Source organism: Nocardia acidivorans NBRC 108247 (assembly GCF_001625085.1).
Lineage (GTDB): Bacteria > Actinomycetota > Actinomycetes > Mycobacteriales > Mycobacteriaceae > Nocardia > Nocardia acidivorans.
Map to the genome: position 1 here is coordinate 57672 of NZ_BDAW01000013.1, position 114902 is coordinate 172573.

The 114902-nt window shown below is 67.0% G+C and carries 113 protein-coding genes (2 of these 113 cut by a window edge); 44 read left to right on the top strand and 69 right to left on the bottom strand.

The window, feature by feature from the left end; translation table 11 throughout:
* The 11 genes from ftsW to NA10_RS07495 all read right to left on the bottom strand — a co-directional run.
* Positions 1 to 483, bottom strand: partial view of a putative lipid II flippase FtsW gene (gene ftsW, locus NA10_RS07445; RefSeq protein WP_067565019.1) — the beginning only. It extends 1032 nt beyond the left edge of the window; only the first 483 of its 1515 coding nucleotides appear in the window; its start codon is at positions 481 to 483; the stop codon falls past the left edge of the window.
* A complete protein-coding gene (murD, locus tag NA10_RS07450; protein WP_067565021.1) occupies positions 480 to 1922 on the bottom strand; it encodes a UDP-N-acetylmuramoyl-L-alanine--D-glutamate ligase in 1443 nt (480 codons plus the stop codon). The genes ftsW and murD overlap by 4 nt, the downstream gene beginning before the upstream one ends.
* A 50-nt stretch (positions 1923 to 1972) precedes the next feature.
* Entirely contained in the window at positions 1973 to 3049 is a 1077-nt protein-coding gene (gene mraY, locus NA10_RS07455) for a phospho-N-acetylmuramoyl-pentapeptide-transferase (protein ID WP_067565023.1), read from the bottom strand.
* Entirely contained in the window at positions 3046 to 4542 is a 1497-nt protein-coding gene (locus tag NA10_RS07460; protein ID WP_067565025.1) for a UDP-N-acetylmuramoyl-tripeptide--D-alanyl-D-alanine ligase, read from the bottom strand. The genes mraY and NA10_RS07460 overlap by 4 nt, the downstream gene beginning before the upstream one ends.
* The gene (locus tag NA10_RS07465) at positions 4539 to 6173 is read right to left on the bottom strand and encodes a UDP-N-acetylmuramoyl-L-alanyl-D-glutamate--2,6-diaminopimelate ligase (protein WP_067565027.1); all 1635 of its coding nucleotides are present in this window, start codon (positions 6171 to 6173) and stop codon (positions 4539 to 4541) included. The genes NA10_RS07460 and NA10_RS07465 overlap by 4 nt, the downstream gene beginning before the upstream one ends.
* Before the next feature lie 153 nt (positions 6174 to 6326).
* A complete protein-coding gene (locus tag NA10_RS07470; protein WP_373862344.1) occupies positions 6327 to 8261 on the bottom strand; it encodes a peptidoglycan D,D-transpeptidase FtsI family protein in 1935 nt (644 codons plus the stop codon).
* Positions 8258 to 8920: a cell division protein FtsL gene (ftsL, locus tag NA10_RS07475; protein WP_067565029.1), complete on the bottom strand. Its 663-nt coding sequence runs from the start codon at positions 8918 to 8920 to the stop codon at positions 8258 to 8260. Before ftsL ends, NA10_RS07470 begins: the two co-directional genes overlap by 4 nt.
* A 91-nt stretch (positions 8921 to 9011) precedes the next feature.
* Positions 9012 to 10013: a 16S rRNA (cytosine(1402)-N(4))-methyltransferase RsmH gene (gene rsmH, locus NA10_RS07480; protein WP_067565031.1), complete on the bottom strand. Its 1002-nt coding sequence runs from the start codon at positions 10011 to 10013 to the stop codon at positions 9012 to 9014.
* A 172-nt stretch (positions 10014 to 10185) separates the two neighbouring features.
* The gene (gene mraZ / locus NA10_RS07485; RefSeq protein WP_067565033.1) at positions 10186 to 10617 is read right to left on the bottom strand and encodes a division/cell wall cluster transcriptional repressor MraZ; all 432 of its coding nucleotides are present in this window, start codon (positions 10615 to 10617) and stop codon (positions 10186 to 10188) included.
* A gap of 437 nt (positions 10618 to 11054) precedes the next feature.
* On the bottom strand, positions 11055 to 11480 hold the full coding sequence (locus tag NA10_RS07490) for an SCO2097 family morphological protein (protein WP_067565036.1): 426 nt from the start codon (positions 11478 to 11480) through the stop codon (positions 11055 to 11057).
* Positions 11481 to 11605: 125 nt separating this feature from the next.
* Positions 11606 to 12046, bottom strand: coding sequence for an SAV_6107 family HEPN domain-containing protein (locus tag NA10_RS07495; RefSeq protein ID WP_067565038.1), 441 nt, complete (start codon positions 12044 to 12046; stop codon positions 11606 to 11608).
* 217 nt (positions 12047 to 12263) lie between these two features.
* Between NA10_RS07495 and NA10_RS07500 the strand changes: the two genes are divergently transcribed.
* The 5 genes from NA10_RS07500 to NA10_RS07520 all read left to right on the top strand — a co-directional run bounded on the left by NA10_RS07500 (position 12264) and on the right by NA10_RS07520 (position 17774).
* Positions 12264 to 12875 (top strand): GNAT family N-acetyltransferase, encoded by a 612-nt coding sequence (locus NA10_RS07500; protein WP_067565040.1) that lies wholly within the window; start codon positions 12264 to 12266, stop codon positions 12873 to 12875.
* On the top strand, positions 12872 to 14440 hold the full coding sequence (locus tag NA10_RS07505) for a phytoene desaturase family protein (RefSeq protein ID WP_067565042.1): 1569 nt from the start codon (positions 12872 to 12874) through the stop codon (positions 14438 to 14440). The genes NA10_RS07500 and NA10_RS07505 overlap by 4 nt, the downstream gene beginning before the upstream one ends.
* 338 nt (positions 14441 to 14778) lie before the next feature.
* A complete protein-coding gene (locus NA10_RS07510; RefSeq protein WP_157556211.1) occupies positions 14779 to 15669 on the top strand; it encodes a carotenoid biosynthesis protein in 891 nt (296 codons plus the stop codon).
* An 87-nt stretch (positions 15670 to 15756) separates the two neighbouring features.
* Positions 15757 to 16446: an LppM family (lipo)protein gene (locus NA10_RS07515; protein WP_067565044.1), complete on the top strand. Its 690-nt coding sequence runs from the start codon at positions 15757 to 15759 to the stop codon at positions 16444 to 16446.
* Entirely contained in the window at positions 16443 to 17774 is a 1332-nt protein-coding gene (locus tag NA10_RS07520) for a glycosyltransferase family 2 protein (protein WP_067565046.1), read from the top strand. The genes NA10_RS07515 and NA10_RS07520 overlap by 4 nt, the downstream gene beginning before the upstream one ends.
* A gap of 93 nt (positions 17775 to 17867) precedes the next feature.
* Here NA10_RS07520 and NA10_RS07525 read toward each other — a convergent pair whose 3' ends face one another.
* Complete coding sequence (locus NA10_RS07525) at positions 17868 to 18767, bottom strand: hypothetical protein (protein WP_067565048.1); 900 nt, start codon at positions 18765 to 18767, stop codon at positions 17868 to 17870.
* A gap of 89 nt (positions 18768 to 18856) precedes the next feature.
* Positions 18857 to 19855: a methylenetetrahydrofolate reductase gene (locus tag NA10_RS07530; RefSeq protein WP_084514399.1), complete on the bottom strand. Its 999-nt coding sequence runs from the start codon at positions 19853 to 19855 to the stop codon at positions 18857 to 18859.
* Between the two features lie 278 nt (positions 19856 to 20133).
* Here NA10_RS07530 and NA10_RS07535 point away from each other — a divergent pair, with 278 nt between their 5' ends.
* The 4 genes from NA10_RS07535 (at position 20134) to NA10_RS07550 (ending at position 25497) form a co-directional block, all read left to right on the top strand.
* A complete protein-coding gene (locus NA10_RS07535) occupies positions 20134 to 21243 on the top strand; it encodes a polyprenyl synthetase family protein (protein WP_067565423.1) in 1110 nt (369 codons plus the stop codon).
* Between the two features lie 61 nt (positions 21244 to 21304).
* Positions 21305 to 22915, top strand: coding sequence for a phytoene desaturase family protein (gene crtI, locus NA10_RS07540; protein WP_067565050.1), 1611 nt, complete (start codon positions 21305 to 21307; stop codon positions 22913 to 22915).
* 150 nt (positions 22916 to 23065) lie between these two features.
* Positions 23066 to 24589, top strand: a complete 1524-nt coding sequence (locus tag NA10_RS07545) for an alpha-(1->6)-mannopyranosyltransferase A (RefSeq protein ID WP_373862346.1) — start codon at positions 23066 to 23068, stop codon at positions 24587 to 24589.
* Entirely contained in the window at positions 24586 to 25497 is a 912-nt protein-coding gene (locus tag NA10_RS07550) for a phytoene/squalene synthase family protein (RefSeq protein WP_067565052.1), read from the top strand. Before NA10_RS07545 ends, NA10_RS07550 begins: the two co-directional genes overlap by 4 nt.
* Before the next feature lie 67 nt (positions 25498 to 25564).
* Here NA10_RS07550 and NA10_RS07555 read toward each other — a convergent pair whose 3' ends face one another.
* Positions 25565 to 25933 carry an Rv2175c family DNA-binding protein gene (locus tag NA10_RS07555; RefSeq protein ID WP_067565053.1) on the bottom strand — a complete coding sequence of 123 codons (369 nt, stop codon included), beginning with the start codon at positions 25931 to 25933 and terminating at the stop codon, positions 25565 to 25567.
* A 106-nt stretch (positions 25934 to 26039) separates the two neighbouring features.
* On the opposite strand from NA10_RS07555, the gene pknB reads away from it, so the two are divergent.
* Positions 26040 to 28043, top strand: coding sequence for a Stk1 family PASTA domain-containing Ser/Thr kinase (gene pknB / locus NA10_RS07560; RefSeq protein ID WP_067565429.1), 2004 nt, complete (start codon positions 26040 to 26042; stop codon positions 28041 to 28043).
* A gap of 137 nt (positions 28044 to 28180) precedes the next feature.
* Here pknB and NA10_RS07565 read toward each other — a convergent pair whose 3' ends face one another.
* Positions 28181 to 29569 carry a class II 3-deoxy-7-phosphoheptulonate synthase gene (locus NA10_RS07565; RefSeq protein ID WP_067565055.1) on the bottom strand — a complete coding sequence of 463 codons (1389 nt, stop codon included), beginning with the start codon at positions 29567 to 29569 and terminating at the stop codon, positions 28181 to 28183.
* A gap of 206 nt (positions 29570 to 29775) precedes the next feature.
* Here NA10_RS07565 and NA10_RS07570 point away from each other — a divergent pair, with 206 nt between their 5' ends.
* Positions 29776 to 30279: a polyadenylate-specific 3'-exoribonuclease AS gene (locus NA10_RS07570; protein WP_067565057.1), complete on the top strand. Its 504-nt coding sequence runs from the start codon at positions 29776 to 29778 to the stop codon at positions 30277 to 30279.
* Between the two features lie 54 nt (positions 30280 to 30333).
* Here NA10_RS07570 and NA10_RS07575 read toward each other — a convergent pair whose 3' ends face one another.
* The 10 genes from NA10_RS07575 to NA10_RS07620 all read right to left on the bottom strand — a co-directional run bounded on the left by NA10_RS07575 (position 30334) and on the right by NA10_RS07620 (position 39395).
* Positions 30334 to 31059: a lysophospholipid acyltransferase family protein gene (locus tag NA10_RS07575; protein ID WP_067565059.1), complete on the bottom strand. Its 726-nt coding sequence runs from the start codon at positions 31057 to 31059 to the stop codon at positions 30334 to 30336.
* 164 nt (positions 31060 to 31223) lie between these two features.
* Positions 31224 to 32228, bottom strand: a complete 1005-nt coding sequence (locus NA10_RS07580) for an ROK family protein (protein WP_067565061.1) — start codon at positions 32226 to 32228, stop codon at positions 31224 to 31226.
* Positions 32225 to 33043, bottom strand: a complete 819-nt coding sequence (locus tag NA10_RS38540; RefSeq protein WP_067565063.1) for a TrbL/VirB6 family protein — start codon at positions 33041 to 33043, stop codon at positions 32225 to 32227. Before NA10_RS38540 ends, NA10_RS07580 begins: the two co-directional genes overlap by 4 nt.
* A complete protein-coding gene (locus tag NA10_RS07590; protein WP_067565065.1) occupies positions 33040 to 34302 on the bottom strand; it encodes an ArsA family ATPase in 1263 nt (420 codons plus the stop codon). Before NA10_RS07590 ends, NA10_RS38540 begins: the two co-directional genes overlap by 4 nt.
* 32 nt (positions 34303 to 34334) lie before the next feature.
* The gene (locus NA10_RS07595) at positions 34335 to 34772 is read right to left on the bottom strand and encodes an SRPBCC family protein (RefSeq protein ID WP_067565067.1); all 438 of its coding nucleotides are present in this window, start codon (positions 34770 to 34772) and stop codon (positions 34335 to 34337) included.
* Positions 34773 to 34815: 43 nt separating this feature from the next.
* The gene (locus NA10_RS07600; protein ID WP_067565069.1) at positions 34816 to 35205 is read right to left on the bottom strand and encodes a polyketide cyclase / dehydrase and lipid transport; all 390 of its coding nucleotides are present in this window, start codon (positions 35203 to 35205) and stop codon (positions 34816 to 34818) included.
* 114 nt (positions 35206 to 35319) lie between these two features.
* Positions 35320 to 36483 carry a glycosyltransferase family 4 protein gene (locus NA10_RS07605; protein ID WP_067565071.1) on the bottom strand — a complete coding sequence of 388 codons (1164 nt, stop codon included), beginning with the start codon at positions 36481 to 36483 and terminating at the stop codon, positions 35320 to 35322.
* Positions 36484 to 36559: 76 nt separating this feature from the next.
* Complete coding sequence (locus NA10_RS07610; protein ID WP_067565073.1) at positions 36560 to 37567, bottom strand: hypothetical protein; 1008 nt, start codon at positions 37565 to 37567, stop codon at positions 36560 to 36562.
* Positions 37568 to 37586: 19 nt separating this feature from the next.
* Entirely contained in the window at positions 37587 to 38582 is a 996-nt protein-coding gene (locus tag NA10_RS07615; protein ID WP_373862347.1) for an NlpC/P60 family protein, read from the bottom strand.
* A 216-nt stretch (positions 38583 to 38798) separates the two neighbouring features.
* Complete coding sequence (locus tag NA10_RS07620; RefSeq protein WP_067565078.1) at positions 38799 to 39395, bottom strand: C40 family peptidase; 597 nt, start codon at positions 39393 to 39395, stop codon at positions 38799 to 38801.
* Positions 39396 to 39970: 575 nt separating this feature from the next.
* Here NA10_RS07620 and NA10_RS07625 point away from each other — a divergent pair.
* A complete protein-coding gene (locus tag NA10_RS07625; protein WP_067565432.1) occupies positions 39971 to 41710 on the top strand; it encodes a DEDD exonuclease domain-containing protein in 1740 nt (579 codons plus the stop codon).
* A gap of 111 nt (positions 41711 to 41821) precedes the next feature.
* Here the strand turns inward: NA10_RS07625 and NA10_RS07630 are convergent, their stop codons facing one another.
* Positions 41822 to 42139, bottom strand: coding sequence for a DUF222 domain-containing protein (locus NA10_RS07630; RefSeq protein ID WP_245677087.1), 318 nt, complete (start codon positions 42137 to 42139; stop codon positions 41822 to 41824).
* A gap of 137 nt (positions 42140 to 42276) precedes the next feature.
* Here NA10_RS07630 and NA10_RS07635 point away from each other — a divergent pair, with 137 nt between their 5' ends.
* A complete protein-coding gene (locus NA10_RS07635) occupies positions 42277 to 42888 on the top strand; it encodes a TenA family protein (RefSeq protein ID WP_067565082.1) in 612 nt (203 codons plus the stop codon).
* A gap of 311 nt (positions 42889 to 43199) precedes the next feature.
* Positions 43200 to 43388 carry a hypothetical protein gene (locus NA10_RS36480; protein WP_157556177.1) on the top strand — a complete coding sequence of 63 codons (189 nt, stop codon included), beginning with the start codon at positions 43200 to 43202 and terminating at the stop codon, positions 43386 to 43388.
* Positions 43389 to 43441: 53 nt separating this feature from the next.
* On the opposite strand, the gene NA10_RS07645 is transcribed toward NA10_RS36480, so the two are convergent.
* Entirely contained in the window at positions 43442 to 43858 is a 417-nt protein-coding gene (locus NA10_RS07645; RefSeq protein WP_067565086.1) for a winged helix-turn-helix transcriptional regulator, read from the bottom strand.
* A gap of 97 nt (positions 43859 to 43955) precedes the next feature.
* On the opposite strand from NA10_RS07645, the gene NA10_RS07650 reads away from it, so the two are divergent.
* Positions 43956 to 44810 carry an alpha/beta fold hydrolase gene (locus NA10_RS07650; RefSeq protein WP_067565088.1) on the top strand — a complete coding sequence of 285 codons (855 nt, stop codon included), beginning with the start codon at positions 43956 to 43958 and terminating at the stop codon, positions 44808 to 44810.
* Between the two features lie 312 nt (positions 44811 to 45122).
* Here the strand turns inward: NA10_RS07650 and NA10_RS07655 are convergent, their stop codons facing one another.
* From NA10_RS07655 to NA10_RS07670, 4 genes are all read right to left on the bottom strand, one after another.
* A complete protein-coding gene (locus tag NA10_RS07655) occupies positions 45123 to 45860 on the bottom strand; it encodes a dienelactone hydrolase family protein (protein WP_067565090.1) in 738 nt (245 codons plus the stop codon).
* Between the two features lie 184 nt (positions 45861 to 46044).
* A complete protein-coding gene (locus NA10_RS07660) occupies positions 46045 to 46848 on the bottom strand; it encodes a HEAT repeat domain-containing protein (protein ID WP_067565092.1) in 804 nt (267 codons plus the stop codon).
* 38 nt (positions 46849 to 46886) lie between these two features.
* Positions 46887 to 47192 (bottom strand): hypothetical protein, encoded by a 306-nt coding sequence (locus NA10_RS07665; protein WP_067565094.1) that lies wholly within the window; start codon positions 47190 to 47192, stop codon positions 46887 to 46889.
* Complete coding sequence (locus NA10_RS07670) at positions 47179 to 47559, bottom strand: hypothetical protein (protein WP_157556181.1); 381 nt, start codon at positions 47557 to 47559, stop codon at positions 47179 to 47181. The genes NA10_RS07665 and NA10_RS07670 overlap by 14 nt, the downstream gene beginning before the upstream one ends.
* Positions 47560 to 47734: 175 nt before the next feature.
* Between NA10_RS07670 and NA10_RS07675 the strand changes: the two genes are divergently transcribed.
* The 3 genes from NA10_RS07675 to NA10_RS07685 all read left to right on the top strand — a co-directional run bounded on the left by NA10_RS07675 (position 47735) and on the right by NA10_RS07685 (position 49429).
* Positions 47735 to 48625 carry a helix-turn-helix domain-containing protein gene (locus NA10_RS07675; RefSeq protein WP_067565098.1) on the top strand — a complete coding sequence of 297 codons (891 nt, stop codon included), beginning with the start codon at positions 47735 to 47737 and terminating at the stop codon, positions 48623 to 48625.
* On the top strand, positions 48622 to 48831 hold the full coding sequence (locus NA10_RS07680) for a DUF397 domain-containing protein (protein WP_067565100.1): 210 nt from the start codon (positions 48622 to 48624) through the stop codon (positions 48829 to 48831). Before NA10_RS07675 ends, NA10_RS07680 begins: the two co-directional genes overlap by 4 nt.
* Positions 48832 to 49120: 289 nt before the next feature.
* On the top strand, positions 49121 to 49429 hold the full coding sequence (locus NA10_RS07685; RefSeq protein ID WP_067565102.1) for a hypothetical protein: 309 nt from the start codon (positions 49121 to 49123) through the stop codon (positions 49427 to 49429).
* A 66-nt stretch (positions 49430 to 49495) separates the two neighbouring features.
* Here the strand turns inward: NA10_RS07685 and qcrB are convergent, their stop codons facing one another.
* From qcrB to ctaE, 4 genes are all read right to left on the bottom strand, one after another.
* Positions 49496 to 51100, bottom strand: coding sequence for a cytochrome bc1 complex cytochrome b subunit (qcrB, locus tag NA10_RS07690; RefSeq protein WP_067565104.1), 1605 nt, complete (start codon positions 51098 to 51100; stop codon positions 49496 to 49498).
* Positions 51097 to 52248, bottom strand: a complete 1152-nt coding sequence (gene qcrA, locus NA10_RS07695; protein WP_067565107.1) for a cytochrome bc1 complex Rieske iron-sulfur subunit — start codon at positions 52246 to 52248, stop codon at positions 51097 to 51099. Before qcrA ends, qcrB begins: the two co-directional genes overlap by 4 nt.
* A 73-nt stretch (positions 52249 to 52321) precedes the next feature.
* Positions 52322 to 53185, bottom strand: coding sequence for a cytochrome bc1 complex diheme cytochrome c subunit (gene qcrC, locus NA10_RS07700; protein WP_067565109.1), 864 nt, complete (start codon positions 53183 to 53185; stop codon positions 52322 to 52324).
* A gap of 82 nt (positions 53186 to 53267) precedes the next feature.
* Positions 53268 to 53879, bottom strand: a complete 612-nt coding sequence (gene ctaE / locus NA10_RS07705) for an aa3-type cytochrome oxidase subunit III (protein ID WP_067565112.1) — start codon at positions 53877 to 53879, stop codon at positions 53268 to 53270.
* 178 nt (positions 53880 to 54057) lie between these two features.
* On the opposite strand from ctaE, the gene NA10_RS07710 reads away from it, so the two are divergent.
* From NA10_RS07710 to NA10_RS07720, 3 genes are all read left to right on the top strand, one after another.
* The gene (locus NA10_RS07710) at positions 54058 to 54468 is read left to right on the top strand and encodes a hypothetical protein (RefSeq protein ID WP_067565115.1); all 411 of its coding nucleotides are present in this window, start codon (positions 54058 to 54060) and stop codon (positions 54466 to 54468) included.
* A 122-nt stretch (positions 54469 to 54590) separates the two neighbouring features.
* Positions 54591 to 55646 (top strand): anthranilate phosphoribosyltransferase, encoded by a 1056-nt coding sequence (trpD, locus tag NA10_RS07715; RefSeq protein ID WP_067565118.1) that lies wholly within the window; start codon positions 54591 to 54593, stop codon positions 55644 to 55646.
* A 166-nt stretch (positions 55647 to 55812) separates the two neighbouring features.
* Positions 55813 to 56166, top strand: coding sequence for a hypothetical protein (locus NA10_RS07720; RefSeq protein WP_067565121.1), 354 nt, complete (start codon positions 55813 to 55815; stop codon positions 56164 to 56166).
* Between the two features lie 3 nt (positions 56167 to 56169).
* Here the strand turns inward: NA10_RS07720 and NA10_RS07725 are convergent, their stop codons facing one another.
* Positions 56170 to 56445, bottom strand: coding sequence for an Lrp/AsnC family transcriptional regulator (locus NA10_RS07725; protein ID WP_067565124.1), 276 nt, complete (start codon positions 56443 to 56445; stop codon positions 56170 to 56172).
* A gap of 72 nt (positions 56446 to 56517) precedes the next feature.
* Between NA10_RS07725 and NA10_RS37920 the strand changes: the two genes are divergently transcribed.
* From NA10_RS37920 to NA10_RS07735, 3 genes are all read left to right on the top strand, one after another.
* Positions 56518 to 56694, top strand: a complete 177-nt coding sequence (locus tag NA10_RS37920) for a hypothetical protein (RefSeq protein ID WP_174562482.1) — start codon at positions 56518 to 56520, stop codon at positions 56692 to 56694.
* 368 nt (positions 56695 to 57062) lie between these two features.
* Complete coding sequence (locus NA10_RS07730) at positions 57063 to 57755, top strand: YdcF family protein (protein ID WP_084514403.1); 693 nt, start codon at positions 57063 to 57065, stop codon at positions 57753 to 57755.
* A gap of 359 nt (positions 57756 to 58114) precedes the next feature.
* Complete coding sequence (locus NA10_RS07735; protein ID WP_067565438.1) at positions 58115 to 58579, top strand: VOC family protein; 465 nt, start codon at positions 58115 to 58117, stop codon at positions 58577 to 58579.
* 40 nt (positions 58580 to 58619) lie between these two features.
* Here the strand turns inward: NA10_RS07735 and NA10_RS07740 are convergent, their stop codons facing one another.
* The 5 genes from NA10_RS07740 to NA10_RS07760 are packed head-to-tail and all read right to left on the bottom strand — an operon-like array spanning position 58620 to position 63703.
* A complete protein-coding gene (locus NA10_RS07740; protein ID WP_067565127.1) occupies positions 58620 to 59072 on the bottom strand; it encodes a MaoC family dehydratase in 453 nt (150 codons plus the stop codon).
* Entirely contained in the window at positions 59069 to 60553 is a 1485-nt protein-coding gene (locus tag NA10_RS07745) for a long-chain-fatty-acid--CoA ligase (RefSeq protein WP_067565130.1), read from the bottom strand. Before NA10_RS07745 ends, NA10_RS07740 begins: the two co-directional genes overlap by 4 nt.
* 35 nt (positions 60554 to 60588) lie before the next feature.
* Entirely contained in the window at positions 60589 to 61746 is a 1158-nt protein-coding gene (locus tag NA10_RS07750; protein ID WP_067565133.1) for an acyl-CoA dehydrogenase family protein, read from the bottom strand.
* Between the two features lie 22 nt (positions 61747 to 61768).
* The gene (gene fabG / locus NA10_RS07755) at positions 61769 to 62521 is read right to left on the bottom strand and encodes a 3-oxoacyl-ACP reductase FabG (RefSeq protein WP_067565136.1); all 753 of its coding nucleotides are present in this window, start codon (positions 62519 to 62521) and stop codon (positions 61769 to 61771) included.
* Positions 62522 to 62551: 30 nt separating this feature from the next.
* Positions 62552 to 63703 carry an acyl-CoA dehydrogenase family protein gene (locus tag NA10_RS07760; RefSeq protein WP_067565139.1) on the bottom strand — a complete coding sequence of 384 codons (1152 nt, stop codon included), beginning with the start codon at positions 63701 to 63703 and terminating at the stop codon, positions 62552 to 62554.
* Between the two features lie 96 nt (positions 63704 to 63799).
* Here NA10_RS07760 and NA10_RS07765 point away from each other — a divergent pair, with 96 nt between their 5' ends.
* Complete coding sequence (locus tag NA10_RS07765; protein ID WP_067565142.1) at positions 63800 to 64432, top strand: TetR/AcrR family transcriptional regulator; 633 nt, start codon at positions 63800 to 63802, stop codon at positions 64430 to 64432.
* A 47-nt stretch (positions 64433 to 64479) separates the two neighbouring features.
* Complete coding sequence (locus NA10_RS07770) at positions 64480 to 65517, top strand: peptidoglycan recognition protein family protein (protein ID WP_067565145.1); 1038 nt, start codon at positions 64480 to 64482, stop codon at positions 65515 to 65517.
* 530 nt (positions 65518 to 66047) lie between these two features.
* On the opposite strand, the gene NA10_RS07775 is transcribed toward NA10_RS07770, so the two are convergent.
* From NA10_RS07775 to cysD, 7 genes are all read right to left on the bottom strand, one after another.
* Positions 66048 to 67508, bottom strand: a complete 1461-nt coding sequence (locus NA10_RS07775; protein ID WP_157556183.1) for an HNH endonuclease signature motif containing protein — start codon at positions 67506 to 67508, stop codon at positions 66048 to 66050.
* 200 nt (positions 67509 to 67708) lie between these two features.
* Positions 67709 to 69028: a TIGR03118 family protein gene (locus NA10_RS07780; protein ID WP_067565439.1), complete on the bottom strand. Its 1320-nt coding sequence runs from the start codon at positions 69026 to 69028 to the stop codon at positions 67709 to 67711.
* A gap of 154 nt (positions 69029 to 69182) precedes the next feature.
* Complete coding sequence (locus tag NA10_RS07785; RefSeq protein ID WP_067565152.1) at positions 69183 to 70316, bottom strand: sulfotransferase family protein; 1134 nt, start codon at positions 70314 to 70316, stop codon at positions 69183 to 69185.
* Between the two features lie 25 nt (positions 70317 to 70341).
* Positions 70342 to 71136, bottom strand: a complete 795-nt coding sequence (locus tag NA10_RS07790; RefSeq protein WP_067565155.1) for an SDR family oxidoreductase — start codon at positions 71134 to 71136, stop codon at positions 70342 to 70344.
* On the bottom strand, positions 71133 to 72332 hold the full coding sequence (locus NA10_RS07795) for a hypothetical protein (RefSeq protein ID WP_157556185.1): 1200 nt from the start codon (positions 72330 to 72332) through the stop codon (positions 71133 to 71135). Before NA10_RS07795 ends, NA10_RS07790 begins: the two co-directional genes overlap by 4 nt.
* Positions 72333 to 72349: 17 nt before the next feature.
* The gene (gene cysC, locus NA10_RS07800; RefSeq protein ID WP_067565161.1) at positions 72350 to 74236 is read right to left on the bottom strand and encodes an adenylyl-sulfate kinase; all 1887 of its coding nucleotides are present in this window, start codon (positions 74234 to 74236) and stop codon (positions 72350 to 72352) included.
* A complete protein-coding gene (gene cysD, locus NA10_RS07805; protein WP_067565442.1) occupies positions 74236 to 75141 on the bottom strand; it encodes a sulfate adenylyltransferase subunit CysD in 906 nt (301 codons plus the stop codon). The genes cysC and cysD overlap by 1 nt, the downstream gene beginning before the upstream one ends.
* A gap of 168 nt (positions 75142 to 75309) precedes the next feature.
* On the opposite strand from cysD, the gene NA10_RS07810 reads away from it, so the two are divergent.
* Positions 75310 to 76200 (top strand): IclR family transcriptional regulator, encoded by an 891-nt coding sequence (locus tag NA10_RS07810; RefSeq protein WP_067565166.1) that lies wholly within the window; start codon positions 75310 to 75312, stop codon positions 76198 to 76200.
* A gap of 38 nt (positions 76201 to 76238) precedes the next feature.
* Positions 76239 to 76772, top strand: coding sequence for an NUDIX domain-containing protein (locus tag NA10_RS07815; protein WP_067565169.1), 534 nt, complete (start codon positions 76239 to 76241; stop codon positions 76770 to 76772).
* 48 nt (positions 76773 to 76820) lie between these two features.
* Here NA10_RS07815 and NA10_RS07820 read toward each other — a convergent pair whose 3' ends face one another.
* Positions 76821 to 77252, bottom strand: coding sequence for an SRPBCC family protein (locus NA10_RS07820; RefSeq protein WP_067565172.1), 432 nt, complete (start codon positions 77250 to 77252; stop codon positions 76821 to 76823).
* 205 nt (positions 77253 to 77457) lie between these two features.
* Between NA10_RS07820 and NA10_RS07825 the strand changes: the two genes are divergently transcribed.
* Together NA10_RS07825 and NA10_RS07830 are read left to right on the top strand one after the other, a co-directional pair.
* Entirely contained in the window at positions 77458 to 77979 is a 522-nt protein-coding gene (locus tag NA10_RS07825) for a L,D-transpeptidase (RefSeq protein ID WP_067565446.1), read from the top strand.
* A gap of 179 nt (positions 77980 to 78158) precedes the next feature.
* A complete protein-coding gene (locus NA10_RS07830; RefSeq protein ID WP_157556189.1) occupies positions 78159 to 78743 on the top strand; it encodes a hypothetical protein in 585 nt (194 codons plus the stop codon).
* 7 nt (positions 78744 to 78750) lie between these two features.
* Here NA10_RS07830 and NA10_RS07835 read toward each other — a convergent pair whose 3' ends face one another.
* The 4 genes from NA10_RS07835 to NA10_RS07845 form a co-directional block, all read right to left on the bottom strand.
* Entirely contained in the window at positions 78751 to 80520 is a 1770-nt protein-coding gene (locus NA10_RS07835; protein ID WP_157556191.1) for an HEXXH motif domain-containing protein, read from the bottom strand.
* Positions 80521 to 80555: 35 nt separating this feature from the next.
* Positions 80556 to 81794, bottom strand: coding sequence for an FxsB family cyclophane-forming radical SAM/SPASM peptide maturase (locus tag NA10_RS07840; protein ID WP_218021472.1), 1239 nt, complete (start codon positions 81792 to 81794; stop codon positions 80556 to 80558).
* A 103-nt stretch (positions 81795 to 81897) separates the two neighbouring features.
* Positions 81898 to 82050: a hypothetical protein gene (locus NA10_RS36485; protein WP_157556193.1), complete on the bottom strand. Its 153-nt coding sequence runs from the start codon at positions 82048 to 82050 to the stop codon at positions 81898 to 81900.
* Positions 82051 to 82258: 208 nt separating this feature from the next.
* Positions 82259 to 83005, bottom strand: a complete 747-nt coding sequence (locus tag NA10_RS07845; protein ID WP_067565184.1) for an SDR family oxidoreductase — start codon at positions 83003 to 83005, stop codon at positions 82259 to 82261.
* Between the two features lie 86 nt (positions 83006 to 83091).
* On the opposite strand from NA10_RS07845, the gene NA10_RS07850 reads away from it, so the two are divergent.
* Entirely contained in the window at positions 83092 to 83925 is an 834-nt protein-coding gene (locus NA10_RS07850; protein WP_067565187.1) for a helix-turn-helix transcriptional regulator, read from the top strand.
* 194 nt (positions 83926 to 84119) lie between these two features.
* Here NA10_RS07850 and NA10_RS07855 read toward each other — a convergent pair whose 3' ends face one another.
* Positions 84120 to 85325 (bottom strand): hypothetical protein, encoded by a 1206-nt coding sequence (locus NA10_RS07855; RefSeq protein ID WP_067565190.1) that lies wholly within the window; start codon positions 85323 to 85325, stop codon positions 84120 to 84122.
* Between the two features lie 143 nt (positions 85326 to 85468).
* On the opposite strand from NA10_RS07855, the gene NA10_RS07860 reads away from it, so the two are divergent.
* The 3 genes from NA10_RS07860 to NA10_RS07870 all read left to right on the top strand — a co-directional run bounded on the left by NA10_RS07860 (position 85469) and on the right by NA10_RS07870 (position 89253).
* Positions 85469 to 87013, top strand: coding sequence for an alkaline phosphatase D family protein (locus NA10_RS07860; protein ID WP_067565448.1), 1545 nt, complete (start codon positions 85469 to 85471; stop codon positions 87011 to 87013).
* A 54-nt stretch (positions 87014 to 87067) separates the two neighbouring features.
* The gene (locus NA10_RS07865; RefSeq protein ID WP_067565193.1) at positions 87068 to 88327 is read left to right on the top strand and encodes an FAD-binding oxidoreductase; all 1260 of its coding nucleotides are present in this window, start codon (positions 87068 to 87070) and stop codon (positions 88325 to 88327) included.
* A gap of 122 nt (positions 88328 to 88449) precedes the next feature.
* Complete coding sequence (locus NA10_RS07870) at positions 88450 to 89253, top strand: SDR family NAD(P)-dependent oxidoreductase (RefSeq protein ID WP_084514405.1); 804 nt, start codon at positions 88450 to 88452, stop codon at positions 89251 to 89253.
* A gap of 260 nt (positions 89254 to 89513) precedes the next feature.
* Here NA10_RS07870 and NA10_RS07875 read toward each other — a convergent pair whose 3' ends face one another.
* The 3 genes from NA10_RS07875 to ctaC form a co-directional block, all read right to left on the bottom strand.
* Complete coding sequence (locus NA10_RS07875; RefSeq protein ID WP_084514406.1) at positions 89514 to 90299, bottom strand: ParA family protein; 786 nt, start codon at positions 90297 to 90299, stop codon at positions 89514 to 89516.
* A gap of 127 nt (positions 90300 to 90426) precedes the next feature.
* On the bottom strand, positions 90427 to 90843 hold the full coding sequence (locus NA10_RS07880; RefSeq protein WP_067565196.1) for a cytochrome c oxidase subunit 4: 417 nt from the start codon (positions 90841 to 90843) through the stop codon (positions 90427 to 90429).
* A 13-nt stretch (positions 90844 to 90856) separates the two neighbouring features.
* A complete protein-coding gene (gene ctaC, locus NA10_RS07885) occupies positions 90857 to 91852 on the bottom strand; it encodes an aa3-type cytochrome oxidase subunit II (RefSeq protein ID WP_067565199.1) in 996 nt (331 codons plus the stop codon).
* Positions 91853 to 92441: 589 nt separating this feature from the next.
* On the opposite strand from ctaC, the gene asnB reads away from it, so the two are divergent.
* Positions 92442 to 94403 (top strand): asparagine synthase (glutamine-hydrolyzing), encoded by a 1962-nt coding sequence (gene asnB / locus NA10_RS07890; RefSeq protein ID WP_067565202.1) that lies wholly within the window; start codon positions 92442 to 92444, stop codon positions 94401 to 94403.
* A 21-nt stretch (positions 94404 to 94424) separates the two neighbouring features.
* Here asnB and NA10_RS07895 read toward each other — a convergent pair whose 3' ends face one another.
* Positions 94425 to 96212, bottom strand: a complete 1788-nt coding sequence (locus NA10_RS07895; RefSeq protein WP_067565205.1) for a sigma-54-dependent Fis family transcriptional regulator — start codon at positions 96210 to 96212, stop codon at positions 94425 to 94427.
* Positions 96213 to 96468: 256 nt separating this feature from the next.
* Positions 96469 to 96864 carry an ankyrin repeat domain-containing protein gene (locus tag NA10_RS07900; protein ID WP_067565208.1) on the bottom strand — a complete coding sequence of 132 codons (396 nt, stop codon included), beginning with the start codon at positions 96862 to 96864 and terminating at the stop codon, positions 96469 to 96471.
* 96 nt (positions 96865 to 96960) lie between these two features.
* On the opposite strand from NA10_RS07900, the gene NA10_RS07905 reads away from it, so the two are divergent.
* Together NA10_RS07905 and NA10_RS07910 are read left to right on the top strand one after the other, a co-directional pair.
* Entirely contained in the window at positions 96961 to 98334 is a 1374-nt protein-coding gene (locus NA10_RS07905) for an FAD-dependent oxidoreductase (RefSeq protein WP_067565211.1), read from the top strand.
* A gap of 189 nt (positions 98335 to 98523) precedes the next feature.
* On the top strand, positions 98524 to 99180 hold the full coding sequence (locus tag NA10_RS07910; protein WP_067565214.1) for a hypothetical protein: 657 nt from the start codon (positions 98524 to 98526) through the stop codon (positions 99178 to 99180).
* A gap of 62 nt (positions 99181 to 99242) precedes the next feature.
* Here the strand turns inward: NA10_RS07910 and NA10_RS07915 are convergent, their stop codons facing one another.
* From NA10_RS07915 to NA10_RS07925, 3 genes are all read right to left on the bottom strand, one after another.
* Positions 99243 to 99905: a methionine ABC transporter permease gene (locus NA10_RS07915; RefSeq protein ID WP_067565455.1), complete on the bottom strand. Its 663-nt coding sequence runs from the start codon at positions 99903 to 99905 to the stop codon at positions 99243 to 99245.
* 11 nt (positions 99906 to 99916) lie between these two features.
* Positions 99917 to 100963, bottom strand: coding sequence for a methionine ABC transporter ATP-binding protein (locus NA10_RS07920; RefSeq protein ID WP_067565460.1), 1047 nt, complete (start codon positions 100961 to 100963; stop codon positions 99917 to 99919).
* 65 nt (positions 100964 to 101028) lie between these two features.
* Positions 101029 to 101910 (bottom strand): MetQ/NlpA family ABC transporter substrate-binding protein, encoded by an 882-nt coding sequence (locus NA10_RS07925; RefSeq protein WP_245677088.1) that lies wholly within the window; start codon positions 101908 to 101910, stop codon positions 101029 to 101031.
* Positions 101911 to 102040: 130 nt separating this feature from the next.
* Between NA10_RS07925 and NA10_RS07930 the strand changes: the two genes are divergently transcribed.
* Positions 102041 to 102904 (top strand): MetQ/NlpA family ABC transporter substrate-binding protein, encoded by an 864-nt coding sequence (locus tag NA10_RS07930; protein ID WP_067565220.1) that lies wholly within the window; start codon positions 102041 to 102043, stop codon positions 102902 to 102904.
* A gap of 15 nt (positions 102905 to 102919) precedes the next feature.
* Here the strand turns inward: NA10_RS07930 and NA10_RS07935 are convergent, their stop codons facing one another.
* The 5 genes from NA10_RS07935 to NA10_RS07955 form a co-directional block, all read right to left on the bottom strand.
* Positions 102920 to 103933: a hypothetical protein gene (locus NA10_RS07935; protein WP_067565223.1), complete on the bottom strand. Its 1014-nt coding sequence runs from the start codon at positions 103931 to 103933 to the stop codon at positions 102920 to 102922.
* A 15-nt stretch (positions 103934 to 103948) separates the two neighbouring features.
* A complete protein-coding gene (locus tag NA10_RS07940) occupies positions 103949 to 104740 on the bottom strand; it encodes a bestrophin-like domain (RefSeq protein ID WP_067565225.1) in 792 nt (263 codons plus the stop codon).
* A gap of 122 nt (positions 104741 to 104862) precedes the next feature.
* Positions 104863 to 105606, bottom strand: coding sequence for an adenosylcobinamide-GDP ribazoletransferase (locus NA10_RS07945; RefSeq protein WP_067565228.1), 744 nt, complete (start codon positions 105604 to 105606; stop codon positions 104863 to 104865).
* A gap of 61 nt (positions 105607 to 105667) precedes the next feature.
* Entirely contained in the window at positions 105668 to 107692 is a 2025-nt protein-coding gene (gene cobT / locus NA10_RS35360) for a nicotinate-nucleotide--dimethylbenzimidazole phosphoribosyltransferase (protein WP_084514408.1), read from the bottom strand.
* Between the two features lie 147 nt (positions 107693 to 107839).
* Positions 107840 to 108808, bottom strand: coding sequence for a GlxA family transcriptional regulator (locus NA10_RS07955; protein WP_067565231.1), 969 nt, complete (start codon positions 108806 to 108808; stop codon positions 107840 to 107842).
* A gap of 86 nt (positions 108809 to 108894) precedes the next feature.
* On the opposite strand from NA10_RS07955, the gene NA10_RS39100 reads away from it, so the two are divergent.
* Positions 108895 to 109017, top strand: coding sequence for a hypothetical protein (locus NA10_RS39100; RefSeq protein WP_281180156.1), 123 nt, complete (start codon positions 108895 to 108897; stop codon positions 109015 to 109017).
* Positions 109014 to 109247 carry a hypothetical protein gene (locus NA10_RS07960; protein WP_067565234.1) on the top strand — a complete coding sequence of 78 codons (234 nt, stop codon included), beginning with the start codon at positions 109014 to 109016 and terminating at the stop codon, positions 109245 to 109247. The genes NA10_RS39100 and NA10_RS07960 overlap by 4 nt, the downstream gene beginning before the upstream one ends.
* 200 nt (positions 109248 to 109447) lie before the next feature.
* Here the strand turns inward: NA10_RS07960 and NA10_RS07965 are convergent, their stop codons facing one another.
* Positions 109448 to 110101 (bottom strand): DUF3043 domain-containing protein, encoded by a 654-nt coding sequence (locus NA10_RS07965; RefSeq protein ID WP_067565237.1) that lies wholly within the window; start codon positions 110099 to 110101, stop codon positions 109448 to 109450.
* A gap of 198 nt (positions 110102 to 110299) precedes the next feature.
* On the opposite strand from NA10_RS07965, the gene NA10_RS07970 reads away from it, so the two are divergent.
* From NA10_RS07970 to NA10_RS07985, 4 genes are all read left to right on the top strand, one after another.
* Positions 110300 to 110650 (top strand): HesB/IscA family protein, encoded by a 351-nt coding sequence (locus NA10_RS07970; RefSeq protein WP_067565240.1) that lies wholly within the window; start codon positions 110300 to 110302, stop codon positions 110648 to 110650.
* Between the two features lie 208 nt (positions 110651 to 110858).
* Positions 110859 to 111830, top strand: a complete 972-nt coding sequence (locus NA10_RS07975) for a carbohydrate kinase family protein (protein ID WP_067565243.1) — start codon at positions 110859 to 110861, stop codon at positions 111828 to 111830.
* A 132-nt stretch (positions 111831 to 111962) separates the two neighbouring features.
* Positions 111963 to 113054, top strand: coding sequence for a homoserine O-acetyltransferase/O-succinyltransferase family protein (locus NA10_RS07980; protein WP_169812543.1), 1092 nt, complete (start codon positions 111963 to 111965; stop codon positions 113052 to 113054).
* A gap of 480 nt (positions 113055 to 113534) precedes the next feature.
* Entirely contained in the window at positions 113535 to 114248 is a 714-nt protein-coding gene (locus tag NA10_RS07985; protein ID WP_067565247.1) for an MBL fold metallo-hydrolase, read from the top strand.
* 243 nt (positions 114249 to 114491) lie between these two features.
* On the opposite strand, the gene NA10_RS07990 is transcribed toward NA10_RS07985, so the two are convergent.
* Positions 114492 to 114902, bottom strand: the final stretch of a protein-coding gene (locus tag NA10_RS07990; protein ID WP_067565250.1) for a branched-chain amino acid aminotransferase. Its footprint extends 690 nt past the window's final position; only the last 411 of its 1101 coding nucleotides appear in the window; its start codon lies off the right edge, out of view; it ends in the stop codon at positions 114492 to 114494.

Genomic DNA, 114902 nt, shown 5'->3' on the forward strand with positions numbered 1-114902 from the left:
GGCCTTCTCGGTCTGCCGCGAGGCCAGCAGATGCGCGCCCCACACCACCAGGGTCACCTTGGCGATCTCGGACGGCTGCACCGCGACCACGCCGAGGTCGAACCAGCGCCGCGAACCCTGCACCTCGGTGCCGATGCCCGGAATCAGCACCAGCACCAGCAGCACCACCGACAGCGCGAACACCGGGAACGACAGCTGCCGCATCAACCGCATGGGAATCCGCAGCGCGATGTAGAACAGGATCGTGCCGAAGAGCGCGAACATCCCCTGCTGGATGAAGAGCGAATACGCCGATTTACCAACGGCATACGACTCGACGCTGGACGCCGAGAGCACCATCACCAAGCCGAGCACGGTGAGCAGTACCGCGATGGCGACCACCAGGTGGAACGAGGCCAGCGGCCGCGCCAGCCAGGCCGCGAACCAGCCGGTGCCGGCCCGCCGCGCGGAAGTGGTGGTTCCGGCGCGGCGCGGCGTGGTCATTCCGGTCTCCCGATGTCCTTCTCGTCCAGGGCCTGCACCGCGGTCACGAAACTTCGCCCGCGATGGGTGTAGTCGGCGAACATGTCCAGCGATGCCGCGGCCGGGGCCAGCAGCACGGTGTCGCCGCGGGTGGCATATCCGGCGGCCACTCGGACCGCACGCGCCATCACCGCTTCGGGGTCGATTTCGGTGAAGGGGTCACCCATCCCTGCATCGTCCCCCGAATTGAGCTCCACGACCGGGACATCCGGGGCGTGTCGCGCCAGAGCGGCGGCGATCACCGCGGCGTCGGCGCCGAAGAGGACGGCCGCGACGAGGTGTTCGCGCACCTCCTCCACCAGGTCTTCGACCCCGGCGCCCTTGAGCTGTCCACCGGCCACCCAGATGACCGAGTGATGCGCCAGAATCGACGAGCGCGCGGCATGCGGATTGGTGGCCTTGGAATCGTCCACGAAGTCGACGCCGCAGAGTTCGCGCACGTGGGCGGCGCGGTGCGGTCCGACCTTGTGCTCCTGCAGTCCCTCCTTCACGAACTGCGGTGCCACATCGATGGATCGGGTGAGCGCGGCGGCGGCGAGCGCGTCGGCCACCCCGGCCGGACCCTGCGGACTGATATCGCCCACCTCGGCCAGGATCGCGGCCTTGGTGAAGGCGCGGTCCAGCAATTTGCCGTCCACCACCCCGAGTTCACCGTCGGCGGGAACGCCGATGCGGAAGCCGACGGTGCGGCGCGCCTTGGACTTTCGCGCCAGCGCCGCCGCCACCTGATCGTCCAGGCCGACCACGCCGACCCGGCCGGTGAGCGCCCGCGCCTTGGCCGCGGCGTAGGCGTCGAGCCCGCCGTGCCAGTCCAGGTGATCCTCGGCCACGTTCAGCACCACCCCGGCCTCGGGACGAACCGAAGGGGCCCAATGCAATTGGAATGAGGACAGCTCCACGGCCAGCACCTGCGGTCCGGGATTGCGGCGCAGCGCGTCCAGGATCGGCAGTCCGATATTGCCGCACGCCACACTGGGAATCCCGGCGGCGCGCAGGATCGAATGCGTCATCTGCGTGGTGGTGGTCTTGCCGTTGGTGCCGGTGATCACCAGCCATTTGCGCACCGGACCGTAGATGCGCGCCTGATCGACCCACCAGGCGAATTCGACATCGCCCCAGACCGGAATGCCCTCGGTGACCGCCGAGACCAGTATCGGGGAGTCGGGCCGCCAGCCCGGGCTGGTGATGACCAGCGCGAACCGTTGCAGCGCATCGGGTTCCAGCAGATCGGCGGCGGTGGCGGTCTGCAGACCGAGTTCGGCGGCTTCGGCCAGCGCCTTACCGCCGCCGTCGGTGACCACCGGGCGGGCGCCGATGTCCTGCAGCGGCTCCACCAGTGAGCGCCCGGACACCCCCCAACCGGCGACGAGAACGTCACGACCGCGCAGGAATTCGAGCATGGGGCCCGGAGAACGCAGGGCCCTAGGAGAATGTTCGACCATCAGTTAGTTCACCCGACCGCGGAGAGGTAATCGCTGTAGAACAGGCCCAGACCGATCGCCGACGCCATACCGGCGAGCAACCAGAACCTGATGATCACCGTAGTTTCAGCCCAGCCACTCAATTCGAAGTGGTGATGGAACGGCGCCATCTTGAACAATCGGTTCCGCGTGGTGCGGAACACCGCGACCTGCAAGATCACCGAGGCCGCCTCGGCCACGAAGAGCGCGCCGATCACGATCATCAGCAGTTCGGTGCGCGTGGTGATGGACAGGCCCGCGAGCAGACCGCCCAGCGCCAGCGAACCGGTATCGCCCATGAAGATCTTGGCGGGCGCGGCATTCCACCACAGGAAGCCGATGCACGCCGCACCGCCGGCGGCGCAGACCAGCGCCAGGTCCAGCGGATCGCGCACGTTGTAGCAGCCCGCCTCCGGATGCGTGGAGCAGGCATTGCGCCACTGCCAGAACGTGATGATCATGTACGCGCCCAGCACCAGCGAGATGGAACCGGCCGCGAGACCGTCCAGACCGTCGGTGAGGTTGACCGCGTTGGACCAGGCCACCACGATCAGGCTCACGAAGAGCAGGAAGATGACCACGCTCATGGACACGGTGGTGATGTCACGCGTGTACGACAGATGCCGGCTCGCGGGCGTCAACCCGTTCGCGCCCTTGAATTGCAGTGCCAGCACACCGAATACGACCGCCGAGGCCAGCTGTCCGATGTACTTGCCCGCCGCGGTGAGCCCGAGATTGCGCTGCTTGCGCAGTTTGATCAGATCGTCCAGGAAGCCGACCCCGCCCAGCGCGGTCGCCAATCCCATGACCAGCAGACCGGACGCCGAGGGCCCCGGTTCGCCGTAGCTCATCGAAATCAGGTGTGAGCCGAGGTATCCGGCCCACATGCCGATGATGATGGCGACGCCGCCCATGGTGGGGGTGCCGCGCTTGGCCTTGTGGCTCTCCGGGCCGTCGACCCGGATCTCCTGGCCGAAGCCCTGTTTGGCGAACCAGCTGATGACCGCGGGGGTGAGCAGAATGGAGACGGCGAGCGCGATGGCCGCCGACAGCAGGATCTGGGTCATCGCGCGGCCTCCAGCAGGTGCTCGGCAACGGTCCAGAGCCCCACCGACTTCGAGGCTTTCACCAGCACCACATCACCCGGTTCGAGCTCGGCGTCGAGAATCTCGATCGCGGCCTGCGCGTCGGGCACCAATATCGACTCTTCACCCCAGGAACCCTCCATCACCGCCCCCTGATGCATGCCGTGCGATGGCCGCCCGGTGCCGATCACTATGAGCCGATCCACGTCCAACCGCACGGCGAGCCGCCCGATGCGATCGTGTTCGATGACCGAATCATCGCCCAGTTCGCCCATTTCGCCGAGTACGGCCCAGCTGCGGCGGCGGCCGACCTCGCGGCCCTGACCATCCGCACCGGCCGAACGGGACATGGTGACAAGGGCTTTGAGCGCCGCGCGCACCGAATCCGGGTTGGCGTTGTAGGAGTCGTTGATGATGGTGACGCCGTCGGGCCGGGTGCGCACATCCATGCGCCGCGCCGAGGCCGCGCTCGCGCCGCGCAGGGCCTGCGCCACGGTCGCGAGATCCGCGCCCCGGTGCAGGGCCACCGCGGCGGCGGACAGCGCATTGCCGACCTGATGCTCACCGTGCACGGCGAGCTGGATCCGGTGGGATTCGCCGTTGTGGTGCAGCGTGAATCGCGCCCGCGCCTGTTCGTCCATGTGCACATCGGTGGCGCGGATATCGGCGTTCGAGTTCAGACCGACGGTCACCACGCGGGCCCGGGTCCGCCGCGCCATGGCGGCGACCAGCCGGTCGTCGAGGTTCAGCACGGCCAGGCCGTCGGCCGGAAGGGCTTCGACCAGTTCGCCTTTGGTCTGCGCGATGGCTTCGCGACTGCCGAATTCGCCCAGGTGCGCGGTGCCGACATTGAGCACCACGCCGACGCTGGGCGGCGCGATCTCGGTGAGCGCCTTGATATGTCCGGGTCCGCGCGCGGAGAGCTCCAGCACGAGGTAGCGGGTGTTCACGTCGGCGCGCAGCGCCGTCCACGGATGGCCGAGCTCATTGTTGAACGAGCCGGGCGGTGCGACGACCTCGCCGAGCGGGGCCAGCACGGCGGCGAGCAGATCCTTGGTGGAGGTCTTGCCGGACGAGCCGGTCACCCCGACCACGGTGAGCGTGCCCGCCGCGGCGAGCCGGTCGATACTGGCGCGGGCCAATTTGCCCAGCGCCTCGAGCACGGCCGCGCCGGAGCCGTCGGTGTCATAGGCCAGCGCGATGGCGCGGCTGGCATGCGGTTGCGGTGCGACCACAATCGCCGGAACGCCGATCGGGCGGGCCGCCAGCACCGCCACCGCACCGGCGGCCACCGCCTTGGCCGCGAAGTCGTGACCGTCGGCGTGCTCGCCGGGCAGCGCCAGGAACAGGTCGCCGGGGGTGATTCGGCGCGAATCGAATTCGGCCGCTCCGGTGACCGTCGTGTCGGGGTCGGGGACATCGTGCAGCGTGCCGCCGACGATCTCCGCGATCTCCCGCAATGTCATCTCGATCATGAATGCGTCAGATCCCTCGTCTTTCGCGACAAGGCCGCCGCGAGCACCTCGCGGTCGTCGAACGGATACTTCACTCCCGAAATCTCCTGCCCTGTTTCATGTCCCTTGCCCGCGACCAGCAGCACATCGCCGGGTTGCGCCCAGTCGACGGCCGCGGCGATGGCCTGCGCCCGGTCCCCGACCTCCCGGACCTGTCCGCGTTCCGCCGGCGGAACCTGCTCGGCTCCCGCGCGGACCGCGGCGCGGATGGCCGCGGGCTCTTCGGTGCGTGGATTGTCGTCGGTGATGATGAGCAGATCCGCGCCGCGCGCCCCGGCCGCGCCCATGAGGGGGCGCTTGCCGGCATCGCGATCACCGCCCGCACCGACCACCACGGCCAAGCGTCCGTGTCCCTGTTCGGCGAGCAGCGCGCGCAGCGTGGCCACCACCGATTCGATGGCCGCGGGCTTGTGCGCGTAGTCGACCACGGCCAGGAAATCCTGTCCGCGCTCCACCCGCTGCATGCGTCCGGGCACATCCACTTCGCCCAATGCCATTGCGGCGGTGGCGGTATCGGCTCCGGCCGCCGCGCACACCGCGAGCGCGAGCACACCGTTGGCGACGTTGTACGCGCCCGGAAGACGCAGGCGCACATCGAGTTTCACACCCGGACCGGACGCCTCGAACCGCTGGCTCGCCGCGCCGGGAACGGCCGGACCGGCCACCCAATCCGCTTGTACCCCAGGGGTTGTCGTGACGGTCACCAGTTCGGGACGACCATCGGCCGATGCGGCCGCGCTCACGTCACCGGCCAGTCGGGTACCCCATTGGTCATCGATGCACAGCACCGCCGTCGCGGCGGGCACCACGGCCGAATCGCCCGGGACGAACAGGCGGCGCTTGGCCGCGAAGTAGTCCTCGAAGTCACGGTGGAAGTCCAGGTGATCCTGGGACAGATTGGTGAACGCGCCGACCGCGAAGGCGACCCCGTCGACCCGGCCCAGCGCGAGCGCGTGACTGGAGACCTCCATGACCACCGCCTGCACACCCTGCTCCACCATGACCGCGAACATGGCGTGCAATTGCGGAGCCTCGGGGGTGGTCAGCGCCGAGGGCACATGCTGTCCGCCGATGCGGGTCTCGATGGTGCCGATCAACGCGGTCCGGAAACCGGCCGCCGCCAGCCCCGCCTCCACCAGATACGAGGTGGTGGTCTTGCCCGAGGTGCCGGTGATGCCGATGATCCGCAGGGTGCGAGACGGATCACCGTAAAGGGCCGAGGACAATTCGCCGAGCACCGAGCGCGGCGCGTCGTGCACCAGCACCGGCACCGCGATCTCGCCGATCAGTTCCGCGCCCGCGGGATCGGTGAGGACCGCGACCGCGCCGCGCGCCACCGCATCGTGCGCGAATCGCGCGCCGTGCGACTGCCCGCCGGCCAAACCGGTGAACAGATCACCCGGCCGGACCGCGTGCGACCGCTGCTCGATACCGGTGATCAGCACATCCGCCGGAATATCGGCGGCACCCATCGGGCGGGCGTTCGTGAGCTCTGCGACCGTGCGCAGGGCGGTCACCGGCGGTGCGGCGGGCCGAAGTACCTGCGGACTGTCTTGCGCGGGCACGAAGCTCCTCTCCGGGACGGTGTTCATTCGAAGGTCATGGATCCGAATCCGGTACGCGGACTCGGATCGACGTGTCAGGTTACCTGTGTTGTGTCACCGGGCTATCGGCACGGCGCAGTTCGGTCACCCGCCCGGGTACGAACCCGTAGCGGTGCATCTCACGTCCATCGCCTACCTGCTCTAACTCGCCTGCAGAATCAGCGGTTTGGCCGGTGGCGACGGCGGCACCCGATCGCGCTGCAACGCCCAGGAGGCGATGCTGTGGAACAGCGGCGCGGCCGAACCGCCACCGCTGCCGTCGGAGCTGCGCACGGGTGCGTCGAGCATCATGCCGATCACATAGCGCGGATTGTCGGCCGGAGCCATACCCGCGAAGGTGATCCAGTAGCGGTCGGTCGAATAGCAGCGGCACTTCTGATCGATCTGCTGTGCGGTACCGGTCTTGCCCGCCACCTGATAGCCCTCGATGGCGGCCGGTGTGCCCGTCCCGGACTGGATGCCGCGCGGATCCTTCTGCACGATCGCCTGGAACATCTGCCGCAGCGTCTGCGCGGTCTGCGGGCTCACCACCTTGATCGGATCCGGCTGGGTCTCCTCGGTGCGGGTGCCGTCCGGGGCGATCTTGGCTTTCACGATGCGCGGCGGAATCCGCACGCCGTCATTGGCGATGGCCTGGTACATGGCCGTCATCTGCAGGGTGGTCATCGAAAGGCCCTGGCCGATAGGGAGATTGGCGAAGGTGGAGCCGGACCACTGATCGCGCGGGGGCAGCACGCCCGCGCTCTCACCGGGCAGGCCGACACCGGTGCGCTGACCAAGGCCGAACTTCTTGAGCATGTCGAAATAGCGGTCCTCGCCCACGCGCTGGGCCAGCATGAGCGTGCCCACATTGGAGGACTTACCGAAGATGCCGGTGGTGGTGTACGGCGCGACGCCGTGCTCCCAGGCATCGTGCACGGTCACCCCGCCCAGGCTGATGGCGCCCGGAACCTCGTGCACCTCATCGGGATTGGTGAGGCCGTACTCGATGGCGGCGGCCGCGGTGACGATCTTGTTCACCGAACCGGGCTCGTACACCTCCTGCACCGACGGATTGCCCAGATCGGTCTGCGACCAATACTGCGGATCCAATCGCGGATTGAAGGTGTTGTCGTTCGCCATAGCCAGCACCTGCCCGGTATGCGCGTCCAGCACCACCGCCGAGGCGGCCTGCGCACCGGAGATGTCCTTGGCCTGCTGCACCTGCTGCTGCACGTAGTACTGCAGATCCTGATCCAGGGTCAGCTCGACGCCGTACCCGTTCACCGCGGGCACCCGATCACGCCAGCTGCCCGGGATCACCGCACCGTCCGAACCGCGGTCATAGGTCATGGAGCCGTCCGAGCCGGACAGGATCGAATCCATCGCCGACTCCAGGCCGATCTGCCCGTGCCCGTCCCAGCCCGTCGCACCGATCACATTGGCGGCCAGCGAACCACCGGGGTGCTCACGCATATCCTGGCGATCGGCCCCGACCTCCGGGAACTGCAGGCTGATATCGGCCGCGATCTGCGAATCCACATTGTGCGCCAGATAGGCGAAGGCGTCATCGCCGCGCAGCTTGTCCAGCAGATCCTTCTCCGGCGCGGCGGTGCCCAGCTTTTCGTGAATGTACTTGGCAATGGCCTGCAATCGGTCGTCGACCGCGGGCGCGGAGGGATTCTTCTCGTGCGCGTCGGCGAGCTGCTTGCGCACCTTGACCGGTTGGAAGGTGAGCGCTTTCGCCGCGATGGTGAAGGCCAGCGGATTGCCGTAGCGATCGGTGATCGATCCGCGCTTGGCGGCATCGGGCAGCTTCACGGTGCGCTGACTCGCCGCCTGCGCGGAAAGCATGGGCGCGGAGAAGCTTTGAATCCACAGCAGCTGGCCCGCGGTCACCACCAGGGCGACCAGCATGAGCACCCGGCCCACCCCGAACCGGAAGCGGGTCGGGCCGTCCAGCCCCGGTGCGGTGCGCGGTCTGGCGGTGCGCCCGGGTCCGGAACCCGCACGGCCGGAGCCGGATCGGCCGCGCGCGGCGGTCGCCCGTCCCCGGCCGGAATCACGGCCACCGCGCATCGCGCGGGATGAACTCATCGAGGCGTTCCATTCGGCGCGGCCTGCAGCGCCGGGGACTGCGGCGCCGGAGCCGGCGCGGTAACCGGATTCGGCGCGGTGGTCGGCGGATTCGGCGTCGTGGTCACCGGCACCACCCGCTCACCCTGCGCCGGAGCCGGTCGCGAGGGCTTCGCGGCCGGGGGCGGCGGGGTGGTGTTCAACGGCAGCGCGGGCGAACCCTGTGCGGCCTTGGGTTCACCGATCACGATGACCTGACCGTCCGGACCCAGTACCAGGCGGGCCGGATCCTTGGCCGGGATCATGCCCAATTCCGCTGCGCGCTGGGCCAGATTGGGTGGTGCATCGGCCGCTTCGACATCACGCTGTAGCGCCGCGCGCTGATCGGTGAGCTGTTCGTTCAACCGCCGGGCGTCGCCGAGGTGGTAGCTGTCCTCGGTGGCGCGGGTGGTGAGCAGCAGCGTCAGCGCCAGACCGCAGCCCAGCAGCGCGATAATGGTGGCCACGAACGACATGCGGCCGCGCGGGGCGTCACCGCCCATGCGCCGCAGCACCGGCGGCAGTTCGGTGCGCTCACGACTGCGCCGCCGCGCGTAGGCGCGTTGTGCCGCACCAGATTTCACCCGTTCGGCGTCTTCGACGCGCCGGGCCGCCCGCTTCGCCGGTGTCTTGATGGTCATAGGGCGGCCCCGTTCCACGCCGGGCGAGCGTGCCACCTCCGAGTCCGATACGTCTTGACAGGGCCTACTCGCCGATTCCGCGCCCGACCACTCATTGCGCAACCTCCCCTGCGATCCGCTCCGCCGCCCGCATGCGCACCGGGGCGGCACGCGGATTGTCTTCGATCTCCTGCTCGGTGGCCTTCTCCGCGCCCCGGGTCAGAATCTTGAATTCCGGTCCCATACCGGGCAATTCGACCGGCAGGTCGAGCGGGGTGCGCGAGGCCGACCGCTTGGCCAGTTCCTGCTTCACCACTCGATCCTCGAGGGACTGGTAGCTCATGAATACGATCCGGCCACCGGGCGCGAGCGCATCCAGCGCCGCCGGCACCGCGGCCTCGAGGGATTCCAGTTCCCGGTTCACCTCGACCCGCAGCGCCTGGAAGGTGCGCTTGGCCGGATGCCCGCCGGTGCGCCGCGCCGCCGCCGGAATGGTGGCGTACAGCACCTCCACCAGTTGCGCACTGGTGGTGAACGGGGTTTTCTGCCTGCGCCGCAACACTTCCGAGGCGATCTTGCCCGCGAAGCGTTCCTCGCCGTAGACCTTCAACACCCGGGCCAGATCACCGTGACTGTAGGTATTGAGCACATCGGCCGCGGTCGGGCCGGTGCTGGAGTCCATCCGCATATCCAGGGGGGCGTCGATGGAGTAGGCGAAGCCGCGATCGGCCTCGTCCAACTGCATGGAGGAGACGCCCAGATCCATCAGAATCGCGCGCACCGACCCGGTACGCGGCAGCCCGGCCTCTTCGAGGGCGTCGGCGATACCGTCATACCTGGTGTGCACCAGGGTGATTCGATCCTCGTAGGGGCGTAGTCGCTCCCCCGCCAATTTCAACGCCTCGGTATCGCGATCGAGCCCGACCAGGCGGATATTGGGGTAGGTACGCAAGAAGTGCTCGGCGTGCCCGCCGAGACCGAGCGTGCAGTCCACATAGACGGCGCCGTCGAGACCCAAAGCGGGACCGAGGATTTCGTCCGCGCGATCGAGGAGAACCGGCACATGGCGGGGGCCGTCACTGCCTGGGTGCACCTTCGACCTCCCGGACCTCACATTTCGTCGCACGGCCCCATGACAGGTCGCTTGCGATTCGGACTTCACTGAATGACTCAGTGTCGGTGGCCAATGCCCCAGGGTCTCTGACCGAAGCGCGGCACCTGGCGTTGGGGAAGTACGTCAGGGTCCGCGTCGGGCAGAGGCCGCAGGGCACTCGCCTCGCTGTGGGCTAGAAGATTCCGCCCAGCGACTCGTCTCTGGCCTGCGAGTAATCCTCCTCATGCTCGGCGAGGTAGCTTTCCCACGCCGTTTTGTCCCAAATTTCGAGGAAGTCGACCGAGCCGATCACCACGCAATCCTTCGAGAGGTTCGCGTAGCGGCGGTGCTCAGCCGACAACATGATGCGTCCCTGTGCGTCCGGACGCTGTTCATCGGAGGAGGCAGCCAGGTTTCGGACGAACGCCCGGGCCTGCGGATTGCTTCGAGACGCGGCCGCGGCCCGCCGCGCTAGCGCGGTGAACTCGTCCTTCGGATACACGGCAAGGCTGTGGTCCTGACCCTTCGTGACCATCAACCCTCCCGCCAGCTCGTCCCGGAACTTCGCAGGCAACGTGAGTCGCCCTTTATCGTCCAGTCGAGGGGTATAGGTACCGAGGAACAAGTCCCGACACCTCCTACCGGATCACCCTCTCGACTGTTCGGCCTCCTGTAGTGCGCGCTCCACATTACCCCACTTTCCCCCACTTTCAATCGAAAGCGGCGGTGATCTCAGTCCCCGCTTGGCGAACTTTGCAGGTCACACCAGCTATCACCGGGGTGGGGAACTTTCGCCGCAGTTCCCCCGACACGCACGGTCCGCGCCGGGCAGGACCCGACAACAATCAGCAAACACGCAGATAGCGCGCATTTCCGGCGAGTGTGGGCGGGTGTGGGGGAACACCGTGGGGAGGGGTGGGGAATGCCCGGCACACCTCGACACGCCGCCGTAAACACACAAGAAACGCCGTGGCACCACACCTCAAATCGGTGTGGCGCCACGGCGTGTCGCGCTTGTTTCAGTTAGCCGGGCAGCCGCTCCTTATATACGGAGCGGACCGCTCAGTTGTCCTGTTCGAACCGGCGGCGGAACCGGTCTTCCATACGAGATGAGAACCCGCCCGACTTCTTCGGCCGACCCTGGCCGCCGCCAGGACCGTTACCCGACGAGGGATGACCGTCACCGCCGCGGCCACCCTGGGACTTCATCCCAGGGCCACCGGTCAGCAACAGCACTCCCGCGCCGAACATGACGATGAATCCGATCAGACTGATGATCGGGAAGTCGCCCAGCTTCACGGGCGCGGCGATGCCTGCCACGAGCAGGAACAGACCAAGGACGAACAGAGCCGCCGACTGAAGTCTGCGCCGGCCGGTGGCGGAACGTAACCGTCCACCCCGAACCGTCGAGGCGAACTTGGGGTCCTCAGCATAGAGCGCGCTCTCGATTTGTTCGAGCATGCGCTGCTCGTGCTCGGAGAGTGGCACGGTACCTCCCCCGGCACTAGGTGGTGGCGGTCGCCTCCGGGTAAGCGACAAACGGCCGACGTTGGCGGCTGTCTGCCACTAATAATACGAGTTCGATCAGGTACCTACCACCTACTCGCCGATAGTCATGCCAGCATTCCGGCAACCCAGCCCGTACTGGGACGCAATCGTGATGCCGCTGCCAGCAGATCTTCGACGTCATGAAGGAATGCGCCTACCCGCGAAGAGAACTCGTCGGCACGCCGATCATCGATCGGACGGGGCAATCCGGCCTCCAGCGCGGCCCGGGTTTCGGACTGGGCGCTGAAATAATCCGCCCACATCACGAATTCCGGTGCGGCGGCCTGCATCATGACCCAGGCATTGCGGGAACGCGCCCGGGGCGCGCGGTCCGCACCGGTGAGAGCCAGCACCGCGCCCGCCCCGCGCAGCGCCGCCAGGTAGGCCGTGCGGAAACGCTCGGCCGGATCCTGCTCCCCCGCGGCCTGGATCAGCAGGCCGTCGGCGCGTCGTAGTAATTCGCCCGCGCGCCCGGGATGGGCCGGACGTGCATGTGCACCGGACATCGGGTACCTCCCCACTCGTATACCCCGATTCGCCGGGACCCCCTCGGGGTGAGAACGGCCTCCAGAAAGATCGAACAGGTATTCGAAGGTTTCAATTGAGTCTGACTCTAAAGACACCCACCGACAAGTTCCGGTGCTCGACCACGCGGCAACGCGCGACGGGAACGGCGCTATCGTCGGACCAACCGTCCGCGCCAACGAGAGCTGCGCCTGCCCGATGACCGCCGTCACCCCGAACACCACGCCCGCACCCGTCGTCGTCGATCTGTCGGCGGCGACCATGCGCGTCCGGCTGCACGACGCCCTCTCGGTTTACGTTGCGGCCATGGACTATCCGCGCGGGACCGAACACCAGCGCGCGCCCATGTGGACCGAGCACACCACCAGGCCGGGCTGGCAATCGGTCGCCGCGGTGCTACCCGATGACGACGGCCGCCTGGACCTGCGCACCGCGCCCATCGTGGCCATCGCGTACGGGTACCACGGGGCGCCGCACCAGTGGTGGCATCAGCAGGTGTACAGCGGGATGCGCCGCACCGGCTGGCCGGAACACGCTGCGCGCGAACTGCTCTCGGACTATTTCGAACTCACCGAGCTGCATGTGCATCCGGCGGCGCAGGGTCGCGGCATCGGCGAGATATTGCTCACGCGACTGCTGCAGAACCGGCCCGAGCGCATGGTGCTGCTCTCCACCCCCGAGGTCGACGCCGAGGCCAACCGCGCCTGGAAGCTCTACCGCCGCCAGGAATTCGGCGATGTGGTCCGGCATTTCATCTTCTCCGGCGACACCCGCAAGTTCGCGGTGCTCGGGCGGCGGCTGCCACTGTGAGCGTGGTGATCATCGGGTCGGGCCACAATGCGCTGGTCGCGGCCTGTTATCTGGCGCGGGACGGGCACGCGGTCGAGGTGCTCGAGCGCGATACCGTGCTGGGCGGGGCGGTATCGACCGTGGAGCGGTTTCCGGGGCATCGGGTGGACCGGGGCTCCTCGGCGCACGTCATGATCCGGCACACCGGGATCATCGAAGAACTCGAATTGGATAGGTTCGGGCTGCGGTATATCGATTGCGATCCTTGGGGTTTCGCGCCCGCACCGCCCGGGACCGCGCTCGCGCCGATCGTCTTCCATCGGGATGTCGAGGCGACGTGCGCCTCCATCGCGCGGGCGTGCGGGGCGCGCGATGCCGCGGCGTATCGGCGGTTCGTGCGGGTGTGGGGGCCGCGAACGGCTCGGGTCATGCGGTCCTTCTCCGGCGCGCCGACGCCCGGGCGACTACTGAAGTCGTTCTGGGGACTTGACGCCAAGGGGGGTGGCAGTGCGCTCTCGCGGGAGTTCCTGCAGAGCGGAGACGCGCTGCTGGACAGCTATTTCGACGATGAGCGGCTGAAGGCGGCGCTGGCCTGGTGGGGTGCGCAGTCGGGGCCGCCGATGTCCGAGCCCGGATCCGCGCCCATGGTCGGGTTCGCGGCGCTCATGCATACGCTGCCGCCGGGACGGGCCGTCGGCGGTAGCGGGGCATTGAGTGCGGCGCTGGTCGCGCGCCTGCGAGCCGAGGGCGGGGTGATCAGCCCCGGGGACGCGGCGATAGCGCTGACGCGGGCCGGGAAGGGCTGGCGGGTGGAGACCGCGAACGGGCGAAACCTGTACGCGGACAGCGTGATCGCGGGCTCGCATATTCTCACCACGCTGAATCTGCTGGAGCGGGGCGGATTCGATGCGGCGGCCCTGGCCGACTGGCGGCGGCGGATTCGGGTCGGGCCCGGAATCGGGATGGTGGTGCGCGCGGCCACCACCGCGCTGCCGGAGTATCCGGGCGCGAAGAGTGGTGAATCCGCACACGGGCTGCAACTGCTCGCGACCGATCGCCGCCAACTGCGCCGCGCGCACGGCGCCGCGCTGGCGGGCGACCTGCCGCCGCGACCGGTCGTGCTCGCCATGAGTTTCAGTGCCCTGGACCCGTCGATCGCGCCGCCGGGTGAGCATCAGCTGTCGCTGTGGGCGCAATGGCATCCCTACGCACTCGCCGACGGCAGCTCCTGGGGCGAGCACGCCGAACGTGAGGGCGACCGCATCATCGCCGAAGTGGACGCGCACGCACCGGGATTCGCGGCCACCGTGCGCGACCGCTTCGTCCAGACCCCCGTCGATCTGGAACGCGAGATGGGCCTGCTCGGCGGCAATGTCATGCACGTCGAAATGTCCCTCGACCAGATGTTCCTGTGGCGTCCGCTCCCCGAACTCTCGCACCACCGCGTCCCCGGCGCGCCGGGGCTGTACCTCACCGGCGCGTCCACGCATCCCGGCGGCGGAGTCTCGGGAGCGAGCGGTCGTAGCGTCGCGCGAATCGTGCACCGCGATGTGCGGCCCTCCCGGCTCCGGCTCGCCCGCCGATGAGCGGCGACCCCGCGCCGACGAGCGGCGGCGCGGATCCGACCGGAACGGGGCCGTCCACGGCGCGCGACAAGGCGGCCGCCACACAGGATGACCAGGTGAGAAACGTCGAAGCGAGTCTGCTTCGGGTGCCGCCGGATTCGGTTCGCACGCGGCGAAATGCCGTTGGCCGCGGCAGCGCCCAGGCACCGGTCAACCAGGCTGTACATAACGGGGCGACCGCGCGGTCCGGGACAGCCTGCGACCGCCGAGCCGATCCCGCGGGCGAGCAGTTCTCCCAGCGGAAAGCCGCGCCCGCGCAGCGCCTCTCGGTGGCCGTGAGCCGAATGGGAGCGTTCGCGATGCGGCCGGTGGATCGCGTGGTCGCCATCGCCGCCGTACCCGCGATCTTGCTGGTGCTGGCGCAGATCGCCTACCCGCTTACGCACGGCGTGGGGCGGGATCGGGTGACCGTGGCGGTGGTGGGGCTGTCGGCTGCGACGGCGCTGGTGCATGCGGGGGTGACGCGCGGGCTGCGGTGGGCTACCGGGTTATTGGTGATCGTTTCGGGGGCCGGGTTGCTGGCCGAGGTGCTGGGGACCGCGACCGGGGTGCCGTTCGGAGCCTATGAGTACGCCAGTGGGCGGTTGGGGCCCGAGTTGGCGGGGGTTCCGCTGGTGGTACCGCTGGCCTGGACCGGGGGGATCTATCCGGTGTGGGTGGTGGCCGGGTTGCTGGCTTCGCGCAAGAGTACGGCCGCGCCGCCGAGATCGCGCACGGGCGGACCGCAGCTGTCCGGTGTGCGCGCGAGCGCGGCCGAATTGTTGAGTTCGCCTGCGGGGCTGCGGATTTCGCTCACCGCGCTGGGGGCCGTGGGGTGGGATCTGTTCCTGGATCCGCAGATGGTGGCCGATGGGCAGTGGCGGTGGACAGCCGGTGCGGCGGGATTGCCGGGGCTCGGGCAGATTCCCTACACGAATTATCTGGGGTGGCCGGCGGTGGCGCTGGTGATGGCCGGACTGCTGGAGTCGTGGGATCGGACCGCACCCGACACGCGGCGGGCACGGGTGGTGCCGGTGGCCGTATTCCTGTGGACCTGGTTGGGGTCGGCGCTGGCGCACGCGGTGTTCCTGGGGTTGCCGGTCTCGGCGATCTACGGTTTCCTCGGGCTCGGAGTGCTCGGGATTCCGCTGGTTCGGGGGCTCATGGCCCGTCGAATCACACTGCGCCCCCTGGGCCATGGCACGATGTGACCCGTGCCGAGTCCGATCACCTCCACAGCCGACGACACGCTCGAATCCACGACGCCGGAGCCGGCCCCCCGGCGACCCCGGCGATGGATGCGGATCACGGCTGCCCTGCTGTTCGCGGCATTGGCCGTCATGCTGACCGGCTGCCTGCGCGTGCAGGTCTCCATGGGCGTCTCCTCCAACGACCGCGTCTCGGGGCGCATTGTCGCCGCCGCGGTCCCGCAGAACGACAAGGACAAAGGGCCGCAGCTGAAAGCGCCCGACGCGCTGTCGGGCAAGGTCCGCGTCGACTCGTACACCCAGGACGGGTACGTCGGCAGCCAGGTCTACTTCGACGATCTCACCTTCGGTGAGGTGCAGCAGCTCGGCTCGCTCTCGGATCAGACGCAGGGCATGTTCACGCTGCAGTTCAATCGCGTCGGCGATCTGGTCACGCTCACCGGGCGGGTCGATTTGAAGAGTCTGCCGCCGCACGGTTCGGATGTGCAGTTCACCGTGGCGTTCCCGGCGCGCGTGGCCACCACCAACGGCACCCGCGAGGGTGATTCGGTGGTGACGTGGAAACTGCCCGCGGGCGATGTCAGCACGCTGCGCGCCGAAGTCGGTTACTCGGACCCGAATACGCGTTCCTTCGCCGGCTGGGCCGGAATCGTCGGCGGCATCACCCTGGCGGTCGCGGTCGTGGTCGCGGTGCTGGCGTATATGACCCGGAATCCCGATCCGCCGAAGTACGTGCGCGCCGCCCGCTGGATCAAGCGCGACCGCGAAACGCGAGTGTGAGGCAGCGGCCCCACCGGGAATTCGCCTCGGCCACCGGGAGATTCGCGGTCCGGGCGGGAGCGTTCGCGGTCCGGGCCGGGGCCGTGATCGCGGCGGCCGGGGCCACCACCGCATTGGCCAACGGCATCACCATGCGGCAGCTGCGAGATCAGGGTGCGGCGGTGACCGAAGTGGTCACCGTCTGCGTCCCCGCCCGCGACGAGGCAGATCGACTGCCGGAGCTCATCTCGGATCTGCGCGCGCAGCAAGGGGTTCCACGGCTGCGGGTGCTGATTCTGGACGACGACTCCGGCGACGACACCTATCGCGCGGCCCTCGCCGCGATCGGAGACGACCGCCGATTCACCGTGCTGCGCAATGACATTGCCCCGCCGCCCGGGTGGACCGGAAAGAACGCGGCGTGTGCGCGGCTCGCGGAAGCCGCCGGGGCGAGCACCGGGGCACTGATCTTTCTCGATGCCGACGTGCGACTGACCTCGGGGGCGTTGGCCGCCGGGGTCCACGAATTACGGCGCGCACGAGCCGCTTTGGTGTGCCCGTGGCCCGCCCAGCGCGCCGAATCGCCGGTAGAACGCCTGGTACAGCCACTGCTGTGCTGGTCCTGGGCCTCCACACTCCCGGTGGCGCTGGGCAATTCGACCCTCCGGCCGTCCATGGCGGTGGCGTGCGGGCAATTCATGGTCTTCGATGCCGCCGCCTACCGCGCGATCGGCGGCCACGCCTCGGTCGCGAATCGAATCACCGAGGATCTGGCCATCGCCCGGGAGCTGCGCCGCGCCGGTCGCAGGACCACGCTCGTCGCGGGCGGACGGCTCGCCTCGACCCGGATGTACCGCAGCGCAACCGAACTCGACGAGGGCTACCGCAAATGGCTGTGGACCGCCTACGGCGGTATCGCGGGCAGCGCGGCCGTCTGTGCCATGACCACACTCGCCTACCTGCTGCCGCCACTGGCGGCGGTGGTCTGTCGCGGCCGCCTTCGTACGATGGGACTGCTCGGCTACGCCGCCGCAGTGGCCGGGCGATTGTCGGCGCGGTCGACGGAGAACGGCGACGGGATTCACCGAAACGCGCTGGAGAACTACGGGTGTGGGTCCCGGCGGAAAGCACGCCGGGATGACGAGCAGGCCCGCTCGCTGAGGGGCGACGGAGGGACGCGCTCCCCCCAAGATGACGAACGGGATGGCTTGACCGGGGCGGATGTCCTTGCGGCCCTGTGTCATCCAGCGTCGGTGGCGGTTTACCTGGGGCTGTCGGTGCGGTCGCACCGGGCGGCCCGGAGCCACGCGATCACCTGGAAGGGCCGGAGGCTCAGCGACACTCGGTGAACCCGGCGATAGTCGTGACCCTCGGCGCTAGTCGGTGCCCCTCGGCCTTGCCAGGGGGTTCGCTCGACGTAAGACCGGGTCGGGCGACCGTCGTCATGGGACCGGGGTGATGCCGATGGTCGGGAGGAAGAAGCAGGGGTGGCCCGCGTTGTCGACCACGCCGAACATGGTGGCCAGGACCGTGCCGGAGCCGGTGTCCACCGGGACCGCGCGGACGCCGCCGACCGGGAGGGCGCTGAGAAAGAAGTCGCGGACGGCCTGTTCGACCACCGGGCGGAGTTCGGTGGGGACCTGGGGCGGGATCATGCCGTTCAGGACGTGGGCGATCGAGCCCATGGGGGCGAAACCGCTCTTGCCGGAGGTGAGATTGAGCCAGACCACCTGCATGCCGGAGGTGTCCGGACCGTCGGGACCGATGCCGTAGGGGACGAAGGCGAACATGGTCTGGCCGGATTTCACGGCCGAAAGGTCAAGGCCCGGAACGGATACCGCGTACTTGGGCCAGGGACCGGGCATCGCGCCCGCGATGGCGGGGGCCATGCCCAGGGTGGTGCCGCCGAGGCAGAAGGGGGCCGCGGTCGGGTAGAGGAAGGGCTGCACGCCCAATTGCTCCAGCCCATCCAGGGTCTGGCCGTAGGCGGCGAACCAGTCGGACGGTGCGGCGGTCTGGGTGGCGCGCGCTATGGCACTCACGGCCGTGGCGGTATCCGCCGGGCTGAGCCCGTGCGCCATGGCGGCGGCCGCACCGCGCGCCAGCGCGCCGCTGATGCCCTCCGCTGCCGCGCCGTTCGGGGCTGTCGCACCGGGGCCGTTCGCCGTCGCGCCGAACGCGTTCGGGGCGGTCCCTCCCGCGCCCTTGGCTGACGCGTCGAGCCCACTCGTCCCGCCGGAAGGGGCGGGGTCCGCGGGTGGCTCGGCGGTTGCCGGACCGGCGAGCAGGGCGCAGGCCGTGAGCGCGCTTGCGAGTCGGACTAGATGCGGCAGGACGGGCATGGCAGCTCCTCAACATCGCGGTCGAGGTCGCACATTACTCGGATGACCAGCGCAATTCCGATATTTCACCCGGCATGCCGGGCGAGCGATCAGGCGGACGCGACGGCGGGTGAGACGGTGTAGCCGAGGTTCGCCAGCACTTCGCCGGTGGCTTTGGCGAAGTTCAGGGTGATGAAGTGCAGGCAGGGCGCGCCCTCGTCGATGAGGGTCTGCGCCATCTCGGTGGCGATCTCGATTCCGGCCGCGCGCACGGCGGCGCGGTTCTCCTCGGGACCGTCGCCCGCGGCTTTGCGCAGGCGCTCGAGCACCTTGACGGGGAGTTCGCGGCCCGAGAGTTCGACGGCGCGCTCCACCGTGCGCAGCGAGGTGATGGGCATGAGCTCGGGAATGATCGGTTTATCGCCCTCGGCCGGATCCAGTGCGGCCACGCGGTCCCGCAGCCGCAGGTAGTGCTCCGGGTCGAAGAACATCTGGGTGATCGAATACTCCGCGCCCGCACGGAGTTTCGCGATCAGATGCCCGGTGTCCTGATCCAGGTCGGTGGAGCGCGGATGCCCCTGCGGGAAGGACGCCACCCCCACGTGGAAATCGCCGAGATCGCGCACCATGCGCACCAATTCCTCGGCGTACTCGACACCCTCGGGATGTTTGACCCAGTCCCCCAGCGGATCACCCGGCGGATCACCGCGCAGCACCAGCAGATTCCGGATACCCGAATCCGCGTACGCGCCGACGATCGAACGCAGTTCGGCGACACTGTGATCCACCGCGGTCAGATGCGCGACCGTCAACAGCGTGGTCTCGCGCGCCAGCTGACCGGTGACCCGAATGGTGCGATCGCGGGTCGAACCGCCCGCACCGTAGGTCATGGAGACGAACGCCGGATGCAGCCGTTCGAACTCGCGCGCCGCCCGCCACAGCCGCGCCTCACCGGCCGCATCGCGCGGCGGATTGAACTCGACGGAGAAAGGCACCGACCCGTCCGGGCGCGGCCCGAGCTGTTGGATGACCGAGCGAGTTCCGGACCCTTGCGGTGTGCGGGAAACTCGGCCAGGGGTCGAATATCCCCGTACATTGTCGAAACTCACCGGCCCAGTTTAAGGGCAATCACGGGACCGCTTACCCGGACCCAACCCGATACGCTGCGACGACGCGTCAATTCCCGCACCGGCGCGGACAATACGACCAGCGCACGGCGACGGTATCCCGCCATCTGAGATGCCCGCCCGCGCGCTGTGGCATCGGTCATAGCGAACTGGACGTCCTCGGTGGCCCGCCATCGTCGCGGGGAGGCGGGACAGTACAGTTCTCGGCGAACCTCGCGCGCGACCACTGCGGGTCGCGGCCACACCTGCAGGAGGATCCTCTGTCCGCCGGACCCGGTACCCCGACACGTCAGTCGGTCGGCGCGGGATCACTCGTCGCCGCCGTGGAGGAGCGCCTCGCGAACTTCTTCGTCACGCGGCGCGAGATTCTGGAGCCGCTCGGCCCGGTGGTGGCCGATACCGCGCGCGCCCTCGAGGATTTCGTGCTGCGCGGCGGTAAACGCACCCGGCCCGCCTTCGCCTGGACCGGCTGGCTCGGGGCCGGTAAGAGCGCCGACGATCCGCAGGCCGATGCCGTGCTGACCGCCTGTGCCGCACTGGAATTGGTGCAGGCCGCGGCGCTCATCCACGATGACATCATCGACTCCTCGCGCACCCGGCGCGGATTCCCCACCGTGCACGTGGATTACGAGACCCGGCACCGGGACGGCCAATGGGCGGGCGATCCCGCGCACTACGGGGCGAGTATCGCGGTCCTCATCGGCGATCTGGCACTGGCCTGGGCCGATGACATGACCCGCGGCGCCGGACTCGACGCCGGACAGGAGCGGCGGTTCGCGCCGGTGTGGTCGGCCATGCGGACCGAGGTGCTCAGCGGGCAGATCCTCGACATCCACGGTGAGGCGGGCGGCGACGAATCCGCCGAGGCGGCGCTGCTGATCAACCGGTTCAAGACCGCCGCGTACACCATCGAACGACCGCTGCACCTGGGCGCGGCCCTGGCCGGCGCGGATGACGAATTGATCGCCGCCTACCGGGAATTCGGCACCGATATCGGTATCGCCTTCCAACTGCGCGACGATCTGCTCGGCGTCTTCGGCGATCCCGCGGTGACCGGCAAGCCCTCCGGCGACGATCTGCGCGAGGGCAAGCGCACCGTGCTCATCGCCGAGGCGCTCCGCCGCGCCGATGTCGGCGCACCGGCGGCAGCGGCCCTGCTGCGCAGCAGTCTCGGCACCGACGTCACACCCGAGCAGGTCGCCGAATTGCGCGGCATACTCACCGATCTCGGTGCGGTGGACGCGGTCGAGGCGCGCATCACCGATCTCACCGATCGCGCGCTCACCGCCCTGGACGCCAGCACCGCGACCGCCGATGCCAAGCGCCAATTGCGCGCCATGGCGCTGGCCGCCACCGCGCGCGTGTACTGACGACTCGAACCCGCCCCGGGCCGCGGCGTCCCGCCGCCGATCGCAGAGCAAGGGAACAGGTATGAAAACCGTTGTGGGACCGACCGATCGGATAGTCGTGGTGGGCGCGGGCCTGTCCGGACTGGCGGCGGCACTGCACCTGGCGGGCGCGGGGCGAGCCGTGACCGTGCTGGAGCGGGCCGACCATCCCGGCGGGCGGGTCGGGCTGTATCGCGGGGCCGATTACGAGATCGACTCCGGGGCAACGATTCTCACCGTCCCGCAGCTGATCGACGAGGCCCTGGCCGCCGTCGGGCAGACCCGCGAATCGATGGGGCTGCGAATCATCGACCTGGCCCCGGCCTATCGGGCGCGTTTCGCCGACGGCACGAGTGTCGGGGTGTACTCCGATCCGGACGAGATGACCGCCGAGATCTCCCGGGTGCGCGATACCGCTGCGGGACAACGGTATCGGCGACTGCGCGGCTGGTTGCGCGGGGTCTACGAATCCGAGTTCGAACACTTCATGGACACCAATTTCGATTCACCGCTGGATATGGTGCGCTACCCGGAGAAACGATCCGCACTGCTGAAACTGGTGCGGCTGGGTGCGTTCGGACGGCTCGGGCATCGGGTCCGCGGGCTCATGGGCGACGATCAGCTCGCCCGGCTCTTCAGCTTCCAGTCCCTGTTCGCGGGCACGGCCCCGAATCAGGCCCTCGCGGTGTACGGCGCGATCCCCTATATGGACACCTGCCTCGGGGTCTCGTACCCGCAGGGCGGTATGCGCGCGATCGCCGACGCCCTCGCCCGCGCCTTCACCGAAGCGGGCGGCATCCTGGAATTGCGGACCGAGGTCATCGGAGTCGACTACGCCGGTCGCCGCGCCACCGCCGTGCGCACCGCCGACGGCCGCACCCTGTCCTGCGACGCCCTGGTCGTCACCGCCGATATCGGGTCGCTGCACACCTTCGGCCTGCGCCGCCGCCGACTGCGGGCCTCCCCCTCGGCGGTGGTCGCCCACGGCACCATCCCCGCGCACATTGCCGCGGAATGGCCGGTTCAGGCGCATCACACCATCGATTTCGGCCGCGAATGGGATCGCACCTTCACCGAGATCGCGGCCCGCAAGGGGCACGGCAAACTCATGGGCGACCCCTCGCTACTGCTCACCCGCCCGGCGCTCACCGATCCGAACCTGTACCTCGAGCGCGCCGAACAGCGCATCGACGCCACCGGTCACCTGAACGACACCACCCGCTACGAACCACTGTCGCTGCTCGCCCCCTGCCCCAACCTCGATGCCGCGCCGCTGGATTGGGCCCACCTGTCCCCCTACTATCTGCGCGAACTCCTGCAAACCCTGGAAACGCGCGGCTATCAGGGCATTTCGGAGCACTTCCGCATCGATGTCGTGGACACCCCGCAGACCTGGAAGGACCGCGGCATGCTCGCGGGCACACCGTTCTCCGCCGCACATCTGTTCCGGCAGACCGGCCCCTTCCGCACCCGGAATCTGGTGCCCGGGCGGGACAATGTCGTACTCGCGGGTTCGGGTACGGTTCCCGGCGTCGGCGTGCCCACCGTGCTGCTGTCCGGCAAACTCGCCGCGACCCGCATCACGGGTGATCTCCGACATGCCCGGGCCGGATCCTCCCCCGCCCGGGCGGTAGCACCGGCGCACAAGCACTAGACTGACCGGCGTCCTGAATCCACGCGCGGCCGCCGCCGCTGACCTTTCCGGGGGGAACGACCACCGATGCCGACCCCCGATATGGACATCACCATCACGACCCTCGACCCGAAGCCCCTGGTAGCCGCCGACTCCGAGTCGCATCGCTGGATGCGGAACTGGGCCGATTTCGCCCGCAGCCCGGAGGGCAAGGCCGCACTGCTGGGCTTCTTCGGCGCACTCATGATCACCTTCGGCGGCTTCGGCGCCGGCAGTGTGCGCCGCAGCGATCCGCTGCTGGAGGCCGCGCATCTGTCCTGGCTGCGCTTCGGGCACGGGTACGCGCTGTCGACGGTGTTCGTATGGATCGGCGTGCTGGCCATGATCACCGCGTGGGTGCGGCTCGGGCGCGCGACGCTGGGCACCGTCCCCGGCGCGCGGGTGACGCTGAACGAACTGCGCGCCATCGTCGGAATCTGGATCTTCCCACTGCTGTTCGCGGTGCCGATGTTCTCCCGCGACGCCTACTCGTATCTGGCGCAGGGTGCGCTGCTGCGCGACGGATTCAATCCGTACCAGGTCGGGCCGGTGGTGAATCCCGGTGTGCTGCTGGACAATGTGAGCCCGGTGTGGACGACCACCACCGCGCCCTACGGACCGATTTTCCTGCTGCTGGCACGCGGTATCACCTCCATCACCGGCGACAATGTGGTGGCGGGGACCATCGCGCTGCGCCTGGTCATGCTGCCCGGTCTCGCGCTGATGATGTGGGCGGTACCGCATCTCACCAAACACCTCGGTGGTCGCCCGACCACCGCGCTGTGGCTGGCGGTGCTCAATCCGCTGGTGCTGATCCATCTCATCGGCGGCGTGCACAACGAGATGCTCATGGTCGGCCTGATGGCCGCGGGTATCGCGCTGGTGCTCGAACACCATCATGTGGCCGGAATCGTGGTGGTGGCCATCGGTGTCGGGGTGAAGGCGACCGCGGGTATCGCGCTGCCGTTCCTGGTGTGGATCTGGATGGTGCACGAACGCGAGCGCCGCGCCGCCCAGGGCGAAGGTGAATTACCGCATCCCGCTTTGATGTTCGCCAAGATCGCCGGACTCGGCGTGGCGGTGTTCGGGGTGGTCTTCGCTGCCGCCTCCGCGCTCGCCGATGTCGGCATCGGCTGGCTGACCGCGCTGTCCGGCTCGAAGAAGATCATCAATTGGCTGTCGCTGCCGACCATCATGGCGCATATGACCACCTGGGTGACGCCGCTGCGGATGGAGTCGGTGCTGTCGGTGACGCGCTTCCTCTGCGCGCTCGCGCTGGTCGTGATTCTGGTGTGGGCGTGGTGGCGCTTCCGGCATACCGAGAAGGAAGCGGTCTTCGGTATCACCGTGGCCTTCGTGGCGATCGTGATCCTGTCGCCCGCCGCGCTGCCCTGGTACTACTCGTGGCCGCTGGCGCTGGCCGCCGGATTCGCGCTGTCCACCACCACATTGCAGGTACTGGTCGGGTTGTGCACCTGGCTCATGCTGGTCTTCCAGCCCGACGGGTCGATCGGGCTGTACAGCTTCTGGCATGTGGCGCTGGCGACCTTCGCGGCCGTGGTCGCGGCGGTCTCGCTGCGCACCGTCGACCCCCTCAAGCTGAGCGCGCATACACATCATCCGGCGACCGTGAGCCCGCCACCCACCCCGGCATGACCTCGCCGGAACTCGCACGCGCCTATCGGGATTGCCGCCGGATCGCCGCCGAACACGGGCGCACCTACTTCCTGGCGACCCGGCTGCTGGAGCCGGAGCGCAGACCGGCCGTACACGCGCTGTACGCGTTCGCGCGCCGGGTGGACGACATTGTCGACGGCGCTGCGGCCGCGACCCGGCCGCAGGACTCCGCGGCGCGACTGGACCACATCGAGAACGACCTGCGCGGGCGACTCGCGCACGCCCCCGGCACCGCCGCCGACGACCGGACACTGCTCGCGGTCTCCGATACGATCCTGCGGTATTCCATTGCGCCCGAACACTTCTGGGTGTTCCTGGACTCCATGCGGATGGACATCCCGGGTGCACCGCAGTACCGCGACCGCTACCCCAGCATGGACGCCCTGCGCGACTACATGCGCGGCTCGGCCGCCGCCATCGGCCTGCAAATGCTGCCCATCCTGGGCACGGTGGTCCCGCTGGCCGAGGCCGAACCCGCCGCGGCCGCACTCGGCGAAGCCTTCCAGCTCACCAATTTCCTGCGCGATATCGCCGAAGACCTGGACCGCGGCCGCGTCTACCTCCCCGCCGATGAACTCTCCGCCTTCGGCGTCGACGACGACCTGCTGAAACACTGCCGCGACACCGGCCGCACCGACCCCCGGGTCCGCCGCGCCCTGGCCCACCTCATTGCCGTCAACCGCGGCATCTACCGCCGCGCCACCCCCGGCATCGACCTGCTCACCCCCCGCGTCCGCCCCGCCATCCGCACCGCCGCGACCCTCTACAGCGCCATCCTCGAAGAGATAGAACGCACCGACTACGCGGTCTTCACCCGCCGCGCCACCGTCCCCCGGCACCGCCGACTACGCGTCGCCGCAAGGGAATTCGCCGCGGACCTGCGGTAGCCGGGACGGCATCGCGCTTGTTCCGTGCCCGATGTCCGCGCACCGGACACGGAAGGCTATTCGCGGGTCAGAACGGGTCGGCGGCGGCGCGGCGGATGACCTCGCGGGCCAGGTCGCCGTGCAGGGCGTCGATGGGGCGGCCCGGGAGGGAGTCGTCCTCGGTGTAGATCCACTCGAGGATTTCCTCGTTGGTGTACTTGCCGTCGCGCATGACGGTGATCAGGCCGGTGAGATGCTTGGCGATCTGCCCTTCGGAGTCGAAGAACTCCTTCGGGACGCCGATAACACCGTCGCGGCGGACCGCGATCAGCTGATGTTCGCGCAGCATCTGGTGCACCCGGGTCACGGACATACCGAGCAACTCCGCCACATCGGGCAGGGGAAGCACGGTGACCGAATCCGGCAGGACATCATCGCTGTAGGGGATGGCACTCACGGGTACAACGGTAGTCGGTCGCGCCGCGTCCGCCGCATCACACCCCGACCCGACTACCATCGGGTCACAGTCGCGCAGGGCGGCTGGGAAATCGGAAGGGTTGCAGTTGATCGGCCAGATGCTGGAAGGGCGCTACCGCATCGACGCGCCGATCGCGCGCGGCGGTATGTCCACGGTGTTCCGGGGGGTGGACACCCGTTTGGACCGACCGGTCGCCATCAAGGTGATGGACCCCAAGTTCGCCAACGACCCACAATTCCTCGCCCGCTTCGAACTCGAGGCCCGCGCGGTCGCCAAGCTCAAGCATCCCGGACTGGTCGCGGTCTACGACCAAGGCGTGGACGGCGATCACCCATTCCTGATCATGGAGTTGGTCGAGGGCGGCACCCTGCGCGAACTGCTGCGCGAACGCGGACCCATGCCGCCGCACGCGGTGCGCGCCGTCGCCGAACCCGTGCTCGCCGCCATCGGCGTGGCACACGCGGCCGGACTGGTGCACCGCGATATCAAACCCGAGAACGTGCTCATCTCCGACTCGGGCGAGGTCAAGATCGCCGACTTCGGATTGGTGCGCGCGGTCGCGGCGGCGAGCATCACCTCCGACAGCGTGATTCTGGGCACCGCCGCGTACCTCTCCCCGGAACAGGTCACCAGCGGTAGCGCCGATGCGCGCAGCGATGTGTACTCGGCGGGCATCCTCATCTTCGAAATGCTCACCGGGCGAACCCCGTTCAACGGCGACACCTCCATCTCCATCGCCCTGCAACGCGTGGACAAGGATGTGCCGAGCCCGAGCCGGCTCATCGCCGGCGTCCCGCCCGCATTCGACGAGCTGGTCGCGCACGCCACCGCGCGCGAACCCTCGCATCGATTCGGCGATGCCACCGAAATGGCGCGTGAGCTACGCCGGATTGCCCGGGATTTGCAGCTACCGGATTACCGGGTCCCCTCCCCGACCGAATCGGCCGAACATCTCAGCGCCCGCTATCGCGTCGGCCAGGCCGCGCCCGCGCGCCCGGCCCCGCGCACCCCCGAGCCCGTGCGGCACGCGCCCTACGCGGCCGCCGATGTCACCACGCGCATACCGGCCGATCCGCCGACCATGCACGTGCCCCCGCATCAGCAGACCCGGGTCATGACCGCCGCCAGGGAGATTCCGCCGGATTACGCCCCGCCCACCCGGCAGGAGCCGCGTCAACCCGATCGCGGACATCGCTCCGACCTCATCGAGGATCGCGGTAAATCCCGGCGAACCGTCATCATCTGGCTCAGCATCGTGGTCGCCCTGGCCCTGCTGCTCGGTATCGGCGGCTGGTGGCTGGGCGTCGGCAGATATTCGGCGGTGCCCTCCATCGCCGGACTCGACACCCAGCGCGCCATCTCCACCCTCCAGGACGCGGGCTTCGACACCGAGACCAGACAGAAGGCCTCGGACATCATTCCGGTGGGCAATGTGGTCGGCACCGATCCGGCCGCCGGAACCAAGATCATCAAGGGTTCCACGGTCGCGGTCCTGGTCTCCAGCGGTAAACCGAAGGTCCCGGACGTCACCCCCGGACAGGATGTCGGCAGCGTGACCAAGGCGATCAAGGACGCGGGCCTGACACCGGTCGACTCGGGCGAGATCGGCAGCACCGCCCCCAAAGGCACACTCGCCAAGGTGGATCCGGGCCCCGGAACCGTACTCCCCGCGGGCGGCAGCGTGAAGGTGTACCGCAGCAAGGGATCCGCGCCGATCAAGATGCCGGATCTGAGCGGTAAGACCGAGGACGAGGCCAAGGGCATTCTGCAGAAGGCCGGAATCACGGTGCGCGACACCAGGACCCAGTACGACGCCAAGGTCAAGGCCGGTCAGGTCATCGCCACCGATCCGGTCGCCGGAACGATGGTCGAGACCGGCGACGGGGTCACCCTCATCGTCAACAACGCCGTCGAGGTGCCCAGCGTACTGGGCTCCAATGTCGCCGCGGCCCGCGCCAAACTCGAAGCCCTGGGCCTCAAAGTGACTGTGCGCCAACTGGCCTCGAACGAGAGCTCGCTCGTCATCTCACAGAGCACGCTGGGCAATATCGAATCCGGCTCCACCGTCACCCTGGTGGCCATCCCCTGACCTCCGGTCATCCCAGCCGAGCCTCCCCGTCATCCCGGCATGCTTGTGGCCGGTATCCACCCCCTGTAGGACGAATGCGGCCCGATCCACCAGGATCGGGCCGCATTCCTATCTCCTTGTGCGCCTGAGCGATTCGCTCAGCGAAGCATCTCCGCCACCAGGAACGCCAACTCCAGCGACTGCTGGGTGTTCAAGCGCGGGTCACACGCGGTCTCGTACCGATCCACCAGATCCAGATCCGAGATGTCCTGCGCCCCACCGAGGCATTCGGTGACGTTCTCACCGGTGAGCTCGATGTGCAGACCACCCGGGTGGGTGCCGAGCGCGTGATGCACCTCGAAGAAGCCCTGCACCTCGTCGACGATCCGGTCGAAGTGCCGGGTCTTGTAGCCGTTGGAGGTCTCATGCGTATTGCCGTGCATGGGATCGCACTGCCAGATCACCTGGTGACCGGTGGCCTGAACCTTCTCGATGATCGCGGGCAGCACCTCGCGCACCTTCTGATTGCCCATGCGGGCGACCAGTGTCAGGCGGCCGGGCTCATTGTTCGGATCCAGGCGCTCCACGTACTCCACGGCCATTTCCGGCGTGGTGGTGGGACCGATCTTGAGACCGATCGGGTTCGCCAGCAGTTCGGCGAAGGCGATATGCGCGCCGTCGAGCTGACGGGTGCGCTCACCGATCCACAGGAAGTGCGCGGACAGATCGTAGAGCAGCGGTTCACCGGTGGTGGGGTGATGGCTCAGGCGCAGCATGGCGCGCTCGTAATCCAGCACGAGAGCCTCATGGCTGGCGTAGAGCCGGGCCGTGGACAGGTTCGGATCGTTCACCCGGCAGGCGTTCATGAACGCCAGCGCGCGGTCGATCTCCGCGGCCAGGGCCTCGTAACGGGCGCCCGCCGGGGACTGCGCGACGAACTCGCGGTTCCAGTCGTGCACCTTGTGCAGATCGGCCATACCGGCGGAGGTGAGCGCGCGCACCAGGTTCATGGCGGCCGAGGCATTGGCGTAGGCGCGCACCAGGCGCGACGGATCATGTTCGCGCACAGCCGGATCGGCGACGAGCGAATTGACCATGTCACCGCGGTAGGAGATCAGGCCGAGGGAATCGGTATCGGAGGAGCGCGGCTTGGCGTACTGGCCGGCGATGCGCGCGACCTTCACCACCGGCAGGCTCGCGCCGTAGGTGAGCACCACGGCCATCTGCAGCAGGGTGCGGATATTGCCGCGGATATGCGGTTCGGTGTTGTCGGCGAAGGTCTCCGCGCAGTCACCGCCCTGCATGAGGAAGGCCTCACCGCGCGCCACCTCGGCCAGGCGCAGCTTGAGCTCCTCCACCTCGGCGGGTACGCAGATGGGCGGCACCGATTCCAGTACGGTGCGCATCTTGGCGGCCTGCTCGGGATCCCAGGAGGGCTGCTGCAGAGCGGTGCGAGCCAGCGCGTCATCGAGTCGGCGACGCAGCTCGGCGGGCAGCGGGGGAAGTTCCGGCAAGCGATCGATCGGTACGTCGACGGTCCAGTTCACTCGTTCAGAATACGGACCACGACAAACGCCGCGGACTACACCCAGGGCTGGAATACCCAACACCGTGCGAACCCATCGCGACATGGGGCCTGCCGCCGCCGTCGCGGGCCGGGAATTAGGCTGGAAGCCCGGAGGATCTGCCCGGATCGTCCCCCATACCCTGCGTCGAAGGCAAAGGCCCCCGGCCGCTAACCGAGGAGAGACCGATCTCGCTCCGATATTTTTACGACTCGGAATTCATCGAAAACGGGGTCACCATCGATCTCGTCTCCATTGCCGTGGTCTGCGAGGACGGCCGCGAATACTACGCGGTCTCAACGGAATTCGATGCCGAGAAGGCCGGGCCGTTCGTGCGCCGCAATGTGCTGCCCAAACTACCGCCGCCCGCCTCGCATCTGTGGCGCAGCCGCGAGAAGATCCGCGAGGATCTCTACCGCTTCTTCCTGCCCCGCCCGGGCATCGAGCCGGAGCTGTGGGCCTGGGTCGGCGCCTACGATCACGTGGCACTGTGCCAGCTCTGGGGCTCCATGGTCGATCTCCCCAACGCGCTCCCCCGCTACACCAACGAGCTGCGCCAGCACTGGAATCAGCACGGGCAGCCGCCGCTGCCGCCCATCCCGAAGGACGCGCACGACGCGCTCGCCGATGCCCGGCACAATCTGGCGAAGTTCGAGGCGATCGAGGCGCATCGCCGCCGGCAAGCCTCCTGATATGGCTCGGGCCCCGAGAGTCGCTCTCGGGGCCCGGGTTTGGCTGAGGTGGACTCAGCCCGCCATGGTCTGGGGGATGCGGTCGGCATCGGGGCGGGTGCCCGAGGGGACGCCCTTCTTGAGCGAGGCTGCGTAGACGTCCACGTACTCCTGATTGCTCATACGCATCAGTTCGTACATGATCTCGTCGGTGACGGCGCGCTCGACGAAGCGGTTACCACCCATGCCCTCGTACCGCGAGAAGTCGATGGGCTTACCGAATTTCACGGTGACCTTGCGCGGACGCCAGCGGAAAGGTCCGGGCGGGCAGACCTCGTCGGTGCCGATCAGCGCGACCGGAATGACCGGGACACCGGTCTCGAGGGCCAGGCGGGCGACACCGGTCTTGCCCTTGTAGAGGCGACCGTCCGGGGAGCGGGTGCCCTCGGGGTACAGGCCCACCAGTCGGCCCTCGTTCAGCAGCTTGCGCGCGGAGTCGAGGGCGCCCTCGGCGGCGGTGCCGCTGGAGCGGTCGATCGGGTACTGGCCCGCACCGGAGAAGAAGAACTTCTGCAGGCGGCCTTTGAAACCCGGGGTGGTGAAGTACTCGGCCTTGGCCAGGTAGGTGATGCGACGCGGGCTCGCGAGGGGGGTGAACAGCCAGTCGGTGAACGACAGGTGGTTACCCGCCAGAATCGCGGCGCCATCGGCGGGGATGTTCTCCACGCCTTCGACTTTGGGCCGGTTGATGAGCTGGATGAACGGTCCCACCAAGACGAACTTCAGCAGCCAGTAGAACATTGCGTCCTTTCCCCTGTTTCGATACCCGGGACCGGCCTCGTTGCGGGCACCACACTCTCTTCGCCACCCTACCGCTGAGACCTGGCGGTGACCAACCGCCCACTGTCTGATGTGTCCGGTTCACCCAGGTTTTACGTCAAGGGTCGGCGATCCGCCCCGGCGTGTCAGCGCCCGGCCGGACCCGCCGGGACCGCATCACGCTGCGCCTCGAGCGCCGCGCGCGCGAGTTCGGCCGCACCGATCATGCCCGCGGCCTCCCCGAGCTGGGCGGTGCGGATCCGGGCCAGCCGGCGATGCCGGGCGCCGGTGATGGACCCCGCGTAATGCTCGCGCGCATCGTCCAGGAACAGCGGGGCCGAGGAGCTGACACCACCCGCCACCACAATGAGATCCGGATCGAAGATATCGCTGACGAAGGCCAGACCCAGGCCCAGCCAGCGGGCGAAATCGGCCATCACGTCCTGCGCCACCGGGTCACCGTCCTGCGCCGCGCCCGCCACCCGGCGACCGGTGAGCGAACCCGGATCGCGGCCGACCTCGCGCGCCCGCATGGTGGAGCGGGTCGGATCGGTGGCCAGCAGTTCCAGCGCCGTGTCCACCAGAGCCGTTCCGCTGCAATATCTTTCCCAGCAGCCGCGCTTACCGCAGGCGCAGGCGCGACCGTTCGGCACCACCTGCAGATGCCCGAGTTCGGGTGCCACACCGTAACTTCCGCGATAGAGCCGCCCGTCGCTGAGCAGTGCGGCTCCTATCCCGGTGCCGATGGCCACCAGCACCACATTGCGCCCGCCCGCCGCCGCGCCGAATCGGTACTCCGCCCACAGTGCCGCGTTCGCATCGTGTTCGAGCAGTACGGGCAATCCGAGTCGATCGGTGAGCCGCCGCGCGACGGGTGCGTCCTCCCACGGCAGATGCGGCGCGAACCGCACCGTGGCCCGGTCCTCGTCCACGAATCCGGCCACGGCCAGTCCGACCGCGCCGATCGTATGGCGGCCGCACAGTTCCTTCACCACCCGCGCCAGCCCGTCTTCCAGCGACCGCGCGGACTGCGGCGTGGAGGCGGTCACGGTATCGAGCACCTCACCGGAGCCGTCGACCACCGACGCGCGAATATTGGTGCCGCCCACATCGATTCCCACCGTCAGCGGCACCTGCCCACCGCCCCTCATGCCTTGATGGTCACGTCGATGGGGACATACCCGGCCCGCGTCGCCCCCCGCCCGCGACCCTGATCGCCGCGCTCGGAGGTGGCACTCGGCCGTCCGGCCGCACCCGGCCCGGGTTCGAAGGAATCGCCGGAGCCCGCGCCCACACCGCCGCGGGCGCTCGCGTCGGAGGCGTCGCCCGCGCGCTTCTGGAAGTCGTTCGTTGTCGCTCCGGCGGCGGTCTGCGCGGGCCGAGCGCGTTCGGTCCGCATGCCCTGTGCGCCCGCGGCGAAACGCGCGATCAGCCCGGCCAACGCGGCGCCGGTTCCGGTATGCGCGCCGGCGGTCCGGGAATCGGTTGCCGCCGGATCGGATTCGGCGTCCGGACCGTCGCCCCGGGCGGAATCCGCACCGGGAGTACCGGATTCACCGTCACCGGCCCGGGCGCTCCGGTCGTCCGGGGTGTCGAAGTCGCCGTGACCGAATGAATCACGCAGCCAGGCATGGTATTCCGGGGATTCGGGGTCCAGGTCCGGCGGGATCACCGGCTCCACGGGCACACCCGCGAGGGCTTCGCGCAGCACCGTCACGATGGCGGTGCCGTGATCGGCGATGGCGGCGACCACATCGTGGTGTTCCCCGCGCACCACCGCGGCGGCGGCGCAGACCGGGCACCACGCGCAGCTGGACCACTGGGTGCGGCCGTCGGCGGCGGTGCGCCGCAGTACCGGTTCGACGCGTTCGAGGACCGCTTCGGCGAGCAGGCGGAGTTCTTCGGCGAATTCGCTGAAGTTGTCGTCCGGATGGCCGGCCCGCGGGTGGCCGTGTGTCGCGGTCATTTCGGCCAGACCTCGGGATCGGGCCGGAAGCGGATCACCAACTGATCGCCGTCGAGTTCGGCGGCGTCGACCGTGCACCGCCGCAATACCGGCGCCAGCCGCAGTCGGCGCCTGACCCCGTCCGCTCCCACGATCAAATCGTCCTCCACTCGTCCCAGCTGCAGGGTCGACGGATCGACCACGGGTAGATGCATGCGCATGGCGAACACCGAATGCACACCCGTTCCCGCCTCCAGCCGAACCATCGGCCCGGCCGAAACGGACGGCACCCCGTCCACATCAGTGCCAAGCATAGGGACCGGACCCGGTCCCACCCAGTTACCACTCGCATCGACCGCGAAGGACAGTGCCGTTAACGAACTCAGTCCCACGGGTTCGGCCCCGGCATGCGTCACCACCTGGACCGGGATACCACCCATACGTTTACGAAGATCGGCGACCACATCCAGTTGTTCCCCGCGACGGTTGAAATACCACTGCACGGCGGGGTGAATATTCGCACCGTAGTCGGGCGCGGCGGTCTCGGGCAGCACCCTGTTGACCAGGACGGCTTCCAGCCGTAGGCCCAGCAGCGCCGCGGCCGAGCGCACCCGCGCGGATTCGGCGACGGCCACCTGCTCGGCGGCGGTGACCAGGCGCGCGGTGGTGCGCCGCTGATCGGCGATGAGATCGCGAGCGGCGGTCACCGCGGCCACGATCTGCTCGACCGTGACCGCCAGCACCGCGCGGCGCAGATCGCCGCCGATGGCGCTCAGGGTGCGCGCGTGCGCGGGCCAGACCCGTTCGAGATAGCCGAGCAGGGTGTCCGGCGCGGTGAGGATGCGCAGCATATCGGCCGAGGGCGGACAGTCCAGGATGATCACATCCCACTGCCGGGTCTTGGCGAATTCGGTGATCTCCAACAGCGCCAGGATCTCCTGGACGCCGGGCAGGCCGGTGAGTTCGGCGGGGTCCAGGGCGCTCAGATCGATACCGTGCTCATGCCCCTCTCCCGAGACCATGAGCAGTACCGTGCGGAAGCGATCCTCCAGCAGCGCAAGGGAATCCACCTCGATCACATCGAGTCCGGACTGTACCGCCGCCACCCCGGGCACACTGCCGGGTTCGTGCCGGAACCGGAATCCCAGGGCATCGCCCAGGGAATGCGCCTGATCGAGCGAGGCCAGCAGCACCCGCTGTCCGCCGCGCGCGTAGGCGAGTGCGGTCGCGCACGCCAGCGTCGTCTTTCCCACCCCACCCTTGCCGACGAACAGTTCCACCCGGGTGGCAGGTCCCTCGGTACCGCTCGCGGTCAGCCTTCGACCCGTTTCTTGAGTTCTTTCAATGCCGTATCGGTGATGACCTTCTCGGCCTTGCGCTTGAACATGCCGATCATCGGAATGTTCAGGTCCACGGTGAGTTCGTACACCACCTGGGTGCCGCCGTCGGGCTGCGCGATCAGCTCGTAGGTGCCGTCCTGGGCCTTCTGCAGATCACCGCCGACCAGGGTCCAGCTGACGGCCTTACCGTCCGCGCGCCAGGTATAGGAGAGGGTGTAGGTGTCCTTCACGACGCCCGCGTCGAGCACGAAACGCGCGGTGCGCGCCCGGCCGTCCGGGAATTTATCGAGCACCTCGACCGAGCGGGCCGCGGCGACCCATTCCGGATACGACTCCAGGTCCGCGATCACGGCCATCACTCGATCCGAGGGGGCGTCGATCACGATCGACCGTTGAGTTCGATCGGCCATGGGTGACAACGCTTCCTTTCGAAGGGCGGAACGGGGAACGGTTCTACTGCGCGGCGGCGGGTGCGACCCCGGCCTTACGACCGGCCTCTAGCCGCGCCTTGACCTCGAAGGACATCTTCTTCCCGGCGACGCGGCGAGTGCGGTTGACGGCCAGCAGATCCCGCGCCGACATGCCCTCGACGCCCTGCGGTTCGGCATGCATGAAGTAGTGCAGGATGACCCCGTCGAGCATGGGCTCCAGCCACACCTCCATGGTGCCGGTCGCCGCACCCGTGACGGTCCACCGAATTCCCTTGTCGGCCCGATCTTCCCGCACCTGCAACTGCAGGTCCGGCCACCACTGCCGCCAGCGGCCACGATCGGCCAGCATTTCCCCGACGGCGACGCCGGACGCGGCGACGAAGGTCTGATCGGCAACCTGGATACTGCTCACATCGGTGAGCCTAACCCAGCGGACTCACCCGGTCGCTGTCGGCGGGCGGCACCGGGCGGATGCGGGTCAGCGGCAGGTCCGGGAGGCCGCGCGGGCCGCCGGAACGACTTTCGACTAGTTCAGGGTGATGCCGGGGGCGCTGCGGACCGGCGGATCGAGGAGGTCGCGCAGGCGTTCGCCCATGCGGTCCCAGCGCCATTGCTCCTGGACCCAGGCGCGACCGGCCGCGCCCATGCGGGCGGCGGCGTCGCGGTCGGACAGCACGTCGATGATGGCCTTGGCGATGGATTCGGGTGACTTGCCGTCGATCACGTAACCCGTTTCGCCCTCGCGCACGGTTTCTGGGGCGCCGCCGGAATTGCCCGCCACCACCGGAACTCCGGTGGCCGAGGCTTCGAGGAAGACGATGCCCAGGCCCTCCACATCCAGGCCGAGACCGCGGGTGCGGCAGGGCATGGCGAAGACATCGGCGAGGGTGTGATGGGCGGCGAGTTCGGCGGCGGGGACGCGACCGGTGAAGACCACATCATCGGTGAGGCCGAGCGATTCGGCGAGGGCGTGCAGTTTCTGCTCGTAGGGTCCGCCGCCGGCGATGACCAGCACCGCACCCGGAATCTGCTTACGGATCTCCAGCATGGCGATCAACAGCATGTCCTGACCCTTGCGCGGAACCAGGCGGGACAGGCACAGAATGGTGGGGCGGTCGCCGAGGCCGTAGCGCTCGCGTAGTTCGGCGCGGGCCTGCGGATCGGGTTTGAAGACCTCGGAATCGACTGCGGGCGGCAGGTATTCGAGGGCGGCCTGCGCACCGAAGGCCGCGGAGAAGCGGCGGCGCGTGTATTTGCTGACATAGGTGATGACATCGGTGCCGTCGCCGATGGCGCGCAGCGCCTGGCGTGCGCCGGGCAGCATGGACCAGCCGACCTCATGGCCGTGGGTGGAGGCCAGAATGCGTTCCGCGCCCGCGCGGCGCAGCAGCGGGGACATGAGCGCCAGCGGTGCGGCCGCGCCGAACCAGACCCGATCGCACTGTTCGTCCCGGAGCAGTTTGGCCGCGCGGCGGGCCACCAGCGGTGTGGGCAGCATCAGCGTGGTGGGGTGCCGCACCACCTGGAAGGGCTGTTCCGCATCGAATTTCCAGTGGCTGTCGCCCTTCCAGCGCGGGGCGTAGACGACCAGTTCATCGGGGGGTAACCGCATTGCCAGCGCGTGCACGTACGACTGGATACCGCCCGGTCGTGGCGGGAAATCATTGGTAACCAGCAGCGTTCGCCCCATGCGATCAACCTACTGCACCGGTGCCGAGTGCTCGCCCCCGAACCGAAACCTCGCGCACCCACTCCGCGCGTGTCGATCAGGCCCCCGCGGCGGTCCGGGTGGTAATCCAAGACTGCCAGCGCGCCAGGAAATCCGGGAAGGGCGAGCCGAGGGTATCGCGCACGACGGACTCGACCGCCGCGTGATCCTTGGGACCGGTCGCCAATTGCCGGTAGAGCGAGACCAATTGGGGCTCACCGAACTGATCGGCAATGAAAGCGCAGGCGGACCACGCCTGTTCGTAGACCGCGGCGGCCTGACCGCTGGCCGGTTCGAACGCGGCGTCGGCGGGCAGATCGGCCGGGAGATCGCCCGCCCCGGCGCGCGCGGTGAGAGTCGGCGCGACCTCGGTGATGGGCTGGCGCATACCGCGATGCGCGGTGTATTCGGCGAAGCCCTCGAGCATCCACTGCGGCGACCCGTCGACGGTCACCGCACGGGTCGCGACATGGGTGAGCTCATGGCGCAGCACCGAACGCAGGCCGTCCGCGCCGAGCCGACGTCCGGCCTCGGGTCCGAAGACCACGCGCTGGCCGGTGATCCGCGCGCCCGGATGAAAGGGATCCGCGACCGTCGCCGCCGCCACTTCGGCGGGCACGTCCCCGGTCGCATTGGTGAGCGCCGCGAATTCGGCAGGGCTGGAAGCCACTACCACCACCGGGGCCTGCGACCAGTCCGAACCCCAGAGCGCGCTGACCGCCTGCGTCGCCGCGGACAACTCCCCCGCCAGCACGTCCATATCACTGCCGCGCGCCGGATGTCCCAGCACCACACCGACTTTCCCGGCTCCCGTGGTCACCGGTTCGGCGATCACCTTGCCGTAGGAGTCCATCAGCCGATGCAATCCGGAGACCTGCGGATCCGAGGCGATGAGCGCGTTGTCCCCGCCCGGCACCACCGCGCGCAGCTTGGGCAGCACCGAATTGGGCAGCATGAGCAGCGCACCGCAGGCGGCGGTCAATCCGGTGACCATGACCAGGGTCAGGCAGAACTGGAAGCGGCGCTTCGTCGACAACCAGCCGCGTACCTGCCGCAGTGCGCTCATTGCCACCTCGTGGTGTTGGTCAGAATCGACGCGCGGAATGGAACGGTGTTGATCCCATCGGCGCCACCTGGACGGGGACGCCGAATGTGGAGGCGTGCAACATCAAACCATTGCCCGCGTAGATGCCGACATGGGAGATGTCGGAGTAGAAGAAGACCACATCGCCGGGCTGGAGATCCTTCTCATCCACCGGCGTGCCGTAACCAGCCTGTTGCTGACTGGTGCGCGGGACGTTCTTGCCGACCTGATGGAAGGCCCACTGCACCAGACCGGAGCAGTCGAACTGTTCGGGGCCGACCGCACCCCAGACATAGGGTGCGCCGATCCGGGTGAGTCCGGCGGCCAGGGCGCTGGTGCCGCTGCCGGGGACGAGTCCGCGCAACAGCGAGTCCTTGTCGAAGCCCGGTGGGAACATCGAACCCGCCAGCGCGGAGCGATCATTGGCCGAGAGCTGGCCCCAGGCGGCGATGACGCCCGCCATGGAGCCCTGGAGTGCGGCGCGCTTGGCCTCCAGATCGGTGCGCACGGCATCGGCCTGTGCGCTCGCGGCGCGGGCGGCGTCGGCGGCGGTGCGGGCCGCGGCCTCGGCGGCGGAGGCGGCGGCGCTGACCTTCTGATACTGGCTCAGTTGATCATTGGTGCGGGTGCCGACCAGGTCCACGATGGACATCTGATCGAGCAGCTGCTGCGGAGAGGAGCTGACCAGCAGCGAGGTGAGCCGGTTGGTGCGACTGCCGAGCAGGGCCGAATTGGCCGCCCGATCGATGACCGGCTGATATCTGCGAATCTCGGAGCGAGCCGCGTCCAATGTGGACGCGGCGTCCGCGGCCTTGGTATCGGCATCCTTGGCGGCGGCGACCTTGGTGTCGAGATCGGCCTGGGCGTTCAGCGCCTGCTGATTGAGCTGTTCGGACTGGCGCGAAAGGTCGATCAGTCGCTGCACCGCTTCCCCGGCCGATGCCGGTGCGGCGACCGGATCGGCCAGCGCGGGTCCGATGTTGTTGGCTCCCACCAGGAGTGCCCCTGCTGCGAGGGCTCCACCTACGAGTTTCTTCGTGCGATGTTGCGCTGCCACCGTCGGCCTGGTCCCGTTCTCTTGCCCCGAGCTGGAAAAGAAGGTCTCGAATAGGTTACGAAACGGCGACCGCTTGTGTCCAGCAGGCCACGAAATCATTACGGTCGCCGTTCGCTCGCAGGTCGCTCGACCTGCGGATCTTCAGTTCCCGATAAATCAGATCCGACGCGCGCCGGCGAACGGCATGGACGAGATCGGGGCGACCTTGACCGGCTGACCGGCGGTCGAGGCGTGCACGACATTGCCGTCGCCCACGTAGATGCCGGAGTGGCTGCCGCCGTAGAACGACACCACATCGCCCGGCTCCAGCGCGTCCTCGGAGATGGGGGCGCCGGCATTGAGCTGCTCATAGCTGGTGCGCGGCAGGCTGATTCCGGCCTGCGCGTAGGACCACTGCACCAGGCCGGAGCAGTCGAAGGCGTTCGGGCCGGCGGCGCCGTACACGTACGGATCGCCGATGCGGCTCAAGGCGGCGTCCACGACCTGCTGGCGCGGGCTGGCCTGCGGCGCGGCGGGGGCGGGGGCGCCCGGCATCTCGACGCCCGGGATCGGGGGCAACTGCACGGGAATGGACTCCGGCACACCGGGAATCCCGGCGGGGAGCTGAACCTGGTCCGGCACATCGAAGGTGCCGACACCGGGGATGGTCACCGGCTGCGCCGATGCAGGAGAGGCGGGCAGCAGCAGCGCGCTCAGCGTGGCAGCGCCGACGGCACCGGCCGTGAGGGCCCGCTTGACGGTCTTGGTCGCCATGGTGAGGTACTTCCAATCTGCCCCGCGACGCCGCACCGGTTTGGTGGGTCGGACTCCGCGAGGTCTCAGGAAGATTACGAGCCGATAACGGTGGTTTGTAAAGCCGCGCCCAACACACCGTGGCGGGAAATAGTTACGCATTGTCATTTCGGTGCGACAAAAGTCACAGCAATCACGAAACGATAACAGCGGCCATTTCATCGGGAGCGTCCCCAGAGCTACCGGTCGGTAGCCAACCGGCCGAAACAACCCCTCCTTGCAGGACGGATTCCGAATAACAGCAGGTCAGATGGACCATACCCAACCTGGCCCTGACCGGCGGACTTGCGAACCGAGCCAAGGCGACCCTAACCGCGACAGCACGCGGTATCCGCCGACCCGGACCGCCCGTCACATCCGATCTGATTGATGCGGTTTATGAATCAATGTGATCCCGGCCACTTTTCTGCATATTCGTGCAATTCGGGGATTTCACCTCGAAGATCTCGGTGACAAATTCCGACATTTCCGCTGGTCGGAAAATCCCGGTCCGACCGGGCGAGACCTGTCGGACCCCCGGCCTAGGCTTGCCGGTCGTGTCCGAACAGTTGGCCTTCGATGAGCTCGAAACACCGCTCTATGACACAACGTTCGTGGTCGTGGACCTGGAGACGACCGGAACGAGCCCGCAGGGCGACGCCATCACCGAGATCGGGGCGGTGAAGGTGCGCGGGGGTGAGGTGCTCGGCGAGTTCGCCACCCTCGTGAATCCCGGACTGGCGATTCCGCCGCAGATCGTGCAGATCACCGGGATCACCACCGCCATGTTGATCGACGCGCCGCGCATCGAATCGGTGCTGCCCGGGTTTCTGGAGTTCGCGCACGGGGCGGTGCTGGTCGCGCACAACGCGCGATTCGACACCGGGTTCCTGCGGGCGGCCGCCGCCCAATGCGAGATTCCGTGGCCCGCTTTTCCGGTGGTGTGCACGGTGCAGTTGGCCCGCCGGGTCCTCAACCGGGATGAAGCGCCCTCGGTGAAGCTGTCGTTCCTGGCGGAGTTGCTCGGCTCGCAGACGCGTCCGACACACCGCGCGCTCGACGACGCGCGCGCGACCGTCGACGTACTGCACGCGCTGATGGCCCGGGTCGGGAATCAGGGCGTGCACAGCCTCACCGAACTGCTCGACTATCTGCCGGAGGTGACGCGCCGCCAGCGCGCGAAACGGACTCTCGCGGCGGACCTTCCGGCCACACCGGGGGTCTATCTCTTCCGGGGTCCCTCCGAGGAAGTCCTCTATATAGGAACCGCGGTGAATCTTCGCCGCCGCGTCCGCAACTACTTCACCGGTTCGGACACCCGTCCGCGCATGCGCGAGATGGTGCAGTTGGCGACCCGGGTCGATCATGTCGAGTGCGCGCACGCGTTGGAGGCGGGCGTGCGCGAACTGCGGCTGCTGCTCGCGCACACCCCGCCGTACAACCGCCGCTCCAAATTTCCGCAGCGGGCGTGGTGGCTGACGCTCACCGAGGAGCCGTTCCCCCGCTTCGCGATCTCGCGCACCCCGACCCGAGACACGCTCGGCCCCTTCACCTCCCGCACCGATGCCCTCGAGGTGGCCACCACCCTCGCGGAGAACTGCGGCTTGCGCACCTGCACCACGCGTATCCCGCGCGGCGGCGCGCATGATTGCCCGCCCGCGGTGGTGGGCGGTTGCCCCGCGAGCGCCGAAAACAGACCCCTATATATAGAGGAGTACGCGCGCGCTCCCGAGGCGATCCGCGCGCTCTTCTCCGGCGACAGCGACGCCATCCTGCACACGATTCAGCGCAAGATCGAATCCCTCTCGGCCACAGAACATTTCGAGGCAGCAGCCCGACTGCGGGATCGCACCTGTACTGTGCTGCGTGCGCTGCGCCGCACCCAGCGGCTGTCCGCCCTGACCCGCATCCCCGAACTGATAGCCGCGCACCCCGATGGAGCCGGTGGCTGGCAGTTCGCGGTCATCCGCCACGGCCGCCTGGCCTGCGCGGGCAACGCTCCCCGCGGCATCTCCCCCATGCGCACCGTCGACCGCTTGGTCGCCGCCGCCGAGACCGTCATCCCGGCCCGCCTCGACACCGCCGAGCCCGCCTACCCCCCGCTGCACGGTGCGCTGCCGGAGGAGGTCGGCCTCCTGGTCCGCTGGCTCGAACAGCCCGGTACCCGAATCGTGCGCACCAGCGACGGTTACGCCGAACCCCGACTCGGCGCGGGGCCGTGGCTGGCCTGGCTGGAACGCGCTCAGATCGCGCATGCGGCGGAGGCGGCGCGGAACAGCCCCGATTACGGCAAATAACCGAGTTCAGGCGTGACGGGTTTGGTCTCGTAGGTCCGCAGCACCGGTGAGGTGGTGACCGGGCCGAATCGGGCGACGGCATCGACGATCTGCTCGGGTCGTTCGGAGTCCTCAGCTCGCCGCCGCCAGCACTCGCCAGACCTTCCTGGAACGGATGCGCACCTGCGGCGCCGCGTATTCGATTCGCCGACGCGCTTCGTGCGCACTGATCCGCAGTAGATCGGTCAATAGCTCGACCGTATCCCGATACCCGATGTCCGCGGCGAGCCCGCGACGCTCGGCCTCGGCGACGGCCGCGCGCATGGCGGCATCCAGTCGCCTCCGGCGGCGTTCGGTCTCGACAAGGGTGCGCAGCAAGTCCACATCGGCCAAATCCGGCCATCCCGCCGCTGGAGCATCCGGCGCCAGCGCGATCGAATGTATGGTCACGCGAGGCAGCCTACCCCACCATCGAACATATGTTCGACTATTCGCGAGACCGGACATCCGTGCCCGAATCGGTCGTCGCGGGATACGCCATTATCGTGGGTTCCCACGCGATCGGGAGAGTAAGAGGGACGTCTCGTATGAGTCTTGCAGCGCATCTGGAGCGGCTCGGCCGCCCGCTGGTCGAGCAGCAATTGGCGCATCCCACCGTCGTAGGGATCGCCGAGGGCGATCTCGCCGAGCCGGTGTTCCGCTCCTGGCTCGAACAGGACTACCTGTTCCTGCTCGACTACGTCCGCGTCTTCTCCCGCCTCGCTTGGCAAGCACCCGCAACCCATCTCGGCGACCTCGTCGATCTCGCCCACGCCACCTTCCACGAGGAACTCACCCTGCACCGCAGCTTGGCCGCCGAGTTCGGCGCCGACCTCGAGGGCGCGGTGAAGGGCGACCCGTGCACGAAATACACTGCGTTCCTGCTGGATTCGGCCGCGAACTACGCCGACGGCCTAGCCGCCCTCTACCCCTGCATGTGGGGCTACTCGACACTCGGCGCGCGCCTCGCCCTGCACCCTCCCGGCGACCCACGCTACCGACGCTGGATCGACACCTACGCCGACCCCGGCTTCGCGGCACTCACCGCCCGCTGCGCCCAAATGCTCGACGAAACGGGCGGCGACAACGCCGAGGACCTGTTCCTCACCGGCATGCGCCACGAACTAGCGTTCTGGGATGTACCGGTCAGCGCCGGGTGAATCGGTAGGTGATATCGGTGAGCGGGCCCGACCCGCGACCGAACCGTCCCGCGCGGGATTGAGCAGAGCCATGTACCGATAGAGGTCGGTCGCCGCCCCGGCGTTCTCGGTCCACCTCTAGTCCATCAGCGGCAGCACATAGTTGGTGACGTCTTTGTCGACGGCTTCATCGGATGCGGCCGGGCGGATCCGGATGGCTCGGCATCCCCGTGGTCGAAGCGCATGCGAAAGCCATTGCGCTGCAAGAACGCCGCTCGGGAACCGGAGCGACGCAACGCGGTGGACTTCCGCCCGCATTCGCATCATTGGTCATGGCGGGCGGGCGCGCCGCCGAGTACGAGGCAGCCGCGATCGAAGTGGGCGGCGCGAAGATCATGTTCGCGATGACATCGGCGGGCGACGGATTCTTCCCCGCCCATCTCGAACTCGATGACACCGAAGTTCCCGTCGAATTGCGGATCACGATCCACGACAACACCGATGGCGGCCGCGGACCGTAGGGCGGGCGCGGCGGAAATCGCGCAGCGACAATGACATTCGGCGTATTGCGAAGCTAGCCGGTGGCGCTCGAGGCATCGCGCTCGTCGTGGATGGTGTTGGCGTGGTCGATCTCGGCCATATGATCCTCGGCCCAGGTGCGCAATCCCGCCAACGCGAGCTCCAGGGACGAGCCGAGTTCGGTGAGCCGGTAGTGCACGCGCGGTGGCACGGTCGGCTCCACTCGGCGGACGACCAGACCGTCGCGGACCAGGCTGTGCAGGGTCACCGACAGCATCTTCTGGGATACGCCGGGTATTCGGCGTCGCAGTTCGGCGAATCGCAACTCACCCGGAGCGGCTTGCGCGAGGACTTTGACCGCCATCGACGTCCACTTCGTGCCGATGCGGTCCAGCAATTGCCTTGTGGGGCACTGGGAATCGAACAGATCGCCGCGGACCGGGGTCTTCGCGTGTGCCGATCGAGTGGTCACCCGGACCTCACCACCTGTCGTCGAAGTGCCTTCTTGGCAGTTCAACTGCCGTTACCTACCGTTGCTTGGTAACCAATGGTAACCACTAGGAGGCTTCGTGGCCCACCCGCCAGCACTCCCCATCGAGCTGCGCCGGATTCCGACCAACGGCATCGCCGCCAACGTCGCCATCGCCGGAGCCGGTCCCGCAATCGTTCTGCTGCACGGCTTTCCGCACACCTGGCGGGTGTGGAGCGAGATCATCGGCCCGCTCGCCGAGCACCACCGGGTCATCGCCCCGGACCTGCGCGGGTTCGGCGCCAGCACCCGTGCACCGGACGGCTACGACGCGGGCACGCTGGCCGCCGATATCGCCGGAATCCTCGATGCGCTGGGCGAATCCACCGCGAACGTGGTCGCGATCGATGCCGGTACCCCGGTCGCGGTCCTGCTCGCCCTGCGCCATCCCGAGCGGGTACGCCGACTGGTGGTCATGGAGGCGGTGCTGGGCGAACTCGCCGGTGCCGAGGACTTCCTCGCCGGGGGTCCGCCGTGGTGGTTCGGATTCCATGCCGTCCCCGGTCTCGCCGAAACGGTCCTGCTCGGCCACGAGGCGCGCTATATCGAATGGTTCCTCACCACCGGCACCGGCCGCCGGGGTGTGCGCTCCGAGATCCGCGACGCGTTCGCCGCGGCCTACACCGGAGCGGACGCCCTACGCTGCGCCTTCTCCTACTACCGCGCGCTGCCGACCAGCGCTCGCCAACTCGACCTCGCCGTGGCGGGCAACCGGCTCACCACACCCACCCTGGCGATCGGCGCCCACCCCGTCGGCGACACGCTGGAGCGACAGCTGCGACCCTTCACCGATGACCTTGTAGGACAGCTCATTCCGGATTGCGGTCACATCATCCCGCTGGACCGGCCGCGCGAACTGCTCGACCTCATGATGCCGTTCCTCGCCACGGGGTGACGCCGCTCGGCCTGGATCAAAAGCCGTTCTTCGAAATAGTTGAGCTCCTGCGACTCCGACGGCTCTCGTAATGCTGGCGGGGAACTACTACTGAGCCCGATACCCTCCGGAATTCGCCAAGAACACCGGCTTGACCTGTTCGAATAGCTCCAATACGTGATTATCGGCGGGTTTCTCCGAACTCGAACCACCCGGAGGAACCACAGCACGCTCCAATCTGAGCGTGAACCGCGAAGAGCGATACAGCCGTAGCAGTCGGCATGAGAAGTGTCCGGGTAAACGAAACGGCGCGACTCCCTATTTCGCGACTCCCTATTTCAGGTGCCGGGCGAAGAAACGGCTCGCCGCTTCCCCCGCGTGCCGCGGGACGCCGAGATGGCCACCCATATTGGCGTTGAGTGTCTTCTCTTTCGAACCGAAGGCGTCGAACAGATCCAGCGCCAGTTGCCGGTCATTGCCTTCGTCATCCCATTGGAGCAGGACGTGCAGCGGGATGGTGACCCGCCGCGCCTCCTCGATAATGGAGCGCGGGACGAAACTTCCGGCGAACAGGACAGCGGCCGAGATACGCGGCTCGACCAGCGCCAGCCGAGTGCCGATGGAGATCACTCCGCCCGAATATCCGACGGGACCGCCGATTTCGGGCAATGCGAGCAGAGCGTCCAGCGCGGCCTGCCATTCCGGGACCGCCTGATCGACCAGCGGAAGGATGAGCCGGTCGACGATATCGTCGGTGACCGGCTCACCGGCCTGTAGGGCGCGGCGCAGATCGGCGCGGGCTTGATCGGTGACGGCGGACCGCGGCCGCACACCGCCGCCGGGGAGTTCCAGGGCCGCCGCGGCGTAGCCCTGCGCGGCGGAGTGCCGGGCCCGGTCCAGCAGTCGCGGGTACATCTGCGGTAGTCCGACCGCGGAGTGGCCCATCAGGATCAGCGGGACCGGTGCGGTTATGGACGCGGGTGTCCAGAGAATGCCGGGGATATCGCCGAGGGTGAAGTCGCGCTCGAGGATGTGGTCGTCACCGAGGTGCTTTTCAGAGGTGAATTGCATGGTCGTGCCTTTCGGGAGTGCATTCGAACGGCGCTCCCGGACGACCTATCGCCCGACCGTGACCCCTGAGGGGAGCACCCATGTCGTTACTGCGTTCACGGATACCACCTCCTCGGTCTGTCGCACGGCTTCGGGCAGGTTAACAGTGGCCGATGCGGTCGGCCAAATGGTTTTCCGGCGGCTGTCAGGATTCGCGAGCGGCGATCGCGGCCTGGATTCGCCGGAGCGTGCGAAGGGCTTTCTTCGCGGCGACGCTCACTACGCCGTCGAAGACCGTGGAGCCGCGATCATGTGCCATGAGATGTTCCAAGGTGGGAACGGCTTCGTCATCGCCGGTGGACCCGAGGGCCACGGCCGCCCAGTAGCGCCGGTCCGGGTCGTCATCTTGGGCGGCTTCGCACAGGGCCGGAATGATGTCCGGGGTGAATTTGGCCAAGGCGCTGGATATATAGCCGATGCGGTAGTAGCGCCGGTGCTGGAATTCGTCCCAGAGGGCGGCCAGGGCTGCCTCGCCCCGGATATTGCCGAGGGCCTCGGCGGCGCGCTCGCGCAGTCCCGCGATGGGATCCCGCAGTACGGGCGTGAGCGCCGGAACCACCGACTCGTCACCGAGGACGCCCAAGGCGATGACGGCCTGTTCGCGCGCCATCTCCTGAGGGTGATCCAACATGGCGACCAGTGCGGGCACCGCGTCACGGAAACCCAGTGCCGCACAACCCATTGCGGCCCACGCCTGGCAGTTGTACCGGGTGTCCCCCAGCGACGCCAGCAATGGTGCTCGCAGACTGTCGTCCCCGAAGATCGCGGCGCGATTCAGGGCCAGGCTGTACAGCGTCCGGTGATAGTCGGGATAGTCACGGACCACCGCGCGCAGAGCTTCCTGTGCGGACGCGTCGCCGCCGGCGGCCCGGTCGAGCAGCAGCCGCAGATTCTCCTTACGGGTATCGAGATCACCGTCGAGGAGGCGTCGCGCATCAATTGTCTTCACCGCCCAACGGTACCTGGCGTTGAACTCGTCCCCCGCCGTCAGTTCGTATGCACGCTGTACCGTCCGATGACATCCTCCACCAGCCGCTTCGCGCCGCCGGGCGCACCGGATTCCGCACCGTCGAAGATCGCGTCGAGAATGTCGGCCCCATCGAGCGTCGCGGGATAACGGCGCGCGGCACGAGCGCTCACGATCACCGCATGCAAGACGATCGCGTAAATCCGCGAGCGCGGCACGGTCAACCGCCAGCCCTGCCGTTCACGTTCCCGCAGTTTCGCTTCGACGGTATCGAGCACATCCGCGATCACCTGCCGCTCGATCTGGTCGCGATCATCGCAGGGCATGACGACCGCCGAAACACACTGTGCCATAACCGAATACCGCGATCCGCAACAGCGCGAACAAGCTCTTCCGGGCCGCCACCGCCCGCACCGCGCGCGGTTCGAGCACCATCCGCCCCGCCGAGACCAGCGCATCGCGTGCCCGCCACCGCACTTGGCAAGTGGCAACCCCACATTCGAGATGCAACCGCATCGCGGTGTGCGCCTGCGCGACGGTCAATTCCCCGGGATCGGCGCAACACGACCACACTCCGCGCACGGAATACCCGCCCCGGACTGATTCGGCCGGTGCCCGCTGCGCGGCGGCCCGCTTCTCGCGGTCGATCCGGTCGATGATCGCCTGCACCGACCATTGGCTGTCTCTGGACATTGTGCTGACCTTTCTGATTGTGGCCGTGATGCCAGCACAGCACTCGCAACCAGCACATCTAATGAAAACTGAAGCTTCAGATTGAAGTTCTTCAAAAAGCCATGAGCGGCCTCAGTTCTGCGGTACATATAGCTTCAACTTCCGCGCACGGTCAGCTTCACTTCCGGGAGACCCTATGAGTGACACCGGCAACCAACCCTCGACCCTGCCCCGACGCCAACTCGGCAGGTTTCTGCGCGAAGCCCGCGAAGCGCTCGGATTGACGCAGAAGATCGCGGCCGAAATGGTTGAGCTCAGCGAGCCTGGGCTACAACGCATCGAAGCCGGGCGTGTGAAGAAGGTTCGCGTCCGCGATGTTCAGGCCCTGTGCGAGATCTACGAGATCAATGCCGAAGACACCCAGCGGGCAGTCGAGCTGGCAGAACAAGCCAAGGTAACCAGCTGGTACCACGCGTTCGGCGGACTCTTCAACGATACGTTCAACATGTATGTCGGCCTGGAAGCCTCAGCGCGGCAGCTGATTTCGTATCACGAGCATGTCCCTGGTCTACTGCAAACCTCCGATTACGCGCGAGCGCTCATCAGTGCCTTCTTCCGGAACGGCAGCCGCGAAGACATCGAACGACGCGTCGAACTAAGGATGAAGCGCCAGGCGATCGTGACCCGCAAGAGCCGACCCCTGAAACTTGATGTGCTCCTTCACGAATCGGCTCTGCATCGCGTGATCGGTGACCGGAAGATCATGGCGACCCAACTCGCGCATCTGGCAGAGATCAGCAAACTGACTAACGTCTCGCTTCGCATCCATCCCTACTCGGCGGGATGTACATGGGGATTGCTGCACGGCCCCTTCGTCATTCTCGACTTCGGCACCGATGCCAAAGGTGAACCGATCGAACCTCCCGTGGTCTACCACGAGATTCAGATGAGCAACGACGTCTACCTGGAGAAGCCCGCCGATCTCCGGCGCTACCATGAACTGGTTGCGGCCCTGCGTGCTACGGCCCTCGACGAGGACACCACACGAGACCTGCTCCGGCGGGCAACAAGGAGTTACGAACGGTGAAGGTCGACCTATCCGCGGCGAACTGGTTCAAAAGCAGTCACAGCGAAAGCAGTGGAGCGTGTGTCGAGGTCGCCTGGCTGCCGGAAGGTACTGTCGGAGTACGCGATTCGAAAAATCCCACCGGCCCCGCACTGATCCTCACGCCCGGCGACTGGGATGCCTTCACCGGCAGTGTGCTCCGAGGAGACTTCAACCACCCCACGTGATCCGATGCCCCCCAAGGGCCTTCAGTCCCCGAGTCGAGCCAATCCCTCGGTGATGGCGCGACGAATCGGTTGGTGCTGCGGGCCAAGGGCATAGCGTGGGTCGGTCCGCAGCGGCGGATTGGGCACCGATGCCGATATCGCGCACCGGCAACGCCGCCTGTCGGAGGCTCCGCTCGATGCCATGAAGACCGCCGCCGGACCGGTGCATCCCCGAGACACCGTCACCCACTGATCCGGATGGCTGTCGACTCAATCCAAGGGGAATGTACATCGCGTCGCCGATCGGCGCATGCCGATTCCCGGTGCCGCCGGGTGGATCGCGGCGGGGGCCGCCGCGCTGACGGCGTTCATCGACAATGCCACGGCGACAGCGCTGTTCGCGGTGCTCGCCTTCGCACTGCTGGCCGCGTGGATGGTGATCTACGTCCGGATCAGCGCACCGGTCAACAGACAGCTGACCGCGGTGAGCACGAGCGCCATCCCCACCGGCGCGGACCCACGGGCACTCCAAAGGCGTTGGGACAGCGTCATATACGCCCGCGCCGGGCTCCAGCTGCTCGCCCTGCTGAGCCTCTGCCTGGCCATCGCCGCGGTATAAACCCCGGAAAGCGGGAAGGCCCCGAGTCGAATTCGACTCGGGGCCTTCCCTTTACAGCTGTCGACCTCAGTGGCCGTGCGAACCGCTGTCCGTGGCGTCCTGGTGGGATTCCAGGGCGGCCAGCATGTCGTGCTCTTCCTTGTGCGCGTTCGCGACATTGTCCAGCTGCTGCTGGGCCGGGTCGGGGAACAGGAAGGAGCCGGTGCCGGGCTTGCCGGCGGAGCCGAGCTTGGACATCTTCTTGGGCACCGGAGCGCCCTGGTACTCCAGCGGGATGGGGTGGCCGTGCGAATCGACCGGTCCCAGCGGCTGGTGGATCTCGATGTACTCACCGTGCGGCAGGCGCTTGATGACACCGGTCTCGATACCGTGCTCGAGCACCGCCCGGTCGCTGCGCTGCAGGCCGAGGCAGAGCCGGTACGCCGCGAAGTAGGCGAGCGGCGGTGCGGTCAGCAGCGCGATACGGAAGATCCAGGTGGTGGCATTCAGCGAGATGTCGAACTTCAGCGAGATGATGTCGTTGACACACGCCAGGGTCAGCACCAGGTAGAACGCGATGGCCATGGCACCGATGGCGGTGCGGACCGGCACGTCGCGCGGACGCTGGAGCAGGTTGTGCCGAGCGGTGTCGCCGGTGAGGCGCTTCTCGATCCAGGGGTAGATCACCAGGACGGTGAACACCAGGCCCATGATGAGCGCCACCCAGAACGCGGCCGGAACCGTATGACCCCAGAAGTAGAGCTCCCACGGCGGCATCAGACGCGCCATACCGTCGGTCCACATCATGTAGAAGTCCGGCTGCGAACCCGCGGAGACCTGAGACGGGTTGTAGGGACCCAGATTCCAGATCGGGTTGATCTGCAGCACGCCGCCCATGATCGCCACGATGCCCAGGGTGAACATGAAGAACGCGCCCTGGTCGGCGGCGAACACCGGCACGATGCGCGCGCCGACGACATTGGTTTCCTTGCGGCCCGGTCCGGGGAACTGGGTGTGCTTCTGGTACCAGACCAGCGCGACGTGCGCGGCGATCAGGGCCAGCAGGATGCCGGGGATGAGCAGCACGTGCGCGATGTACAGGCGCGGGAGGATGATCGTGCCCGGGAAGTCACCGCCGAAGATCAGCCAGTGCAGCCAGGTGCCGACGATCGGAACACCCATGGTGATACCGCCGAAGGCCGCGCGCAGACCGGTACCCGAGAGCAGATCGTCCGGCAGCGAGTAACCGAAGAAGCCCTCGAACATGGCCAGGATGAGCAGCAGCGAGCCGATCACCCAGTTGGCCTCACGCGGCTTGCGGAAAGCACCGGTGAAGAAGATGCGGAACAGGTGGATGATGATCGACGCCGCGAACAGCAGCGCCGCCCAGTGGTGCACCTGGCGCACGAACAGACCGCCGCGCACCTCGAAGGAGATGTTCAGCGCGGTCTCATAGGCCCGCGACATGGTGACACCGCGCAGGGGCTGGTACGCGCCCTGGTAGACGGTCTCGCTCATGGACGGGTCGAAGTACAGCGTCAGGTAGATACCCGACAGCAGCAGGATGATGAACGCGTACAGCGCGATCTCACCGAGCAGGAACGACCAGTGGGTCGGGAAGACCTTGTTGATCGACCGCTTCACGAATGCGGCAGCGTGGTACCGCTCGTCGAGTTCGTTGGCCTGGCTCATGAACGACGCTCCCAGTAGGCCGGGCCGAGGGGCTCGATGAAGTCGTGTACGGCGACCAGGTAGCCCTCGGCATTGACGGTGATCGGCAGCTGCGGCAGCGCGCGAGCGGCGGGACCGAAGACCGGCTTACCCCATTCGGTCGCGGAGAACTGCGACTGGTGGCAGGGGCAGAGAATCCGGTTGGTCTGCTGCTCGAAAAGCGAGGTCGGGCAACCGAGGTGGGTGCAGATCTTCGAGTAGGCGAAGTAATCGCCGTAGTTGAAGCTCTCCTGGCCCTTGCGCTTGATGGCGCCTTCGGCGTCCTTGGTGCGCAGGCGAATCAGCATGACGGCGTTGCGAATTCCGCGCAGAGACTGGAGGGTCTCGTGCTCGTCACCGCGCCACTCTTCCTTCCAGGGGAAGACGGTTTCCATCGCGCCCGCGTCCAGGTCCTCCGGGCGCACCAGGACGATGTCCTGGGGGCGGCCGGTATCGCGGCGCAGGAAGATGGTCTGACCCTCGTAATCGGGGGTCCAGCCCGAGACCCACAGCGGCGACTTGTCGCGCTTGGCCCACGGGTTCTTGATCATGCCTCCGGCGAAGACGAACAGCGCGCCGATGCCGAGCAGGCCCGCGCCCGCGCCCGCGGTACGGGTGATGAGCTTGCGGCGGCCCAGGGTGGAGGTCTCCACCGCGTCCTGCAGCTGCGCGGCCAGGGTGCGGCGGTTGGTTTCGGAGGACTTGCCGTCGTGGCGGTCCTGGATCGAGATCTCGACCGGGATGAACTTCTTGCGGATGAGCACCACGGCGACGCCGATGGCCAGCACCGCGATACCCATGGTGAGGCCGTACAGCGGGGTGGTCAGCGTGTAAGCACCGTTGCCGTCCTCGCCGCGGCCCTTGTACTCCCAGGGCCAGAAGAGGTAGACGCCGATGAGCGCGGCGCCGAAGACCGCGGAGATGGCGAACCACAGCGCCACCTGACGCTCGGCGCGCTTCTCGGCGCGAGTGCCGGGGACCGGCCAGCGCGGGGCGCGGTACGCGACGTCGACACCGTCGAGCTTGGTGCCGAGTTCGACGAGCTCATCGCGCGACATCGCGTCGAGCTGCTCATCGGTGAGTTCCTCGCCGGGGTTGTCCCCCATGCTCTTTCGCTCCTGTTCACTCATGGCTGCATCCTCCGGGTCATGCCCGCGGGCCCTCCGTGGTTACGCTGCGCTGCCGCCTGCGGGCCTGACGCGGTCATGATCGGGACCCGATCCACATGGCCGATCCGACCAGGGCCACGATGCCGACGATCCAGATGGCCAGACCCTCGGTCGCGGGACCGAAGCCGCCGAGGCCGTAGCCGCCCTCGGACTTGGTCTCCATGCGGTCCTTGATGTACGCGACGATGTCCTTCTTCTCCTCCGGCGTCAGCTGCCGGTCGGAGAACTTGGGCATGTTCTGCGGGCCGGTGAGCATGGCCAGGTAGATCTGCTGCTCGCTCGCCTCCTCCAGGGGCGGGGCGAACTTACCGGAGGACAGCGCGCCGCCCTTACCGGTGAAGTTGTGGCAGGAGGCACAGTTCATGCGGAAGAGTTCGCCACCGCGGCCGAGATCGGCTCCGGCGATGATGGACTCCTGCGCGATCTCGCCGTTGGCGTCCCGCACGACGGTCGGACCGCCGCCATTGGCCTGGATGTAAGCGCCGAGCGCATCGGTCTGGTGCGCGTCGAACTTCGGGGGCTTACGAACGATCTGCGCCTCATTGCGGGCGGCGGGCATACGACCGGAGGAAACCTGGAAGTACACCGCGGCCTCACCGACGCCGATGAGGCTCGGGCCACGATCCTGGACACCCTGCAGGTTGGCGCCGTGGCAGGTGACGCAGGAGGTGTCGTAGATCTGCTTGCCCTCGCGGATCAGCGCGGACTGGTCCTCGTGCGCGGTGGCGACCTGCGCCTGCGGGGTCAGGGCCGATGCCGCGAAGCCGGCTCCGACGAGGCCCATCAGAAGAACCAGACCGCCGGCCAGCTTGCGGCGCAGGCGCCGCTGCTTGCGGGTCTTGGTGGCCTCGCCGATCCCCTCGCTGGGATCTGGCGCTGACGGGGGAGATGAACTCATCTGTGTCCCTTTGGAGTAGACGGAACCGACTTGTCAGAAGCTTCGTGCCTACGGCGGGCTGGGCCGTGGTACTGGATCCGCGCTAGCGGATGAAGTAGATCGTGGCGAAGAGCCCGATCCAAACGATGTCGACGAAGTGCCAGTAGTAGGAGACAACGATCGCGGCGGTCGCCTGCGCGGGTGTGAACTTGCTGAGCGAGGTGCGGATCAGCAGGAACACGAAGGCGATCAGACCGCCGATGACGTGCAGGCCGTGGAAGCCGGTGGTGATGTAGAAGACCGAGCCGTACACGGTGCTGGAGATCGTGGTGCCTTCTTTGACCAGGTTGGTGTACTCGTAGCCCTGACCGGCGACGAACATCGCGCCCATGATCAGGGTGACGGTGTACCAGCGACGCAGGCCGAACACATCGCCGCGCTCGGCGGCGAAGACACCCATCTGGCAGGTGAAGGACGAGGCCACCAGCACGGCGGTCACCGGCACGGCGAGCTTGAGATTCAGCTCGGTCGGCTCCATCGGCCACTTGCCGTGGGCCTGTGCGCGGGCGACAAAGTACATGGCGAACAGGCCGGCGAAGAACATCAACTCGCTCGACAGCCAGATGATGGTACCGACGCTGACCATGTTGGGCCGGTTCAGCGAATGCACTCGCTGGGTAATGGCCGATCCTGGGGTCCCTACTGCGGTCGTCACGCCGGTAAGTATGACTTGTCGTAGTACGACAGACATAGCGGGGTACGAAACTTCGTCGGACGTGTCGGAAACCGCAGGGCGAGCAAGCCTCTCGTGGGGCGCTCGGCGTGTCACGGACCAGCCTAGATTGACCGGGTAAGAGAAACCTGAGCCATGATTCGAGGAGTTGGACACAGCGATGGAGTGGGTGCGAAAGCTGCTGCGGCGCGGCGGGACAACGGAACTGGATCCCGGGCGTGGCGATCTCGTCGTGGTGGCGTCGAGTTTCGATGATGCCGAGGCGTGTTCGGCGGCGCTGGCCCGCGCGGAGAACTGGGCCGCCGACCAACCGGTCGTCCTGCGGCATCACCTGCGCATTCCGCCGAAACAGATGGAAGCCGTCGCATTGATAGCCGCACAGGATGGCTATGAATTGGCCGACTACGACTACGACGTGAACATGATCTTGCGGCGCGTGCAGATCCTGGACGCGCTGCACTGTTCGCAGGAGCGCTCCCGGATGGCGGGCCTGGCTCAGCGCCATGACGGCGACGCTCTCGGCTGGGACGCCCTGCAACCCGCACCGGGCCAACCAAAGGAAAAGAAATAGCCCCCGCGCACTAGGCTTGCTCCGACAACACTGGTGGCCCGACATCACTCCGGATTCCCGGGGGTTCGGGGGCTGAGCCCCTGAGAGTCCCGAGAGTTGGTTGAACCCGAATGGAAGAGTCAATGAGCGCGCGCAGCTGGCGAGAAATTCTCGGCATCCTCACCGACGGCAACGACCTGTCCGCGGATGAGGCCGCGTGGGCCATGAACGAGATCTTCACCGACAGCGCGACCTCGGCGCAGATCGCGGCCTTCGGCGTGGCGCTCAAGATGAAGGGCCCCACCCCCGATGAGCTGGGCGGATTGGCAGACGGCATGCTGTCGCACGCGCGCCGGGTGCCGTACGAGGGCCGCGCGGTCGATATCGTCGGCACCGGCGGCGATCGGTCCGGCACGGTGAATATCTCCACCATGTCCTCGATCGTGGTGGCGGCCACCGGGATTCCGGTGGTCAAGCACGGCAATCGCGCGGCCTCGTCCAAGAGCGGCGGCGCGGATGTGCTGGAGGCGCTCGGGGTGAAGATCGCCCTCGGCCCGCAGTCGGTGGCGACATCGGTGCGGGAGGTCGGGATCGGCTTCTGTTTCGCCCCGGTCTTCCACCCCTCGCTGCGATACGCGTCCAAGGCGCGCGGTGAGATCGGCATCCCCACTGTCTTCAATATCCTGGGCCCGCTGACCAATCCGGCCCAGCCCACCGCCGGACTCATCGGCTGCGCGTTCGCGGAGCTGCTGCCGACCATCGCGGGGGTGTTCGCGAGCCGCGGCTCGACCGCGCTGATCGTGCGCGGCAATGACGGCCTGGACGAGATCACCACCGCGGACACCACCGACGCCTGGGTGGTCGCGGGCGGCCGGAGCGTCGAAACCACCATCGACCCAACGAAATTGGGTATCGAGCGGGTGGATCCGGCGGCGCTCAAGGGTGGTGACGCGGCCATGAACGCGGCGATCGCCCGCACTATGCTCGCCGGTGAGCTCGGGCCGGTGCGCGATGCGGTGCTGCTGAATTCGGCCGCCGCCGTGGTCGCTTTCGAAATGACCCCCGAATCCGCCACCGGTGATCTGCATTCGCAGCTGGCGGTGGCGCTGGAGAAGGTCGCCGCCGCCATCGACACCGGCGCGGCCGCGGACCTACTGGACCGCTGGGTGACCGTCACCAATCAGCTCGGCGCGGAGTAGCCCCGCGCGTTTGCCGGTGGGATGCCCGCGACGGCGCTACAGTATGGGCGTTGAGCAGGCGGTTTCCGCTGCTGGGCGCGGTGATCGCCGTACGGACCGAGTCGAGGATGTGCGACATGGTGCGATTGCGACTGTCGGTTGCCGGTGCGTCGATCTCCGCGCCGTAATGGCGTACATCGGTGAGCACTGCGGAATCCCTTGGCGGCGTGGTTTTCTCACGGTCGCGGCGATACTCGGCGTGGGCGGACTGCTGGGCGCGGTGCCCGAGAGCGGCGCGCATCCGGTCAATCCCATCGCACGACAGACGGTCGCGGGCACGCTGACCGTGGACGGGCGCGATTACGACGGCCCGTCCGGCTGCCTGACCATTCGCAAGGTGCCCCGCCGCATTGCCGTGGAGAACAGGACCGACCGCGAGATACGCGTGTACCTGCTACCCGGCTGCAAAGGCGGGGTCACCCATGTGGTGGAATCCGGCCGCACCGCCACCCCGCTGGGCGCGTCGGTCCAGACGGATTGAGCCCTACTCGCCGATGGAGAAGCCCGCCTCGACATCGGCGCGCGAGTAGGACTTGAAGGCGATATGGGTCGCGGTGCGCACCACGCCCGGGGTCTTGTTGATATGCCCGGTCACGACTTCGGCGATGCGCTCGTATTCGCGCACCCGCACGACGGCGATCAGATCCACATCGCCCGCGCACGAATAGACCTCGGCCACGCCGTCGATATCCGCCAACTCCTGCGCGGTCTCAGGAATGCGGTCGGACTCGGCGTGGATCAGCACGATCGCGGTAATCATGCGCCCAACTCTAGGTGATCACCGTCGCGGCGTTGCCGGTTGCGTCAGTCGGGCAGCGTGCCGGGTTGATCGATGGGTCCGCCGAGGAGTTCGGTGGCGCTGGCGTGGATCTTTGCCAGCGCGGACATCAGCGTGCCGGGCACCGGTATGGACCACACCGAACACGCCGTGGCGGCCGCCCGTACGGCCGGGGTCGAGCGGATCGTCCTGATCTCCTCCTTCTGGGCGATCGGCGATCCGCGCGAATGAGCCCATTCTCGATCCGACCGGACCGGGACGTTTCGCGCCCATCGACCCCGCCGATATCGCGGCGGTCGCGGCCTTGGCGCTGACCGAGGCGATTCGCGAATCCTTCGATCGGATGCGTTCGGACACACTCGGACTGCGCACCGATACGGTCGCCGAGCTGCTGGGCCGGGCACCGCGCACCTTCGAGCAGTGGTGCCGAGCCCACCGGGACGCCTTCCGCTGAACACCAACGTCCCGGTGAGTGAACAAGTTCCAGGAAGTGGGGTCTTGTTTTCGCGATTCCCCGTACCGGACCGGGGATTCCGGGCGATCATGGATCAAAATGTGAACCGACTAGTAGTCACTAGTGGCTATCCAGGGGGTTTCCGATGCTCGATCCGCTGCCGGCTGTTCCGGTTCTGCGCCACCTCTCCCGAAATACCGCCCGCCTCGCCGTGCGCACCCTGCTCGCGGGGGCCACGGTCGCGGCGATCGCGGCCGCCGCCATCCCGGCTCATGCCGAGGGTGTGGTCATCCCCGCCACCCCGATCGCGGGCATCTCCGAAGATGTTGTCTCCGCACTCAATTCGGTGACCAATCTGATGCCGGGGCTGGATCTGCCCGGCCTCGACCTGCCCGCCATGTTCAGCCCCACCACCGCGATCGTGGTGCTCGGCTACGGCTTGCAACCGGACGGCGATATGCGCCCGGAGCTGATCAATCGCCTGTACGCCGGATACGTCTCGGCTCTGCTCTCCCCGGAGGCCCCGGTGATCGTCACCGGCGGCAATCCGGTGGCGGGTCGCACCGAGGCGCAGGCCATGGCGGACTGGATGATCGCGCGCGGGATCCATCCGGACCGCATTCACAGTGAGACCAAAGCGAATTCGACGGTGCAGAACGCGGCGTTCTCGGCGCAGCTCATGGAGGCGATCGGCGCGCACGCGGCCATCCTGATCACCTCGGCGGACCATATCGCCCGGGCGCTGAGCAATTTCCGCTCCGCGGGCATCGCCGTGGTGGCGACCATGACCCCGGACGAAGCCCCGCTCTCGGCACAGCCTTTCGGCCCCGCGAAGTAGCTGCCCGCCCCGGGCTCGTCACTCGCGCAAGAGTTGCGCGCTGACCGACCCGGTGAGCCACACCCGGTATCACGCTGCGTCCCAACCCCTTTGCCGCCGCAGCAGCCGGAAGATATGGGGTGAACCCAGCGCGAAGGTGATATCGGCGGCCAACTCGGCATCGAGCTCCGGGCGTAATACACCGGCGCGCAGGAGATTCCGCGTGAGCCCGAGCCAGAACTCGTAGGTGCGCCCGGCCGCGGCCTCCGCGCTCTCGGCGCGTTTGGCCGCGCGATACGCCCTCTTGACCGGTTGGCGAGGAGCATCCTATCAATAGCTACCGCAGTGCCGCTGCGGTGAAATTCGAGAAGGTGATCCCGATGCCCGAACTGGCAGGCATTCATCACATCAAGATCCCGGTCACCGATCTGGTGCGCTCGGTGCGCTGGTATCGCGAGGTGCTCGGTTACCGCCCGACCATGCAGTTCGATGACGACGACGGGATGGTGCGCGGCGTCGCGGGCGAACTCCCCGGCATCAGCCCGTCCATGCTGTGCCTGCGCGAGAATCCGGCCGCCGCACAGGGATGCAAGGGGTTCGACCCGGTCAGCCTCGGTGCGCGGGGGCGGGACGATCTGGTGCGCTGGGCGGCGCATCTGGATGAGAACGGTGTCTCGCACTCCCCCGTGATCGATGCCTCGGTCGGCTGGCTGCTGGTGTTCAACGATCCCGACGGACTGGATCTGCATATCTACACCTGGGACGAGCACAGCGCCGATGTCGCCGATCGCCCCGGCTACGGCACACCGATCGCCGATCCGAATTCCTGGCTCCCCGAACGCTGAATCGGCGTGGGCGCGAGAGGTTCTCACGCCGATTCGGCACTCAGGACAGGTAGCGGGCGATGCTCTCCGCGACACACGCGGGTTTGGCTTCGCCCTCGATCTCGACGGTGACCGTACGCTCGGCCTGCACGCCGCCCGCGATATCGGTCACCGAATTCAGGGTGAATCGTCCTCGGATGCGACTGCCCACCGGCACCGGGTTGATGAAGCGAACCTTGTTGAGCCCGTAGTTGATTGCCATCCGAGCGCAGCTGACTTCCATCACCTGGGCGGTCATGGGCACCACCAGGGACAGTGTCAGGAACCCGTGTGCGATGGTGCGCCCGTACGGCCCCTGCGCCGCCCGCACCGGATCGACGTGAATCCACTGGTGATCGCCGGTGGCCTCGGCGAACTGGTCGATACGCCGCTGGTCCACGAGAAACCAATCACTGACACCGATTTCGGTGCCGGCCGCCGCGCGCAGCTGGTCGAAGGTGGCGAAGTCGATCATGCGAAACGCTCCTTCAGTTCTCGCTTGAGGATCTTATGGGTCGGTCCGAGCGGGAGTTCGGTGAGGAATTCGACACGGCGCGGGTACTTGTAGCGCGCGACCTGCGCGCGGGCGTAATCGATCACCTCGTCTGCGGTGATCGGTTCCGCCGGGACGACGACGGCCAGGATCTCCTCGCCGTAGTTGTCATCGGGTACGCCGATCACCGCGGCCTGGGCGATCTTGGGATGCCGCATGAGCGCGGCCTCCACCTCGGTCGGATACACATTGAAGCCGCCGCGGATGATCATCTCCTTGATGCGGTCGACAATGCGCAGGTAGCCGTCTTCATCCTTGGTGCCGAGGTCACCGGTGCGGAACCAACCGTCCACCATGACCTCCGCGGTGGCCTCGGGCCGCCCGGTATAGCCGCTGAACACATTGTGACCGCGCACCACCACCTCGCCGATACTCCCGGCGGGGAGCAGTTCGATGCGGTCGCGCACCTCGGGATCGGCGATCTCGGCGTCCACGCCCCAGACCGCGTGCCCGACCGTCCCGGCCCGCGCCCCGAGCTGCGGCTGGTTCACCGTGGCGGTGGGTGAGGTCTCCGAAAGTCCGTAGCCTTCCAGCACATTCGCGCCATAGACGCGTTCGAACTCCTCGAGCACCGAGGGCGGCAGGGCCGCGCCGCCGCTGATGCAGAGTTTGAGCTCGGGCAGCCGCTCGGCCTGTTTCGCCGCCTCCAGCAGCCCGAGGTACATGGTCGGGACCCCGTGGAAGGTATTGATGCGCTCGGCGTTCATCAGTCGAATCGCCTCTGCCGCATCGAATCTCGGCAGCAGCACCAGGGTCGCGCCGACTCGCCAGTGCGAGTTCATCGAGACGGTCTGCCCGAAGACGTGGAACAGCGGCAGTGCGCCCAGGGCGATATCGTCGCGATGCACCTCATTGGCGTCGAAGGCGTTCACCGTCGCGCACATGACCATATTGAGGTGACTCAGCTCCGCGCCCTTGGGCGTACCGGTGGTGCCGCTGGTGTAGAACACCACCGCGGTATCGAGCGGACTGCGGGAAACGGACGTCGCAATGGCTTCGCCGACAAGTTCTTTCGGGCTCACACAGCGAATCCCGGCGGCCTCCGCCGCGGCCGTGCCGACCGGAGCCACCATATCGTGGCAGATGAGCAGCGTCGCACCGCTGTCCCGCAGCACATATTCGGCCTCGGGAGCGGTGAGCAGCAGATGCACCGGCACCACCGTCGCGCCCGCCGCGAGAATCGCGAAGTAGGCACGAGGGAAGTCCGCGGTATTGGGTCCCATCAGCGCGACCCGATCCCCGGGCCGCACGCCGAGCGCGATGAGCGCTCCGGCCTGTTCGCGGGCCTGCCGCCACAGGTCAGCGAACGTAATCCGTTGCGCCCCTTCGATCAAGGCGAGGTGGTCGGGGCGTCGCCGCGCCGGTTCGGCGAGAATGCTGGCCAGGGAGAGAGTCGCGTTCATGGAGACCTCGGGGTCGGAGCGATAGTGGATGCGGGTTATAGCCCCATGTCCTTGGCGATGATCATCTTCATGACCTCGCTGGTGCCGCCGTAGATGCGGTTCACGCGGTTGTCCGCGTAGAGGCGGGCGATCGGGTATTCGTTGATGAACCCGTAGCCCCCGTGCAGTTGCAGGCAGCGGTCGATGACGCGCGCGGCGACCTCGGTGCAGAACAGCTTGGCGGAGGCGGCATCGGCCGGGGTGAGGGTTCCGGCGTCCAGTGCCTCGAGCCCGCGATCCACCACGGCCTCGGCGGCGTCGACCTCGGCCTGACAGGCGGCCAGCTCGAACTTGGTGTTCTGGAAGCTGGCGACCGGCTGCCCGAAGACATTGCGCTGCTTGGTGTATTCCTTGGCGAACGCGATGGCGGCGGTGGCCTGCGCGTACGCGCCGACGGCAATGGAGAGCCGCTCCTGTGGCAGGTTGAGGCCGAGGTACCGGAAGCCCTTGTTCTCCTCACCGAGCAGATCCTCCACCGGCACCCGCACATCGGTGAAGTTCAGTTCGGCGGTATCGGAGGTCTTGAGCCCCAGCTTGTCCAGCTTGCGACCCACGACATAACCGGGCGACTTGGTATCCACCATGAACAGCGAAATGCCATGGCGGCGATCGTTTTCCAGCGGCGCGGCGGTGCGGGCGCAGACGATCACCCGATCGGCGTGCACGCCGCCGGTGATGAAAGTCTTGGACCCGTTCAGCACATAGTGCGTGCCGTCCTCGGAAAGCTTTGCGGTGGTGCGCATTCCGGCCAGATCCGAACCGGTGCCGGGCTCGGTCATGGCAATGGCGAACATGATCTCACCGCTCACGAAGCCCGGGAGCATGCGCTCCTTCTGCTCCTGGGTGGCCAGCATCTTCAGGTACGGCAGGCACAGGCCCACGTGCACGCTGGAGCCGCCGAAGGAGACGGCCGCGCGGGCGCACTCCTCGATGAGAATGGTCTGGAACTTGAAGGATTCGATCCCCGCGCCGCCGAACTCCTCCGGCACCTCGATACCGAAGACGCCGAGTTCGGCCAGCTTGTAGTAGAAGTCGCGCGGCACGATGCCCGCCTCGTACCACCGGTCGTAATGCGGTGCGACCTCCGATTCGATGAAGGCGCGCACCGTCTTACGAAAGGCGTCGTGATCGGCGTCGAAAACTGTTCTCTGCATTGTTCTTCAGTCTTTCCGATAGTCAGAGCTTGCGGCCGCCGTCGACGTAGATCGTCTGGCCGGTGACGAAAGAGGAGTCCTCGGAGGCCAGGAACGACACCACATTGGCGATATCCTCGGGCTGGCCGACCCGGCGCAGCGGGGTGACTTCCGCTGCGGCCTTACGGAATTCGGCCGGATCCACCCCCACGCGGGCGGCGGTGGCATCGGTCATATCGGTGACGATGAAACCGGGCGCGACCGCGTTCACATTGATGCCGTAGGGCCCGAGTTCGATGGCCAGCGTCCGGGTGAAGCCCTGAATGCCCATCTTGGCCGCCGAGTAATTGGCCTGCCCGCGGCTGCCCAGCGCGGACACGCTGGAGGTGTTCACGATCTTGCCGGACTTCTGCTTCACCATGTACCGCTGCGCCGCCCGGCTGCACAGGAACGCGCCGCGCAGATGCACCGACATGACGGTGTCCCAGTCCTCGACCGACATCTTGAACAGCAGGTTGTCGCGCAGTACACCGGCGTTGTTGACCAGCACATCGACCGAACCCAGTTCCGCCACAACGCGTTCGAACGCGGCGTCGACGGAAGCCTCATCGGCGACATTGCAGCCCACCGCGATGGCCTTGCCGCCGGCGGCGACAATGGCGTCGACGGCGGTCTTACAGGCGGCCTCGTCCAGATCGGCGATCACCACGGTGAACCCGTCGGCCGCGAGCCGCGAGGCGGTGGCCGCCCCGATTCCGCGCGCCGCGCCCGTGACGAATGCAACCTTCGAAGTCATACAAAACTCCTTGTCAGCGTGAGTGTTTGATCAGTTGAAGGCGTTCACGCCGGTGAGGGCGCGTCCGATGAGCAGCTTCTGAATCTGGCTGGTGCCCTCGTACAGCGTGAGCACCCGGGCGTCGCGCAGGTATTTGGCGGCCGGGAATTCGTCGATGTACCCGTATCCGCCGAAGACCTGAATGGCATTGTTCGCCGCCTTGACCGCGGCCTCGCTGGCGAACAGTTTGGCGACCGAGGCTTCGGTGCCGAACGGTTTACCGCGCTCCACCAGGTCGGCGACCCGCCAGGCGAGCAGCCGTGCCGCCTCGACGTCGACGGCGATATCGGCGAGCAGTTCCTGAACCAGCTGATAGGAGGCAATGGGCTTGCCGAACTGCTCGCGCTCCCGAGCGTATTTCACCGCGGCCTCGAGGCAGCCCCGGGCGACGCCGACACATCCGGCGGCCACGCCCATTCGCCCCTTGTCGAGTGCGGCCATGGCGATTGTGAAGCCCCGACCTTCGTCGCCGAGGCGCGCGGAGTCCGGCACCCGCACCTGATCGAGCACGAGTTCGGCGGTGGCCTGACCGCGCAATCCGAGCTTGCCTTTGATCTCGGTGCGGGTGAACCCGGGCGCATCGGTGGGCACCAGGAAGGCGGTCACACCCCGCGGCCCGGCTCCGCCGCTGCGCGCGAAGACGATCGCCACATCGGCCCAGGTGCCATTGGTGATGAAGATCTTCGTACCCGAGAGGAGCCAATCATCGCCGTCCCGAACGGCTTTGGCGGTGAGGTTGCCCGCATCGGAGCCGGTCTCGGGTTCGGTGAGCGCGAAGCAGCCCAGCGCCTGCCCGGAACACAAGCGCGGCAACCACTCTCGCTTCTGCTCGGCGCTGCCGTAGGTCTTGATGGATTTGCTCACCAATCCGAGTGAGACCGAGACGATCCCGCGCACCGAACTGTCGCCGCGCCCGAGTTCCTCGAGGAGCAGGCAGTAGTCCAGGGCGGTGCCGCCGGAGCCGCCGTACTCCTCGGGAATCTCGATGCCGAGGAAGCCCATCTCGCCGAGTTTGCCGACGATGGCGGTGTCCACCGATTCTTCGCGATCCCAGGCGGCGGCGAAGGGGACGACCTCTTTGTCCACCCAGGCGCGGGCGACCTCGCGGAGTGCGCGTTGTGCCTCGCCGAGCTCGAAGTCCATGCTGAATGGCTCCTAACCAAACGTTGTTAGGTTTATGCCTGCGAAACTATCCTAACGGTGTTCGGTTTTTCAAGACCCGGGTGATAACTTCGACCAATGGCCAGACCGAAGGTGCCGCTGCTGAGTCGCGAACGCATTCGCGATGCCGCGCTGACCCTGGTCGATCGGGACGGGCTGGCCGAGCTGTCCATGCGCAAGCTCGCGGCCGAACTGGGTGTGCAGGCCGCCTCGCTGTACGGGCACTACCCCACCAAGGACGATCTCCTCGATGACATCGCCGCCGGAATCATGAGCCGGGTCGACACCTCGGCGTTCGAATCCGGGGATTGGCAGCACGGGTTGATGTCCTGGGCGCGGTCCTACCGCGATGAACTCGTCGCCCACCCCAACTTCGTGCCCTATCTGGCGGCCGGTCCGGGCAAGCGGGATGAGAACCTGAGGCACGCCGACGCCGTCCACGGCGGATTGGTCGGCGCGGGCTGGCCGCCGCGCGAAGCCACCATGATCGGCGCGGCCACCCGCTATCTGGTCATGGGCGCGACCATCGGCTCCTTCTCCCGCGGTTTCGTCGATGACGTGCAGGTTTACCGCGACCGCTACCCGCACTTGGAGCAGGCGCATCTGCTGCGCGCCCGCGCCGACGAGATCGATTCCGAGAGTTTCGAATTGGCCCTGACCGCCTTCGTCGACGGCCTCACGGCCCGTTTCCCGGAGCGGGTAAGCGAGTAGTACTTGATCTTTCGTACGATTCATCGGACGAAAGAGCGAGGGCTGAAGTGACACAGAACAATCGAATCGATCGCCGCACACTGCTCACGGGGGCCGCCGCCGTAGCGGCGGCCGGAATGCTCGGGGCGCGTGGCAGCGCGGACGCTGGGCCGACAGAGGGAACCGACTGCAAAGGCGGACTTTTCACCGCTTTGAAAGACACGGATGCGACCGCGAAACCCGCGTCGGTGCGATTCCGGGTGGCGGGCGCCTGGACCGATCCGGTGCCGGTACTCCGCACCGCCCACGGACGTGATGACCGCCCGGGCAAGCTCTCGGAAATCGTGCCGATCCCGGCCGGAGCCGACAGGGTCGACGTGATCGCCGAGAACATCACGCTCCCCGGCGTTTTCGCCCCGGTGACAGCACAGCCCTTCAAAACCCCGGTAACCACCTCCTACGCCTGGGGTTTCCCGGCGGTCACCCGCTCCGGCTGGGGCGCGGACGAATCCCTCCAAACCTGGGGTGAACCGGAATACTCACCGGCCCAGGTGATTACCGTGCACCACACCCAGATCCCCACGGGCGCGGAGTACGACGACTACCGCGACGCAGTCCGCGGTGTCTACCGTTTCCACGCCCTCCCGGACCCGGACGGCCAGGGCTGGGGCGACCTCGGCTACCACCTCATGATCGACCCCAACGGCGTCATCTACTCCGCTCGCCATCCGGGTACCGACGACGCCCCCATCTTCAAGCCGGGCACCGACCTGAAGCCCGGCGCGGAAGTCGTCACGGCGGGCCATGTGCGCGGCGCGAATTCGGGAAACATCGGCATCTGCCTGATCGGCGACTTCAGCCATACGCTTCCGAGCAAGGCGGCGCTGCACAGCCTGGACATAGTGCTGACCCGCCTCTGCACCGGACTGGGCATCCACCCCTTCGCGCAAGTCAACTACGTCAATCCGGCGAATGGCATTACCGCGACCAAGCCTGCGGTCTCCGGGCATGGCGACTGGCAAGACATTTGCGGCGAGACCAGTTGCCCGGGGGATTTTCTGCATACCGTTCTCCCTCTTCTCACCGCGCTGTCCCAGCTCGGCTGAGGTTGCCCTGTTGGTGGTACTGGAGTTCTGTGGCCGACCCATGTGCCCGGTCGATTCGCGGATGGTTTTGCTCTGCTCAACCGGGCTGCAAAGCAGAACTGGCATAGCTGGTTACTTCGTCTGCCGTACCCGGCTTTCGCTCCCCCCTTGGGAGCCGCGCTCTCACGACCCAGCCTGGCTGGATGGCCGTGGGAGCCTTCAGAAACACAAACCCAAAGACCTGGACCGTCGATCAGGGGGTACTCACGCAGGGGAAACCGGGCGCAATCCTGCACCAGGACCTGAGGACGCGATATCGGGCGTATTGCCGTTCTTGCTCTTTGGTCTTTTGTCGTGTTGGTTCTGAAGGTTCCCACGGCCGGTCGACCGGGCTGGAACGTGAGAGCGCGGCTCCCAACTGGGGGGACCTGAAGCCGGGTACGGCAGACGAGGTTCCCACTCTGAAAATTCGTGGCATTCTTCCGAACCCCGCTGGAACGTAATGTCCCGCAGGGTATTCGGCTACGAAGGCCCCGGGTACCTGCCGGATGCTAGTGGTTGGTACGCGATGGAGCTCGGGGGCACAATCGCGCCCGATGCCGTTTCGCGGCAATCGCATCGCGGACGTGGATCTTCGCCAACTCGATCGCGAGTTGCTCCCCGATATGGTGTCGCTGATTCACCTTCGGGGTGCCCGTCGAGTCCACCGCAGGAGGCGCGATCCATCCGGTTCGGCCCGGGAACCTGTGATCCGAAGGCAGTTTCACCGTTTTCCAACCACCGGGGCCGTCGTGGATCAGGGCGTGGCAGGAATCGCAGGCCAAGGTCAGGTTCTCGATATCGGTCGCGCCCATTTTCGCGTACTCGGTCACATGGTGCACCGCTGCCAGCGAGGCGGGTGCGCTGCAACCCGGGCGGGTACAGCCTTTCTCGGCGGCGATCAATGCCAAACGTTGTGCGGGACTGGCCAACCGGCGGCCCCGGCCCAAATGCAATGGCAGTCCCGCGCCGTCGAAGATTGCCAGCCAGGGGCGCGACCCCTCGGCCAGCTTCAGGGCCGCTGGGATCGAGACGGTGCCGCCGGTCGCGGTGGTGGCCACACCTGCCGCGCGCTCCACCTCGTCGATTGTCATGGTGATCATCGCCGCCACCGGCAGACCCCGGTGTGTGCCGAGCTGGGTGGAGTCGACATCGAAGCGCAGAAAACCCAGCAGGGCATCGTGATTGCGCTGCGCGGAGGTGCGGGTATCGCGCTGCGCGGCTGCGGCGAGCGCGTCGATATCATCGGCCGCCGTTGCGGTGCAAGGGCTTTCGGGGTCCTCCGGGTTACACATGCCGGGGCGTGCGAACTTGGCCAGCAACGCTTCCAGGACCGCCCGCAGTTCCGGGGTGATCTCCCCTGCCAGTTCGGACATCCCGTCGACCCGCTGCTTGCCCAGGGTGATCCCGCGACGGCGCTGCCGATCCTTCTCCGTGGTCAGCGTGCCGTCGGGGTCGATGCGGCACATGATCTCCTCCCCCAGGCCGGGCAGCACATCCGGCGAACCCTCACACGCGTATTCGGTGAGGATTCGTTCGGCGTTCTCCCGCTCGGCATCGGTGGTGATCTCCGGCAAGCGCTTGATGATCCACGCGATCCGCCGCGCGTGATCCGCCGAAATCGCGCCTTCGCGCTGGGCTGCCGCCACATACGGCAGTGCCGGACCCAAATCCTCGCCCTGCTTGGAGATTTGCGGGCTCAACCTCTCCGCCGCCCGCACCCGCGCGAGGGCTTCGGCGTGACTCAACCGCAGCGTCCGCTCGAAATAGATATGGGTCTTCCGGAATCCGGCCTGATCCGCGAGGGAACGGCGCTCGGTGTCGGCGACGAACCGATGCTTGACCGTTTCCAATCGCCGCATCGCACCCTCGACCTCGGCCATCATCTCGGCGAATTCGTCATCGGTGAGCGGGTACAGCGACTCCTCGCACAGGGTGTGGACCGCCGCGACCAGCGCGTGAGCGCCGTCCACGATGCTGGTCTTTCCCCCAGAATTCGTACCCCCATTCTACTCCCGATAAACAGGCACTGAAAGACGAAAGCCATTGTGATACAAGCCTATTCAGAACTTTTGGCTTTCATCTTTCTTTCTCTCGTCCGGGCGTCTTTTGTCTTTGAAAGCGAAATGTCCCGAGCCGCAGGGCGACTCGGGACATTCAGCTCGATTCTCGACTACTGGAGACGCAGACTGCCGAAAAGGCCGTCCTTCTCGTCTTCCGGTCCCGCGGTGAAGTACAGGGCGTCCGAGTCGCCGAGGCTTTCACCATTGCCGAACATCAGGGCCCACAGCCCCGGGATCTCGATCGGCTTACCGGTGGTGTTGCGGAGGTAGTCGACGGGCTTGCCCGTGGCGTCGTCGATGGCGACGATATGCCCGAGACCGCCGAAGTTGCCGACCAGGATCTTGCCGCTCAGCGGACCGAAGCCCTCGGGGGCGATGGTGACGCCCCAGGGGGCGTTGAAGCGATCGTCACCGTCGATGACGCGGACCAGCTTGCCGCTGGCGTCGAATTCGGCGACTTTACCCTTGCCGGGCTTGCCACCCGACGCCTTGTCGGCGTCCTTGTCGAGCGAGTCCTCTTCGCCCGCATCGATCTTCGAGGCGTCCTTCTCGTCCGGCTTGGTGGTGGCGTATGAGACGAAGACGCGCTGGCCGATCGTGGTCACATTCCACGGGGCGGGGTCGCCGGGCTTGACGGCCTTGCCCTTGGACGGGTCGGCCGGATCCAGGTTGTCGCCGGTGGCGAACGGATTGGCGAAGCCGGTGGTGGCGATCGGCTGCCAGTTCTTGTCGAAGGTGCGGATCTGCGGGTTCTCACCGAAGTCCGCGGCGAGCAGCTTGTCGCCGGACGGGGTGAGCGCGATGCCGAAGAACTGCTGGCCCTTGTCCGAACCGTCGTACACCACATTGGCGGGGCCGTCGTGGCGCACGATCTGGCCGCCCGCGCCCTGTTCGGTCCAGGCGGAGATCTTGCCCGAGTCGGTGGCGAAGATGAAACGCGAAGAGCCGGTGAGCTTCTCGGTCTTACCGTCGTAGGTGACCGGCTGATCCTTCACCACGAAAAGGTCCGAGGTGATGGGTGCGGGGTTGAAGATGACGCCGGTGGTCTTGCCGGCGCTCTTGTCCGAGGTGTCGGAGTCCGCACCGGGGACGTTGACCAGCTTCAGCGGATCCTGGAAAAGCTTCTGGAACTTGGGATCCGAGGATTTGGTCACATCGCCGACGAACTGGAAGGAGAACCCGCCGCCGCCGACCCAGAAGTGGCCGCCGGCGCCCTTGGGACGATCCGCCAGACCCCAGGCATTGACCATGTCCGGGTAGGTGAACTGCGCCTTGTACGAATCCTTGTCCGCGGCCAGGTTGATCTGGGCGTAGTGATTGCCGTCCAGCGCCTGCGGGTAGTTGTCGGCCACCGGCTCCGACTTCGAGCAGGCGGCGGCGACCAGCAGCGCCACACCGAGTGCCGAGACACGCATCAGGTTTTTACGCATCGGCGTAGCGCCCATGCTGCGCGCAGAGCCGTTCCAGCGTCCGTTCAATTTCCCTCGTCCTTCCAGTCCAGACCGCACTACCAGCGGTTAGGAGATGCTAACCATAGCTGGTTTAGGTGACGCTAACCATATCCGGAAGGACTCGGGCGGCTTCCTAGACCTCGAATTCGGCTCTGACCTGCGCTTCGGTCAGCCCATAATCGGCCAGGGAGTACCGGTGAACGGGTTTGCGGTCGCCGCTTTTGCTCTCCTCGTCGAGTGCGCCCATGGAGTTCCGCGCCGCGTTTGTGAAATCGATTCCGAAAGCGGTGTAGATCTTTTCCACGGTGCCCATCGGATCGGCGCGCAATTCGTCGAATTCGATATCCAGGAACTGCTCCGGGTTGTAACGCGCACGCGCGGAATTGAATTCGCGCAGCCCGCGCGACCACAGCTCCACCTGCGTCTTGCCGATGGTCTCGCCGACGAAGGTGGTGGACCAGCCGCGCGCGGCCTGATCGGACAGGCTGCACGAGGAACCGACAATGGTCACCGGATCACGATGGGTCTGGATGATGAGCGCATCCGGGTACACCGCCATCAGCGCGTCCAGGGCGAACAGGTGGCTCGGATTCTTGAGCACCCAGCGGCGCTCGTCACCGATTCCGATGAGCTGCAGGTTCTTCCGATGCCGGGTGTAGGCGTCGGTCCAATCCTGTTTTCGCAGCCACTGCGAGTAGGTCGGCAGGTACGCCAGCGATTCGTAGGAGATCGACTTCATCGTCTGGCGCAGCAGTTGCCAGCACTCCTCCACATCGGCGGCACTCATGTAGTGCACGCCCATGAACTCCGGATTCTCGATGCGATGCTGCGCGAATCCGGCGTCGATGCGCTGGTAGATGGGATTCTCGGCCCAGGTCTCGCGCGGCGGCCGCGGCTGCGGGAAATCGGCCAGCCACATCTCCAGGGCCTGATGCCCCGGATCGGCGGCGAGCAGCCGGTGCAGGGCCGTGGTACCCGTGCGCGGTAGTCCGGTGACGAAAATCGGCCTGGTGACCTTGGTTTCGGCGTAGGCCGGATTGGCCTTCCAGGACGCTTCGCTGAGCGCGCGGGCGACCAGTGCCCCTCGCAGGAAGTAGCGGCTCATCTTGGAGCCGAGCTCGGTGAGTCCGGCATCGCGCTGGTACGACTCGAGCAGGGTGCTCAGGCCCTCCAGGTAGTCGTCCGCGCCGAAGTCTTCGAGGCCGCAGACCCGGGTGGCCGAGGCGTGCAGATCCTCGACGGTGCCGACGGAGGTGCGTGCGCTCATGGATAGAACTCCTTAAACATGCTGATCAGACGTGGTATTCGCCGCAGTTGACGTCAATGGTCTGGCCGGTGATGGCATTGGCGAACGGTGAGGCCAGGAAGACGACGGCCTGGGCGATCTCATCGGGCAGGGGCAGCCGCTTGAGATCGGACTTCGAGGCGGTCTGCTGGTAGACCTGCTCCTCGGTAATGCCGTACTTCTTGGCGATCTCACCGAAGTACCACTTCAGCTGATCGGTCCAAATGTAGCCGGGGGCAACGGTATTGACCCGGATCCCCTTATCGCCGAGTTCGGTGGCCAGGGTCTGCGACAGCGCGAGCAGCGCGGATTTGGCGACCTTGTAACTGCCGTAGCGGGGTTCGGAGTGCCGCAGCACCGCCGAATTGATCATGACGACATTGCCTTTGGTCTCGGCGAGCGCGTCGGTGAAGGTCTGCGTCATACGCAGGCCGCCCAGCACCGTGAGTTCGATGCTGTCACGGATCTGCTGATAGTCGGTGCGCGCCAAGGGTTTCATAGACGGTACCGAGAAGGCGTTGTTCACCAGCACGTCGACCTTGCCGAAGGTCTCCACGGTGCGATCGAGCAGGTTCCGAACCTGCTCGTCATCGGTGATATCGGTAGTCACACAGAGGGTTTCGCCGCCCTCGGCCTCGATCTCGGCGGCGACCTCCTTCAACCGGGATTCGGTGCGGGCGGCCAGGACCACCTTCGCACCGGCCGCGGCGGCTTCGAGGCAGATGGAGCGGCCCAGGCCCGGGCCCACCCCGCTCATCACCACGACCTTGCCGTCGAGCAGTCCAGTCCTGAGCCGGGTCATCCGAGCATCCTCTCCGCGAAGGCGCGCTGGCGTCCGGCGATGCGTTCGCGCCAGCCCGCCTCGTCGATCTGATTGTGGGCGTAGTGCGGCAGCCGTTCGGCCACCTTGTCGAAGGGCACCAGTTCGATGGTGGGACCGTCGGCCTCGGTCATGGGCCGGGCCACGCGCTGCCAGCGGAACTGGAGGATGCCCAGGCGGCGGCCGGTGGTCTCGATCCAGTTGGCAATGCCCGGGTTTCGCGCGGAGACGACCATGCGGATCATGCCGTCCGGATCTACTTGCGCCTGAGCGTGATTCAGGCTGGTCTGGTGATTGCTGTAGTCCAGCGAGATGTACCAGCGGCTGCCGAGCTGGAAACCCTGGTACGGCGCATCGGATTTCGGCACGGTGATGATGAGCGCCTGGTCATCGGCCAGATCGAAATGACCGACCGAGGAGTACTGGGTGCTCAATCCGCCCGGGGTGAGCCGGGGTTCGGTGAGGGTGTTCACCGGCAGGTTCAGATAGAACCATTTGGGGAAGTTGAACCAGGTGTTGATCCGGGTCAGCAGCATGCGACCGGCGGCGCGGTAGCGCTTACGCAGGGCGGCCACATCGGGTTCGGCCGGGGTGGTGCCGATGGTGTCGACGCGCTCGATGCGGATGCTGCCCTTGCGCTCGGTGGCCCAGTCGCCGTACACCTCTCGCACCGCGAGCATGGACGCGCCCTCGCCCAGGACGAAGTAGTTCGGGCCCGGATTCTCCTTGGGCGGGCCGAACCGCAGCTGGTAGCTGCCGTCTGCGGCGATCTCCAGGCGGCGATCGTCGAAGGCGTCGTCACCATTGGGCACATCGGTGGCGGTGTAATCGCCCTTGAGCACCTGGAAGCTCAGATCGACGGTGCTGCCGCGCACGCCGGTGAGCAGGTACTCGCCGGTGGACTCGACATTCGCGTGATAGTACAGCGTGTCCGGGTTGTCCAGCCCCATCTTGGTGTACGGGCCGGTGGAGGTCACGAAGTACGGGTGCGAGGCGCCGTGCGCGCGGGACAGCTGCATGACCGCGGCGATACTGCCCTGGAGGTAGTCGTAGCCTTCGGCGAGGTCATGCGGATCGCGGATGAAATCGGCTGCGGCTATGAGCTTCTCGGCCTCGGCGACCGCGGCCAGCAGGGGCTCGGTCAGCGGGAGTTCGGCCTGTTCGATGTTTTGTTCCATCAGGCGTCTGCCTTCTTTCATCGGCTAATGCCTAGTTCTCGGCGGATAAGGCGGGCGATATCGGTCGGGGTGCCGTGTGCGGGGGTAATGGTGAGTTCGGCGTACTCCGGACACTCGTAGGGCGAGGAGATGCCGGTGAATTCGGGGAGTTCACCGGAGCGGGCGCGTTTGTACAGACCCTTGGGGTCGCGCAGTTCGCACTCCTGCAGTGGGGTGTCCACGAAGACCTCGTGGAACTGCAATCGCTTGTCGTCATGCAGCTTTCGCGCATCGCGGCGCTGCTCGCGGAATGGGCTGATCAGCGAGACGATGGCAATGGTGCCCGCGTCGGCGAATAGCGAGGCGACCTCGGCCACGCGACGGATGTTCTCGCGGCGGTCCGCATCGCTGAAGCCGAGATTGTTGTTCAAGCCGTGCCGCAGGTTGTCACCGTCCAGCAGGTAGGCGGGGCGTCCGGCCTCGATCAACTGCCGCTCCAATTCCACTGCGATGGAGGACTTTCCGGATCCCGACAGCCCGGTCAACCAGATGGTCATACCCTCGCTCAACCGCTGCGCGCGCTCCACGGCCGAGTTGTGCCACACCACATTCGCGCGCGGTCGGCGGCCGGTGGCGCGGTGCCCCCGATCGCTGGTCGCCTCGGCGATACCGGGGGTGCGCGCGGTGATCATGCCCGCCGCGACCGTCTGATTCGTGGTGTCGTCCACCAGGATGAAGCTGCCGGTGGCGCGATTGTCCCGGTACGGATCGAACATGACGGGCTGGCGGGTGTGCAGGGTGACGCGCCCGATGTCATTGAGCGCCAACTGATCCGCCTCGGTCTGGCGGTGCAGGGTGTTCACGTCCAAGCGGTAGTCCAGCTCGGTGACATTCACCTTGGAGTTCTGCGTGGCGGTGCGAATGCTGTAGTCGTTCCCGGCGCGCAGCACACTGGTATCGGAGAACCAGCAGATCATGGCATCGAGATCGCGATCCTGATGCGGCTGGTTACCGGGGCGGGCGAGCATATCCCCACGGCCGATATCGATTTCGTCATCGAGGGTGAGAGAGACCGCCATCCCCGCGAACGCCTCTTCGATCTTGCTGCCGCCCGGACCCCAGATCTCCGTCACGTGACTGGTGCGGCCCGAGGGCAGGGCGACCACCTCGTCGCCGGGCTTGAAGATTCCGCCCGCGATGGTGCCCGCATAGCTGCGCTGATTCTCACCGTGCGGCCGAATCACGTACTGCACGGGCAATCTGGCGTCGATGAGATTGCGATCGGAGGCGATGTGCACCTCTTCGAGGTGGCGCAGCAGCGGCGGACCCGCGTACCACGGTGTGTGCGTGGATATTTCGACCACATTGTCACCGTGCAGGGCCGACAGCGGCAGAAAACTCAGATCGCCGACATCGAGTTTGGTGGCGAAATCGGCGAATTCCTCGCGAATCTCCTCGAAGCGCTGTTCGGACCAGTCGACCAGATCCATCTTGTTCACGCACAGCACCAGGTGGCCGACGCCGAGCAGGGAGGACAGGAAGGCATGGCGGCGGGTCTGTTCGGAGACGCCCTTGCGGGCGTCGACCAGAATCAACGCCAGGTCGGCGGTGGACGCGCCGGTCACCATATTGCGGGTGTACTGCACATGCCCCGGGGTGTCCGCGATGACGAATTTCCTTCGCGGCGTGGTGAAGTAGCGGTACGCGACATCGATGGTGATGCCCTGTTCGCGCTCGGCGCGCAGGCCATCGGTGACCAGGGACAGATCCGGTCCGCCATTGCCGCGGGCCAGACTGGCGCGTTCGATGGCATCGAGTTGATCGCTGAACAGCGATTTCGAATCGAAGAGCAGGCGGCCGATGAGGGTCGATTTGCCGTCGTCGACGCTGCCCGCGGTGGCAAGCCGTAAAAGGTTGCGGCGCATCAGAAGTAGCCCTCTCGCTTACGATCTTCCATGCCGGATTCGGAGATGCGGTCGTCGGCGCGGGTCGCGCCGCGTTCGGTCAGGCGGGTGACGGCGGTTTCGGCGATCACCTCGGCCGGGGTGGCGGCGGTGGATTCCACGCAGCCGGTGCAGTCGGCGTCGCCGAGGGTGCGGAAGCGCACGGTCGCCTCGAAGAGCCGCTCTTGCGGCGCGCGGGGAACGAACCTGTTGTCCGCCAACAGCATTCCGTCGCGTTCGAGGACCTGACGGCGGTGCGCGTAATACAGCGGCGGCAGCGCCACCTCGGCGCGCTCGATGTACTCCCAGATATCGAGTTCGGTCCAGTTCGACAGCGGGAAGACGCGAATGTGCTCACCCTTGCCGTGCTGACCGTTGTACAGCCTCCACACCTCGGGGCGCTGCGCCCGCGGATCCCAGGAGCCGTACTCGTCGCGGAAGCTGAAGACGCGCTCCTTGGCGCGGGCCTTCTCCTCATCGCGGCGGGCTCCGCCGAAGACCGCGTCGAAGCGGTTCTCCCGAATGGTGCGCAGCAGGGTCGCGGTCTGCAATCGATTGCGGGATTCGCCCGCCTTGTCGGTGACGCGCCCGGCGTCGATATCGTCCTGTACCCGCCCGACCAGCAGTTGGGCCTCGAGCCGTTCGACGGTCCGGTCCCGGAAATCCAGCACCTCGTCGAAGTTGCGGCCCGTATCGATGTGCAGCAGCGGAAAAGGCAGCGGTGCGGGCCAGAACGCCCGCCGCGCCAACTCCAGCATGACCGCCGAATCCTTACCACCGGAGAACAGCAGCACCGGTCGTTCGAAAGTGGCCGCCACCTCCCGGATGATGTGCACCGACTCCGCCTCCAGGGCGTCCAGGTGCGACAACTCGTATCCCGCGCGCATTCGTCTCTCACTCGCCGCGTCGATCATGTCCAACTTGCGTTGTCGAATATTCGACGCTATTGTTCGATTATGTGACACTGACGATAGGTCGCTCGACCAGTCGCGGTCAATAGCCGCGCCCGATTCGTCGCCGCTCCGTCATCCCGCAACCCGAGGACCGAGGACGCTTTGACCGAACTGGCCTCCAGCGCAACCGCATCCAGCGCGGATTGCACCGCCTCTCCCCCGACGCGGCGCGTAGTGCAGACCATCGAACTGCTCTCCCGCCATCCCGCCGAGCATCTGTCACTCGCGCAGATCGTGCGGGCCACCGGCATGTCCCGGGCCACGGCGCACGCGGTGCTGACTCAGCTCACCGCCGACGGCTGGACCATTCGCGACGGCGACGGCAATTACTGCCTGGGACTGGGCTTGATGACGGTGGCCCGCCGCGCCGAGGCGGCCTTCCCGCTGCGCAGACTGGCCGCCGAGGCCTTGCGCGGCCTGGCCGGCTCGCTCGGCATGCCCGCGTTTCTGGCTGAGCGCGAGAGCGATTCGATCGTCATCACCGAGGTGATCGGCACGCCATCGGTGCCGTGGATGCGCGCCGGACGCCACATTCCGTTCGTACCGCCGGTGTGTCGCGAATTCATCGCCTGGGCGCCGCCCACCGCCCGGGCCGAATGGCTGGCCGCCGCCGAACCCATCCATCGCCCCCGCCTGAAGCTGGTGCTCGATGCGATTCGCAGCCGCGGCTATTCGGTGGAGCGCCTCGCCGACGACTCCGCGCCCATGCTGGAAGCCCTTACCGCACTGCGTCATTCACCGGTCACGGACCCGCTCCGGCATCGCCTGAGCGCCATGATCACCGAACTCATCACCATCGACTATCTCCCGGACGAACTGGGCGAGCACAATGCGGTGGTCTCGGTGGCCGCCCCCATCTTCGGCGCGGACGGCGAGGTGGTGGCCTCCCTGGTGGTCTGCCCCGACACCCAGCTCCCGGCCGCGCGGCTGGTCGAATTGGCCGAGGCCACCGTGGCCACCGCGACAACGGTCGGCGCTGCGGTCCATCGCTGATCGAGCCGCGCGCGCCCGGGCTCCGGCAGAATCGAGCGATGGACACGATCGCATCCCGGGAGATCTACTCGAATCGCTGGATCACGCTCCGTGAGGACGTCATTCGCCACGACAATGGCGAGAGCGGTATCTACGCGCATATCGACAAGTCCGACTTCGCCATTATCGTGCCGTTCGACGGCGACCGCTTCCACCTGGTGGAGCAGTTCAGATACCCATTGCGGCAACGCTGTTGGGAATTCCCGGGCGGTTCGGTGCCGGGCGCGCGGGAGTTCGATCCGCTCGCGGTCGCTCGACAGGAATTGCGCGAGGAGACCGGGCTGCGCGCGGGCGAACTCACCTATCTCGGCAAGCTCGCCGCCGCCCCGGCGACGAGCAACCACTACGGCCACGTGGTTCTGGCCACCGACCTCACCGAGGGCGAGCCCGAGCGCGAGCCAACGGAGCAGGATATGCGCGCCGCCTGGTTCACCCGCGCCGAGCTGGAATCGATGATCGCCGACGGCGTGATCGTCGATTCGCACAGTGTCGCCGCCTATATGCTGCTGCTCCTGCACGAGCGCAAGAGCTGAGCCGCGGTCGGCGGCGAGTTACGCACCACCAGACCGGTTTCGAGGCGATCAGCCGGGCTGATTCACCCCGCCCGCGTGGGAAATGAGCCCCGCGACCACCCGGGGAAAGTCCGCGGTGATCTGCGGGCCGATCTCCGGCCCGGCGGTATCGGCCGCGGGGCCGGTGATCTCGGTCCGATAGGTGACCCGGGTCCGCCCGTTCCCCAGCGGGGTCAGCCGATGTTCGGTGCGGATCTCGATCCCCTCGTCCACGAAGACATCGCACCACAGCTCCCCGTCGACGATCTCCGCGAATCGCAGCTGTACCGTGTCACCGTCGGGCGAGGTCATCCGAAATGTCGTCCCGACCGCGAAAGGCCCGTCCAGCTCGAAGCTTTCGATACCCGGATTCCACTCCGGCCACCGATTCGGATCCGACCAGCTGCGCCACAGCGCATCCGCGTCGACGGTGGTCTCGGCGCTGAATTCGTATTCCCACATGCAGTACTCCTGAGCTCGGATCCGCTTCGACCCGGACAGTAATCGGTGCGCGCGATACACGCCGATTCTCCCGCGTGGCGATTCCGCACGAATCCCCGCCATGCGCTTATAAGATGCACTGATAGTTCCCATGCATGACCACGAGGCGGTCGACAGAACCGCCATCGCGCAACACTGCGCCCTGGATGAGCGAGGTTGGAACGTCATGAGCGGCAATCAATTCCGTAAGCGATCGGCCGGTACCGCGGTACTCACCGGAATGGCGTCGGCGGCCCTGGCCATGTCCGGCGTCGCACAGGCCGAACCGCTATGGCCCGGCGGCCCCGATGTCCCCGGCGTCCCGGCGATTATTCAGCCCCCGGCCCCCGCGCCGGTGGTAGCGCCCTGCACCTCCGAGGGCGCGCGGGTGTGTATGAGCCTGTCCGAGAACGAGGCCTGGCTCATGGAGAACGGCAAGGTCATCTACGGCCCCACCCCGATCTCCCACGGCCGCCCCGGGTTCGAGACGCCCCCCGGCGTCTTCCACGTGGCCTCCAAAAAGGAGTACCACTGGTCGACCATGCACAATGCCGAGATGAAGTGGGCCGTGTTCTTCAACGGTGATATCGCCACCCATATCGGCCCGATCGAAGAGAAGTCACACGGCTGCATCCGCATGACCCCCGAAGGCGCGGAAACCCTCTACCGCTGGGTCTCCCCCGGCGATGTCATCGAGGTGGTGCGCTAGTTCGCGACGGTGCCACTCATGGCGGCGCGGAATTCGCCCGCCATGAGTGCCCTCCCGCCGCGGTGTCGATCCCTCAGCTTCCCAATCGCGGAAACCCGACATTCACGGCGGACAATGGTCACGGCTTCGAGTGATCATGTCGAAGCGGAAGAACAGCCGACTCGACGGCAGGACGCAAGTTGACCATTGCGGAGCGTTTCCCCCTCATCCAAGCCCGGGAGCGGCACACACCCGGTATCGCCCAGGCCCTCCACGATGGCGCGGCATATTCGTACCGACATATGCCTGTGAAGAAGGGAATGCCGGGACTGGATGGGTTCCTGGCACGGTTCCGGGATACGAAGAACAGTCAATACCGACGCCTCGTGAACGATCCAAGGTATCGAATCTTCGTGTATGAGCCGCCGGACGGGGGCGTCGGCGGCGTAGGTTCCATCCGATTCGATCCGGGGAACACCGCGTATTGGGACATATGGCACACCAGAGCGGACTTCGTCGGGCGCGGAACAGGTCTCGGGACAATGCTGCTGTATCGGTCCCTGTTCGAAGTACGCGATGTGGAAATGATGTGGGGGATCACGTCGGTGAACGCGTCGACGTTTCCGAGAATGCTGGCGATGGGATGGGAGGCGGTGTGCCCGCTGCTGGATACACCGGCCCCCATGCGGGAGTACGGAATCGACAATCCGCAGCAACGGATCGAGATTCGTCGCCCGGCGCTGTTGCGTCGTCTGGAGGTGCTGCGCGAGCGGGTGGGACTGTGAGCGAGGTTCAATCGCCGACGGGCGAGAGCCAGCGCAGCAGGTCGAGGATCTCGGCCTCGGGACCTATCTCGGCGTACAGCCCGGCAACGACTTCGCCTCGCTCGCTGAGGGTTTCGAAAAGCTTGCCGCCGAAGACCCGCTGCCCGGCCAAGATCAGCCCCGCCCACGCCTGCGGGCGCAGCGGATCGGCGCGCAGCTCGCGGGCATACAGCGCCAGCGCCTCGGTCGGATAGCCGGCCAGGTATGCCCGGTCTCCTTCCGGCTGCCCGGGTGTCGCCAGCGCTGCCGCCGCCCCGGGGTCGACCGCCTTCAATTGCGCCGCCAACGGCAGACCGCGATAGCGCTCGGGGACACGTTCGGGGGCGATGAATGCGGCGGTGGGTAGATCTGGACCTGGCGGCCGGCGAGCCCACCAGCGCGCGGCCAATTCGGCGATCGCGGCGGGGTCCGGTTCCAGATTGCGAATACGCCAGAAGGTCCGGTGCGCGGTGATCGTCTCGGCGGCGACCTGCCGGGCCGCGAGGGGCACGCTCTCGTGCCGCCAGGGCGACATCGCGTCGGCGAGAGCACGCAGGAATCGGTCGCCCGCCGCGGTGAGCAGACCGGAGGTCATTGCCTGCTCGACGGCCGCTGCCAGCTGGATCCGGCCCAGTTCGAATTCGGCGTGCGTCTGTGTCGAACCGTGGCACTCCGAATGCCGGTGCACCCGCCAGAAGTCGGTGACTCCATGGAAGGCGTAGATCCCATGCAGCAGACCGGATATCGGCCGCGGGTCAGCGCGCCATGGTGCGTAGAACCGGCAGGCGGAATCGGGGGTGAACAGCTCGATCTGATCGGTCAGCAGGCCGAATTTGGTGTGCTGGATTTCGTGAATCATGGTGAGTGCGAGCTGACAGGAGTCGGCGGGTGCGGTGGTGTAGACGCAGCCCAATCCGTTCCAGGCGGTATGGCTGGTGCCGGCCGCCTGCGGCCGTGCGCTCAGCGGTGTCACGCTGGTCAGGCAGGCGCGCATGGGTGTGAGGTATTCATCGAAGTCTGCGCGGAGCAGTTGCCAGGCAGCGGTGAAGTCGCACTGCCACCGTTCGGCCTCGGTGGTGGTCAACCGCAGCCCATCGGTCCCGGACTGGAGGACACGGAAGGGGTCCAGGTCGTCGAGCCAGATCCGCGGCTCACCGGGGGATGCGCGCAGCCATCGCATGGGCAACCAGTCCGGATGGGATTCATCGGTTCGCGAGGCGATCCGCAGCGACCCGCCCGGCCAGCTGAAACGCAGTGCACCGCAGGCACTCCAGGCGATATCGCACCGCCCGTGATGACCCGTCTCCCCCAGCTTGGCCAGACCGAGGTTCGGGAGCACGACCGCACCATTGCGAATGACCAGTCGCGCTGTCCCTTCGGCGTGACAGGCGATCTGCGCGGCCACCGCGAGCCAGCCGAGATAGGCGCAGTCGGCCCACAGCGGGATCACCGAATCATCGGAACTACCTGCGGCCCGGCGCAATACGCGGCTGAGCCACGCACCGGTGTTCGGATAGGCCAGCATGGAGGCGACGATGTCCGGGTGCTCGGATTGGAGGGCGGCCAAGCTCTCGTATGCGGCGGGCAATCCAGACAGCTCGGCGGTCTCGTCATCGACGGTGGTGAGCAACTGGCGCAGCAGAATCACGCGCATGGTGATCAGGCCGTCGGTGAGGGCCGCGATACTCGCGGCCGTACCGTGGCCCGAGCTCAAATCCGCGGTGATGTCCGCTCTCTCGTGCACGGGTACGGTGATCATGCTGTCCTTGTCATGAGTGAACACGGTGGGCGGCCTCAGCTGCGCGGTGTCGTTCGCGCGGCGTCGGCCGTCAGCGCCTCGAGATCGACGCGCAGCCTTGATTCGATATGGGTGATGAGCGCGGTCAGGTCGGCGCAGTACACGGACGGGTTCCGGAATCCGGCGTCCTGCCGGTAGCGGTGCACGTAGTGGCCGCCACCGCAGACCTTATGGATCGAGCACGCGCGGCAGGTGTCGCTCAGTGCGGTGACACCGATCTGGCGCGCCACGATCGACGGCTCCCAGAGCGCGAGATCCAGTGGATTCCCGATGCCCCGCACCGGAATTCGAGCGGCTCCGGCGAAGGCCGACTTCAATTCGTCGACCTGTTCGAGCGATCCGTCGGTCTCGACGACCGCGAGGCGGACCGGTTCCATACCGACGGTCTCCGAATGCGCCCGACCGCCCAGCAGCAGCGCGATGATATCGCCGAAGAGCCGGACGGTGGTCTCCGATTCCGGGGCGTCGTACCAGCGGTCGAAGATCGGGATGAGCCAGTCGGCATACGGTGTCGACCGATCGGGTCCGCGCCCGGGCGGAGGAGTGGTCCAATTGCCGTGCGGCATCAGAAAATCCATGGCGGGCGGTGCGAAGCGCAGCATTGCCTCGTAGGTCCGCACGGGATCATTGGCCAGGTCGATCGTAGCGAGCAAACCGGAGAACAGGTGCCGCCACCGCGGAGTCAGCAGCTGCTCCAGACCGGCGACCACGCGGGCGTAGCTGCCGCGCCCCTGCCGATCGACCCGATGCCGATCATGCTCGATCTCCCCGCCGTCGAGGCTGACCCCGACGCCGACGTTCCAGCGATCGCAGATACTCAGGACGTCCTGGTCGATCAGTACCCCATTGGTCTGAATACCCAAGCGCACCTTGGTGATCGGATCCAGCACCGACCGCGCGGTTCGCGCGAAGAACTCCAGATCACCGGCGCCGACGAGCAAGGGTTCGCCACCGTGCAGAACGAGATCGAGCTCCGGCAGCTTGTACCGCGTGACATGCGATGCGATCATGCGGCAGGTATCGAGGAAGATCTCGCGTTCCATCGCCTTGGGCTTGGAGCGCCAGCTCTGATCCGCCATCTCGTACATGTAGCAGTAGTCGCAGGCCAAGTTGCAGCGGCCGTGGATCTTGATCACGAACTCGTTGAACGCCAGCGGACGCCACCCACCGCGACGCACCGCGGCGAAGTCCGATCCCCATCCATCCCACGGCAATTCACCAGGTTGCGACGACACGGCGCAGGTCCTCTCATATGATGCGCGGGCCCGACCCATGGCCGAGGAATCCGTGGACAGCTCCGCGCGCCGATACGTCCACGGATCCTTCGATCGACTCGAACTAGACCGACGAGCCGATGAACGAATTGAACTTGCCGGTGGCGCTCTCTCCCGTCTCGGTGAGGTGACGCTTCAGCGCCGCGCGCAGCGCGGGTCCGGCATCGGCCATCAGATGTTCCGAGCTGAGTTCTGCGAGTTCGGCGAGATTGCCCATGGCACATCTTCCTTTCGTGAGGTGTACTCGAATCCCGCGATCACGCAGCGCCGATTCACGGGCCATCGCGTACGGGAATTGGATTTCGAACCGGGGAATCGAATGCCATCCCGGCATGCCCGAACGTAGCACGCTCGACGAAAAACCCCTGGTAGTTGCCTCCCACCAGTGAGAATCGACCGGCTACAACGGATCTCGTCGCCCGATCTCACCAGGGCAGTCGGCCGTAACCACCCTGCTCGTCCCACTCATAGCCCCAGAGTTGGCCCGAGGGGCCGTCTTCCGGCAGGGTCGCGAGGTACACCGACGGTTCCGCGCCCTGCGCCGGGGTGCGGAAGCCGGTGTGGTGATTGAGGTCGGTGGCGCAGTAGCCGGGATTGGCGGCATTGACCTTGATCGGGGTGCCCCAGAATTCCTTGGCATACATGGCGGTCACCATATTCAGGGCCGTTTTGGAGGAGGGATAGGAGATCGCGGCCATCTGCCACATCGGACCTTCGGGGTTCATCATCAGTTCCAGCGACCCGACCTCGCTGGAAACGTTCACAATGCGGGCGGCCTCCGCGCGGCGCAGCAGCGGGAGCAGTGCGTTGGTGACCGCCACCACCCCGAAGACGTTGGTCTCGTAAACCTGGCGCAGGGTCGCCACCGTGGTCGAGGAGGGTTTGCCATCGAAATCCAGGGCGCCGGTGATACCGGCATTGTTGATCAGGATGTCGAGGCTGCCGAATTCGGAGTCGATCCACTCCGCGGCGCGGGCGATCGAGTCCGCGTCGGTGACATCGAGGTGGACGAAATGCGCCTGTGCGCCTTCGGCTTTCAGTGTCTCGACGGCGGCCTGGCCGAGATCCTTGTCCCGGGCCGCCATGAGCACGGTGATATCGCGGGCGGCGAGTTGGCGGGCGGTTTCGAAGCCGATGCCCTTATTGGCTCCGGTAATGAGCGCTGTGGTCATACGAGAAGCATTGCCCCGGCGGCGGGATCCGAGGGAGGACCAGGTTGTACCACCCGGACCGCACCTCAATGACCGACACTGGAGCAATGGCGGATCGAAACGCACTGGCCGAATTCCTGCGCACCCGGCGAAATCGATTGCGGCCCAGCGATGTCGGACTGCCCGACGGCAGCAACCGGCGGCTGCCCGGCCTGCGGCGGCAGGAGGTCGCGCAGTTGGCGGGCATCTCCGTGGACTACTACATCCGCATCGAACAGGCACGCGGGGCGAAACCGTCACGGCAGGTGCTGACGGCGCTGGCGCGGGCGATGATGATGACCGCCGATGAGCGCGACTACCTGTTCCGCATGGGCGGGGAGCATCCGCCCACCGTGGCCGGACCCGATCGCACCGTGCCCCGATCGGTGCGAATCATGCTCGATACGCTCGGCTCGCCCGCGTATGTGGTGGACGCCAGCTATGAGATCCTCGCCTGGAATCGCAGCGCCATCCCGTTCATCGGCGATCTGGACGCCACACCGCAGCACGAGCGCAATATGGTCCGCTGGATGTTCAGCCAGCCCACCGACCATCCGCGCCTGTCGGAGCCGGACACCCTGAACTTCCTGCGCTCCACCGTGGCCGACCTGCGCGTGGCCTACGCCCGCTACCCGGGCAATCCGGAACTGGCCCGGCTGATCACCGAATTGCTCGGCACCGCACCGCATTTCGCCGCGATGTGGAACTCCCACGATGTGGAGGTCCGGCGGGCCCATCACAAGCGCATCGACCATCCCGATCTCGGCGTGGTCGAATTCGAATGCCAGGTCCTGCATGTCGCCGATACCGATCAGCGGATGATCGTCTACTGCGCGACGCCGGGCACCCGCACCGCCGAGGTGTTCCGCGATCTCGCGAGCCTTACCGCGGAACCGAGGTGAGATAGCGCTCAACGCAGCACGGTCTGCATGACCTGTTCGGCGAAGATCTGGCGCACGCGGTCGGTGACGGTGTCATCGGGCCGCGGAGCACATCCGGTTGTACCACCGAAAGATCCGGTACACCACTGGCTCAGCATCGTTTGCCGATCGTCGGCTGCGCCCTATCCACAGCGCCCCACCCTGGTCGGCCGATGTCAGCGCGCAAGGGCGCGCAACCGGTCCATGACCTCGGCCGATGGATGATCGTCCACCCGATAGCGGGGCGGGTCGAAACCCGGTGCGGGCGTGAGCGGCACGTGCGCGACCACATCCTCCCAGGCCACCCGGAAGACTTCACCGGTCATGGTGACCAGGCAGACGAAATGCGCGCGCGGCAGCAGCGTGGGCACGCCGTCGGTCCACGGGGTCATGGTGTGTTCGGTGCCATCGGGAGCGCGGACATGCATGAGTTCGCTGACCGCCTCCTCCCGATAGCGTTCGGCGCGTAGGCGTTCGGTCTGCACCCGATAGCTGTGCGCGGCCATTCCGGCCTCGGCACCGCGGATCTCCTGCCAGCCCGGAGACCCCTCGGGCACCCGGAACGGCACCACTTCGCCCTCGGCGTCCACCGTGTACGGCAGCGGCGACAGCGGGCGCAGCGCCTCGTCGTACTTCTCCCGCGCCAGTTCCAGGAATACCGGCAGCTGCTCCGCGGTGGCCCCGAGCACCACGAACATGCCCAGATGCCCGGGCATGAGCACGATCGGCGAGGTGCCGGTACGGGTCCGCACACCCGCCAGCCAGCCCTCGATCAGCGGAAGCGAACCGACATAGCTCTCCCCGTCGTCATCGGCGAATTCGAGCACCTTTGTGCCGGTGGGCGGTTCGAATGCGGCCAGGGTGTTCATGGCCAGCCCGGCCATATTCACATGCGCGGCGCGAAACACCTGATCGGCATCGACTCCCCAGCGTTCCAGGTCGAGCGTATTCACGAATTGAATGGTGGACGGCCTGTCCACCACCACCATTTCGATCAGACACGGCAGAGCGGGCCGCCACAGCATCAGATCCCGGCCCTCGAAACCCTCCAGCTCGACATGCATGCGCTCGGAGCCACGCAATACCGGGCGTAGTCGCCCCACCACCGAATCCCAGGTATCGGGCTCGTTCTCGGTGCGGAAATCCCGCAGCAGATCGCCGACCCGCCGCTCCCGCTCGGCGTCGGGCTGCCCCGCGCAGCGTTTGAACAGCGTATCCAGGGTCAACTTCCCGTAACCCGCCTCCCGAAAGCGAAACCGCACCTCGAACGCGTCGGCGTCGAATTCCGCGGATTCGATGCCGTCGTAGCCCAGGACTTGCGCAAGCACCTTCTCGCCGAACCTCTTTCGTGCCGAACCGAACACCCCGCCCAGAAAACTCATGGACCGGACTATACGGAGCGGCACCGACAATTCCAGGGCTTCGCGATACCCCCGACACGCCGCACCGTAGCCGATCATTCGCGGAGCTGTGCGGCACAGTTCAGCTGATGTTGAGCTCGCTGCTGAAGGGTCGGCCCATGGCTATGCATCTCTCGCGGCGCACCCTGCTGCGCACCTCCGCCGCCGGGTTGATCGTCGCTCCGGCGCTCGCGGCGTGCTCGTCGAATGACGGTCCGGCGCTGCTCACCCAGCGCCCGAAGCTGACGCACGGCGTGGCGGTGGGTGATCCGCGCACTGACGGTGCGCTCATCTGGGCGCGCTCGGATCGGCCCGCGAAATTGATCGTGGAGACCGCCGCCACCGAATCCTTCAAGGACGCAAAGCGTTTCGAAGGGCCGATGCTGACCCCGGATACCGACGGCACCGGCCGGGTGCGGGTGAACGGCCTGCCCGCCGGACAACAGGTGCACTATCGCGTCACCCTCGAGGGCGATGCCACCTCCGAGCCGATCACCGGGGTCTTCCGGACCGTGCCCACCGCGGCCTCGGATATCAAACTGCTGTGGTCCGGCGATGTGGTCGGCCAGGGTTACGGCATCAATCCCGAGCTTGGCGGGATGAAGATCTTCTCCGCCATGGCCGCGCGCGATCCGCATTTGTTCATCCACTCCGGTGATTCCATCTACGCCGATGGGCCGCTGAAGGATTCGGTGACGCTGCCGGACGGGCGGATCTGGCGCAATACCGTCTCCGAGGCCAAAAGCGCTGTGGCGCAGACTCTCGACCAGTTCCGCGGCAATTTCGCCTACAACCTGACCGACGAGAATTACCGGCGATTCAACTCCTCGGTGGCGCAGATCGTGCAGTGGGACGACCACGAGACGGTCAACAACTGGTATCCGGGCGGAATGGTCGGGCCGACCAAGGGCTATACCGAACGCAGTATGGACACCCTGGCCACTCGGTCCTGGCAGGCATTCCACGAATGGATGCCGGTGGAACCCAAGGAGGCCGTGGACGGCCGGCTGTATCGCAAGATCTCGTACGGTCCGCTGCTGGATGTGTTCGTACTGGATATGCGCACGTACAAGGACACCAATGACGAGAACCGCTCCCCGGCGGGCAGGATATTCGGCGCGGCCCAGACCCAATGGCTCATCGGCGCTTTGCGTGACTCGAAGGCGACCTGGAAAATCGTCGCCAATGATTTGCCGCTCGGATTGGTCGTGAAGGATGGTGAACAGCCCGATCGCATCGCATTCGAAGGACCCGCGAACAATGATCCGGGCGCGCCCTCGGGACGTGAAACCGAGATCGCCCAGGTGCTCTCATCCATCAAGGCCAACAAGGTTTCCGGGGTCGTCTGGCTCACCGCGGATGTGCATTACACGGCCGCGCACCACTATTCGCCCGAGCGCGCCGCATTCGGCGACTTCAACGAATTCTGGGAATTCGTCTCCGGTCCGTTGAACGCCGGTGCGTTCGGCCCGAATCCCCTGGACGGAACCTTCGGTCCCGAAGCGGTTTTCGTGCACGCGCCGCCGGTGCAGAACGCCTCTCCGCTCGATGGCGCGTACCAGCATTTCGGCGAGGTCAGCATTGACGGCAGGTCCCGCGAACTCACAGTGAACCTGTGCGATGCGACCGGAAACGTGCTGTTCACACAGCGTCTCACCCCCGCACACTGAGACGGCGGTCCAAGTCCGAGCAGGACGGGCGTGACTGTGGTTAGCTGTAGCGCCATGAGCACGTCCTTCTCCACCCTCCCGGCAGAATTCCTCCCCCGCGATACCGCGGATGTGGTTCGTACCGTTCGGGATTCGCGCAAATCGACGAAACCGCTGATCATCCGCGGTGGGGAGCGGCCGGACGAGGAGCTCGCCCCGCCCGAACAGGGTGCGGTGCTGTCACTGCGCAAAATGAATCGGGTGCAGGTGGTGGACGCCGACGCCCGCACCGTGCGGGTGCAGGCGGGCGCGCGGCTGTCCGATATCGACCGCACCCTCGGCGCGCACGGGCTCGGGCTGCCGATCGTCGGCGACCACCGCGATATCACCGCGGGCGGATTCGCGGCGGTCGGCGGGCTCTCCGCGGCCTCGCATCGCTTCGGCATGTTCAGCGACAATGTGGTCGAAGTCGAATACGTCGATCAAGACGGGCGTTTCGGGACCTGCGGGCGCACTCATCACACCGAGCGGTTCCGGCGGATTCTGGGCGGCGGCGGGCGCACCGGGATCATCACCGCGCTCACCCTCGAGGTGACCGATGTGGACAAGGACCGCACCTGGCTCACCACCGACGCGCATCGCTTCCTGGACTTCGACACCTTCGTGGAGCAGGCGTACAAGGAGATTCAGTCGCCCGGTGAGGCCATGCTCCAGGTGGGGCGCTGGGTGGACACCGCACCGCTGAAGGTGGCCCGACCGGTCGGCACGGGCACCGTGCAGCTGGGCACCGTGCGCTTCGGACAGTGGTCGAGTCTGCATCCCACCGCACCGAATCTGTCGCTGCGCGCGCGGCGTGAAGTCGGTTCGCGGGCGCGAAAGTCGCTGGGAGCCATCGCCGCGTCGGCGGGCGGGCGCGCGGGTATGCCGGTGCGCAATGCCGCCGCGGGCGCGCTCATGTTCGCGCCCAAGGTGCTGACGCTGCGCGATGCGGAGTATCTGGCCGATACCGTCATCAGCTCCTCGGAGCGCGGTGCGGCGTACCGGATCTCGGTGTTCGCACCCATGTCGACCTATCCGCGGGTGTTCCACCGGCTGCACGATCTCTTCTCCGGCCATCGCGAGCAAACCGGTTGCTTCACCGTCATTTCCGCGCTCACCTACGGCGTGCGCTCGAACTACCTGCGCGAACTCGATCATGAGGAGCACGGCTTCATCACCTTCACCTGCCGACTCCGACCGGCCGCGCTGCCGTCGGAACTGTTGCGGGACATCGTCTCCTCGATCGATGAAATCTGCGTGGCCGAACGCGCCCGGCGTTATGACCCGACCGATTAGAATGTGTTCCGCCGCACCGCCAGCAATCGGCTAGCAGCCGGGGTGGTGCGGACGGTATCGATACTGTCGGCGGGGTATCGGTGCATGGTTCAGCCCATTCATGACTGAAGGTTGCCCGTCCCATGATGGAATTCCGCACTGCCCGCCGTCCCCGTCCCGCAGACCGCTCCATTGCGGGCAAACGCATTGTTATCACCGATGCCTGCTCCGAAATAGGCCGGGCCACCGCACGATTACTCGCCTCCCACGGCGCAGAGGTCCTCCTCGTCGCGCGCCGCGGGAGTCAATTGGCCCAGGATTGCGCCGCCATAGTCGATTCCGGCGGCCGGGCGCATTGGAATCGCTGTGATCTGTCCGCCCTCGGCGATGTGGATCAACTCGTCGAATGGCTGCTCACCGATTTCGACAGCATCGACGTTCTCATCAATAACGCCGGTCGCCCCGCCCGCCGCCCCGTCCTGCAATCCCTGGACCGCTTCAGCGATTACCAGCGCATGATGGCGGCCAATTACTTCGGCCCCCTCCGGCTGACCCTGGGCCTGCTGCCCGCCATGCTCGCCGGCGGCTCCGGCCACGTGGTCAATGTCGGCCCCTGGTCGCTGACCACCGGCGCCGCACCGAATTTCGCGTCCTACGCCAGTTCCCAGGCTGCCTGGACCACCTTCGGCCAGTGCGCCGACGCCGAACTCTCCCCGCGTGGTATCCACGTCACCGCCGTCCACTACCCGGCCTTCCGCATAGACGCCACCGCCCCCACCTACTTCACCGAACAACCCGCCCTGGACGCCACCGAAGCCGCCGAATGGATAGTCACCGCCCTGCGCACCCGCCCCACCCACCTGCCACCCCGCTTCCCCCGAGCCCTCCTCGGCCTCACCGGAATATCCCCTCGCACAACCCGTCTCAAACACGCCCTCGGCATCTGAACCATCTCCACCGATGAGGGGAAGACGGGGTGCCCACCCGCCGGGCACCCCGCCTTTCATCGTGTGCACCACAACGATTGAGCCCCCATTACTGTGGGTGCGCCTGGATGATCTCGCACCCGGCGACCACAGCCTCACCTTCGGCGGCGAATACGAGCCCGGCGGCTTCTGGGTCGAAGCCACCTATCAGTTGCGGGTCAGCTGATGGCGGTTCGCAAAAACGACACCGGCCGCCCGTCCGCGGGTCCGGGGGAAGCGGATCAGTTGCGGGCGCGGGCCAGGAATTCCTTTGCCAGGGCTCGGTATTGGTCGGCGCCCGCGGATTTGGGGGCCCAGGTGGTCACCGGTTCACCGGCGAGGGTGGCGTCGGGGAAGCGGACGGTGCGCGAGATCTGGATGTCGTACACGCGATCGCCGAAGACTTCCTTGACCCGGGTCAGGACCTGGCGCGAGTGCAGGAGGCGGCGGTCGAACATGGTGACGACGATGCCGGACAGACTCAGGTTGGGGTTCAACCTGTCTCGGACCTTCTCCATGGTGTCGGTCAGCAGGGCCAGGCCGCGCAGCGCGAAGTACTCCGGCTCCATCGGGATGATGACACCGTCCGCGCAGGCCAGAGCGTTCACCGTGAGCAGGCTCAGTGAGGGCTGGCAGTCGATGAGGATGTAGTCGTAGCGGTCCCGGATGGGGTCCAGTACGCGGCGCAGGCACTGTTCCCGCCCGACCTCGTTGACCAGCTGGATCTCCGCCGCGGAGAGGTCGATATTGCTGGGCAGCAGGTGCATGTTCTCGACGCCGGTCTTCATCAGCACCTCGTCCACCGAGGGCGCGTTGCGGCCGAGCAGATCGTAGATGGTCAATTCCAGGTCATTGACGTAGACGCCGAGGCCGGCGGAGAGCGCACCCTGGGGATCGAGGTCGACCAGCAGGACTCTGAGTCCCTGCTCGGCAAGGGCCGCACCGAGATTGATGGTCGAGGTTGTCTTCCCGACGCCGCCCTTCTGATTGCACAGGGCCACGATCTGCGCTTCAGGGGTTGCCAACATGTTGCCAGGCTAGCCGTAGGTCGCCTCGGCGTGTCGTTGCGACGCGGGAGTTCTCGCTCACTAAATCCCGGAAAAACACCAGCGCCCCACCGGAAGTCTCCGGTGGGGCGCGGCGAGAGCTTGTGGCTCAGTGCTTCTCGGGTCCCATGTGGTACTCGAACACCAGCCCGGCCGCGGCGGCCAGAATGCACACCACGCCGACACCGATCAACCAGTACTGGAAGAACGCGAAGCCCAGGGCGGTGATGGAACCCGCGCCCGCGAGCAGGATGGGCCAGAACGAGCCGGGCGAGAAGAAGCCCAGATCGCCCGCGCCGTCCGCGATCTCCGCCTCTTCGAAGTCCTCCGGACGCAGGTCCAGTCGACGGGCGACGAAGCGGAAGTAGGTGCCGACGATGATCGCCAGGCCCGCCGTCAGCACGATGGCGGTGGTACCGGCCCATTCCACGCCGGTCCGCGACTGGGCGGTGAAGTAGGCGTAGACGACGCCAACGATCGCGAAAAATACCGCGAGCAGTTCGAAGATGCGAGCTTCGACCTTCATGTCAGTTCATCCCTCACTTGACTTCGGAGGCGAGTTCGTTGCCGCGCGCATCGCGCTTGGTGTTGAACGGCTTGGTGGTGGTCGCGACCGGGGCCTCGCCGATGGCTTCCAGCGCCGCCGCGTTGGTCTTACCGTCCCGGCGAGCGTCCAGGTACTTCTGGAAGTTCTCCGGCGATACCGCGCGGACCTCGAAGTTCATCATCGAGTGGAAGGTGCCGCACATCTCGGCGCAACGGCCGACGAACGCGCCTTCCTTCTCGATCTTGGTGATCTGGAAGACGTTGTCGGAGTTGTTCTGCTTCGGGTTCGGCATGACGTCCCGCTTGAACAGGAACTCCGGCACCCAGAAGGAGTGGATGACATCGGCGGCGGCCAGCTCGAACTGAATGTTCTTACCGGTCGGCAGCACCAGCACCGGGATCTCGTTCGAGGTGCCGACGGTCTCGACCTTGTCGTAGTTCAGGTATGAGATGTCATTGGCCGGCAGACCGTTGTTCGGGCCGGGTTGCGGGTGACCGTCCTCGGTGCGCTCCGCGTACTCGTCCTTGATCTGCTGGTTCATGTCCTGACGGACGTGATCCACACCGTCGAACTGGTAGCCGCCCTTGAAGTCGACCTTCTGGTACCCGAACTTCCAGTTCCACTGGAACGCGGTCACGTCGACCACGACATCCGGATCCGAGACCTTCTCGTGCACGTAGTTCTGCACCACCACGGTGAAGTAGAACAGCACCGCGATGATCACGAACGGAGCGGCCGTGTAGCTCAGCTCCAGCGGAACGTTGTAACCGGTCTGCCGCGGGAACTCCGGGGAGTCCGCCTTCTTACGGTGGAACGCGATCGTCCAGAAGGTCAGGCCCCAGACCAGCACGCCCATCACCAGCGCGGCGATGACGGACCATGTCCAGAGTTCACGCATCCGGGTGGCCTGGGGGGTGACACCCGAGGGCCAACCGAACCGGAGCCACGGGTTGTCGATCGAGCAGCCCGAGACGAGCATCGCGGTCATCCCCAAGGACACCGCCAGCCCGGCCCGTCGAAGGATGCGGCCCCGCCGACCCTGGGCGGGTCGTGCCCCTATCGCTTCGCTCGCCTTGTGCGCCACGCTCAACGCCTTCCTGGTCGTCTATTCGACTGGCGTCGCCCGGGCTCCCTTCCGCCGGGCGACACAACTACAGCACGTTTGGGAGCTCTGGACCCGGTCGCGCACAACGCATGATCGAGCCCGGGAGTTCCCGAGTACTACGCAGCGTAGACCAAACCGGGCATGCCTTCGTGGTGGGGTCGACTTCGACACTCCGGAAACTGCATAAGCCGTGGATACGGCCTCTGGCGGCGCGATCATCGCGCGTGCGGCAGTGTGCAATTGCCCTGCGCTTCGCTCCGGGCGGGGGTTCGCGGTCCCTCGGTCTCACTTCTTCCCTCCCTGCACTCCTCCGCTTCGCTCCCCCGCTCCGCTCAGTCCAGAAGTGAGACGGGCGCGAACCTTTCATACGGCCGCCAGGGTGGGATCACAGTGGGTGCGGCATACTCGGACAGTAGGTTTCGCGTGTTGGCGCGCGATCATCTTGATTCCCGGAAGCGAGGTTCTGCCCGCAGTGTGTGGACTGCTCGGATTTCTGACGGCTCAGACGGCGACCACCCCGGATGGGCGGACGGTCGAGACCACGGCGGCGCAGGTGTACGAGGCGCTGCACTGCCAACGCCATCGCGGCCCCGATGAGAAGGGCACCTGGAACGACGATCGGATGATCTTCGGCTTCAACCGCCTGTCGATCATCGATATCGAGCATTCGCATCAGCCGCTGCGCTGGGGTCCGCCGGAGAATCGAGAGCGGTACGCGCTCACTTTCAATGGCGAGATCTACAACTACCTCGAACTGCGCGAGGAGTTGCGGGCCGCGCACGGCGCGGAGTTCGGCGATCAGCCGATGTTCGCGACCGAGGGCGACTCCGAGGCGATCGTCGCGGCGTTCCACTACTGGGGCGCGGAAGCGGCCAAGCGACTGCGCGGCATGTTCGCCTTCGCCATCTGGGATACCGAGCTGCGCAAGCTGTTCGTGGCGCGCGACCCCTTCGGTATCAAGCCGCTGTTCCTGGCCACCGGCGCGGGCGGCACGGCGTTCTCCAGCGAGAAGAAGAGCCTGCTGGAACTGCTTGCGGCACTGGAGCTCTCCGATGAGCTGGATCCGCGGGCGCTCGAGCACTACACGGTGCTGCAGTACGTGCCCGAGCCCGAGACGCTGCACAAGAGCGTGCGCCGACTCGAATCCGGTTGTTACGCCTGGATCGAACCCGGTCAGGCCCCGCGCTTCACCCGGTACTTCAATCCGCAGTTCCGGGTCCGGCCGTTCGGTGACGCCAAGACCCGGTACCGGGAGATCGCCGCCGCGCTGGAGGATTCGGTCGCCAAGCATATGCGCGCCGATGTGACCGTCGGCTCGTTCCTGTCCGGCGGTATCGACTCCACCGCCATTGCGGCGCTGGCGATTCGGCACAATCCGAATCTGCTGACCTTCACCTCCGCGTTCGAACGCCAGGGCTATTCGGAGGCCGATGTGGCCGCCGAGACCGCCGAGGCCATCGGCGCGAAGCATTTCATCCGCATGGTCACACCCGAGGATTTCGCCAACGCGATTCCCGAAATCGTCTGGTACCTGGACGAACCCGTGGCCGATCCGGCGCTGGTGCCGCTGTACTTCGTGGCCAAGGAGGCCCGTAAGCACGTCAAGGTGGTGCTCTCGGGCGAGGGCGCGGACGAGCTGTTCGGCGGCTATACCATCTACCGGGAGCCGTTGTCGCTCAAGCCGTTCGAGTACCTGCCCAAACGCGTGCGCAAGCTCGCGGGGCTGATCTCGGACCGGATTCCGGAGGGCACCCGCGGCAAGAGCCTGCTGCATCGCGGTTCGCTCGAGCTGGAGGACCGCTACTACGGCAACGCGCGCAGCTTCAATGACGCCCAATTGCGTTCGGTGCTGCGCGAATTCCGGCCGGAGTGGACACATCAGGATGTCACCGGGCCTATCTACGGCGTGCAGGACCGCGGTATGGATCCGGTCGCGCGCATGCAGCATCTGGACCTGTTCACCTGGTTGCGCGGCGATATCCTGGTCAAGGCCGACAAGATGACCATGGCCAACTCCCTGGAACTGCGCGTGCCGTTCCTGGACAACGAGGTCTTCAAGGTCGCCGAGCGAATCCCGTTCGAACAGAAGATCACCAAGGAGACCACCAAGTACGCGCTGCGCCAGGCGCTGGAGGACATCGTGCCCTCGCATGTGCTGCACCGCGCCAAGCTGGGATTCCCTGTCCCGCTGCGGCATTGGCTGCGCGGCCCGGAGCTCTACGACTGGGCCCGCCAGCAGATCGCCGACTCCGGCACCGATCACCTGCTGAACAAGGCGGCCATCTCGGCCATGCTCGAGGCGCATCGCACCGGGCCGATCGATCACTCGCGCCGGCTCTGGACGCTGCTGGTGTTCATGGTGTGGCACGGCATCTTCGTCGAGCAGCGCATCAAGCCGGAGATCCAGGAACCGGTCTACCCGGTCAACCTCTGAGGCGTGGGGGCGGTAGCCGACTCAACCGGTCGGCTTCTGCCCCACTCGGATTCCGTAGGCCTGGATCTTGCGATACAGCGAGGACCGGGCGATGCCGACCAGCACCGCCGCGTCCCGGCGATTGCCGCCGGTCTGGATCAGCGCCCGCACGATGGCCGTGCGCTCGGCCATCTCGATCGGCGTGAGCCTGCGGCCACCGGAGACGAAACAGGTCTCCGGCAGATCCTCGGCCCGCAGATCCCCCACCGGACGCCGAGTCAGCGCGGTGCGCAGCGCATCCCGCAGCTCGGCCGCATTGCCGGGCCAGTCGTGGCCGAGCAGTACGCGCAGTGCCGCGGGGGTGCAGGCCACGGTCCGGCGCGGGGCCAGCACCCCGAGCAGATGCGAGACCAGTTGCGGCACATCATCGATGCGATGCCGCAGCGGCGGCACGCTGATCGAGCCCTCGAAATGCCCCAGCGCGGCGTCCAGGTGCTCGTTGTCGTCCTGTGCGCCTTCCGAATTCGGATTCGTCATGGTGGCGGCCAGCCAGCCGTCCGGGGCCAGGGCGGTCAGGGCGCGATCGAGATCCGCGTGGTCGGCGGACAATTCGTCGAGGTGGGCCAGCACCAGGGTGGGCTGACGCGCGGCGGCCAGGGTGGCGGGCAGATGCGCGAAGGGCGTTTCACCGCGGCAGTCGACGATCACCAGCGAGCGGGTGGGGAAGGTGCGCCGGTGCGCCGCGGTGATCAAAGCCAGTTTGCCGGTACCGGATTCGCCGGTCACGACCACCGGGGTGCCGGTGCGGGCGGCCTCCAGGATTTCACCGGTGACGCGTCGCCATGACGAGGAGTCACCGGGCACCTCGGGCAGGCCGATCGATTTGACGACGGCGCGGCGGGGGCCCGCCTCAGGGGTGGTGAGATCGACCCGCATGACCACCCCGGCGATATCCGCTCCGACGATGACCGTTTCCGGGCGCACCCGCGCGGTGCGGCCGGTGGGCAGTTCCACATCCAGCACCATGCTGTCGCGTAATCCGGTGAGCCCGGTCGCGATTTCCCGCAGGTACGCCTTCTCCTGCGGCAGCAGTTGCTGATTGGCGCGGGTATCGCTCATGAACACATCGCCGCCCAGCGACAGGACCGGTCCGCGCCGGGTGCGGCTCACCCGCAGGAAGCGTTCCAGCACCGCCTGCTGATGCACCGATCCGCTGGCGCGCAGCTCGATTTCGATATTGCGGGCCGCCTGCTGGGCCAGCGAATGCATGAACGGGCTGGCGTCCTCGGCCAGGCAGCTCAGATCCAGGACGCCCTGGATCGTTCCGGTGAGCGGATCGCGGATCGGCGCGCCCGCGCACGCGAAGACCGTGATGTTCTCGGCGAAATGCTCATGCCCGGTAATGAATACGGCTTTTCCGGAGGCCAGCGCCGTGCCCACCCCATTGGTGCCGACATCGTCCTCGCTGTAGTTGAAGCCGGGCGCGAAGAACACGGTGTCGAACCGGCCGCCGAGCAGCCGTTGATTGTCGCGCCGGATGAGCACCCGCGAATTCCGGTCGGTGAGCGCGATACTCACCGCCAGATCGCTCAATTCCACTTCGAGGCGGTTGATCACGGGCAGCGCGCACTGCACGAACCTGCTCTGCAGATCCAGATCGGCGACATATCCGCGATCGAGCACATTGGTCAGATCGCTGACGCCCGCCGCGAGGGATCGCTGCCAGGACGCCGACACCAACCCCGATACCGCGTCGGCGGGTACATCACCCGAGCTCAGGAAGCTCTCGCGCGCCCGCACCACTGGGATGCTGTGTCCGGCCAGACTCACCCCGGGCCCCTCTCGCCGTATGTCGCCGCCTTCATCGCCTCCAGTGTCCCAAAGTGGGACATCGCATCCGGGTGATTCCACCTGAAACTGATGACACCAACGACTGTGACCTCAGCCGCTGACGGATACGTGCCCCATTCGGCTGTGGCGCCTGTTGGAGTGCCCACCCGCCCCGGCCACCGGTGCCAGTGTTGTCACCCGTGACCAACCGCCCAAGGTCACGTCCCGGGCCGGGGCAGGTGGTGCGGCACACGACCTATTTCAGGAAGCTCTCCAGAAACGCGGTGCGATCGAACATGGCGGCGGTGTCGCGCGCGGAGGGGCTGCCGGCGTCCGGATCGGCTCCGGCGGCGATCAGCGCCTTCAGAATCTCCGTCTCGCCCTTGAAAATGGCTCCCGCCAAAGGGGTTTGGCCCGCGTCATTGGTGACATTGGGGTCCGCGCCGTGCGCGAGCAGGGTGGCCACCGCGGCTTCGTTGCCGTGGTACGCGGCGAGCATGAGAATGCTGTCGCCGTTCTCGTTGGTCAGATTGGCCGGTACACCGGCATCGAGGTAGGCCGCCAATTTCTCGGCGTCACCCTGGCGGGCGAAGTCGAAGATCTGACCGGCCAACTCGAGGACCTTGTCCGCATCGGGGTCGTTCGCGCTCATTGGTCCAGTACTACCACCCCGGGCCGAAGTCCGGAACAGGCGATTCTCGGTGCCCGCGGCGGCGCACGGCCCGGATCGGGACGTAACGTCATCGGTATGACTGAGCGTCTGGTGATCATCGGCGGGGATGCGGCCGGAATGTCGGCGGCCTCGCAGGCACGGCGAATGAAATCCGCGAAGGAATTGGAGATCGTCGTCTTCGAACGCGGGCATTTCACCTCCTTCTCGGCCTGCGGCATCCCGTACTGGGTGGGCGGGGATGTGCGGGAGCGCGATCAGCTCATCGCCCGCACCCCCGAGGAGCATCGGGCCCGCGATATCGATCTGCGGATGCGCGTGGAGGTGCTCGAACTCGATGTGCCCGGCCACCGGGTGCGGGCGCGGGAACTGGAGTCCGGCGCGGAGAGCTGGGTCGGCTACGACAAGCTGGTGATCGCGACCGGCGCGACCCCGATCCGGCCGCCCATTCCCGGTATCGACGCGCCCGGCGTGCACGGGGTGCAGACCCTGGACGACGGTCAGGACCTCATCGAATCCCTGGAATCGAGTCCGGGCCGCCGGGCGGTGGTGGTCGGGGCGGGCTATGTCGGCGTCGAGATGGCCGAGGCGCTGATCAATCGCGGCTACGAGGTCACCGTGATCAATCGCGGACCGCAGCCGATGGCCACGCTGGACCCGGATATGGGCTCGCTCATCCGGAAAGCCATGGAGGGCTTGGGTATTCGCGTGCTGTGCACCGCCGAACTGACCAAGGTGCTTACCGATGACACCGGCCGGGTGCGCGCCGTCGCCACCGCCGAGGCCGAATTCCCCGCCGATGTGGTCGTGCTCGGCATCGGCGTGCGCCCGAATACCGAATTGGCCCGTGCCGCAGGGCTTCCGCTCGGCTCGCACGACGGACTGCTCACCGATCTGTCCATGCGGGTGCGCGGATACCGGGACGTCTGGGCGGGCGGTGACTGCGTGGAGGTGCTGGACCTGGTCTCGGGGACCGAACGCCACATCGCCCTGGGCACGCACGCCAATAAGCACGGCCAGATCATCGGCGCGAATATCGGCGGCGGCTATGCCACCTTCCCCGGTGTGGTCGGCACCGCCGTCAGCAAGGTCTGCGACCTCGAGGTGGCCCGAACCGGCCTGCGCGAGAAGGACGCCCACGCCGCGGGCCTGCAATTCGAGACCGTCACCATCGAATCCACCAGCCGTTCCGGATACTTCCCCGGCACCGCCCCGATGACCGTCAAGATGCTCGCCGAACGCCGCACCGGCCGCCTGCTCGGCGTCCAACTGGTGGGCCGCGAGGGCGCCGCCAAACGCATCGACATCGCCGCGGTGGCCCTCACCGCCCGCATGACCGTCGACCAGATGATCGCCCTGGACCTCGGCTACGCACCCCCCTTCTCCCCCGTCTGGGACCCCATCCTGGTCGCCGCCCGCAAGGCCGCCGTCGCGGTGGAGCGCAATCGCTGATATCGATGGGGAATACCGGCGAAGTTGACGGGAATAGCTCAGCGGAGGAGATTGTCGGGCATTGTTAGGGGCGAGGTCCGGGCAGCAATCTCCGTAGCTGTCCATAGGGCCCCGGCAGGAGTGTTGCGCGTGAAGTGGCGATGGTCTCGGGGTGAAGAAGAACCGGCGAAGCCCGCCGGGGGCGAGCCGGTGCGCAAGGTCGTGAAACAGCGCGGGCCTTCGGTTTTCGAGCAGGCCATGCGCGCGGCCGACGCCGAACCGGATTTCGAGACGCGAATTCGACTGGTACTGACCGCGATTCGTGAACTGCTCGGACGCGATGACGATGCCGAGCTGGCACGGGATCGGCGACCGGTGCAGGAACGGCTGGTCGAGGCGGCGCGCATCGCACCCGATACGGCGCTGCGGCTGCTGTGCGATGTGGCCGATCGGTGCGGGATAGAGACCGAGGCCGGGCGGCAGGCGCTCACGGTGTGGACCCGGGAACCGGTGGCGGCGGAGTTCGCGCGCACCTGGTTCGCGGCCGAATGCCTGATCGAGGACAATGCCGAACTCGGTGTGTGGCTGGCCAATTCGGTGCGCGCCGACGCGGTGTCGGCCGAGTTCCGGCAACTGGCCCGCGGGCATCTGACCGGACTGGTGGACCGGCATTTCGAGCGGTACCAGTTCTCCGGGTCATCGGTTCCGGTGTGGCAGGTGCTGTACGCGCTCGGGCCCGCGAGCAGATCCGAGTGGTTCCTGCGGCTGGCCGAACTGGCCGAGGAACGCGGTGACACCGGTGAAGCCGCGCGCAGATACGAACTGGCACAACGGTTCGGCGGCGCGCGCACCCCCGGGAAGCGATGACTACGCCCCGCGCGCGATGAGTACGGACGGCCCGCCGACGAGGTGACGGGCCGTCCATCCCCTCAACGCCGCAATACTCTGCGGGCCAACCAGTTCCCGAAGAACTGGATGCCTTGCACCCCCGCGATAATGATCAGCGTCGCCACCAGCGTGACCTGCCAATCAAACCGCTGATAGCCGTAGACCAGCGCGAAATCGCCGAGCCCGCCACCACCGACCGTGCCCGCCATGGCCGACATATCCACCACCGCGATCACCACGAACGTGTAGCCGAGCACCAAGGGCCCCAACGCCTCCGGGATCAGCAGCGTCGTGATGATCCGCAGCGGCCCCGCCCCCATCGACCGCGCCGCCTCGATCACCCCGGGATCCACGGTCACCAGATTCTGCTCGACGATCCGGGCGATACCGAACGACGCGGCCACGATCATGACGAACGCCGCCGCATCGGTGCCGATGGTGGTGCCGACCACCTGCAAGGTCACCGGTCCCAGCGCCGCCAGCAGAATGATGAACGGAATCGGCCGCACCACATTCACCAGGAAATTGAGCACCAGATTGACCGGCGCGTTCGCCAGCAATCCACCCTTGCGCGTGGTGTACAGCAGGGTCCCGAGCCCCAGCCCGATCACCCCGCCCACCACGAAGGTCAACAGCACCAGGTAGATGGTGGTCCCGATGGCCTCGGTGAGCACCGGGGTCAGCTTGTCCCAATCCGTCTGCACCGCCGCGTAATTCACGCAGACCTCCGCTCGTCAGCCGCCGGGCTTCCCGCCAGCACACCGGCAACCCGGTCCACCGCCTCCGCCGCGCCGTCGAGGGCGAGGGTCAGGCTGCCGAAGGTCTTGTCCTGCAACGTGCTCACGCCGCCGTACACGATTTCGACGGTGACGCCCGCCTGGGCGGCGGTGGCCAGGGCGGTGCCGATGCCGCGTTCATCGTCGATATCCACGGTGACGAGGCGGCCGGGGTGTTTCGCGCCGAGGCGTTGCAGCTCTTCGGGATTGGGCCGGTTGTGCAGGACCGTCTCCACGAATGAGCGGGTCGGGGCGGCCCGCGGGGCGGCGAAGACGTCGAAAGTCCGCGCCAGCTCCACGATTCGGCCCTCGGCCAGGACCGCGACCCGATCGGCGACGGCGCGGATCACATCCATCTCATGGGTGATCACCACAATCGTCACGCCGAGTTCGCGATTCACCTTCTTCAGCAGGCGCAGCACCTCACCGGTGGTCTCCGGATCCAGCGCCGAGGTCGCCTCATCGGCCAGCAGCAGGGCGGGCGAGGTGGCCAGCGCGCGGGCAATGCCCACCCGCTGCTTCTGCCCGCCGGAGAGTTGATCCGGATAGCTGCGCGCCTTGTCGGCGAGCCCCACGAATTCCAGCAGCTCGGCCACCCGCGCCTTGCGCCGCGCACGTGACCAGCCGGCCACCTTCAACGGGTACTCGATATTGCCCGCGGCGGTGCGTGATCGGAACAGATTGAACTGCTGGAACACCATGCCGATATCGCGCCGCAGCTGCCGCACCCGGGATTCGGGCACCCCGGTGATCGGATCGCCGGAGATGAGCACCGTCCCGCTGGTCGGCTGCTCCAGGGCATTGATGAGCCGCACCAGCGTGCTCTTACCCGCCCCGGAGTACCCGATCACGCCGAAGATCTCCCCGCGCTCGATGCGCAGATCGATATCGTCCAGCGCCGTATGCGATTGCCTGCCCGCCTTGAACACCTTGGTGACCGAACGGAATTCGACCGCGGCATGCTCGGACGCGGTAGCCCGACGCACGGCGTGACCCGGCTCGGTCACGGCGTGCGGATTCGGTTGTGCGGTGCTCTCGGTGGCGTTGCCGCTCACTTCTTCTCGCGGATGGTCTGCTGCACCCGCGACAGGATCTGCTCCAGCTCCGGTCCACTGCGCTTGACCTCGACCGCGGTCCCCTTGGAGGTCTTCGCGACCGCCGCCTGCACCTCCGGCCCGTGCCAGATCTCCACCAGTTTCAGATAGGTGGGGTTGGTCTTGTCCGCACTTCGCGTGACGAACGCGTTGATGTACGGCTCGGCCCCCGAATTCTTCGGATCATCCTTGTACAGCGCCGAATTCGGGTCGATGCCGGACTTCTCCAGGAAGGTGTTGTTCACCACGGACCCGTCCACCGACGCCAGCGACAGCGCGGTCTGGGCGGCGTCCACCGCGGTCACCTTCACCTTGGAGGCGCCCTTGTCGACATCGGCGGGGGTGGGCTGCTTGGCATCGCCGGACAGCTTCAACAGTCCGGCCGCCTGGAGCACGAACAGCGCCCGCGCCTGATTGGTCGGATCGTTCGGAATGGCGATCTCACCGCCCTGCGGGATCTCGGCCAGGCTCTTGTGCTTCTTGGAGTACAACCCCAGCGGCACGATCTGGGTCGCCCCGATCGGCGTCAGATCATCATTGTTGGCGACGTTGTACTGCCCCAGGAATTGCAGATGCTGGAACAGATTCACATCCACCTGCTTCTGCGACAACGCCGCATTGGGCTGCGAATAGTCGGAGTAGTGGGTGATCTCCAGCGTAATGCCCTGCGCCTTGGCCTGATCGGCGAAGACATCCCACTGCGGATCGGTCTCGGTGGTGCCGATGCGCACCACGTTTCCGGACGCGTCATCGTTCTTACCGCACGCCGTCGCGGTGAGGGTGAGGCCCGCAACTGCCGCAACCAGGACCGGGATCGCCAGTACCCGTTGGAATTTCACTCGTGCTCCCGCATGATCGTCGAAATCTAACCCGGTCATGCAACCCTGCGGGCAACCCTTCGGCAATGATTGCGATCCGGGCGATCCAAACACTCCCGGAGGCCGTGCCCGGTCGCCTACCTTGCCCAAAATGCGAAAACTCCGCCGTCTACTGGTGATTCCACTGCTGCTCACCCTGGCCATGAGCGCCGCCTGTGGCCGGGACCACCGCGAGGATGTGGTCCGCATCGGTGTGAATGACCTCGCACTCCCGCACTGGGATGTGTTCAAGAAGAAGGCGTCCGACGCGGGAATCGCCGTCGAATTCGTCAATTTCTCCGACTACAACCAGCCGAATCCTGCGCTGTCCCAGGGGCGGGTGGATCTCAACAAGTTCCAGCACATTCGGTATCTGGCCAATTACAACGCCCGCAACAACGACAATCTGATTCCGCTGGGCGCGACCGAGATCTTCCCGCTGACGCTGTACTCGAAGAAACACAGGAGCGTGGCCGAGGTGCCGCAGGGCGGCGAGATCACCCTTAGCAATAATCCCGCGAATCAGGTGCGCCCGCTGCTGAGCCTGGCCGCCGCCGGGCTGATCGTGCTGAAGAACGGCGCGAGCTGGGATTCCAAGATCGAGGATGTCGACAAGGGCGCATCCAAGGTGCGGCTGACCACCATCGATCCGACGCTGACCGCGCAATCGCTGGAGAGCGTCGACGCCGCTTTCGTGGACGACACCTTCGCCCAGCCCGCCGGGCTGACCCAGCAGCAGGTCATCTACACCGACGATCCGAATCGGCCGGACCTGACCCAGTACATCAATATCTTCGCCGCGCGGGCCGCGGACAGGGACAATCCGAAGCTGCTTCGGCTCACCCAGATCTATCACGATCCCGCGGTGGAGGCGGCCATCAAGGCCGAATCCGGGTATCAGGGCATCTTCAAGAACAATCCGCCCGCCGAATTGCAAACCGCCGCAACCGAACTCGAGGCCAAGTTCCGGAAGTAGGCTTTCGGAACCAGCTCAGCCGCGCCGGCTGCGCGCGGCCTTCACGCGAGCTGCGCCCAGAATGGTGAGGATCATGACCGTCATCATCTGGAGGGTGTTCCAGTCCTTCGGCTCCGCGGAAGGCATTGCGGCCAGGGGGATTTGATACGGGTGCGGCTTCACCACCGGCGGCGGCGAGGGCGGCGGTGTGAGCACCGGCGCGGGGGCCTCGGGCTGCGGAAAGGGTGCGGCGACCGGGGCCACGGCGGGTGCGGACGGGATAAGCAGCGGGATACCGGGGACCTCATCCGGGACCGGTAGCAGCAGTAGGCAGGTGAGCAGGGCGCTGCCGGTGACCGCACTGCCCAGTATGACGCTGCCCGCGCCCGCCGAACCCGGGCCGACGAGACCGCTGGAGCCCGGGACGAAGCCGGGGCCGATGAGCCCCGAGCCGAACCCGCTGCCGGTCATCACACCGAGACCGATTGCGGCACTGCCGATCACGGCGCTGCCCGCACACGCGGTCAGGACGCTGCCGGGTTCCAGGCCGAGGGTTTCGCCGAGCGTGCCCGCGGCGGGACGCACCCCGCCGCCGAAGGCTTCCGCGACGGCCCCGCCGGTGGGCAATGCGATTCCGGCCGCGGTGCTATCGGCGCTCCCGCTGCCCGCACTGCCGGTGGCCGAACTGCCGGTGCTCAGATAAGCGCCCTCGGCAATGGGATTCAGGCCCAGCGCACTGCCGGACGTCGCGCCGCTCGCACCGGTGCTGCTCCCCGAGGAGACGCCACCGTTCGCGGAGCTGCTGCCCGAGGCTCCCGCGCCGACGCCCGAACTGCTGCCGGAGCCGTTACTGCCCGAGCCCAATCCCAGTGAGCTGCCGGTGGGCGCGTCGATGGGGTCCGGACCATCCGAACCCGCACTGCCACTGAGGATCTCGCCGATCGAATCGGGTATCGGATCGGCCGCGGCCACCCCCGAATGCATGGCGATGATCGCCGCCGCCGTCGCCGCCGCGATTCTGCCCGCGCCGCCGTGGTTGTTCTTACTCATCTGGAGAACCTCTTCTCAGCGCGGCAATCCGGTCGGCGTAGCACCGGAGACAATGTGCTGAAACCGCGACAGCGCCAGCTCATAGGCGTCCTTGGAAATCGTATTGCCGCCCGCGAACGGCCGATCCAGCTGGTAGACGGCCAGAATCACCGCGCCGACCACGACGCCGAAGAGGCCGGTCATGATCACGCTGCGCTTGGTGACGACCACCCCGGAGACGACGGTGCCGAGCAGCAGCATGCCGGTGCCGAACCACAGCGCCACGTACAGGAAGGAGGGCAGACGATATTCGGCGTCGATCCCGCGGTCGTAGCGTGCGTCGGCGACGGCGTCGAGCCCGGTATCGAGCTTGTCCTGAACACCCTTCAGACTCGGGTCGGTCGTTGGCAGCCCCGAGACGGCCGCGCGCAGATCGTCGAGGGTGTCCTGGGTGTTCTGGCTGAGCTTGGCATCGCGGCTCATCACCTGCCACTCCTCGCCGACCACCCGCGCGGTGTAATCGTGCACCAGCCCCTGCACCTGCGCGCGCTCGGTATCGGGCAGATCGTTCGCGGCCTCGTACATCGCCACGAGCGCCTTGGCCTCGGTGACGGTATGCGAATGCGAATTGTCGTACTGCTGCCACAGGATCACGACAATGAACGCGACGATCGCCGCGAAGAACATATTCACCAGATCCAGCACCATGGTGCTGGAAGCCTCGTCATCGCTGTGCCGCCAGGACTTCGGCCGCACCCGATCCCCGGCCAGGAACACGGTCACGGCCACCAGCGCGAACAGAACGAGCACACCCAATTGCAACGCCATACTCGAATCCGCCTCCCAGTCCCCTGGCCACTTCGATCACGTGTTATTCGCGGCCACGGAGCGGTCGGATTGCACCGAGCAAACGACTGTTACCGGACAGCGCGATCCCGGGCACAGCGAGCTCAGGAAAGGGTGAGGACTCCGGCGGTGAGGGTGACGGCGAGTTCCAGTGCGGCGCCGAGCACATCGCCATTGAGGCCGCCGAACCTGCGCACACAGTGGCGGACCAGAACCAGCGACAATCCGAGCGCGGCGAGTACGCCGATCGGCCCCAGCCACCGGTGGCCACCCACGAAAACCGATGCCACGAGAGCGATTCCAACCCAGACCGGGCCGATCAGCGGCCCCTGTGTCCCGGCGACCAGCGCCCCGAATCCGGCCCCCGGCGCGGCCTCGACACCGCGGCGACAGGCCAGCACCACCGCGATCCGGCCGACCACGACCGCCAGCGCGATCGCCAGCCACCGCCCGTCCTCGGCGAGCGCGGCGAACGAAACAGCTTGAATCCCAATCACAAAGATCAGCGCCGCGACCCCGAACGGCCCCGCCCCGCCACTCTTCATGATCTCGCGCGCACGCTCCGGCGGCCCATAACTGCCGAGCCCGTCCACGGTGTCCGCAAGCCCGTCGATATGCATCCCGCGCGTAATCAACGCCAGCCCCGCCACCCCCACGAACCCGGCCAGCAGCCATGACGCCCCCGCGACCCCGAGCACCCATACGACCCCGGCCGCCCCGGCCCCGAGCAACACCCCCACCAGCGGAGCCCACCCGATTGCCCGACCGGCCCCCGCCCGATCCACCTCGTCCGGCCCCCGCATCGGCAAGACCGTCAACCACGAAACCGCCAGCCGCAGCCCGTTCACGAGCGCCCGAGCGCCAGCGGCCGGATTCTCACCGCATTCGGCACCACGGGCGGCCGCCCGATCATGCGCGGTCGGCCGCTTCGAGGTCGGCCGGATCGTCGGCGGTGCTGACTCCGGCTTGGGCGAAGGTGGCCATTTCGGCCAGGGTCGCGACGGCGGCGCGCAGGACGGGGAGTGCGGTGACCGCGCCGGAGCCTTCGCCGAGTCGCATATTCATTTCGACGAGAGGCTCGAGCTGAAGCTTCTCCAGGGCGATGGTGTGCGACGGCTCGCTGGAGCGGTGGCCCGCGACCCACCATTCACGGGCGCCCAGAGCGAGCTGGTTCGCGATGAGCGCGGCGGCGGTGACGACCACGCCATCGAGAATCACGGGGGTGCGGCGGGCGGCGGCGCGGGCGAGGAATCCGGCCATGGCGGCCAGGTCGGCGCCACCGGCTATGCGCAGCAGGGCAACCGGGTCCTTGACCTCCGGGCGCGCACGCCACATGGCGTCACGGATCGCGGCGGTCTTGCGGATCCAGCCCGCGTCATCGACGCCGGTGCCACGGCCGACCGCGACCACCGGTTCGGTGTCGGTGATGGTGGCGATCAGCACCGTTGCGGGGGTGGTGTTCCCGATGCCCATATCACCGGCGATGAGGAGGTCCGCGCCGGAATCGATCTCCTCGTCGGCGATTGCGGCTCCGGCCGCCAGCGCGGCCTGCACCTCGGCCTCGCTCAACGCGTCCTCACGGTCGATGGAACCGCTCGACCGCCGCACCTTGTGCCGCGAGATCTCCGGGGAGGTATCCCCCTGCACCGCAATGTCTTCCACCCGCACCGTGGCATCGGCCAACCGCGCCAGCACATTCACCGCGGCCCCACCGGCCAGGAAGTTGGCGACCATCTGCGCGGTCACCTCGCTCGGGTACGCCGAAACCCCATGCGCCGCAACGCCATGGTCACCGGCGAACACCACGATCCGAGCCCGCTCGAACTGCCGGGGAGGGCAGACGCCCTGGCAGGCCGCCACCCAATTACCCAAGGTCTCCAGCCGCCCCAAGGCCCCGGCGGGCTTGGTCAGCTCCAACTGCCGCCCCTCCGCGGCCGCGCGCACCCCGGCGTCCGGTCCGGGCACCGGTCCGAACGAAATCCGCACGGGTTTGGAAAGACTCATGGCCCCGGCCATACTCGCCGCACCCGCGATATCAACCGCTCCCTGCGCGGCATCGATCCCAGCCGTGGACCCGACAACCGAGGTCTCCTCGGCGTCCACCGCACCGGCCGGATCCGCCTGCGCGGCAGACCGATCCACCGTCCCTGCCGTTCCACCGAGGACGGCGGTGGTCCCAGCCGACGCAGCTGCTACGGCGACATTGTCATCCGATGCGGCCGAGCTGGTCCGAGTCTCCACGGCTGCGGTGCGAGCGGCTCCCGAGTCCGCTTGCGGGACACGAGCATCCGCCGCACCTGCGGCGAGCGCGCTCGGCGCCGCCGTGGTCGACTGGGCGTCCGCGGTCGCGGCGGCGTCGGTCAGCGCCGCGGCCGAGACGAAGGCGCGGTCGGGTTTGACGCGCATGGCCTGGCCCGCGACCACGAGGTAGACCTCATCGCAGAGCTGGGCCAGGCGCTGGTTGAGCGCGCCGAGTTCATCGCGGAAGAGGCGTCCGGAGTGGGTGGCGGGAATGACGCCGAGCCCCACCTCCGGGCTCACGACAACGAGGCGCTCGGAATACTCGGCCACGGCCGCGACCAGCGCGTCGGTATCGGGTGCGATGGTTCCGCGCGGCGCTTCCCACGCCTCGCGCGCATCGATCCGCGCGGTCAGCCAGGTGCCGAGATCGTCGATCAGGGTGGCGGGAGCGGGCTCGGCCAATGCCGCGACCGGGTCACCCTCCACCACGGTCCAATTGCCGGGTCGCCGAACCCGGTGTGCCGCAATACGTTCGGCGAAATCCGCATCCTCGGGGTCCGGAATCGCGGTCGCGATATATCGCACCGCCTCCGAGACAACCAACTGTTCCGCGAAAGCCGACTTCCCGGACCGGGCTCCACCGAGCACCAGCGTCCGTAGCGGTCGATCGGTTGACTGAGCACTGTGCGACACGTCAGCACGGTATCAACACACCCCGCTCCCGCACCGACCAGGCACGACCTTCGGTCCCCGAACGCACACGCATGTAATGACGCTGGGAAACGCCGAGTGACCTCCCGCGCCATTACATGCGCATCTGCCGAGGCAGCGGGGCGCAGGTCAGCTGGCGCGGATTCCGCCGAAGCGGCGGCGGTATTCGGCGGGGGCGATGCCGACCAGGCGCTGGAAGTGGTGGCGCAGCAGCGCGCCGGAGCCGAAACCGCAGTGGTGTGCGACGGTCTCCAGATCCATGTCGGTGTCTTCCAGGAGCTGCTTGGCGTGCAGGATGCGCTGGCCGGTCAACCATTTCACCGGCGTGGTGCCGGTTTCGGCGGCGAACTTGCGGGCGAAGGTGCGGGTGGACATATTCGAGCGCGCGGACAGCGATTCGACCGTATGCGGTAGCTCGAGGTTCTTCTCCAGCCAGTGCAGCGTCTCGCCGAGGCTGTCCGAACTGCAATCCACCACCGGCCGCTCGATGAATTGCCGCTGCCCGCCATCGCGTTGCGGCGGCACCACCATGCGCCGGGCGATGGCATTGGCGACCGAACTGCCGAGCTCGCGCCGCACCAGATGCAGACAGGCGTCGATCCCGGCCGCGGTTCCGGCGCTGGTGATCAGATTGCCCTCGTCCACGAACAGCACGTCGGGATCGACGGTCGCGAGCGGAAACCGTTCCGCCAGTTGATCGACATACCGCCAGTGCGTGGTGCATTTGCGTCCGTCGAGCAGTCCGGCCTCACCCGCCAGGAACGCCCCGGAGCAGACCGTCAAGACGGTGGCCCCGCGCTGGGAGGCGTCCCGCACCGCGTCCACGACCCGCGGGTCCATCGCCCCCTCGGTCGAGTATGGAAAGGCCGGAATCGCCACCAGATCCGCGTCCCGCAATTCTTCCAGGCCGTACTGCGCGGTCACCGATATCCCCGGTGAACTGGATCCGAGCGGCTTGCCGGGATCGGCCCCGCAGACCCGGAAGTCGAAGGGCGGCAGCCCATCCGCGGTCCGGTCCAGTCCGAAAACCTCACAGACGACGCCGAATTCGAACATGGCGAGGCGTTCGTTCAGTACGACCGCGACCTTCGACAACATGCATCCACCATACCTGGCTGAATCTTTGCGATCAATGTCAGAACTGCCACTGTTGGCAGGAACTGCATTGGAGAAAACTTACCGCCATGCAAGCGATAACCGCAATCACCGCAGCCGGAACCGCGATGAGCGCACTCGGCTATCTCACCTACGCCGCCATGGCATGGGGCACAACCGATTCCACCAATGAAGGCGAGGCCCGCGCATGACCACCCTGAGCACCGGGTTCGTATCCCCGACCCACAGCACCACCACCGAACACGAGGCATCGACGATGTTCACCCGACTCTTCGCCCTCTTCGCCGCCGCCGGCCGGGCCGTCCCCTTCCACCGCGAATCCGGTGGCGGACTCTTCGGATCCACCGGCATCACCGACCGCGACCGGGTCCGCGCCTCACTCGAACTGCGCGCCATCGCCTCCATGCGCGAGCACGGCTGATGAGCTGGCTGGCAGCGGCCCTGGTCGGTCCCGCACCGCGGCACTGGGGCACGGCGGCGACATCGTTCCGATTCGGAGACGAACGACCGGCCAACCCGCCCGAGCCGCGACCATCGTGTCGCAGCGCGGGTGGTGAGGATCCCGCGAACAACTGAGGGCCGCCGAATGATTCGGCGGCCCTCGTCGTTTCGATGCTGCTACTAGATGCTGTCCCCCGCGCTGACCCGCGGCTTCGGCGCACGCATGCGGCGAATCTGCGAGGCGCGCACGAACGAGTACCAGCCCAGCGAGAAGCTGGAATCGGTGGCATCCGGGAAGCGCTCGCGCACCCGCTTGCTCACGATGCGACCGAGGATGACGCCCTCGATGATCATGAAGACCATCATCACCAGCATGGCGAGCGTGACGATCGCCTGCAGCGCCGGCGAGAGAATCATGCTCAGGATCAATACGAGTGCAAGGGGCATGAACAAACCGAGCAGATTGCGGCGCGCGTCGACGATGTCACGCACGTAACCCTTCACCGGCCCCTTGTCGCGCGGCAGCAGGTACTGCTCCTCACCGGCGAGCATGCGCGCCCGGCGATCCTGCGTCGCGGCCTTGCGCTCGGCCGCGTCGACCTTGCGGTCCGCCCGCGAACCACGCAGCTCCTTACGGCGCGCACGCGCTTCCTTCGAGGTCAGGGGCGCGGGCGCGACCGGTCCGCGACGGCGGGCCTCGGCCTCGCGGCGCTTGGGGGTGGGCCGCCCCTTACCGGCGGTCGACGGCCGCTCCCGGACCGTCGCGGCGCCACCGGCATCGACGGTGGAGGTGTCGGAGGTGGTGTCGGATTCGCCACGGCGCAGGAACTTCACGGCGACCAGGCTATTCGATGAGGTGTCCGCCGGAAAAACCTGGTCCGTCCATCTTTGCTGTCCCCTCGGTGACGCGGCCGCTCTGCCGGCGGAATCACCGCCGCGTAGGATTGGGAATAGTCGTCCGCGAAGAGGCGTTGACACGCACCGAGACGTGCCCCTTCTCACGGGTTGAAAACAGGTCCTTTAGGAGAGTTCATGACTGTGCAGAACGAGACCACCACTCACGGTGCGACTCTGACGGACGCCGCTGCCGCCAAGGCGAAGGCGCTGCTCGACCAGGAGGGCCGCGACGACCTCGCGCTGCGGATCGCCGTGCAGCCCGGTGGCTGTGCCGGTCTGCGTTACCAGCTCTTCTTCGATGATCGCTCGCTCGACGGCGATCTGGTCGTCGAGTTCGGTGGCGTCAAGCTCGCCGTCGACCGCATGAGCGCCCCCTACATCCAGGGCGCCTCGATCGACTTCGTCGACACCATCGAGAAGCAGGGCTTCACCATCGACAACCCGAACGCCACCGGCTCCTGCGCCTGCGGCGACAGCTTCAACTGATCTGAGACATCCAGCGCGGAACGTTCCTTCACCGGAGGTTCCGCGCTGTCGCATGTCCGGGCGAATCCCGCCCCCAGAGTTGGTTTTCCCCGTCTCGGACAGTGTATTTTCAAGGTGCGGACCTGTCGGTTCGCGACCTCCACCCGGCCCCGCGTCTGCCCGTCTCGCATAGGTGTGCGCAGCGCACGTCACCGAAGGATCGACGCCCGTGACCATCGCCGTGTCCGCCTCCATTGCGACCGACCACCTCATGCGCTTCCCGGGGAAGTTCTCCGATGTCCTGCTGGCCGACCAGCTCCAGCACGTATCGCTGAGCTTCCTCGTCGACGACCTGGTAATCCGCCGCGGCGGCGTGGCGGGCAATATCGCCTACGCCATGGGCCTGCTCGGTCAGACCCCGCTGCTGGTCGGCGCGGTCGGCCCCGACTTCGGTGACTACCGGCAGTGGCTGGAGTCCAATGGCGTCGACTGCTCTGCCGTGCGCGTCTCCACCGAGGCGCACACCGCGCGTTTCGTCTGCACCACCGATGAGACCATGGCGCAGATCGCCTCCTTCTACCCCGGTGCGATGAGCGAGGCCCGCGAGATCTCCATCGGTGACCTGGCCACCGGCCGCGATCTCGACCTGGTGCTCGTCGGCGCGAACGATCCTGATGCCATGGTGCTGCACACCGAACAGTGCCGCACCTCGGGCATCGCCTTCGCCGCCGACCCGTCGCAGCAGCTGGCCCGCCTGGACGGCGAGCAGGCGCTATCGCTCATCGACGGCGCCGCCTACCTGTTCACCAATGAGTACGAGTGGGGCCTGCTGGTTCAGAAGACCGGCCTCACCGAAGCCGAAATCGGTGAGCGCGTTGGCATTCGGGTGACGACCCTCGGCTCCAAGGGCGCCAAGATCGTCGACAAGGACGGCACCGAACTGCATGTCGACGTGGTCCCCGACAATGCCAAGGTCGACCCCACCGGCGTCGGCGACGGCTTCCGCGCGGGCTTCCTCACGGGCCACTCGGCGGGCCTGTCCCTCGAGCGCTCCGCCCAACTCGGCTCCCTGATCGCCGTTCTCATCCTCGAGACCATCGGTACCCAGGAATGGACCCTCGACAAGGACGTCGCCCTCAAGCGCCTGCGCGAGGCGTACGGCCCCGACGCCGCATCCGAAATCGAAGCGATTCTTCGCTGACACCTGCCGGACTTGTTTGTACCGCACGCTGATCTCACGATCGGCGTGCGGTTTCTTCTGTGCTGAAGCCGCCGTGATCACCGCGGTCGCTCGACCGCGCTCGTTGTAGAACTTTATTCGAAGGACCTGATGATGGTGGTACGGGTCGGCGTCGTGGATCTGCTTTCACTTCGGCCGGACAGCATGACGAAACGGGTGTTCGTCGAGGCGCTGCGCGGGGCGACCGAGCGGCTCGGATGGGTGGTGCTCGAGTCGCCGTTCGACGGAGCCGCGCCGGGGACGGGAGCCGTTCTCGGACAGCATGATTCGCCCGGCGTACGGGCGGAGGTCGATAATGTCGGTCACAGCGAGCCGATCGAACTGCGGTGTTTCGGGATCGATCCGCTCGGGTCTGCCGATGCGGTCGACTGGTCCGCAGTGGCCTCGATGGATGCGCTGATTATCAGCGGTAGTGAGCCCACTTCGACGGAAATCGCGGATGAACCCTGCCTGGCGATTATCGATCGGTTGTTGCGGGAGTGCTCGGGCGTCACCTCGCTGTTGTTCTCGTGTCAATCCGCGCATGCCGCACTGCATCTGCTGCACGGGGTGCGCCGCTACCGCTTGGCCGACCGCTGCCATGGCGTGTTCGATCATCGGGTGCACCTCGCGCCGGGAGCTCTCGGGCTGGGCGAAACAGATGCGGCCGCAGCAGATTTCGCGACCGGGCCGGAGGGCGAGCTCACGGCGGGGCTCACCACGCCCGTGCGGGTGCCGCATTCGCGGTGGAATGTCATGAACTCCGCGGATCTGCGAGATGCCGGGCTCACCGTGCTCCTCGACTCCGAGGAGGCGGAGTGGCAGCTTGCCATCGGCTCCGAGGGGCTGCGGCATGTCTTCATGCAGGGGCATCCCGAATATCTGCCGGACACCATGGCTCGCGAGTATCGCCGGGACCTGCGACGGTGGATCGCCGATTCGACGCTGCCGTTCCCTCGGATCCCGGTGGGGTACTTCCCGGCGGAGGTGCATGAGCGGCTCATCGCGCATGCCGAATCGGTGCGCGTTCACCGCGACCCGGCCCTGTTCGACGAACTGGTCCTGCCCGCCGACCCCACCGAGGTGGCGCGCGACTGGTCCGCGCAGGCGCGCACGTTCTTCGCCAATTGGCTGGAGGCCGTGCGGAATCGGCGGGCCGCGGCGTCCACGCACGCGACAGGACTGGCCTCGGCCGAGCCGGCCTAGCCCCCGCCATGCACCGCGGCCGGGGCTACGCATATTCAGCCGAGGTGCCGGTGGGGCCGAGGCGCTGGTCCACGCCGGGGCAGAACTCGACGTTCATCTGGGCGGCTCATCGCGCGTTCCGAAGCGGTACGCAACCACCGCGACCTGCTCGACAAGCTGGCCGCACCCGCCGACCACACCGAAGTAGCGCGCAACCGGTCCACACATGCGCGCACCTTGTTCACCAATTGGCCGGGCACCGTGCGGAATCGGCGTATCGAAGCGCGCTGTCATCGTGCGAGCCCGCCCACTGAGGTTCGGCCTGGAGCCGCCCCGTCATCCCGGCAAGCTTGTGGACGGGATCCACACAGCTTCCACGCGCAGGCACACAAGCCTCCGTCAGCGAGGCTGGAGCCCAGTTTCCGGCGCGGTTGGGCGGCGGTCCAACTTCGGTGGGGGTCCGGCACATTCGATCGTGTCCGAGGCAATAGGGTGTTCGCTATGGCCTCGGACCGTTTGTATTTTCGTCAGCTGCTCGCGGGTCGCGACTGGGCGGTCGGTGATCCGATCGCCACGCAGATGCGGAACTTCGCGTACCTGATCGGCGATCGGGAGACCGGCGACTGCTTGGTGGTCGATCCGGCATATGCCGCCGCGGACCTGGTGCAGCTCGCCGAGGCGGACGGGATGCGGCTGTCCGGTGTGCTGGCCACCCATCACCACCCCGATCATGTCGGCGGCACCATGCTCGGCTTCACACTCAGCGGGGTGAAGGAGCTGCTCGAGAAGGTCGATGTGCCGGTGCACGTCAATGCCGAGGAGCTGCCGTGGGTCGCCAATGTCACCGGGATCGCGCCCAGCGAGCTGACCGGGCATGCGCACGGCGACAAGGTGGCGGTCGGCGGATTCGAGATCGAGCTGCTGCACACGCCCGGGCATACGCCGGGCAGTCAGTGCTTCCTGTTCGAGGATCGACTGATCGCGGGCGACACCCTATTCGTCGACGGCTGCGGGCGGACCGACTTCCCCGGCGGCAATTCCGAGGACATGTTCCACAGCCTGCGCTCTTTGGCCGCGCTGCAAGGCAATCCGGTGGTGTACCCGGGGCACTGGTATTCCGAGGAGCCCAGCGCGGAGCTGACCAAGATCGTCGAGAAGAATTACGTGATGCGGCCGAAGACCTTGGACGAGTGGCAGATGTTCATGCCCGGCTGACTCGGGCTACGAATGGCAGCACCGTTTGCCGCTCAGAATCCAGCCGCACCGCTTCCGGCCCGAATACCTTGCGTCCCGGGCCGATGCGCATGATGGTCGGCCCCGGCCACCGCGTGCTGATCCCGCTGTCAGCGTTTGTGGTCGCGGTGGTGCTGGTCGCCGCACGCCACCATCTCGCTCCCTGACGTGCAATGCCCGCTCCGAATCCCATTCGGAGCAGGCGTTTTTCACGCGTGGAGGCGTTTACGCCATGGTGCGCAGCCAGCCGTGGCCATCCGCGAAGGTACCGCGCTGAATACCTGTCAAGGTGTCCCGCAGCGCCATGGTGACCTCACCGGGTTCCCCTCCGCCGATGACGAATTCGCGTTCGGCGGACTTCACCGTGCCCACGGGCGTGATCACCGCGGCGGTGCCGCAGGCGAAAACCTCGGAGATCTCTCCGGATTCGGCGCCCTTGCGCCACTCCTCGACCGAGATCTTGCGCTCCTCAACGGAATACCCGGAGTCGGCGGCGAGGGTGAGCAGCGAATCGCGGGTGATACCCGGCAGCAGCGATCCGGACAGCTCCGGTGTCACCAGCCGCGCCTGCGACCCGGTGCCGAACACGAAGAAGAGGTTGTTGGTGCCCATCTCCTCCACATACGCACGCTCGAT

Coding starts and splice junctions, on each gene's coding strand:
- cysD (WP_067565442.1), bottom strand. CDS start 75,141: ATGCGCGCGGGATACGAGTTGTCGCACCTGGACGCCCTGGAGGCGGAG.
- NA10_RS07865 (WP_067565193.1), top strand. CDS start 87,068: ATGAGCACGTCCTTCTCCACCCTCCCGGCAGAATTCCTCCCCCGCGAT.
- NA10_RS07790 (WP_067565155.1), bottom strand. CDS start 71,136: ATGACCCGGCTCAGGACTGGACTGCTCGACGGCAAGGTCGTGGTGATG.
- NA10_RS07960 (WP_067565234.1), top strand. CDS start 109,014: ATGACCACCCTGAGCACCGGGTTCGTATCCCCGACCCACAGCACCACC.
- murD (WP_067565021.1), bottom strand. CDS start 1,922: ATGCTCGAATTCCTGCGCGGTCGTGACGTTCTCGTCGCCGGTTGGGGG.
- NA10_RS07780 (WP_067565439.1), bottom strand. CDS start 69,028: ATGCGTAAAAACCTGATGCGTGTCTCGGCACTCGGTGTGGCGCTGCTG.
- NA10_RS07860 (WP_067565448.1), top strand. CDS start 85,469: ATGCATCTCTCGCGGCGCACCCTGCTGCGCACCTCCGCCGCCGGGTTG.
- NA10_RS39100 (WP_281180156.1), top strand. CDS start 108,895: ATGCAAGCGATAACCGCAATCACCGCAGCCGGAACCGCGATGAGCGCA.
- NA10_RS07870 (WP_084514405.1), top strand. CDS start 88,450: ATGATGGAATTCCGCACTGCCCGCCGTCCCCGTCCCGCAGACCGCTCC.
- NA10_RS07720 (WP_067565121.1), top strand. CDS start 55,813: ATGGCGTACATCGGTGAGCACTGCGGAATCCCTTGGCGGCGTGGTTTT.
- NA10_RS07875 (WP_084514406.1), bottom strand. CDS start 90,299: ATGTTGGCAACCCCTGAAGCGCAGATCGTGGCCCTGTGCAATCAGAAG.
- NA10_RS07655 (WP_067565090.1), bottom strand. CDS start 45,860: ATGCAATTCACCTCTGAAAAGCACCTCGGTGACGACCACATCCTCGAG.
- NA10_RS07845 (WP_067565184.1), bottom strand. CDS start 83,005: ATGACCACAGCGCTCATTACCGGAGCCAATAAGGGCATCGGCTTCGAA.
- NA10_RS07940 (WP_067565225.1), bottom strand. CDS start 104,740: ATGGCGTTGCAATTGGGTGTGCTCGTTCTGTTCGCGCTGGTGGCCGTG.
- qcrA (WP_067565107.1), bottom strand. CDS start 52,248: ATGAGTGAACAGGAGCGAAAGAGCATGGGGGACAACCCCGGCGAGGAA.
- NA10_RS07880 (WP_067565196.1), bottom strand. CDS start 90,843: ATGAAGGTCGAAGCTCGCATCTTCGAACTGCTCGCGGTATTTTTCGCG.
- NA10_RS37920 (WP_174562482.1), top strand. CDS start 56,518: ATGGGTCCGCCGAGGAGTTCGGTGGCGCTGGCGTGGATCTTTGCCAGC.
- NA10_RS07795 (WP_157556185.1), bottom strand. CDS start 72,332: ATGGAACAAAACATCGAACAGGCCGAACTCCCGCTGACCGAGCCCCTG.
- NA10_RS07855 (WP_067565190.1), bottom strand. CDS start 85,325: ATGAGTTTTCTGGGCGGGGTGTTCGGTTCGGCACGAAAGAGGTTCGGC.
- NA10_RS07665 (WP_067565094.1), bottom strand. CDS start 47,192: ATGCCCTGCGATGATCGCGACCAGATCGAGCGGCAGGTGATCGCGGAT.
- NA10_RS07825 (WP_067565446.1), top strand. CDS start 77,458: ATGAGCGGCAATCAATTCCGTAAGCGATCGGCCGGTACCGCGGTACTC.
- NA10_RS07710 (WP_067565115.1), top strand. CDS start 54,058: ATGGAGTGGGTGCGAAAGCTGCTGCGGCGCGGCGGGACAACGGAACTG.
- NA10_RS07980 (WP_169812543.1), top strand. CDS start 111,963: ATGGTGGTACGGGTCGGCGTCGTGGATCTGCTTTCACTTCGGCCGGAC.
- NA10_RS07850 (WP_067565187.1), top strand. CDS start 83,092: ATGGCGGATCGAAACGCACTGGCCGAATTCCTGCGCACCCGGCGAAAT.
- NA10_RS07575 (WP_067565059.1), bottom strand. CDS start 31,059: ATGTTCTACTGGCTGCTGAAGTTCGTCTTGGTGGGACCGTTCATCCAG.
- NA10_RS07515 (WP_067565044.1), top strand. CDS start 15,757: ATGCGGATCACGGCTGCCCTGCTGTTCGCGGCATTGGCCGTCATGCTG.
- NA10_RS07525 (WP_067565048.1), bottom strand. CDS start 18,767: ATGCCCGTCCTGCCGCATCTAGTCCGACTCGCAAGCGCGCTCACGGCC.
- NA10_RS07740 (WP_067565127.1), bottom strand. CDS start 59,072: ATGATCGACTTCGCCACCTTCGACCAGCTGCGCGCGGCGGCCGGCACC.
- NA10_RS07900 (WP_067565208.1), bottom strand. CDS start 96,864: ATGAGCGCGAACGACCCCGATGCGGACAAGGTCCTCGAGTTGGCCGGT.
- ftsL (WP_067565029.1), bottom strand. CDS start 8,920: ATGACCATCAAGACACCGGCGAAGCGGGCGGCCCGGCGCGTCGAAGAC.
- NA10_RS07725 (WP_067565124.1), bottom strand. CDS start 56,445: ATGATTACCGCGATCGTGCTGATCCACGCCGAGTCCGACCGCATTCCT.
- NA10_RS07500 (WP_067565040.1), top strand. CDS start 12,264: ATGACCGCCGTCACCCCGAACACCACGCCCGCACCCGTCGTCGTCGAT.
- NA10_RS07685 (WP_067565102.1), top strand. CDS start 49,121: ATGCCGATTCCCGGTGCCGCCGGGTGGATCGCGGCGGGGGCCGCCGCG.
- NA10_RS07460 (WP_067565025.1), bottom strand. CDS start 4,542: ATGATCGAGATGACATTGCGGGAGATCGCGGAGATCGTCGGCGGCACG.
- NA10_RS07495 (WP_067565038.1), bottom strand. CDS start 12,046: ATGTCCGGTGCACATGCACGTCCGGCCCATCCCGGGCGCGCGGGCGAA.
- NA10_RS07820 (WP_067565172.1), bottom strand. CDS start 77,252: ATGTGGGAATACGAATTCAGCGCCGAGACCACCGTCGACGCGGATGCG.
- NA10_RS07670 (WP_157556181.1), bottom strand. CDS start 47,559: ATGTCCAGAGACAGCCAATGGTCGGTGCAGGCGATCATCGACCGGATC.
- qcrC (WP_067565109.1), bottom strand. CDS start 53,185: ATGAGTTCATCTCCCCCGTCAGCGCCAGATCCCAGCGAGGGGATCGGC.
- qcrB (WP_067565104.1), bottom strand. CDS start 51,100: ATGAGCCAGGCCAACGAACTCGACGAGCGGTACCACGCTGCCGCATTC.
- NA10_RS07470 (WP_373862344.1), bottom strand. CDS start 8,261: ATGAGTTCATCCCGCGCGATGCGCGGTGGCCGTGATTCCGGCCGGGGA.
- cysC (WP_067565161.1), bottom strand. CDS start 74,236: ATGCGCCGCAACCTTTTACGGCTTGCCACCGCGGGCAGCGTCGACGAC.
- fabG (WP_067565136.1), bottom strand. CDS start 62,521: ATGACTTCGAAGGTTGCATTCGTCACGGGCGCGGCGCGCGGAATCGGG.
- NA10_RS07610 (WP_067565073.1), bottom strand. CDS start 37,567: ATGAGCGCACTGCGGCAGGTACGCGGCTGGTTGTCGACGAAGCGCCGC.
- NA10_RS07835 (WP_157556191.1), bottom strand. CDS start 80,520: ATGATCACCGTACCCGTGCACGAGAGAGCGGACATCACCGCGGATTTG.
- NA10_RS07955 (WP_067565231.1), bottom strand. CDS start 108,808: ATGTTGTCGAAGGTCGCGGTCGTACTGAACGAACGCCTCGCCATGTTC.
- NA10_RS07815 (WP_067565169.1), top strand. CDS start 76,239: ATGGACACGATCGCATCCCGGGAGATCTACTCGAATCGCTGGATCACG.
- NA10_RS36480 (WP_157556177.1), top strand. CDS start 43,200: ATGGCGGGCGGGCGCGCCGCCGAGTACGAGGCAGCCGCGATCGAAGTG.
- NA10_RS07930 (WP_067565220.1), top strand. CDS start 102,041: ATGCGAAAACTCCGCCGTCTACTGGTGATTCCACTGCTGCTCACCCTG.
- NA10_RS07970 (WP_067565240.1), top strand. CDS start 110,300: ATGACTGTGCAGAACGAGACCACCACTCACGGTGCGACTCTGACGGAC.
- NA10_RS07765 (WP_067565142.1), top strand. CDS start 63,800: ATGGCCAGACCGAAGGTGCCGCTGCTGAGTCGCGAACGCATTCGCGAT.
- NA10_RS07935 (WP_067565223.1), bottom strand. CDS start 103,933: ATGAGTAAGAACAACCACGGCGGCGCGGGCAGAATCGCGGCGGCGACG.
- NA10_RS07785 (WP_067565152.1), bottom strand. CDS start 70,316: ATGAGCGCACGCACCTCCGTCGGCACCGTCGAGGATCTGCACGCCTCG.
- NA10_RS07635 (WP_067565082.1), top strand. CDS start 42,277: ATGAGTCTTGCAGCGCATCTGGAGCGGCTCGGCCGCCCGCTGGTCGAG.
- crtI (WP_067565050.1), top strand. CDS start 21,305: ATGAAAACCGTTGTGGGACCGACCGATCGGATAGTCGTGGTGGGCGCG.
- NA10_RS07745 (WP_067565130.1), bottom strand. CDS start 60,553: ATGAACGCGACTCTCTCCCTGGCCAGCATTCTCGCCGAACCGGCGCGG.
- NA10_RS07735 (WP_067565438.1), top strand. CDS start 58,115: ATGCCCGAACTGGCAGGCATTCATCACATCAAGATCCCGGTCACCGAT.
- NA10_RS07465 (WP_067565027.1), bottom strand. CDS start 6,173: ATGAACACCGTCCCGGAGAGGAGCTTCGTGCCCGCGCAAGACAGTCCG.
- NA10_RS07545 (WP_373862346.1), top strand. CDS start 23,066: ATGCGGAACTGGGCCGATTTCGCCCGCAGCCCGGAGGGCAAGGCCGCA.
- trpD (WP_067565118.1), top strand. CDS start 54,591: ATGAGCGCGCGCAGCTGGCGAGAAATTCTCGGCATCCTCACCGACGGC.
- NA10_RS07760 (WP_067565139.1), bottom strand. CDS start 63,703: ATGGACTTCGAGCTCGGCGAGGCACAACGCGCACTCCGCGAGGTCGCC.
- NA10_RS38540 (WP_067565063.1), bottom strand. CDS start 33,043: ATGACCGCGACACACGGCCACCCGCGGGCCGGCCATCCGGACGACAAC.
- NA10_RS07510 (WP_157556211.1), top strand. CDS start 14,779: ATGCGGCCGGTGGATCGCGTGGTCGCCATCGCCGCCGTACCCGCGATC.
- NA10_RS07595 (WP_067565067.1), bottom strand. CDS start 34,772: ATGGCCGATCGAACTCAACGGTCGATCGTGATCGACGCCCCCTCGGAT.
- NA10_RS07730 (WP_084514403.1), top strand. CDS start 57,063: ATGCTCGATCCGCTGCCGGCTGTTCCGGTTCTGCGCCACCTCTCCCGA.
- NA10_RS07550 (WP_067565052.1), top strand. CDS start 24,586: ATGACCTCGCCGGAACTCGCACGCGCCTATCGGGATTGCCGCCGGATC.
- NA10_RS07905 (WP_067565211.1), top strand. CDS start 96,961: ATGACTGAGCGTCTGGTGATCATCGGCGGGGATGCGGCCGGAATGTCG.
- NA10_RS07985 (WP_067565247.1), top strand. CDS start 113,535: ATGGCCTCGGACCGTTTGTATTTTCGTCAGCTGCTCGCGGGTCGCGAC.
- NA10_RS07620 (WP_067565078.1), bottom strand. CDS start 39,395: ATGGCGACCAAGACCGTCAAGCGGGCCCTCACGGCCGGTGCCGTCGGC.
- mraY (WP_067565023.1), bottom strand. CDS start 3,049: ATGACCCAGATCCTGCTGTCGGCGGCCATCGCGCTCGCCGTCTCCATT.
- ctaC (WP_067565199.1), bottom strand. CDS start 91,852: ATGACCGCGATGCTCGTCTCGGGCTGCTCGATCGACAACCCGTGGCTC.
- NA10_RS07605 (WP_067565071.1), bottom strand. CDS start 36,483: ATGGGGCGAACGCTGCTGGTTACCAATGATTTCCCGCCACGACCGGGC.
- NA10_RS07675 (WP_067565098.1), top strand. CDS start 47,735: ATGAGTGACACCGGCAACCAACCCTCGACCCTGCCCCGACGCCAACTC.
- NA10_RS07580 (WP_067565061.1), bottom strand. CDS start 32,228: ATGAGGGGCGGTGGGCAGGTGCCGCTGACGGTGGGAATCGATGTGGGC.
- NA10_RS36485 (WP_157556193.1), bottom strand. CDS start 82,050: ATGGGCAATCTCGCCGAACTCGCAGAACTCAGCTCGGAACATCTGATG.
- NA10_RS07750 (WP_067565133.1), bottom strand. CDS start 61,746: ATGCAGAGAACAGTTTTCGACGCCGATCACGACGCCTTTCGTAAGACG.